Annotated in this window: 111 protein-coding genes, 1 tRNA gene and 1 pseudogene (2 of these 113 running past the window's edge); 50 read left to right on the top strand and 63 right to left on the bottom strand. The window is 64.0% G+C overall.

The genetic code is table 11. From position 1 onward, the window contains the following. A protein-coding gene (locus BDOA9_RS12565; RefSeq protein ID WP_025034286.1) for an ATP-binding protein crosses the window boundary here: on the top strand, window positions 1–427 show its 3' end. 1,088 nt of this gene lie to the left of the window's left edge; the window shows 427 of its 1,515 coding nt (coding positions 1,089–1,515); its start codon lies off the left edge, out of view; the stop codon is at window positions 425–427. A 306-nt stretch (window positions 428–733) separates the two neighbouring features. Here BDOA9_RS12565 and BDOA9_RS12560 read toward each other — a convergent pair whose 3' ends face one another. The 8 genes from BDOA9_RS12560 to BDOA9_RS12525 form a co-directional block, all read right to left on the bottom strand. Continuing rightward, window positions 734–1,471 carry an ABC transporter ATP-binding protein gene (locus tag BDOA9_RS12560; protein ID WP_025034285.1) on the bottom strand — a complete coding sequence of 246 codons (738 nt, stop codon included), beginning with the start codon at window positions 1,469–1,471 and terminating at the stop codon, window positions 734–736. Further along, window positions 1,468–2,316: an ABC transporter ATP-binding protein gene (locus tag BDOA9_RS12555; protein WP_025034284.1), complete on the bottom strand. Its 849-nt coding sequence runs from the start codon at window positions 2,314–2,316 to the stop codon at window positions 1,468–1,470. The genes BDOA9_RS12560 and BDOA9_RS12555 overlap by 4 nt, the downstream gene beginning before the upstream one ends. After that, window positions 2,316–4,139 (bottom strand): ABC transporter permease, encoded by a 1,824-nt coding sequence (locus tag BDOA9_RS12550; protein ID WP_025034283.1) that lies wholly within the window; start codon window positions 4,137–4,139, stop codon window positions 2,316–2,318. The genes BDOA9_RS12555 and BDOA9_RS12550 overlap by 1 nt, the downstream gene beginning before the upstream one ends. Before the next feature lie 55 nt (window positions 4,140–4,194). After that, entirely contained in the window at window positions 4,195–5,352 is a 1,158-nt protein-coding gene (locus tag BDOA9_RS12545) for an ABC transporter substrate-binding protein (RefSeq protein WP_042336012.1), read from the bottom strand. 58 nt (window positions 5,353–5,410) lie between these two features. Beyond that, complete coding sequence (locus tag BDOA9_RS12540; protein ID WP_042336008.1) at window positions 5,411–5,986, bottom strand: alkylhydroperoxidase domain protein; 576 nt, start codon at window positions 5,984–5,986, stop codon at window positions 5,411–5,413. Between the two features lie 12 nt (window positions 5,987–5,998). Beyond that, window positions 5,999–6,598: a CMD domain protein gene (locus BDOA9_RS12535; protein ID WP_042336502.1), complete on the bottom strand. Its 600-nt coding sequence runs from the start codon at window positions 6,596–6,598 to the stop codon at window positions 5,999–6,001. Between the two features lie 37 nt (window positions 6,599–6,635). After that, entirely contained in the window at window positions 6,636–7,673 is a 1,038-nt protein-coding gene (locus BDOA9_RS12530; protein ID WP_025034279.1) for a putative FMN-dependent luciferase-like monooxygenase, read from the bottom strand. A gap of 149 nt (window positions 7,674–7,822) precedes the next feature. Then, window positions 7,823–8,617: a MetQ/NlpA family ABC transporter substrate-binding protein gene (locus tag BDOA9_RS12525; RefSeq protein WP_025034278.1), complete on the bottom strand. Its 795-nt coding sequence runs from the start codon at window positions 8,615–8,617 to the stop codon at window positions 7,823–7,825. Between the two features lie 309 nt (window positions 8,618–8,926). Here BDOA9_RS12525 and BDOA9_RS12520 point away from each other — a divergent pair, with 309 nt between their 5' ends. Next, the gene (locus BDOA9_RS12520; protein ID WP_025034277.1) at window positions 8,927–10,714 is read left to right on the top strand and encodes a peptide ABC transporter substrate-binding protein; all 1,788 of its coding nucleotides are present in this window, start codon (window positions 8,927–8,929) and stop codon (window positions 10,712–10,714) included. Between the two features lie 327 nt (window positions 10,715–11,041). On the opposite strand, the gene BDOA9_RS12515 is transcribed toward BDOA9_RS12520, so the two are convergent. From BDOA9_RS12515 to BDOA9_RS38810, 4 genes are all read right to left on the bottom strand, one after another. After that, window positions 11,042–11,320, bottom strand: a complete 279-nt coding sequence (locus tag BDOA9_RS12515; RefSeq protein ID WP_025034276.1) for a DUF2934 domain-containing protein — start codon at window positions 11,318–11,320, stop codon at window positions 11,042–11,044. A gap of 221 nt (window positions 11,321–11,541) precedes the next feature. Continuing rightward, window positions 11,542–11,727, bottom strand: a complete 186-nt coding sequence (locus tag BDOA9_RS12510) for a hypothetical protein (protein WP_025034275.1) — start codon at window positions 11,725–11,727, stop codon at window positions 11,542–11,544. Beyond that, a complete protein-coding gene (locus BDOA9_RS36740) occupies window positions 11,724–11,885 on the bottom strand; it encodes a DUF2934 domain-containing protein (protein WP_082847814.1) in 162 nt (53 codons plus the stop codon). Before BDOA9_RS36740 ends, BDOA9_RS12510 begins: the two co-directional genes overlap by 4 nt. 468 nt (window positions 11,886–12,353) lie before the next feature. Further along, window positions 12,354–12,512: a hypothetical protein gene (locus BDOA9_RS38810; protein WP_192859670.1), complete on the bottom strand. Its 159-nt coding sequence runs from the start codon at window positions 12,510–12,512 to the stop codon at window positions 12,354–12,356. Window positions 12,513–12,612: 100 nt separating this feature from the next. Here BDOA9_RS38810 and BDOA9_RS12505 point away from each other — a divergent pair, with 100 nt between their 5' ends. Then, window positions 12,613–12,828: a hypothetical protein gene (locus BDOA9_RS12505; RefSeq protein WP_025034274.1), complete on the top strand. Its 216-nt coding sequence runs from the start codon at window positions 12,613–12,615 to the stop codon at window positions 12,826–12,828. Window positions 12,829–13,017: 189 nt separating this feature from the next. Here BDOA9_RS12505 and BDOA9_RS38805 read toward each other — a convergent pair whose 3' ends face one another. The 6 genes and pseudogenes from BDOA9_RS38805 to BDOA9_RS38800 form a co-directional block, all read right to left on the bottom strand. Then, window positions 13,018–13,305, bottom strand: coding sequence for a hypothetical protein (locus BDOA9_RS38805; RefSeq protein WP_192859564.1), 288 nt, complete (start codon window positions 13,303–13,305; stop codon window positions 13,018–13,020). Window positions 13,306–13,401: 96 nt separating this feature from the next. Then, window positions 13,402–14,580 (bottom strand): acyl-CoA dehydrogenase family protein, encoded by a 1,179-nt coding sequence (locus BDOA9_RS12495; protein ID WP_025034272.1) that lies wholly within the window; start codon window positions 14,578–14,580, stop codon window positions 13,402–13,404. Between the two features lie 204 nt (window positions 14,581–14,784). Further along, window positions 14,785–15,960 (bottom strand): Gfo/Idh/MocA family protein, encoded by a 1,176-nt coding sequence (locus BDOA9_RS12490; RefSeq protein ID WP_025034271.1) that lies wholly within the window; start codon window positions 15,958–15,960, stop codon window positions 14,785–14,787. Window positions 15,961–15,974: 14 nt separating this feature from the next. Continuing rightward, the gene (locus tag BDOA9_RS12485) at window positions 15,975–17,030 is read right to left on the bottom strand and encodes a sugar phosphate isomerase/epimerase family protein (RefSeq protein WP_025034270.1); all 1,056 of its coding nucleotides are present in this window, start codon (window positions 17,028–17,030) and stop codon (window positions 15,975–15,977) included. Between the two features lie 209 nt (window positions 17,031–17,239). Further along, window positions 17,240–17,524, bottom strand: a pseudogene (locus BDOA9_RS39410) (transposase); the annotation flags it as partial. A gap of 912 nt (window positions 17,525–18,436) precedes the next feature. After that, entirely contained in the window at window positions 18,437–18,613 is a 177-nt protein-coding gene (locus tag BDOA9_RS38800; RefSeq protein WP_192859562.1) for a hypothetical protein, read from the bottom strand. 248 nt (window positions 18,614–18,861) lie between these two features. On the opposite strand from BDOA9_RS38800, the gene BDOA9_RS12475 reads away from it, so the two are divergent. Next, window positions 18,862–19,434: a hypothetical protein gene (locus BDOA9_RS12475; protein WP_025034268.1), complete on the top strand. Its 573-nt coding sequence runs from the start codon at window positions 18,862–18,864 to the stop codon at window positions 19,432–19,434. 95 nt (window positions 19,435–19,529) lie between these two features. Here the strand turns inward: BDOA9_RS12475 and BDOA9_RS12470 are convergent, their stop codons facing one another. Both BDOA9_RS12470 and BDOA9_RS12465 read right to left on the bottom strand, forming a co-directional pair. Further along, window positions 19,530–19,931, bottom strand: coding sequence for a VOC family protein (locus BDOA9_RS12470; RefSeq protein ID WP_025034267.1), 402 nt, complete (start codon window positions 19,929–19,931; stop codon window positions 19,530–19,532). 840 nt (window positions 19,932–20,771) lie between these two features. Continuing rightward, window positions 20,772–21,077, bottom strand: coding sequence for a hypothetical protein (locus BDOA9_RS12465; RefSeq protein ID WP_025034266.1), 306 nt, complete (start codon window positions 21,075–21,077; stop codon window positions 20,772–20,774). 352 nt (window positions 21,078–21,429) lie between these two features. Between BDOA9_RS12465 and BDOA9_RS12460 the strand changes: the two genes are divergently transcribed. Beyond that, a complete protein-coding gene (locus BDOA9_RS12460; protein ID WP_025034265.1) occupies window positions 21,430–22,245 on the top strand; it encodes an AraC family transcriptional regulator in 816 nt (271 codons plus the stop codon). An 18-nt stretch (window positions 22,246–22,263) separates the two neighbouring features. Here the strand turns inward: BDOA9_RS12460 and BDOA9_RS12455 are convergent, their stop codons facing one another. The 12 genes from BDOA9_RS12455 to BDOA9_RS12400 form a co-directional block, all read right to left on the bottom strand. Beyond that, a complete protein-coding gene (locus BDOA9_RS12455) occupies window positions 22,264–22,983 on the bottom strand; it encodes an ABC transporter ATP-binding protein (protein WP_025034264.1) in 720 nt (239 codons plus the stop codon). Continuing rightward, window positions 22,976–23,701, bottom strand: a complete 726-nt coding sequence (locus BDOA9_RS12450; RefSeq protein WP_025034263.1) for an ABC transporter ATP-binding protein — start codon at window positions 23,699–23,701, stop codon at window positions 22,976–22,978. Before BDOA9_RS12450 ends, BDOA9_RS12455 begins: the two co-directional genes overlap by 8 nt. After that, window positions 23,698–24,729: a branched-chain amino acid ABC transporter permease gene (locus BDOA9_RS12445; protein ID WP_244521472.1), complete on the bottom strand. Its 1,032-nt coding sequence runs from the start codon at window positions 24,727–24,729 to the stop codon at window positions 23,698–23,700. The genes BDOA9_RS12450 and BDOA9_RS12445 overlap by 4 nt, the downstream gene beginning before the upstream one ends. Further along, a complete protein-coding gene (locus BDOA9_RS12440) occupies window positions 24,713–25,582 on the bottom strand; it encodes a branched-chain amino acid ABC transporter permease (protein ID WP_025034261.1) in 870 nt (289 codons plus the stop codon). The genes BDOA9_RS12445 and BDOA9_RS12440 overlap by 17 nt, the downstream gene beginning before the upstream one ends. After that, window positions 25,583–26,815 carry an ABC transporter substrate-binding protein gene (locus BDOA9_RS12435; RefSeq protein ID WP_025034260.1) on the bottom strand — a complete coding sequence of 411 codons (1,233 nt, stop codon included), beginning with the start codon at window positions 26,813–26,815 and terminating at the stop codon, window positions 25,583–25,585. Between the two features lie 39 nt (window positions 26,816–26,854). Then, the gene (locus BDOA9_RS12430; RefSeq protein WP_025034259.1) at window positions 26,855–27,403 is read right to left on the bottom strand and encodes a flavin reductase family protein; all 549 of its coding nucleotides are present in this window, start codon (window positions 27,401–27,403) and stop codon (window positions 26,855–26,857) included. Window positions 27,404–27,459: 56 nt separating this feature from the next. Then, window positions 27,460–27,810, bottom strand: a complete 351-nt coding sequence (locus BDOA9_RS12425; protein ID WP_025034258.1) for a VOC family protein — start codon at window positions 27,808–27,810, stop codon at window positions 27,460–27,462. Next, window positions 27,807–29,663: an AMP-dependent synthetase/ligase gene (locus tag BDOA9_RS12420; protein WP_244521471.1), complete on the bottom strand. Its 1,857-nt coding sequence runs from the start codon at window positions 29,661–29,663 to the stop codon at window positions 27,807–27,809. The genes BDOA9_RS12425 and BDOA9_RS12420 overlap by 4 nt, the downstream gene beginning before the upstream one ends. A 38-nt stretch (window positions 29,664–29,701) precedes the next feature. Further along, window positions 29,702–30,487 carry an enoyl-CoA hydratase/isomerase family protein gene (locus BDOA9_RS12415; RefSeq protein ID WP_025034256.1) on the bottom strand — a complete coding sequence of 262 codons (786 nt, stop codon included), beginning with the start codon at window positions 30,485–30,487 and terminating at the stop codon, window positions 29,702–29,704. 10 nt (window positions 30,488–30,497) lie between these two features. Then, the gene (locus BDOA9_RS12410; RefSeq protein WP_025034255.1) at window positions 30,498–31,652 is read right to left on the bottom strand and encodes an LLM class flavin-dependent oxidoreductase; all 1,155 of its coding nucleotides are present in this window, start codon (window positions 31,650–31,652) and stop codon (window positions 30,498–30,500) included. A gap of 219 nt (window positions 31,653–31,871) precedes the next feature. Next, complete coding sequence (locus BDOA9_RS12405; protein ID WP_025034254.1) at window positions 31,872–32,645, bottom strand: creatininase family protein; 774 nt, start codon at window positions 32,643–32,645, stop codon at window positions 31,872–31,874. A 7-nt stretch (window positions 32,646–32,652) separates the two neighbouring features. Continuing rightward, the gene (locus BDOA9_RS12400) at window positions 32,653–33,408 is read right to left on the bottom strand and encodes an enoyl-CoA hydratase/isomerase family protein (RefSeq protein ID WP_042336001.1); all 756 of its coding nucleotides are present in this window, start codon (window positions 33,406–33,408) and stop codon (window positions 32,653–32,655) included. Window positions 33,409–33,798: 390 nt separating this feature from the next. Between BDOA9_RS12400 and BDOA9_RS36730 the strand changes: the two genes are divergently transcribed. From BDOA9_RS36730 to BDOA9_RS12370, 6 genes are all read left to right on the top strand, one after another. After that, window positions 33,799–34,353 (top strand): Lrp/AsnC family transcriptional regulator, encoded by a 555-nt coding sequence (locus BDOA9_RS36730; RefSeq protein ID WP_025034253.1) that lies wholly within the window; start codon window positions 33,799–33,801, stop codon window positions 34,351–34,353. A 1,377-nt stretch (window positions 34,354–35,730) separates the two neighbouring features. Further along, entirely contained in the window at window positions 35,731–37,167 is a 1,437-nt protein-coding gene (locus tag BDOA9_RS12390; RefSeq protein ID WP_025034252.1) for an ABC transporter substrate-binding protein, read from the top strand. 61 nt (window positions 37,168–37,228) lie between these two features. Continuing rightward, on the top strand, window positions 37,229–38,152 hold the full coding sequence (locus BDOA9_RS12385; protein WP_192859561.1) for a carbohydrate ABC transporter permease: 924 nt from the start codon (window positions 37,229–37,231) through the stop codon (window positions 38,150–38,152). After that, complete coding sequence (locus BDOA9_RS12380; protein WP_025034250.1) at window positions 38,149–38,988, top strand: carbohydrate ABC transporter permease; 840 nt, start codon at window positions 38,149–38,151, stop codon at window positions 38,986–38,988. Before BDOA9_RS12385 ends, BDOA9_RS12380 begins: the two co-directional genes overlap by 4 nt. Before the next feature lie 10 nt (window positions 38,989–38,998). After that, window positions 38,999–40,099: an ABC transporter ATP-binding protein gene (locus BDOA9_RS12375; RefSeq protein ID WP_025034249.1), complete on the top strand. Its 1,101-nt coding sequence runs from the start codon at window positions 38,999–39,001 to the stop codon at window positions 40,097–40,099. A gap of 31 nt (window positions 40,100–40,130) precedes the next feature. Further along, window positions 40,131–41,021 carry an SMP-30/gluconolactonase/LRE family protein gene (locus tag BDOA9_RS12370; protein ID WP_025034248.1) on the top strand — a complete coding sequence of 297 codons (891 nt, stop codon included), beginning with the start codon at window positions 40,131–40,133 and terminating at the stop codon, window positions 41,019–41,021. Between the two features lie 45 nt (window positions 41,022–41,066). On the opposite strand, the gene BDOA9_RS12365 is transcribed toward BDOA9_RS12370, so the two are convergent. From BDOA9_RS12365 to BDOA9_RS12345, 5 genes are all read right to left on the bottom strand, one after another. Continuing rightward, entirely contained in the window at window positions 41,067–42,920 is a 1,854-nt protein-coding gene (locus BDOA9_RS12365; RefSeq protein WP_445291820.1) for a TRAP transporter large permease, read from the bottom strand. 35 nt (window positions 42,921–42,955) lie between these two features. Next, a complete protein-coding gene (locus BDOA9_RS12360; RefSeq protein ID WP_025034246.1) occupies window positions 42,956–43,981 on the bottom strand; it encodes a TRAP transporter substrate-binding protein in 1,026 nt (341 codons plus the stop codon). 179 nt (window positions 43,982–44,160) lie between these two features. Next, window positions 44,161–45,171, bottom strand: a complete 1,011-nt coding sequence (locus BDOA9_RS12355; protein ID WP_025034245.1) for a transketolase family protein — start codon at window positions 45,169–45,171, stop codon at window positions 44,161–44,163. Continuing rightward, complete coding sequence (locus BDOA9_RS12350; RefSeq protein ID WP_025034244.1) at window positions 45,168–46,007, bottom strand: transketolase; 840 nt, start codon at window positions 46,005–46,007, stop codon at window positions 45,168–45,170. Before BDOA9_RS12350 ends, BDOA9_RS12355 begins: the two co-directional genes overlap by 4 nt. 16 nt (window positions 46,008–46,023) lie before the next feature. Beyond that, window positions 46,024–46,773, bottom strand: a complete 750-nt coding sequence (locus BDOA9_RS12345) for an SDR family NAD(P)-dependent oxidoreductase (protein ID WP_025034243.1) — start codon at window positions 46,771–46,773, stop codon at window positions 46,024–46,026. Window positions 46,774–46,889: 116 nt separating this feature from the next. Between BDOA9_RS12345 and BDOA9_RS12340 the strand changes: the two genes are divergently transcribed. After that, window positions 46,890–47,786 carry a LysR substrate-binding domain-containing protein gene (locus tag BDOA9_RS12340; protein WP_025034242.1) on the top strand — a complete coding sequence of 299 codons (897 nt, stop codon included), beginning with the start codon at window positions 46,890–46,892 and terminating at the stop codon, window positions 47,784–47,786. 222 nt (window positions 47,787–48,008) lie between these two features. On the opposite strand, the gene BDOA9_RS12335 is transcribed toward BDOA9_RS12340, so the two are convergent. The 4 genes from BDOA9_RS12335 to mnmA all read right to left on the bottom strand — a co-directional run bounded on the left by BDOA9_RS12335 (window position 48,009) and on the right by mnmA (window position 50,928). Further along, window positions 48,009–48,085 (bottom strand) — tRNA-Met (locus BDOA9_RS12335). Between the two features lie 265 nt (window positions 48,086–48,350). Next, complete coding sequence (locus tag BDOA9_RS12330; protein ID WP_025034241.1) at window positions 48,351–48,704, bottom strand: hypothetical protein; 354 nt, start codon at window positions 48,702–48,704, stop codon at window positions 48,351–48,353. Window positions 48,705–48,914: 210 nt separating this feature from the next. Continuing rightward, window positions 48,915–49,553, bottom strand: coding sequence for a class I SAM-dependent methyltransferase (locus BDOA9_RS12325; protein ID WP_025034240.1), 639 nt, complete (start codon window positions 49,551–49,553; stop codon window positions 48,915–48,917). A gap of 193 nt (window positions 49,554–49,746) precedes the next feature. Continuing rightward, a complete protein-coding gene (gene mnmA / locus BDOA9_RS12320; RefSeq protein WP_025034239.1) occupies window positions 49,747–50,928 on the bottom strand; it encodes a tRNA 2-thiouridine(34) synthase MnmA in 1,182 nt (393 codons plus the stop codon). A gap of 346 nt (window positions 50,929–51,274) precedes the next feature. Here mnmA and BDOA9_RS12315 point away from each other — a divergent pair, with 346 nt between their 5' ends. The 9 genes from BDOA9_RS12315 to BDOA9_RS12275 all read left to right on the top strand — a co-directional run bounded on the left by BDOA9_RS12315 (window position 51,275) and on the right by BDOA9_RS12275 (window position 60,990). Beyond that, window positions 51,275–52,897, top strand: a complete 1,623-nt coding sequence (locus tag BDOA9_RS12315) for a flagellar hook-length control protein FliK (protein ID WP_025034238.1) — start codon at window positions 51,275–51,277, stop codon at window positions 52,895–52,897. A gap of 13 nt (window positions 52,898–52,910) precedes the next feature. After that, on the top strand, window positions 52,911–53,615 hold the full coding sequence (locus BDOA9_RS12310) for a flagellar hook assembly protein FlgD (protein ID WP_025034237.1): 705 nt from the start codon (window positions 52,911–52,913) through the stop codon (window positions 53,613–53,615). Window positions 53,616–53,987: 372 nt separating this feature from the next. After that, on the top strand, window positions 53,988–54,263 hold the full coding sequence (sciP, locus tag BDOA9_RS12305; RefSeq protein ID WP_002714638.1) for a CtrA inhibitor SciP: 276 nt from the start codon (window positions 53,988–53,990) through the stop codon (window positions 54,261–54,263). A 181-nt stretch (window positions 54,264–54,444) separates the two neighbouring features. Then, window positions 54,445–56,055: a flagellar basal-body MS-ring/collar protein FliF gene (fliF, locus tag BDOA9_RS12300; RefSeq protein ID WP_025034236.1), complete on the top strand. Its 1,611-nt coding sequence runs from the start codon at window positions 54,445–54,447 to the stop codon at window positions 56,053–56,055. Between the two features lie 29 nt (window positions 56,056–56,084). Then, a complete protein-coding gene (fliG, locus tag BDOA9_RS12295; protein ID WP_025034235.1) occupies window positions 56,085–57,182 on the top strand; it encodes a flagellar motor switch protein FliG in 1,098 nt (365 codons plus the stop codon). Next, window positions 57,182–57,805, top strand: a complete 624-nt coding sequence (locus BDOA9_RS12290; protein ID WP_025034234.1) for a FliH/SctL family protein — start codon at window positions 57,182–57,184, stop codon at window positions 57,803–57,805. The genes fliG and BDOA9_RS12290 overlap by 1 nt, the downstream gene beginning before the upstream one ends. A 3-nt stretch (window positions 57,806–57,808) precedes the next feature. Further along, entirely contained in the window at window positions 57,809–58,159 is a 351-nt protein-coding gene (gene fliN / locus BDOA9_RS12285) for a flagellar motor switch protein FliN (RefSeq protein ID WP_025034233.1), read from the top strand. A gap of 33 nt (window positions 58,160–58,192) precedes the next feature. Next, the gene (gene flbD / locus BDOA9_RS12280) at window positions 58,193–59,578 is read left to right on the top strand and encodes a sigma-54-dependent transcriptional regulator FlbD (protein WP_025034232.1); all 1,386 of its coding nucleotides are present in this window, start codon (window positions 58,193–58,195) and stop codon (window positions 59,576–59,578) included. Between the two features lie 263 nt (window positions 59,579–59,841). Then, a complete protein-coding gene (locus tag BDOA9_RS12275) occupies window positions 59,842–60,990 on the top strand; it encodes a M20 family metallopeptidase (protein WP_025034231.1) in 1,149 nt (382 codons plus the stop codon). 120 nt (window positions 60,991–61,110) lie between these two features. Here the strand turns inward: BDOA9_RS12275 and BDOA9_RS38795 are convergent, their stop codons facing one another. The 8 genes from BDOA9_RS38795 to BDOA9_RS12245 all read right to left on the bottom strand — a co-directional run bounded on the left by BDOA9_RS38795 (window position 61,111) and on the right by BDOA9_RS12245 (window position 67,420). Beyond that, complete coding sequence (locus BDOA9_RS38795) at window positions 61,111–61,266, bottom strand: hypothetical protein (protein WP_025034230.1); 156 nt, start codon at window positions 61,264–61,266, stop codon at window positions 61,111–61,113. Window positions 61,267–61,361: 95 nt separating this feature from the next. Further along, on the bottom strand, window positions 61,362–61,943 hold the full coding sequence (locus BDOA9_RS12270; RefSeq protein ID WP_025034229.1) for a flavin reductase family protein: 582 nt from the start codon (window positions 61,941–61,943) through the stop codon (window positions 61,362–61,364). A 31-nt stretch (window positions 61,944–61,974) separates the two neighbouring features. After that, the gene (locus tag BDOA9_RS12265) at window positions 61,975–62,811 is read right to left on the bottom strand and encodes an ATP-binding cassette domain-containing protein (RefSeq protein WP_025034228.1); all 837 of its coding nucleotides are present in this window, start codon (window positions 62,809–62,811) and stop codon (window positions 61,975–61,977) included. Window positions 62,812–62,831: 20 nt separating this feature from the next. After that, a complete protein-coding gene (gene ssuC, locus BDOA9_RS12260; protein ID WP_025034227.1) occupies window positions 62,832–63,638 on the bottom strand; it encodes an aliphatic sulfonate ABC transporter permease SsuC in 807 nt (268 codons plus the stop codon). Next, window positions 63,635–64,798: an FMNH2-dependent alkanesulfonate monooxygenase gene (gene ssuD, locus BDOA9_RS12255; protein ID WP_025034226.1), complete on the bottom strand. Its 1,164-nt coding sequence runs from the start codon at window positions 64,796–64,798 to the stop codon at window positions 63,635–63,637. Before ssuD ends, ssuC begins: the two co-directional genes overlap by 4 nt. A 9-nt stretch (window positions 64,799–64,807) precedes the next feature. Continuing rightward, window positions 64,808–64,930 carry a hypothetical protein gene (locus tag BDOA9_RS39880; RefSeq protein WP_256375392.1) on the bottom strand — a complete coding sequence of 41 codons (123 nt, stop codon included), beginning with the start codon at window positions 64,928–64,930 and terminating at the stop codon, window positions 64,808–64,810. 2 nt (window positions 64,931–64,932) lie between these two features. Next, window positions 64,933–65,883 carry a sulfonate ABC transporter substrate-binding protein gene (locus BDOA9_RS12250; protein ID WP_025034225.1) on the bottom strand — a complete coding sequence of 317 codons (951 nt, stop codon included), beginning with the start codon at window positions 65,881–65,883 and terminating at the stop codon, window positions 64,933–64,935. Between the two features lie 370 nt (window positions 65,884–66,253). Beyond that, complete coding sequence (locus BDOA9_RS12245; protein ID WP_025034224.1) at window positions 66,254–67,420, bottom strand: cytochrome P450; 1,167 nt, start codon at window positions 67,418–67,420, stop codon at window positions 66,254–66,256. Window positions 67,421–68,095: 675 nt separating this feature from the next. On the opposite strand from BDOA9_RS12245, the gene BDOA9_RS12240 reads away from it, so the two are divergent. The 6 genes from BDOA9_RS12240 to BDOA9_RS37830 all read left to right on the top strand — a co-directional run bounded on the left by BDOA9_RS12240 (window position 68,096) and on the right by BDOA9_RS37830 (window position 77,014). Continuing rightward, complete coding sequence (locus BDOA9_RS12240) at window positions 68,096–68,386, top strand: hypothetical protein (protein ID WP_152033245.1); 291 nt, start codon at window positions 68,096–68,098, stop codon at window positions 68,384–68,386. A gap of 41 nt (window positions 68,387–68,427) precedes the next feature. Further along, on the top strand, window positions 68,428–71,952 hold the full coding sequence (locus BDOA9_RS12235) for a DUF5801 repeats-in-toxin domain-containing protein (protein ID WP_152033244.1): 3,525 nt from the start codon (window positions 68,428–68,430) through the stop codon (window positions 71,950–71,952). Between the two features lie 77 nt (window positions 71,953–72,029). Continuing rightward, window positions 72,030–73,946, top strand: a complete 1,917-nt coding sequence (locus tag BDOA9_RS12230) for a type I secretion system permease/ATPase (RefSeq protein WP_025034221.1) — start codon at window positions 72,030–72,032, stop codon at window positions 73,944–73,946. Next, window positions 73,943–75,253 (top strand): HlyD family type I secretion periplasmic adaptor subunit, encoded by a 1,311-nt coding sequence (locus BDOA9_RS12225; protein ID WP_025034220.1) that lies wholly within the window; start codon window positions 73,943–73,945, stop codon window positions 75,251–75,253. The genes BDOA9_RS12230 and BDOA9_RS12225 overlap by 4 nt, the downstream gene beginning before the upstream one ends. 313 nt (window positions 75,254–75,566) lie before the next feature. Next, entirely contained in the window at window positions 75,567–76,679 is a 1,113-nt protein-coding gene (locus tag BDOA9_RS12220; RefSeq protein WP_042335994.1) for a helix-turn-helix transcriptional regulator, read from the top strand. A gap of 131 nt (window positions 76,680–76,810) precedes the next feature. Further along, window positions 76,811–77,014: a hypothetical protein gene (locus BDOA9_RS37830; protein WP_052363081.1), complete on the top strand. Its 204-nt coding sequence runs from the start codon at window positions 76,811–76,813 to the stop codon at window positions 77,012–77,014. A gap of 25 nt (window positions 77,015–77,039) precedes the next feature. Here BDOA9_RS37830 and BDOA9_RS12215 read toward each other — a convergent pair whose 3' ends face one another. The 3 genes from BDOA9_RS12215 to BDOA9_RS12205 form a co-directional block, all read right to left on the bottom strand. Further along, window positions 77,040–77,810 (bottom strand): helix-turn-helix transcriptional regulator, encoded by a 771-nt coding sequence (locus tag BDOA9_RS12215; RefSeq protein ID WP_025034218.1) that lies wholly within the window; start codon window positions 77,808–77,810, stop codon window positions 77,040–77,042. Window positions 77,811–78,051: 241 nt separating this feature from the next. Further along, the gene (locus BDOA9_RS12210) at window positions 78,052–79,461 is read right to left on the bottom strand and encodes an alpha/beta fold hydrolase (RefSeq protein WP_052363114.1); all 1,410 of its coding nucleotides are present in this window, start codon (window positions 79,459–79,461) and stop codon (window positions 78,052–78,054) included. 123 nt (window positions 79,462–79,584) lie between these two features. Next, complete coding sequence (locus BDOA9_RS12205; protein WP_025034216.1) at window positions 79,585–80,076, bottom strand: septal ring lytic transglycosylase RlpA family protein; 492 nt, start codon at window positions 80,074–80,076, stop codon at window positions 79,585–79,587. A 438-nt stretch (window positions 80,077–80,514) separates the two neighbouring features. Here BDOA9_RS12205 and BDOA9_RS12195 point away from each other — a divergent pair, with 438 nt between their 5' ends. Beyond that, entirely contained in the window at window positions 80,515–81,729 is a 1,215-nt protein-coding gene (locus tag BDOA9_RS12195; RefSeq protein ID WP_340162392.1) for an SDR family oxidoreductase, read from the top strand. Window positions 81,730–81,787: 58 nt separating this feature from the next. Then, a complete protein-coding gene (locus tag BDOA9_RS12190) occupies window positions 81,788–82,267 on the top strand; it encodes a DUF2269 family protein (RefSeq protein ID WP_025034214.1) in 480 nt (159 codons plus the stop codon). Window positions 82,268–82,270: 3 nt separating this feature from the next. On the opposite strand, the gene BDOA9_RS12185 is transcribed toward BDOA9_RS12190, so the two are convergent. The 3 genes from BDOA9_RS12185 to BDOA9_RS12175 form a co-directional block, all read right to left on the bottom strand. Then, a complete protein-coding gene (locus BDOA9_RS12185; RefSeq protein ID WP_025034213.1) occupies window positions 82,271–83,464 on the bottom strand; it encodes an LLM class flavin-dependent oxidoreductase in 1,194 nt (397 codons plus the stop codon). 58 nt (window positions 83,465–83,522) lie between these two features. Further along, complete coding sequence (locus tag BDOA9_RS12180; protein ID WP_025034212.1) at window positions 83,523–84,749, bottom strand: acyltransferase family protein; 1,227 nt, start codon at window positions 84,747–84,749, stop codon at window positions 83,523–83,525. 85 nt (window positions 84,750–84,834) lie between these two features. Next, window positions 84,835–85,971 (bottom strand): AraC family transcriptional regulator, encoded by a 1,137-nt coding sequence (locus tag BDOA9_RS12175; RefSeq protein WP_025034211.1) that lies wholly within the window; start codon window positions 85,969–85,971, stop codon window positions 84,835–84,837. 214 nt (window positions 85,972–86,185) lie between these two features. Here BDOA9_RS12175 and napE point away from each other — a divergent pair, with 214 nt between their 5' ends. Genes napE through BDOA9_RS12150 form a run of 5 tightly spaced genes read left to right on the top strand, consistent with a single transcriptional unit; the run spans window position 86,186 to window position 90,359 of the window. Next, window positions 86,186–86,371: a periplasmic nitrate reductase, NapE protein gene (napE, locus tag BDOA9_RS12170; protein WP_025034210.1), complete on the top strand. Its 186-nt coding sequence runs from the start codon at window positions 86,186–86,188 to the stop codon at window positions 86,369–86,371. Window positions 86,372–86,397: 26 nt separating this feature from the next. Further along, window positions 86,398–86,712 (top strand): chaperone NapD, encoded by a 315-nt coding sequence (locus tag BDOA9_RS12165; protein WP_025034209.1) that lies wholly within the window; start codon window positions 86,398–86,400, stop codon window positions 86,710–86,712. A 16-nt stretch (window positions 86,713–86,728) separates the two neighbouring features. Then, entirely contained in the window at window positions 86,729–89,242 is a 2,514-nt protein-coding gene (gene napA / locus BDOA9_RS12160) for a nitrate reductase catalytic subunit NapA (RefSeq protein ID WP_025034208.1), read from the top strand. Further along, a complete protein-coding gene (locus tag BDOA9_RS12155; protein WP_025034207.1) occupies window positions 89,239–89,709 on the top strand; it encodes a nitrate reductase cytochrome c-type subunit in 471 nt (156 codons plus the stop codon). The genes napA and BDOA9_RS12155 overlap by 4 nt, the downstream gene beginning before the upstream one ends. Further along, window positions 89,706–90,359, top strand: a complete 654-nt coding sequence (locus tag BDOA9_RS12150; RefSeq protein WP_025034206.1) for a cytochrome c3 family protein — start codon at window positions 89,706–89,708, stop codon at window positions 90,357–90,359. The genes BDOA9_RS12155 and BDOA9_RS12150 overlap by 4 nt, the downstream gene beginning before the upstream one ends. 163 nt (window positions 90,360–90,522) lie before the next feature. Here BDOA9_RS12150 and BDOA9_RS12145 read toward each other — a convergent pair whose 3' ends face one another. Beyond that, entirely contained in the window at window positions 90,523–91,503 is a 981-nt protein-coding gene (locus tag BDOA9_RS12145; protein WP_025034205.1) for an ABC transporter substrate-binding protein, read from the bottom strand. 394 nt (window positions 91,504–91,897) lie between these two features. On the opposite strand from BDOA9_RS12145, the gene BDOA9_RS12140 reads away from it, so the two are divergent. The 5 genes from BDOA9_RS12140 to BDOA9_RS12120 all read left to right on the top strand — a co-directional run bounded on the left by BDOA9_RS12140 (window position 91,898) and on the right by BDOA9_RS12120 (window position 95,259). Beyond that, the gene (locus BDOA9_RS12140; protein WP_025034204.1) at window positions 91,898–93,013 is read left to right on the top strand and encodes an ATP-dependent DNA helicase; all 1,116 of its coding nucleotides are present in this window, start codon (window positions 91,898–91,900) and stop codon (window positions 93,011–93,013) included. Between the two features lie 314 nt (window positions 93,014–93,327). After that, window positions 93,328–94,032 (top strand): peptide-methionine (S)-S-oxide reductase MsrA, encoded by a 705-nt coding sequence (gene msrA / locus BDOA9_RS12135; protein ID WP_025034203.1) that lies wholly within the window; start codon window positions 93,328–93,330, stop codon window positions 94,030–94,032. A 30-nt stretch (window positions 94,033–94,062) separates the two neighbouring features. Continuing rightward, a complete protein-coding gene (gene msrB, locus BDOA9_RS12130; RefSeq protein WP_025034202.1) occupies window positions 94,063–94,482 on the top strand; it encodes a peptide-methionine (R)-S-oxide reductase MsrB in 420 nt (139 codons plus the stop codon). Window positions 94,483–94,585: 103 nt separating this feature from the next. Then, window positions 94,586–94,750, top strand: a complete 165-nt coding sequence (locus BDOA9_RS12125) for a DUF3309 family protein (RefSeq protein WP_042335992.1) — start codon at window positions 94,586–94,588, stop codon at window positions 94,748–94,750. Window positions 94,751–94,962: 212 nt separating this feature from the next. Further along, window positions 94,963–95,259: a hypothetical protein gene (locus BDOA9_RS12120; protein ID WP_025034201.1), complete on the top strand. Its 297-nt coding sequence runs from the start codon at window positions 94,963–94,965 to the stop codon at window positions 95,257–95,259. Window positions 95,260–95,479: 220 nt separating this feature from the next. On the opposite strand, the gene BDOA9_RS12115 is transcribed toward BDOA9_RS12120, so the two are convergent. Beyond that, a complete protein-coding gene (locus BDOA9_RS12115; RefSeq protein ID WP_025034200.1) occupies window positions 95,480–96,022 on the bottom strand; it encodes a DUF4112 domain-containing protein in 543 nt (180 codons plus the stop codon). 58 nt (window positions 96,023–96,080) lie between these two features. Then, window positions 96,081–96,506, bottom strand: a complete 426-nt coding sequence (locus BDOA9_RS12110; protein ID WP_025034199.1) for a DUF5413 family protein — start codon at window positions 96,504–96,506, stop codon at window positions 96,081–96,083. Between the two features lie 144 nt (window positions 96,507–96,650). Between BDOA9_RS12110 and BDOA9_RS12105 the strand changes: the two genes are divergently transcribed. The 3 genes from BDOA9_RS12105 (at window position 96,651) to BDOA9_RS12095 (ending at window position 97,679) form a co-directional block, all read left to right on the top strand. Further along, a complete protein-coding gene (locus BDOA9_RS12105; protein ID WP_025034198.1) occupies window positions 96,651–96,893 on the top strand; it encodes a cysteine rich repeat-containing protein in 243 nt (80 codons plus the stop codon). A gap of 35 nt (window positions 96,894–96,928) precedes the next feature. Then, window positions 96,929–97,159, top strand: a complete 231-nt coding sequence (locus BDOA9_RS12100; protein ID WP_025034197.1) for a hypothetical protein — start codon at window positions 96,929–96,931, stop codon at window positions 97,157–97,159. A gap of 247 nt (window positions 97,160–97,406) precedes the next feature. Continuing rightward, window positions 97,407–97,679 (top strand): hypothetical protein, encoded by a 273-nt coding sequence (locus BDOA9_RS12095; protein WP_042335990.1) that lies wholly within the window; start codon window positions 97,407–97,409, stop codon window positions 97,677–97,679. A gap of 153 nt (window positions 97,680–97,832) precedes the next feature. Here BDOA9_RS12095 and BDOA9_RS12090 read toward each other — a convergent pair whose 3' ends face one another. Next, window positions 97,833–99,422 carry a hypothetical protein gene (locus tag BDOA9_RS12090; RefSeq protein WP_025034196.1) on the bottom strand — a complete coding sequence of 530 codons (1,590 nt, stop codon included), beginning with the start codon at window positions 99,420–99,422 and terminating at the stop codon, window positions 97,833–97,835. Between the two features lie 37 nt (window positions 99,423–99,459). Further along, window positions 99,460–100,752 (bottom strand): adenylosuccinate synthase, encoded by a 1,293-nt coding sequence (locus BDOA9_RS12085; protein WP_025034195.1) that lies wholly within the window; start codon window positions 100,750–100,752, stop codon window positions 99,460–99,462. Window positions 100,753–101,121: 369 nt separating this feature from the next. On the opposite strand from BDOA9_RS12085, the gene BDOA9_RS12080 reads away from it, so the two are divergent. Next, window positions 101,122–102,054 (top strand): DMT family transporter, encoded by a 933-nt coding sequence (locus tag BDOA9_RS12080; RefSeq protein WP_025034194.1) that lies wholly within the window; start codon window positions 101,122–101,124, stop codon window positions 102,052–102,054. Between the two features lie 29 nt (window positions 102,055–102,083). On the opposite strand, the gene BDOA9_RS12075 is transcribed toward BDOA9_RS12080, so the two are convergent. Beyond that, the gene (locus tag BDOA9_RS12075; protein ID WP_082847915.1) at window positions 102,084–102,473 is read right to left on the bottom strand and encodes a DUF1330 domain-containing protein; all 390 of its coding nucleotides are present in this window, start codon (window positions 102,471–102,473) and stop codon (window positions 102,084–102,086) included. Window positions 102,474–102,578: 105 nt separating this feature from the next. Here BDOA9_RS12075 and BDOA9_RS12070 point away from each other — a divergent pair, with 105 nt between their 5' ends. Further along, on the top strand, window positions 102,579–103,514 hold the full coding sequence (locus BDOA9_RS12070; protein ID WP_025034192.1) for a DMT family transporter: 936 nt from the start codon (window positions 102,579–102,581) through the stop codon (window positions 103,512–103,514). A 98-nt stretch (window positions 103,515–103,612) separates the two neighbouring features. Beyond that, window positions 103,613–104,590 (top strand): Bug family tripartite tricarboxylate transporter substrate binding protein, encoded by a 978-nt coding sequence (locus tag BDOA9_RS12065; protein ID WP_025034191.1) that lies wholly within the window; start codon window positions 103,613–103,615, stop codon window positions 104,588–104,590. Window positions 104,591–104,730: 140 nt separating this feature from the next. On the opposite strand, the gene BDOA9_RS12060 is transcribed toward BDOA9_RS12065, so the two are convergent. After that, a complete protein-coding gene (locus tag BDOA9_RS12060; protein ID WP_025034190.1) occupies window positions 104,731–106,416 on the bottom strand; it encodes a methyl-accepting chemotaxis protein in 1,686 nt (561 codons plus the stop codon). A 252-nt stretch (window positions 106,417–106,668) separates the two neighbouring features. On the opposite strand from BDOA9_RS12060, the gene BDOA9_RS12055 reads away from it, so the two are divergent. The 4 genes from BDOA9_RS12055 to BDOA9_RS12040 all read left to right on the top strand — a co-directional run bounded on the left by BDOA9_RS12055 (window position 106,669) and on the right by BDOA9_RS12040 (window position 111,115). Further along, window positions 106,669–107,712: a C-terminal binding protein gene (locus BDOA9_RS12055; RefSeq protein ID WP_025034189.1), complete on the top strand. Its 1,044-nt coding sequence runs from the start codon at window positions 106,669–106,671 to the stop codon at window positions 107,710–107,712. A gap of 86 nt (window positions 107,713–107,798) precedes the next feature. Continuing rightward, a complete protein-coding gene (locus BDOA9_RS12050) occupies window positions 107,799–109,139 on the top strand; it encodes an ABC transporter substrate-binding protein (protein ID WP_025034188.1) in 1,341 nt (446 codons plus the stop codon). A 124-nt stretch (window positions 109,140–109,263) separates the two neighbouring features. Next, window positions 109,264–110,220, top strand: a complete 957-nt coding sequence (locus BDOA9_RS12045) for a carbohydrate ABC transporter permease (protein WP_025034187.1) — start codon at window positions 109,264–109,266, stop codon at window positions 110,218–110,220. Further along, window positions 110,213–111,115: a carbohydrate ABC transporter permease gene (locus tag BDOA9_RS12040; protein ID WP_025034186.1), complete on the top strand. Its 903-nt coding sequence runs from the start codon at window positions 110,213–110,215 to the stop codon at window positions 111,113–111,115. The genes BDOA9_RS12045 and BDOA9_RS12040 overlap by 8 nt, the downstream gene beginning before the upstream one ends. Before the next feature lie 5 nt (window positions 111,116–111,120). On the opposite strand, the gene BDOA9_RS12035 is transcribed toward BDOA9_RS12040, so the two are convergent. Beyond that, window positions 111,121–112,014: a LysR family transcriptional regulator gene (locus BDOA9_RS12035; protein WP_025034185.1), complete on the bottom strand. Its 894-nt coding sequence runs from the start codon at window positions 112,012–112,014 to the stop codon at window positions 111,121–111,123. Window positions 112,015–112,147: 133 nt separating this feature from the next. Between BDOA9_RS12035 and BDOA9_RS12030 the strand changes: the two genes are divergently transcribed. Next, window positions 112,148–112,237: the beginning of an alpha/beta fold hydrolase gene (locus BDOA9_RS12030; RefSeq protein ID WP_042336487.1), read on the top strand. The gene runs 918 nt beyond the window's last position; 90 of the gene's 1,008 nt are visible here — the first part of the coding sequence; its start codon is at window positions 112,148–112,150; its stop codon lies off the right edge, out of view.

Below are 112,237 nucleotides of genomic sequence, written 5' to 3'. Positions count from 1 at the left end.
CTGCCGCATCGAGGGTCTGGGGGCGGCGGTGCCCGATCTCAACGAATTCCGGCGCATGCTGACGCATGCGCGCGCCGGGCTCGGGACGGATCTCACCGAAGACGACGCCTGGCAGGACGTGGCGCTGCGGGCTTCGATCCTGCCCGACGACATGCAGGGCGTGTTCATGATGATCGCGCGTGCGGCGAAGGAAGGCTGGCCCTGCCCCGGCGATGCCGCGATCGCCCGCGCCTACGGCTCGCACTCGCTGCGCCGGGCGCAGCGCCTGCTCGGTTACATGGAGGAGCAGGGCCTGATCGTGGTCCAGCTCGACGGCGGCGGCCGCCGGATCGTGACGCTGGTGGAGCTCGCCTGGGCGACCGCGCCGGGCGATCCCAACGGGGATGATCAGCCGGCGGAGCAGGTCGCGAGCGCGGCGCCGGGTTGATTGTTGCTGCGAGCGAGATGCGCTCCCTCTCCCGCAAGCGGCAGGGCTTTCGCATATGGATTTCACGGGGATTGTCCGCGGGCTTGCTTCGCCTCTCCCGCTTGCGGGAGAGGCCGACGCGCTCGCAGAGCGCGGCGGGTGAGGGCTCTCGCCACGCAGGGAAATCTTCCGCAATCCCGAGCAATCCCGACGCGGAAGCACCCTCTCCCCAGCCCTCCCCCGCAAGCGGGGGAGGGAGCCCAGTGCCGATGCCGCCGCACCGTGCACACCATATACGATAGCCCTGCGCGAGAGAGGTTGAGACGCCTAGGCCGCCTCGGAGCCGCCGAGATAGGCGTCGCGGATGCGGGGGTCGTCCTTCAGCGCGCGCGCCGGGCCGGACAGCACGATCTTGCCGGTCTGGAGCACATAGGCCTCATGCGCGATCTCGAGCGCGAGGCTGGCGTTCTGCTCGACCATGAAAACCGAGACGCCGTCCTGGTTGATGGCGCGGATCAGCTCCAGCACGCGGTCGACGTAAAGCGGCGACAGGCCCATGGTCGGCTCGTCCATCACGATCATGCGGGGGCGGCTCATCAGCGCGCGCGCCATCGCCACCATCTGCTGCTCGCCGCCGGAGAGCGAGCCGGCCCGCTGCGCCAGCCGCTGGCCGAGCTTCGGAAACAGCGTCAGCATCCTGTCGAGATCCTGCGCAACAGCGTCGCGGTCGTTGCGCACGAAGGCGCCCATCAGGATGTTCTCGCGCACGCTCATGTCGGCGAATAGCCGCCGCGCCTCCGGCACCGAGGCGATGCCGCGGCGGACGATCTGCGGCGTGGAGAGCCCGATCAGCGAGGCGCCGTCGAACCTCACCTCGCCCGAGCGCGGCTTCACCAGGCCGAGGATGATCTTCATCGTCGTCGACTTGCCGCTGGCATTGCCGCCGAGCAGGCAGACGATGTGGCCGCGCGCGACATTGATCGACAGGTCGAAATGCACCTGGGCCTGGCCGTAGAAGGTGTTGACATCAGACAAAGCCAGCAGCGCTTCGGGTGCGCTCGTCATGCCGCGCTCTCCTGCTCCGCCCTACCCGACAGGCCATGGCCGAGATAGGCCTCGATCACCTTGGGATCGCTCCGGACCTGCTCGCCCGGGCCTTCCGCGATCTTCTTGCCCTCGTCCATGACGATGACGCGGTCGGACAGGCGCATCACCATTTCCAGCTTGTGCTCGATCAGGAGGATCGTCAGCCCTTCGGTTTTCAGTTCGGCGACGAGCGACTGCATCTCCGCGGTCTCGGTCGGGTTCATGCCTGCGGTGGGTTCATCGAGCAGCAGCAGCCGCGGCTTCAGCGCCAGCGCACGCGCGATCTCGACGCGGCGGCGGTTGGCGTAGGAGAGGCTGTAGGCGGGCTGGTCGATGCGCGGCAGCAGCCGTTCGCCGAAACGCGCGAGGATCGCTTTGACTTCCTCACGCAGCCGCTCCTCCTCGGCCTTGACGCGCGCCGGACGCAGCAGAGCCAGACCCAATTCCAGCAGCGGCCCGATCACCGGCACCGCCGGCTTCACGGCGCGCAGCCGCGTGTGCGCGCCGATCAGCACGTTGTCCATCACGCTGAGATTGCCGAACACGCGGCCGAGCTGGAAGGTACGCGCGATGCCTTCGGCGGCGAGCCGCTCCGGCGACAGCCCGGTGATGTCCTGCCCTTCGAAGCTGACGGTGCCGGCATCGGGCCGGTCCAGCCCGGTGACGAGATTGAACAGCGTCGTCTTGCCGGCGCCGTTCGGTCCGATGATGCTGATCAGCTCGCCCTTGGCGAGATCGAGGTCGATGGCGTCGACCGCGGTGAGGCCGCCGAAACGACGCGTCAGGCCGCGCAGCGACAGCATGGCGTGAAGCTGCTCGGCCATCAGACCGTTCCCAACAGGCCCTGCGGCCTGAACCGCACGAGCAGCAAGAGAACGATGCCGTAGATCAGGATGCGATACTCCGCCGCGATCCGGAACATTTCGGGCAGGCCGACCAGCGCGACCGACCCGACGATCGCGCCGACGACGTTGCCGAGGCCGCCGAGGATGACGACGGTCAGCGCCAGGATGGATTGCTGCGTGTTGAAGGTCTCGTGGTTGATATAGGAATAGAGATGCGCGGCGATGCCGCCGCTGATTCCGGCGGCGAAGCCGCCGAAGATGAAGGCGAGCGACTTGTAGCGGTTCAGGCTGAGACCGTAGGCGCGCGCGGCAATATCGTCGTCACGGATGGCGCGAAAGCTGCGGCCGAGATGCGAGCCGAGCAGGCGGCCCTGGAGCAGCGCGAGCACGACCATGACCGCGAGGCTGAACCAGTAGACCGAGGTCGGGCTGATCAGATCGTAGCCGAACAGCGACAGCGGCGGGATGCCGGAGATGCCGATCGGACCGCGCGTCACGCTCTCCCAGTTCAGGATCACCAGCGCCACGATCTCGCCGATCGCGAGCGTGGCGATCGACACGTAATGCCCGCGCAGGCGGAAGGAGGGCGAGATCAGGAGCGTGCCGAGCGCGGCGCTCATCAGGCCGCCGCCGATGACGGCAAGTCCGGCCGGAACGTCCAGGGTCAGCGACAGCAATGCCGAGGTGTAGGCGCCGATCGCGAGCAGCGCCGCGTGGCCGAGCGAGACCTGGCCCATCGTGCCTGCAACCAGCGTCAGGCTGAGCCCGAGCATGCCGAGCAACCAGGCATTGATCAGGGTCTGGAGCACGTAGAAGGACACCGGGAACAGCGGCAGCACCGCAAAGCCGGCAGTTGCGCCCCATAGCGCCCAGCGCGGAATATTCACCGGGCGGCTCGGCGCGATGAAGGTGCCGGTGAGCGGCTCTGGCGGCGCCTGCCGTGCGCTGGTGAACAGGCCGTTCGGCCGCAGCACGAGCACGACGACGAGCAGCAGGAACGCGAACAAATTGCGGTAGCTGGTGCCGAGCACGGCGACGCCGTAGCTCTCGACGAGGCCCAGCAGCAGGCTGCCGATCACCGCGCCCGGCACGTTGCCGGCGCCGCCGACGACTTCGGCGACGACGCCCTTGAGCGTCGCCTGCAGGCTCATCGCCGTGTCGATCTGGTTGTAGTACATGCCGACCAGCATGCCGGAGACGCCGCCGAGCGCCGCCGCGATACCGAACACCGCCTGATTGACCCGGTTGACGTCGACGCCCATCTGCATGGCGGCGTCGCGATCCTGCGCGGTGGCACGCACGGCCCAGCCGAGCTTGGTGTAACGCAGGAACACGAACAGCAGCAGCGCACTGGTGAGGCCGACGCCGGCGATGAGCAGATCGAGTGGCCCGATCGTGCCGCCGCCGACCTGGAAGCGGACATCGGGCAACTGGCTCGGCAGCGCGCGCGGATTGGGCGAGAAGATCAGCATCACCAGCTGGTCGAGCACGAAGCTGATGCCGATAGTCGCAAGCAGCGGTGCGATCCGCACCGAATTCTGCAGCGGCCGCAGACCGAACCGCTCGATGATCAGGCCGACGATCGCCGAGGCCACGGCGACCACGACGATGGTGAGCGGCAGCGGCGTGTGCAGGTGTACCACCGCGATCCAGCCGATATAGGCGCCGACCAGATAGATCGAGCCTTGCGCGAAGTTGATCAGCCGGCTGACGCCGAAGATCAGCGCGAGCCCGACTGCAACGAGCGCGTAGACATTGCCGACGATCAGCCCGTTGATGGTGTGGTCGAGCCAGGAGGACACGCAGCATTCCTAATCAGGGAGAAAGCGGCCGGAGCGGTGCGCTCCGGCCATCAGGTCAGGTCGGCTTGCCGTCCCACAGCGCGAACTGGCCCTTGCGCACGACGAGCTCGGCGTTCATCGCGCCCTTGACGCGGCGGCTCTCGAGGTCGAACGTCGCCTTGCCGTAGATGACGCTGGAGACGTCCTTCACCTTGGCGAAGGCGTCACGGATGGCGCGGCGGTCGGTGCCGCCGATCTTCACCACGGCAGCGGCCATGTTCATCGCGTCGTAGGAATAGGCGTTGAAGGCGTCCGGCTCCTGCCCGTTGTACTTGGCCTTGAAGCCCTCGATGAACTTCCTCACCTCGGGCCGCGGATCTTGCGGGAAATAGCGCGTGCCGAGATGGACGTCCTCGACCGCCTCGCCGCCGAGCTCCAGGAATTTCGGCGAGTACACCGAGCTGGCCGCGCAGATCGTCTGCTTCAGCCCGACCTGGCGGGCCTGGCGCGCGATCAGCGCGCCGTCGGAATAATAGGAGATCAGGATCAGCCCGTCCGGGCTGGCGTCGCGCACGCGCACCAGGGTGGAGCGGAAGTCGCGCTCTTCGGCGATGTAGCCCTCGGTGACCGCGACCTCGGCGCCGTATTCCTTGGCGGCCTTGACGAAATGGTCGCGGCTGGTGCGGCCCCAATCGGTGTTGAGGTGCAGCACCGCGAGCTTCTTCAGGCCGAGCCGCCTGACCGCGTAGGACGCCAGCAGCGGCTGCTCGTCGGCCTGGCTCACGGACGTGCTCCACATGAAGTCGCCGCCTTTGGTGAAGTCGGGGTGCGAATTGGTGAAGCCGAACTGCACGAGGCCGCCGCGCTGATAGATCGGGGAGGCCGCCATCGAGGCGGGGCTGGAGAAATCGCCGAGCTCCATGACGATGCGGGGATCGGAGACGAATTTCTGGGCGATCGCCACCGACTGGCGCGGATCGCTCTGGCTGTCCTCGAACTGGTAGGCGAGCTTGCGGCCGTTGATGCCGCCGGCGGCGTGAATCTCGTCGAGCGCGAGATCAAAGCCCTGCTTCCACTGTGCGCCATATTGCGCGTTCGGGCCCGTGAGGGGACCGCTGACGCCGAGCAGGATCGGCTCGGCGGTTTGCGCAAAGGCGCTGCGCGAGACGGCCGTGCCGGCCATCATGGCGGCGAGCGAGCCTTTGACCAGGGTACGGCGATCGATGTTGCTCATGCACGGCTCCATCCATTCAATGTTGATACAGCAGCAATTCTCGTGCCGGTGAGATTGCCTATTTCGAGGGCTCGCCGAGCGACAGCATCAGCCGGTTCGCCCAGTTGAAGAACGAGGCGCCGTTGACGACGTCGACGATCTCGGCGTCGTCGAGACCGGCGCGGCGCAGCTCGGCGATATTGTCGGGCCCGAATGCGATCGGCGTTTCAGCCAGCGCCACCGAGGCGTTGACCACCGCGTTCCAGCGCCCGCCGAGATCGGCCTTGATGCCCTCGTCGAGCAGGCGCTGCACGTCGTCGCGGCGCTTGGAATAGGTGCTGGCGAAGCGCGCGTGCACGGAGGCGCAATAGATGCAGCCGTTATAGCGCGAGGTGGCGGCGGCTGCGAGCTCGCGCTCGGCGCGCGGCAGGCCGTCGGCGACGTTGTAGAAGATGTCCTTGTCGGTCTTGGTGCGGGCCTCCAGCACTTCGGGATCGCGCACCAAGAGGCGAAAATATTCCGACTTGGCACGGGCGCGGTCGACGAGGCCGGCGTAATGCCGCTCGGTCAGCTCGGCCTCGGGCAGCGGGTCGATCCAGGAGACCCAGTCGAGCTCGTCCTGGGTGAAGACGACGGGCGGATTGACGGTGCTCATGATGGAGCCTCCTTACGCGCTTGCTGCGGCGAGCGTGCGCAAGCCGCTGACGACGCGCAGCTGGAACGACAGGAACGCAACGAGCTGGGACAGCGTGACGATGCCGGTGGACGACCAGCCGGCCGCCAGCAGCGCCTTCATGTCGGCGGATGCGGCATCGCGCGGGCGGAACACGAGGAGATGCGCGTGCTCCAATGCTGCGACCAGCCGGACGCCGAGGACAGGCTTGCGCTCCGCGCCGACGCGATAGATCAAGCCGGCCTTGTTCTCGACCGACAACGGACCGGCCGGATAGGCGCCGTACGGTCCGGATGTCTTGCCGCGCTCGATCTCGGCGTTGATCGGATCGAGCAGAGGCGCGCCCTCCGCAGTCGCGGCGAGCTTGTCGCGATAGAAGGCGGCGACGGGGGATTCGCCATGCAGCCCCGTCACGAAGGCCGCGACCGCGGCGCGCTCGGCATCCGAAAAATCGCTCGTGTCGATCGGCTCGAACAAAGCGAGATAGCTCTTCTGCGCGTTCTCGCGCGCCTGCAGGCGGCGCGCGCGGATGGCGTCGAGGGTGGAGCCGGGCTCGATCCCGGCCAGCGTGTCGATGATATCGTTCGGTGCCATCATTCAGCCTTGTGCAATGCGTTCTCGTTCATTCCGGCTAACCTGCGAGGGCAACGTCCTTGGCCGCCGTCCGGGTCCAGCCCAGCACTGGGGCGACCTTGTCGGCGACGAGCTCGATCGAGCGCAGGACATAAGGATGCGGCGCATCGACCGAATGCACCTGGAAGACGAGATCGGTCACCCGCTCCAGCGTGGCGTCGGTGCGAAGCGAGGCGATAACGTGGTCGGCATCGCCGACATGAGTGTCGAATGCGGTGATCATCTCCTCCAGCGTCTCGCCCGGGGGAAGGTGTCCGCCCTTCATGAATTGCGGCAGCGCGCGGCGCAGCCCGATGTCGGCGAGGCGCAGCGCCTCGCGATGGTCGTCGGCGACGAAGACGCTGCGCGAGGCCATGATGCGCGGCTCGCAGCCCGGCGGCAGCGCGGCGAGATAGGCGTCGATGATCGGGTTCTGGATCTCGGCGAGTGTCGCGTTCGGCGCATCCTTGGCCCGTGGCTGCGTGCGCGAGAGCAGGAGGCCGTCGCCGGCCTTGCCGGCGCGAGCGCCGCCGGCGACGGAGAACGTCGCCTGCCAGATGCGCTTGTCCAACTGCGGCCGCTGCGGATAGAGCGTGTCGCCGCCATCGAGCGGCTTGCCCGTCAGCGCCTTGCGGACGATCTCCAGATTGCGGGCAAAGATCTCGTTGCGCTGGGCGCCGTCGAGGCCGAAGGCGGCGAATGCGGACGGGTTGCCGCCGGTGCCGACGCCGAGCTCGAAGCGGCCGTTGCAGAGCAGATCGAGCACCGCGGCGTCCTCCGCCACCCGCACCGCGCTCTCCAGCGGCAGCGTGACGATGCCGGTGCCGAGGCGGATGCGCGAGGTCTGCGCGGCGACGTAACCCAGGAACGTGAATGGCGACGGCAGGCCGCCTTCGCGCTCATGGAAATGATGCTGCGCGATCCACGCGGAATCGAGCCCGGCCTTCTCGGCGCGGACGATCTGCTCGGCGGCGAAGCGGTAGCGGTCCGCCGCCGGCGTCTCGTCGAGCAGCCGCGTGAAGAAGCCCAGGCGTTTCAGGTTGGCAAAGCGTTTCATGCGATCCCTGTCGGGCGAGAATGGGCCCCGATGATGTCGGTTGCCGCAGCTCCCGGCAAGCGGGCATTGCGCAGGGCTCATGCGCAAAGGCTTATGCGCAAGGCTGCCCGCCGGATCGTCTTTAACTGGACTCCGGGCGGGCAGACTGCCTACCAGCTCGGCAGCACCGCGCCCTTGAACTTGGTCAGGACGAACTCCTTGACCTCGGGCGTGTGGTAGCTGTCGACGAGGATCCTGACCCAAGGCTTGTCCTTGTCGGCGCTGCGCACCGCGATCAGGTTGACATAGGGCCCCTTCGGGTCCTCGCGCAGGATCGGATCCTTGACCGGATCGAGGCCCGCCTGGGTTGCATAATTGGTGTTGATCGCGGCGGCGTCGACGTCGTCGAGCGCGCGCGGGGCCTGCGCCGCGTCGACCTCGATGAACTTCAGCTTCCTGGGATTGTCGGTGATGTCGAGCACGGTCGGCTTGAAGCCGGTGCCGTCCTTCAGCTTGATCACGCCCTTGTCGCGCAGCAGCAGCAGCACGCGTCCGCCATTGGTCGGATCGTTCGGGATCGAGACCTTGCCGCCCTCGGGGATATCGGCGAAGGCCTTGTGCTTCTTCGAATAGACGCCGATCGGGAAGTTCACGGTGAGGCCGACGGCTTCGATCTTGTAGCCGCGGTCGGCCTTCTGGTTGTCGAGGTAAGGCTGGTTCTGGAACGAATTGGCCTGGATCTCGCCGGCATCGAGCGCGGCGTTCGGCACCACGTAATCGGAGAATTCGAGCAGCTGGATATCGAGGCCCCGCTTGGCGGCGATCGGCTTCACGGCTTCGAGGATCTGCGCATGCGGCCCCGGCGTCACGCCGATCTTGATGGTCTCGGCCGCGGCTACGGCGGACCATGCGGCCAGCACGGCGGAGAGAATCAGGGGAAGGCGAAACGACATCTTGGTCTCCATGGAAACTACGACAACGGAACCGTATTCCCTTTTCTGCGATGCGAAATCAATGAAATGGAAATCCATATTGGCCGCGGCTCGGGGCCAGCCTTTCTCCATTCGGGCGCAAACGGGAAACGAATGCAGAGTGCGACAAAGTGCGCGTACGTGGTCCGGATGGCGCACAGCGCGGTGCCGGCTGTGACCGATTCCCGGATTACACTTTCGTTCCATCCGCAGCTGGACCTGCGCCCTTCTCTTTGACTTCAGCACGCCCGACGTGCTGAGTTAGCGCGCACTGAGCCGGTGGCGACGAGATGGGGTGATCCGATGAACGAGAACGAAATCCGCAATCTGGTCGCAGAGGTGAAGCAAGGCACGCTGTCGCGGCGCTCGTTCATCCGGACAATGGCCGCAGTCGGAATCGCGGCCCCGATCGCCAGCCAGATCCTGGTCTGGCATGACGTCGCGATGGCTGACGCCACGCTGCCGTACAAGCCGGCCAAGGCCGGCGGCGGCGGCACCCTCAAGATGCTGCTCTGGCAGGCGCCCACCCTGCTCAATCCGCATTTCGCGCTCGGCACCAAGGACCAGATCGCCTCGCGTATCTTCTTCGAGCCGCTCGCCGGCTGGGACAAGGAGGGCAACCTCATCCCCTGCCTCGCCGCCGAGGCTCCGACCAAGGCGAACGGCGGCCTCTCAGCCGACGGCATGAGCGTGATCTGGAAGCTGAAGCGGGGCGTGACCTGGCATGACGGCAAGCCCTTCACCGCCGACGACGTCGTCTTCACCTGGCAATACGCTGCGGATCTCGCCACCGCGGCCTACACCACGGGCTCGTACAAGGACATCAAGGTCGAGAAGATCGACGACCACGCCGTCAAGGTGATCTTCCGGGCGCCGACGCCGTTCTGGGCCGATCCGTTCGTCGGCTCGGTCGGGATGATCCTGCCGAAGCATCATTTCGGCGATTATGTCGGGGCCAAGTCGCGCGAAGCGCCGGGCAATCTCAAGCCGGTCGGCACCGGCCCGTACAAATTCGTCGAGTTCAAGCCGGGCGACATGATCCGCGCCGAGCGCAATCCCGACTATCACATCAAGAACCAGCCGCATTTCGACACGGTCGAGATCAAGGGCGGCGGCGACGCGGTGTCCGCGGCGCGCGCCGTGCTGCAGACCGGGGAATACGACTTTGCCTGGAACATGCAGGTGGAGGAGGAGGTCCTCAAGCGCATGGAGGCCGGCGGCAAGGGCAAGCTCGACATCACGCCTTCAGGCAATGTCGAGTTCATCATCCTCAACACCACGGACCCCTGGACCGAGGTCGACGGCGAGCGCTCGAGCGTCAAGACCAAGCATCCGACGCTGTCGGATCCGGCCGTTCGCCGCGCCATCAATCTTCTGATCGACCGCGATTCGATCCAGAAGTTCATCTACGGACGCGCCGCCATCGCCACAGCGAGCTTCGTCAACGCGCCCAAGCAGTTCAAGTCGCCGAAGCTCAAATACGAGTTCGACATCGACAAGGCCAACAAGATCCTCGACGAGGCCGGCTGGACCAGGGGCGCGGACGGCATCCGCGAGAAGGACGGCAAGAAGCTCAAATACGTCTTCCAGACCTCGACCAATGCCCCGCGCCAGAAGACGCAGGCCATCATCAAGCAGGCCTGCCAGAAGGCCGGCATCGACATCGAGATCAAGGCGGTCACCGCCTCCGTGTTCTTCTCCTCCGACGTCGGCAATCCCGACACCTACTCGAAATTCTATGCCGACATGGAGATGTACAACACGACGCAGCCGCAGCCCGATCCGGAGCGCCTCTTGAACCAGTGCGTGTCCTGGGAGATCGCCACCAAGGACAATAAATGGCTCGGCCGCAACAATTCGCGCTATTCCGATCCCGAGGCCGACAAGGCCTACAAGGCCGCGCAGAACGAGCTCGATCCGGTCAAGCGCGCCGCGCTGCTGATGAAGGTCGACGAGATCTTCTGCGGGGCCCACGTGTTCCTGCCCCTGCTCTCGCGCCACGTCGTCAACGCCGGCGCCAACAATTTGATGATCGACATCTCCGGCTGGGACACCATCACGTGGAACCTGGCGGCGTGGTATCGGACCTGAGGAGCTCGTGAGGCACGCTGATGGTTGCAGCGCAGCGCGGGCCTCATGAGGTGACACCGAATCCCTTCCACTGTGTGCTCCAGATCACAGCGGAATCGCGCGCCATCGCCTACAAGGATCTGGCATGGCCGCAAACAAGGTAACGGCGGTACGCACGAGGCTGGGAAGACGATCAACAGCTACGGACTTTCAAAGCCGTCAGGGTGAAGAGCCCGGCGGCTTTTCGTTCTGCTGGTTCGGTCGGATGAGTAGAGTGAAGCGAAACCCATCAATATGTTTCGAACGCGGACATGATGGGTTTCGCAAGGGCTCTCCCCATCCCACGCGCTATGAAGCGCCCGAGCCCTTTCGCTCCTCGCGCTCATCTTCGATCTGCCGTTCGGCTTGGAGCCAGAACTCCAGCTCGCGATTGCTGGGACGGCCGGCCTGCTCCCAGAGCTCGTAGGCACGCGCGCGCACCTGGCCACGGCGCATCATGCGAAGGAGCTTTCGTTTCAGCTCGTCGGCAAAGCTCCTGAAGCGTTGTCCGGTGGTTTCGTCCTTGACGAGCGAGGCCGCTCGCGTTGCGAGTTCGATCTGGTGCTCTAGCTTCTTCTGCTCGTCCACCGCTGATGCTGCCGTGGGTGGGGGTTGTTGTCAGAGCCCGTGCTGTTCAGACACTGAATTCCTTGCGGGGATGGTCTGTTCCCTCGGCAACGGCGGCGGATGAGGAGCGCGTGGGATGGGGAGAGCGAAGCGAAATCCATCACGAGGTGGAGGCGTGATGGGTTTCGCTTCGCTCTACCCATCCTACCGGCCACGACTGCGAGCCGAGGGGGCCGCTGCTTTCAATGCCACGTCGTATCGGCTTCGACGATCACCACCCTGATTTCAGGATCTTCGGCCGTGTTGCAGGTGCAGGGCATGCCCTCGCCGCAGCGGCAGCCGCCGAGCTTCTCGCTCCAGACCCGGAGCGGATGGTTTTCGCAGACCCATCCGACGCCCTGGCAGAACGGGCAGACCTTGTCGGTCACAGCGTATCCGGGGTGCGCAACGTGTTCGACTTGTCCTCGTTGCGCAGCTCCTGCTCCGCCGCGCGCCAGAATTCCTCTTCGCGGCCTTCGGGCTTGCCCGCCTGCTCCCACAATTGGTGCGCGCGTTCCCTGATCTCTTGCTCGGTCGGCTCGGACAATTGCACCTCCTGCTTGGAAGCACGGCCCCACCCTGGGGGGTATGGGGGCTTGGAGGCGGGGCCGTGCAGGCCAGCGATCGGCGGCGAGGCTGGCCCGCGGAGTCAAGCGCCGTCCATGTGCAAGAGTTCCTTCGCGCCTGACCGCGCCTTGTGAAATCCATCTCCTGACCGGCGAAGGCGGCTGCTCTCGGGTTTGGCGACGCGTAGGTCGCGCAATGCCGAAGGCCGCGGCCATAGGCCGACCAAGTCCGAGAAGGTCTACAATTGGCCGCAAAGGCGGAAAGGAAGGCGCGCGGTGCAGGACGGCGCGGCCGAGCGAACAGGCCCGCACGCAATATCAGCAACACTGACAAGGTTTCATGCCGTAATGATTGTGGCTGGGCGCTCAGGCCCGATGGTCGTTTGAAGGTTGCGAGTGCCCGGCCTGATTGGCCGGCCGCATTGGCGGCATGGCGAGGGGCCGCCTCGTCAATACAGCAGGCGCCGCCGGAGCGTCCCAATCAGCTTCCGCAGATCAGCGGCGTACTCCTCGATATTCCGTCGCGCCTCGTCCACCGGCTGCACCTCGCGCCTTGGTTTGGACGCGGGCTGCGGCTTCTGCGGCGGTGGTTCGTCGTTCGGGGTCATGGCATGATCGTTGCGGAGGCCTGACAGGGACCATTGACGTGGATCAAGGAAAGCTGATCCAGATCAACCGCCCCAGCCCCGCCGCGCCGTAGAAGCGCGGATGGACCGCAACATGCTCCCGAGGCACCTTGCCATCGCCGAGCGACACGTCGCCTTGGGCGAGACCCATCTTGCGCGGCAAGAGGCTTTGATCGCGCGGCTGGACCGCCACGGCCATGACACGACGGACGCCCTGGCGCTGCTCGCCACCATGCGACACAGCCAGAGCCTGCACCTGAAGGATCGGGACCGGCTGTTGCGGGAGCTGGCGCACTGATCTGACAAGGTCACCATTATTGACTCGCATGGTCCTTGCCATCCGGATACCGTAGAGCGGCGCAGATCCCCCTAGGGCAACGGCAGGGGCACCATACACAGATACATTGCTCGCGCGAATATCGATCATTATCTCAGTCTGCTTACCGCCGGCGACCTCGCCTCGGAAAAACGAGCCTCCATATCGAAACTATTGGTCGAGGAAGAGGACAAGCTCGCGCACGACTTGGAGGCGCTCGAGTTCGCCGAACGCCGGGCGACGAACGGTCGACGCCACCTGAGTGACGTCGTCAAGATACGCGACGGGCTCGTACCCGGCTCGGCCGATCATCTGCAGGCCGAGAAATTGATTGCGACTTTCACTGCTACTCAGGAGTTGCTGGATTCGTTCTGTCACCGGATACGGAAGAGGACGAACTCGCATCTCTAGAGCATGATCCGGAAAAGTGTGAAGCGGTTTTCCGAAAGTCGTGCTCAAACAATAAACCTAAAGCGCGATGACGATTTATCCTCATCGCATCGCGCTTTAGCAGACGATGTCCACCCGCCCGAGTCACAGTCAAAGAGGGCCGGCTTAGCGCGACTTGAGCAGCTCGCGCGCGACGATCAGCTTCTGCACCTCGGTCGCACCCTCATAGATTCGCAGGGCGCGGACCTCGCGATAGAGGCTCTCCACGATTTCGCCCTTGCGCACGCCGCGTCCGCCGAACATCTGCACGGCGCGATCGACAACCCGCTGGGCGGTCTCGGTGGCCGCCAGCTTCGCCATCGCAGCTTCGCGCGTGGTGGGACGCTTCTGGACGTCGCGGCGCCAGGCGGCGCGATAGGTCAGCAGCGCCGCGGCGTCGGTTTCGGTCGCCATGTCACCGAGCGCGGCCTGGGTGAGCTGCAGATCCGACAGCGTCGCCCCGAACATGCGCCGGGTTTGTGCGTGCAGCCGCGCCTCCTCCAGCGCACGTCTGGCAAAGCCCAGCGCGGCTGCGGCAACCGAAGCCCGGAAGATGTCGAGGGTCTGCATCGCGATCTTGAAGCCGCTGCCGGGCGCTCCGAGGCGCCGGCTGCTCGGAATGCGGCAATTGTCCAGACGCAGCGTCGCGAGCGGATGCGGCGCGACGATGTCGATGCGCTCGGCCACGCTGAAGCCCGGGTCATCCGGAAACACGACGAACGCCGAAATGCCGCGCGCGCCGGGCGCCTCGCCGGTTCGGGCAAACAGCGTGTAGACGTCGGCGATGCCGCCGTTGGAGATCCAGGTCTTCTCGCCGTCCAGAACATAGCTGTCGCCGTCCTCGCGCGCCGCGCAGGTCATGGCCGCCACGTCGGAGCCGGCCCCCTGCTCCGACAGCGCGAACGCAGCCAGCCATTCGCCCGAACGGACTTTCGGCAGCACGGCGTGTCGCAGCTCCGTCGAGCCGGCAAGCGCAATGGCACCGGATCCCAGGCCCTGCATGGCAAAGGCGAAGTCGGCAAGACCATCGGCATAGGCCAGCGTCTCACGCGACAGGCAGATCGAGCGGGAATCGATGCTGGTCACGTCGCCGTCCGGGGCCGCGACCGCGCAATCGAGCAGCCCCGCGGCACCGAGCGCACGCACGAGCTTGCGGCAGGCGCCGTCGACGTCGCGGTGATCGACAGAATGAACACCGCCCTGTGCGACGAAGCGATCGAGCGCGTCGCAGATCACGCGATGATGCGGATCGAAGAACGGCCAGTCCAGCCAGTCGCGGGAGATTGTCTGTGCCGGTGAGTTCATCGGTCGCTCCGCAAGGTCGGGGGCCCGCCAGCGACCGCATTCGCCCGAGCAGTCCGCACATCAATTATTTTAAGCATAAAGTATTTCCCCGGCGCAAGTCATTGTCAAGATGCCAAGGCGCGGACGATATCCGGCGCGTTTCGCGGCGACGCTGGCTCGCGGCGTGACGCGTTTCACGACCGGAAGAGAATAGCATGTGGGCAGTCACGGCATCCGAACCCAGGCGCCGTTGCCCGCGGATGACTTCACCGCAGCATCGATGAACCGCACCCCTGCCAGGCCGTCCTCGACGGTCGGGAAGATCACCTCGGAATCCGGTTTTTCGCCGGCCGCTGCCGCACGAATGGCGCGCGCCGCCTCGGCATAGATCGTCGCAAAACCTTCGAGGTAGCCTTCGGGGTGCCCCGATGGAATGCGGCTGACGCGGGCGGCCTCGCCCATGGCGCCCGCCCCGCCGCGCGTCAGGAGCTGCTTCGGCCGGCCGTACGGCGTGAACCAGAGATGGTTCGGAGTCTCCTGCGCCCATTCGAGGCCGCCTTTGCTGCCGTAGACGCGCAGCGTGAGCCCGTTCTCATTGCCGACGGCGACCTGGCTCGCCCACAGCAGGCCCTTGGCGCCGCCTTTCCACTTCAGCAGAATCTGCACATCGTCATCGAGCCGCCGCCCCTCGACGAAGGTCGACAATTGCGCGAGCAGTTCGTCGAGCGCGAGCCCGGTGACGAAGCAGGCCAGATTGTAGGCGTGGGTGCCGATGTCGCCGATACAGCCGCCGGCGCCGGACCGGGCCGGGTCGGTGCGCCATGCCGCCTGCTTCTGGCCGGTGGTTTCCAATGGCTCGGTCAGCCAATCCTGCAGATACTCGACCTTGACGAGACGGATCTCGCCGAGATCGCCGTTCGCGATCATGGCGCGCGCTTGCCGGACCATGGGATAGCCGGTGTAATTCTGCGTGACGACGAAGATCCTGCCGGTCTTCCTGACGAGCGCCACCAGCTCCTCGGCTTCCGCAACGGTCGTCGTCAGCGGCTTGTCGCAGATGACGTGGATGCCGGCTTCGAGGAATGCTTTCGCGACCGGGCTATGCATGTGATTGGGCGTCACGATCGAGACCGCCTCGATGCCGTCCGCTCTCGCCGCTTCAGCCCGCGCCATCTCCTCGAACGAGCCATAGGCCCGGTCGTCCGCGATACCGAGCTCCCTTGCGGAAGCCTTGGCGCGAGCCGGATCCGAGGCGAGCGCGCCGGCCACCAGCTCGAACTGGTCGTCGATGCGCGCGGCAATGCGGTGGACCGCACCGATGAACGCACCCTGGCCACCGCCGACCATGCCGAGACGGATCCGACGATGGCCGCCGGTTTCATTGCCTGCTTCGATCGCCATGTTGCAACCTCTGTTCAGGAGATGCCGAGCATCTTGCGGTTGGCGGCAGCGTCAGTGCCGCGGCCTGCGAAATCGTCGAAGGCCTTCTCCGTCACCCGGATGATGTGGTTCCGGATGAACTCGGCGCCTTCGGCCGCGCCCTGCTCGGGATGTTTCAGGGCACATTCCCACTCCAGCACCGCCCAGCTGTCGTAGTCGTATTGCGTGAGCTTGGAGAAGATGGCGCCGAAATCGACCTGACCATCGCCGAGCGAGCGGAAGCGGCCGGCGCGGTCAACCCAGCTCTGGAACCCGCCATAGACGCCCTGGCGGCCGGTCGGGTTGAACTCGGCGTCCTTGACGTGAAACGCCTTGATGCGCTGGTGGTAGATGTCGATGTAGTCGAGATAGTCGAGCTGTTGCAGCACGAAGTGCGAGGGATCGTAGAGCAGGTTCGCGCGCGGATGGTTGTTCACCCGCTCGAGGAACATTTCGTAGGAGACACCGTCGTGGAGGTCTTCGCCAGGATGGATCTCATAGGCGAGATCGACACCGTGCTCCTCGGCAACGTCGAGGATGGGGCGCCAACGCCTGGCGAGCTCGTCGAAGGCGGTCTCGATCAGGCCGGCGGGGCGCTGCGGCCAGGGATAGACATAGGGCCAGGCCAGTGCGCCGGAGAACGTCGCCTGCGCACCAAGCCCGAGCCGCCGGGACGCCAGGATGGCGCGCTTGACCTGATCGACGGCCCATTCCGTGCGGGCCTCGGGGTTGCCACGCACCTCCGGCGCGGCGAAGCCGTCGAATGCCGCGTCATAGGCCGGGTGAACGGCGACGAGCTGGCCTTGCAGATGGGTCGACAGCTCGGTGATGGAAAGGCCGTGGCGTGCTGCGATGCCCTTCACCTCGTCGGCATAGGTCTGGGACTCCGACGCCTTGTTGAGGTCGAACAGCCGCCCATCCCAACTCGGGATCTGAATCCCCTTGTAGCCGAGCGAGGCCGCCCATCCGCAGATCGCATCGAGCGAGTTGAACGGCGCCGCGTCGGCCGCGAACTGAGCGAGGAATATCGCGGGACCTTTGATCATCTTCATCGCGTGCCTCCTTCCTTGGGCTTTTTTGGGCGCATGCCGCTATGGTGCGAGCGCACAATTTGGTGCGAGGATGCCGGCCATCAAGGCAGAGAGCAATAGGACTGCGCAGCAGGGCTATCGCATTTGGGATTTTTCCCTGCGGCCATCCTTCGAGACGCCCGCTTCGGGCGGGCTCCTCAGAGCCTGACTCAAAATAAGTAATTGATATCTCAGATTCTGACCAGTCTGCGGGAGAGCATGCGGATGCTTGCGATGAGAAGCCACGCCTCGGCGCTGGCGATGGTTGCCTCGAAGTCTTTGGCCAGTCGTCGATTGCGACCGAACCAGGCAAACGTACGCTCGACGACCCAACGTCGAGGTTCGGCCTTGAACGTTCCGACGCTCTGCGAACGAGTGACGATTTCAATCGTCCATTGGCCCAGATCAGCAATGGCCTCGAGCAACTTTGGACCACGATAGACGCGATCGGCGAAGATGTGGCGCAGGTTGGGGAACAGGCGACTCGCTCTTTCCACGTCATTGCGAGGAGCCCTTGCGACGAAGCAATCCAGAGTCTTTCCGCGGAGGGATTCTGGATTGCTTCGCTGCGCTCGCAATGACGGGGTATGAGGCAACTGCATTGCTCTTTCAGCTCGCATCTTGCTTGCAGACATGCCTTCGCGATCTCGCGGCTGATTTCGCCCGAGCTTTGCTTGTTCACTCCGCCCTCTTGAGCCAAGAGGGCGCAGGGAAGGCCGGGTGCTGACATCGCACCCGCGGTCCGCTGCGCGAAATGCACCGCAGGAAGAACCGCACAGCAGCATACAGGTGGTGCCGATCACTCGGCCTTCCCTGCGCGATGGTCGGACGGCTTATGCCGCGCTCTCCCGGGAGCCGAGTTCCTTCCGGCCTCCCTCGCGCCTCGCGGAATTCACCGGCACCCGCGCCGGTTGACGCGACTGCCGCCTCCGCAAGCGCTTGACCGTAGCAACGACGGCCAGGACCACACGGTTTTGCCGTACGCACGGCCCGCCATTTCGCCCGCAGTATTTCCAACTCCGTCGACGAAGCCGGAAACTTACTGACGAGACGAGACCTAGCAGCGCCGTTCGTCCGCGCGCGGCCGCGAGCTCACCGGGGACTACCCTCCCTGCCCGCACCCATCGCGCCCGACGCTGCCGCGTCCACCGCAAGCCCGGCTCGCGATCAAGACGACGACGCGATCGCCCCTCAAGATGAGCCGGGATGGGGTGAGGTGTACGAGATTTCCGAAATTCGGTAACGGGGAATATTTTCGCGGGGAGGGGTTGACGAGAGTGCGAAACAGGGCGGGCATGCACTTGATCCGGGTGCACGCCGAACCGCTCGCATCAATGCGCCCTCTCCCTCTACATTTATTCTTTTCGTAAACCGTTGTTCGCCCTGCGTCAGATACTGCCGAGCGCAGTACTAGCCATCGATGGCAAGCGCAAAATAGCCAGCTTCCATATCTCAAGGCGCAGTGTGCGTTCAAGCTGGCCGGACTGGTGGAGACGCACGGCATCGCCGCGAAACCAGCGGGTGATCAGGACGAAATCATCGAGGATTTGTCGCAGATCAAACACCTAGGTTTCGACAAGGACGGAAAACTTAAGGATCGTCGGCAAAGACGAACAGCGAGAAGCTCTTGCACGATCACCGCACGAAGGAGGCACGTTATCATGCGCGTGTTCTTCGAAGTGATGAAGGATTTGAGCACGGGGACGCACGACCAGGCGACCGCTGGGATGCAACGTGATACCGCCATGAGACACGGTGGAACCCCCTGGAGTTTAAGTGTAGCCTATGGAATGTTGCGGGATGGGGTGGGGCAATGTCGTTGGAGTTGAAAGACTGGTTTACAATTTTTGCTCTTTGTATTTCCGCCGCAGGCGTTTGGCTGGCGTATAGAAAATTTCGGATAGACACCAGACCCAAACAACCCGTCCTCAGGGTTGAGTTGATCTTACTGCCTGAAGCAGCGTTACATCATGCAGCCACGGGGGACCGAGAGACTGTTCCCTTTTACATGGGGCGTGCGTTTGTTGAGTTTGGCAAGGCGTCGCTCACTCAAGCCGTATTCATGTTCCATCACGAAGAAAATGGGGACACGGATTTTATCCCTGGCTACTTTGTCGACCCTAAAGTTGACTACCATCAAGCCATTGCGTCGAACGTCCTGCCGAGCCAGAACCAGCCATCACTTGGTGAAAGTGAGGGTGTTGAGATCCGCGTGCATCCAAAGGCGGTGAAGAGATTTAACGAATTGGTAGACACCGCAACGACCTTGGTTTTGCAAATCGACATTATGGGCAGGCCGCGAATGGAAAGTCAGGAAGTCCAACTGAAAAAGACGTTCCAAGAATTTCAAGTTCACCCCGATATAGACAAGTCGGAATCTGCGTGAGGTCCGTAGGATGAGTAGACCGAAGCGAAACCCATCGATACAACCCGACGTGAAGCGTGATGGTTTTTTTGCAAGAGCTCTACCCGTCCTGCGACCTACCTACGCCCGATCAACTGGGCGATCTCCCAGACATGGCCAGAAGGATCGGCGAAGGATGCGGTTCGCCGTCCCCATGGACGATCGATCGGGCCATTGAGCAGATCGACACCGATCTCCCGAAGGGCGGAGCACACCGCATCGACGTCACCGACCCTGATCGTCAGCAGCGCACGGGCCCCCGCGGGCGACGGCGCGACCGGTAACGGCTCTATGAGCTCAGGCGCCTGGGATGCGTCGAGAAGATTGATCAGGAGGCCGCCGAATTTCAAGACGGACGAGACGTCATCCTCCCAGACGGTCTCGGCTGTAAAGACCTTGGCGTAGAACGCCTTTGAAGCCGCGATGTCATCCACGAACAGCGTGATGACTTCAACTTCGCTTGGCAGACCTTTGACCATGTCGCCACACTCTCCCACCGTTCCAGCGCGTGCTTGCAGACAGCACAAGCGGCGTGCCGTTCAAATAGACCGGCGCCATGCATCAGGCTGAGGTCTACCGGACTATGAAATGGGAGCTTGGCAGATGTTTGGTAGCGGGGGTCCGCTACATCGCTAGACCCACTAATTCGGAAGCTCTGTTTTCTTACCGGAGAGCAGCCTAACTCGGAACGTCGGATCTCGATAGTTCGCCCAAAACCGCCGTCCGTGCGCGATCCTTCGCCGCCAAAGATGGTTGGGGAGTAGGTTCAAATCGGGGAGGCGCAACCACCGATACCGACATTCGGTTCAAGTTGCGATCTGATGGCTTAAGACCACTGCGTCCCGAACGCAGTGAGCATCTCCTAAGTCATTGACTTTCTTGATACGGCAGCCCCGTCGGTCGCGTTCTGTTCACGTTCGTTTCACCCAATTCGTTGCGATTTCATTGCGGCATTCCCCGACGAGAACGTCAGTTCGCCTGCGACCGTCTTGACGTAAGCACCCTAAAATCCTGACTGAGTGGCTGATTGAGAGATAACGACGAGTAGAGAACAAGGAATGACTTACGGGTCGCACCACTGGGCTTATCCGACCGAAAGTGGGCATTCGTCGCACGATCATAGTCATAGCACCGCCTGACATCTGAACACGCGCTACTCTGCCACGATCGACAGGTTCAAAGTCGGCAACCATCTTTGCTTGCTCTTCCGCGCACGAATTAGCCAATCGATCCGCGCAGTCCCCTCCTCACTTACCTACCGGCGCGCCTTGCAAATGACGCAGCCTGGCCAGGCGGCAAGATGTCAGATTCGTTATTCGTCAGCGCTCGGGAAATGCTTCGAACGCGTTCAGAACTTTCTCACTGAAGAGAGCGAGATTGGAGAGAAGTCCGGGAACTCGTTCCAGCGGGATCGCCCTTTGCTCGATCGCTCTGTTGAAAACACGCAGCAATCTTGCAAGACCATAATTAAGAAACGCGCGCTGTGTTTTCCCAGATTTCGGAACGGCCAGCGCATCGCCTTCAATGATGATCTGATTCCCGGCGCGAGGATCCATCTCGAGCACGAATGTTTTGCACGCGAACGCGAATTCAATCTCCTGAGCGGTCAGGATCACACGCCTCAAGGTTCGCTACCTCCATCAATTTCGACCAGCAACACCACATTCGCTGAACAGACCCTGCGGGCAAATGCTTTGATACCATCCCTGGCGTACGTAGTTTCTGCTGAAAGCAGCCCTCCACTATCTGCTATCGCAGTCTCTGCCGTAGATCGCGTTGGCGGCGGCAGATCATGCCGTGATTTCACGAAGAGGGCGATTTGTTCTTGGCGGACCCAAGCGAGAGCCGCTATATTTGGCGACCGTCGCACTGGTAAATCGCCCTTCAACGAGCAGACCCAATCATCGGAGCAAGATCGTGTATCGCCCACCTGAAATGCAGGTACGGTTTCCGCGGGACGATGCAGGCCTGCGGATGATGCAGCTGCCAGATCTGAGTATCAACTACGCGCCGATCGATCCCGACTTTCTCGACCGCCCGGTTATCTCGGTCTGCATTGAGACCCGGCAGAACGATGACGAATTGCCGATGCACGTGCATAAAAAGGGGCAGTTGGTCGTGGCCTCTCGAGGCTCGGTCATGTGCCGGGCGCCGGACGGTCTCTGGATTGTTCCACCGCAGGGGGCGGTCTGGATCCCGGGAGGCGTCCAGCATAGCAATTGCGTCTCATCATTCGGCAAGATCTACTGCGTCTTCATCGACCCCCGTGCAATGAAGCTGCCGTCCGAATGCTGCACGTTCACGATCTCGCCCCTTGTGCGTGAGCTGATCGACAGGCTTGCCGCGTTCCCTCCGCTATATCCTGTGGGCGGACCGACGAGCCGGCTCGCCCAGGTCTTGCTCGACGAACTGGTGCAGATGGACTCCGAGCAGATGTATCTGCCGATTTCACGCGACATCCGCCTGCAGCAACTCGCTGCGGCTCTCCTGCGCGATCCCGGTGACCGCAGCACGCTCGACGAATGGGCGGAGCGATACGCGATGAGCGAAAGGACTCTGGCGCGTCTCATTCAGAAGCAGACAGGATTGACATTTGGCCGCTGGCGCCAGCGTCTGCATATTCTGGTGGCACTCCAACGGCTTTCGGCCGGAATATCGGTTCAGACTGTTTCACAAGATCTCGGCTATGAAACGCCAAGCGCCTTCATCACGATGTTCAAGAAGGCCCTGGGCAAGAGCCCCCGCCGGTATCTGGCCGATCGAAAGAACAGCGGTATCTCGACGACAAACTGACGACAGCGAAAGTCGCTCTCACAAACCCAGATAGGCGCGCCGGACCTCCTGGTTGGTGAGCAGAGCGACACCCGTGCCTTCGAGTACAACATGTCCGTTCTCCAGCACGTAGCCACGATCGCCGATCGACAGCGAGTCCGCGACGTTCTGCTCGACCAGCAGGATGGTAGTCTTCTTGGCATGCAGCATTTTGACAATATCGAACATTGCCCGAGTCAGTGATGGCGAAAGCCCGATAGACGGTTCGTCGAGCATGATGAGTTCGGGTTCGGCCATGATGGCGCGTCCGATCGCCAGCATCTGCTGCTCGCCGCCCGACAATGTGCCCGCAGCCTGCAGCCGCCTTTCCAGGAGCCGCGGGAAGAGCCCATAAACCTGCTGCATGTTGCCCGATCTGCGGGCTCTTGCCCGCTTGAGCGAGCCACCGATCAGCAGATTCTCCTCGACCGATAAATTACGAAACAGCTCGCGACCTTCCGGTACCTGCGCGATACCGAGTTCGCAGATCTCCCATGGTGGAAAACCCGCAATATTGATGCCGCGCCAACGTATCTCGCCATCCAGGGGCCGGACGACGCCCGCGATCGACCGAATAAGAGAAGTCTTGCCGGCGCCGTTTGCGCCGACGACGCTCAGCAGCTCCTCCGGATAGATGCTGAGCGATACTCCGTTAAGGGCCGTGGATCCACCATAACCCACCGTAAGAGACTGGACCGTGAGAAGCGGCTCGTTAGGCACGGAACCCCTCCCCGAGATATCCGGCGACGACTTCCGGATGGCTGACTATGTATCGTGGTGTGCCTTCGGCGATCTTCGCGCCATGATGCAGAACGATAACATGCTCGGCGGCTTCCATCACGATGCGCATGACGTGCTCGACGAGCAGGATCGACAATCCCCTCTCGGCCAGACGCCTGAGCACCGCGACCACGGCGGCAGCCTCAGGAGGCCGCAGCCCTGCCATCACTTCGTCCAGCAGAAGCAGGCGTGGCCGGGTCGATAGCGCCTTGGCAGTCTCGAGCATCTTGCGGTCGGGGAGCGTCAGCTTGCTGATGGCGGCATCGGCCTTCGGTCCGAGCCCCACCATGTCAAGCGCTTCGCGCGCTGCGTCCCTCGCCTCACTCACCTTTCGGGTCCAGCTGAACGCACCGATCATGACATTCTCGAGAACGGTCATGTCGCGCATGGGTCGGACGACCTGGAAGGTACGGCCGATGCCGATTCGGCATATGTCCTCTGCCGGAAAGCCGGTGACGATCTCGCCGCGGAACCTTATCGATCCTTGCGTCGGCGGGAGGGCGCCGGCAATGAGATTGAAGCATGTCGTCTTTCCGGCGCCGTTCGGTCCGACCAGCGCGGTGATGCCTTCGCCTTTCAGGCGGAAGCTCACATTGTCGACGGCAAGCAATCCGCCAAACCGGCGCGAGACGCCATCGAGCTCGAGAAGATCAGTCACTTCTTGACCTGCTCCATCTGAAGGTTGCCGAACCAGGAAAACCTGGTGATGGATTTGGCCGAATTGACAATCGCTGGCCAGATCCCATCCGGCAGCAGCCAGACGGCGGCAATCAGGACGAGGCCGTAGCCGACGTTATTGAGACCCGGAATCCCGAACTTGTTGCCGATCGCGCTCGCGAGATGATCCAGCGGCAGCGTGATGAGAGTCCCGATCAGCGGCCCGAACGCCGTTCCAAGACCGCCGACGATGGGACCGACCAGGATGTCGACCGAGATGCCCATGCCCATGATCGAATCCGGAAACACCGAGCCTTGAACCAGCGCGAGCAGTCCCCCGCCGATCGCGGCCCAGGCGCCGGAGAACGAGACGACAAGGATCTTGTGCAGGAACGTCCGCACACCGAGCGCGCGTGAGGCATCCTCGTCGTCACGCATCGCGCGCCATACATAGCCGAGGAAGGATTGCCGAATGAGCGCCGTGGCACTGACGCCGAGCAAAACTGCGGCAAGCGAAACGAAATAGTAGAAGCGCGCATCACCACGCAACATCCAGAACGAGTTCGGCCCGGAATGCGCCGGGAAGAACAAGCCTTCCATGGCTCCGACGAATTCCCAGCCGCTGAACACGACGCGAGCAAACTCGGCCGCAGCGATCGTCAGCAGCGCGAAATAAATGCCTCGGACCTCAAAGCGAAAGCTCAACCAGGCCAGCGTCGCGCCGACAATGGCTGCCAGCGCCATGCCGACGACCAATCCGAACCACGGGCTCAGACCGTATCGGATGTTGAGGACCGCGACCGAGTAGGCGCCGATACCGACGAACAGCGCGTGACCAATCGAGAGCTGACCGCCGAGCCCCAGCATGATGCTCCACGACTGACCGATGAAGGTGAACAGAAACACGATCGTCAGCAGCGAGATCAGATGAGGGTTCAATACGCCGCCGAGCATGGCCAAGACGGCGAAGGCGGCCAGACAGCCGATAACTGCACCACGATCCGGTAAGGCATCACGTTTCTTTTGCACCGAAGAACCCTCTTGGACGCACGATAAGGACAATCATCAGCAGGCCGTAAGACAACGCCGACTTCAGCGAGGGGGCAAACAACAGCGCCGCAACTGCTTCCGTGAGACCGATCGTCAGCCCGCCGACGAGAGCTCCCACGAAGCTTCCGAGGCCGCCCACGATAACCGTGACGAACGCCAGCAGCGTGAAATCGACGGCGAGGAACGGCTGGGCATCGAACAAGGGCGATATCAGCGCACCAGCAACGCCCGCGCAGGCCGCGCCGATTCCAAACGTCATCGCGTAGATCTTCGGGATCGGCAGCCCGACCATCAGGCCGCCCAGCCGGTTGTCGGCGGCGGCACGGATGAACCGACCGAATGTCGAGTATTTGAGAAACGCCGCGAGCGCCAGGATCATCACTGCCGCAACCGTTGCCGCCTGCAACCTGGCGAGGTCTAGCCGGATCGGCCCAAGGGCGATGGTCTCGAAGGAGAGGCGCGAGACCGAGGGGCGCGGGTCGGGCCCGAACGCGATCAGCTGCGCTCCGCTGAGGACCAGCGAAATACCGATGAACAAAATGAACTGGATATGGTGCGGCCGCGTGACGAACCGCTTCACCACCAACGTCTCGAGCCCGTAGCCGAACACGAACAGCAGAGCGCCGGCGCTGACGGCCGCGACGATCGTCGGAATCCCCCACCAGGCTCCGGCGCAATAGCCGACATAAAGACCGAACACGACCATCGCACCGTGCGCAAAATTGACGATGCGGATGACGCCGAAGATGATCGTCAGCCCCAGCGCGATAATGCCGTAAACGAGACCCATGAGGATCCCGCTTGCAAGAACATTGCCCCACAACGTCAGCATCTAGCGCTTCTCGAATGGGACGAGAGGATACTGCGCCTTGTACTCGGCTATGCCATCGGGCCCGACTACGCGCGGCTTCGATTCCTTTGCCTGCAGCACGGTCACGGCTGCCCCGGTGTTCTGCCCAGTGGCATCGAACCTGATCGGACCGCTGTACATGAGGATGGGCTTCAGGTCCGTCGCCTTCAGCGCGGCGTGAATCTCGGACGAGACCGCCGATTTGGCGCGCACGACCGCGTCGGCCACGATCTGGACCGCCTCGAACGCGCATCCCGAATTGGCATCCATCCATTCGTTGGCATAGGTGGACTGGAACCGATCCACGATCGTCCTTGCATCTGCGCCCTTCGGATTGTACCAGAGGTTCGAGGACATCGCGCCATCAGCATACTTTCCAAGCGCGTCGTAGAATGCCTTGTCCGGCACGCCATTGCCGTTCGGCGAGAAGATCAGCTTAGGATTCCAGGCCTGTTTGATGCACTCCCGGATGATCATGATAGCGTCGTTGACGCGGGTGACTGAGACCAGGGCATCGGCGCCGGATGCCTTGGCTTTTGCCACCTCGACCGAGAGATCGCGTGCCTTCTCGTCGTAGGGAATATATTCGAGAAGCTTGACCGGCAAGTCGAGTTCCTTCCAGGCTGCATCGAGGCTGGTCGCCGTCGACGTTCCCATCGTGTTGCTCAGATGCAGGACGACAGCGCCCTTTGGAGGATCGTTGACGCTCGTGACCAGCGCTCTCATTTCGGCAAGCGACTGGCGGACGATCGTGGCGGCAGGCGGATAGAAACGAAACACCTGCGTGAAGCCCTGCGAGGTGACCTGGTTGGCGCTCGCGATGTGCACGACCATGGGCACCTTTGCCGCTTCCGCGGCCTGCAAGGCCGAGATGGTCGCGCCGGAGTCCCACGCACCGATCAGGACGTTGCATCCTTGCTGGATCAAAGAGTCGGCTGCGATCCTGCCGTTCTCCGGCTTGCTCTGCGTGTCCGCGTGGACGACGGTCATATCGACGCCATAACGCTCCCTAGCAAATTTGGCGCCGAGATCGATGCCACGCACGCAAGCCTGGCCGGGGAACGCAAGTATGCCGCTGCTCGGCATGATCGCACCAACCTTGACGGGCGGCGGCGCTGCCGCGCGAACCCAGGGCGCCATCGTCGCAACCGCGAGCCCGACAGCGCCTTTCATCGCCGCACGTCGGTTGATCAGTGGTCCCTTGAGGCTGGTCATCGAAGTCTCCGTCTATGAGAGAAGCAATGCTTGCATAATTCAGGTCGCCTTTTCCGTGCCGCCGGGATCGAGACTGGCGGGCACCGCAAATTGCCCGTGCCTGTAGACAAGAGGCTCGAGATCGTCGCGATGCTGTTCTGCCAGCACCGCTCCGACAAAGACCGTGTGCGTGCCGGTCGGATGCACCCCGATGACGCGGCAGTCGAAGCTGCAAAGCGCACCGATCAGAATGGGCGCGCCAGTTCTGAGCGAGCGCCATTCCTCATCAACGAAGCGGATGTCGCCTTTGCTGCCGTCAAGCCCGGCGAACTTCTGCGCGAGCGGCACATCACAGGAGGACAACAGGTTCCAGCCGAACGAGCGCGTCTTGACAATCGTGTCGTGCGCCCCTGCCGATTTGTTGATGCAGACGAGGACCGTCGAAGGCTCGATGGACAGCGAACAGGCGGCGGTGACGGTCAGACCGTGGCGCGACGGATAAGATCCGGACGTCACGATCGACACCGCGCCAGCCACCCTTCTCAGCGCCCGCTTGAACGATGCGCTGTCGACGAGATTGTTCGGGTCGAAATAGGCTTCAGCAGTCATGGCGTCTCTTCCGGCTTTGACACACGGTTCCAGGCGAGCGGCGACAGCGACCTCGCTCATGCTTTGGCCCGCTCGAAGAACTGGATCAGGTTGTTCTGGGGATCGCGGATCTGGGCCGCACGGCCGTGGCTGCCCATGTCGCGGATGCCCGAGATGTTCGTCCCGCCCGCGTCGACGGCTTTGGCCAGCGCGCCTTCAAGCTTCTCGACTTCGAAGACGACAACGGCATTCGAGGACGGCTCCACGGCCGATTCGCCCAGACCCGCGATGCAGAATGCGGCGCCATCCGTTGCGAACTGTATCCATCGCTCGCCATCGGCGAAACGAACCGGCATACCGATCTCACGATAGAATTGCGCCAAGGCCTCGGGGTTCGACGCGGTCAGGTAGGCGTGCTTGATTTTCATGGACTGACCCCGTGCGACTTCGACGCCGGCGACAATTGATCCTTGATGAGCTGCTCTTCGGAATCGTCATAGAGGGTGTCGATCAGGGACTTGTACCGCTCCATCAACGGCTTGCGGCGTTTCTTGCGCGTCGGCGTCATGACGCCGGTGTCGGGCGAGAGTTCTTCCGGCAGGATGCGGAACGACTTGATCTGCTCGACGCGCGCGAGCCGCATGTTGGCTTTTGCGACTTCGCCCTCGATCAGACGGATCACAATCTCGGATTTGGCGAGGTCTTTGTACTCCTTCACCTGCTCATCGCGCGACCGCGCCCAATCCAGGCCGGCTGTGGCATCGACTTCGATCAGGGCCGTGAGGTACTTCTTGCCCTCGCCGATCACAGCGGCTTCAGAGATATAAGGGCTCTGACGCAGTTCGTTCTCGATCTGGGTCGGGCTGACCGATTTGCCACCCGAGGTGTTGATGATCTCCTTCTTGCGATCGACGAGCTTGAAAGCCCCATCGGGCTGAACCTGGACCACGTCCCCCGTATAGAGCCATCCATTCCTCAGCGCGGATTGCGTTTCCGCAGGCTTGTTCCAGTAGCCACTGAAGAGGCCCGGACCGCGCACGATCATTTCGCCGTCTTCGAGAACCCGGGTTTCCCAGGCTGGGTCCTGAACCGGAATGCCGACAGTGCCGGCCTTGGACCAATCCGCCATCTGGCCGAGATTCCCGCCTACCATTTCGGTCTGGCCGTAGCACTCCTTGAGGTTCAGTCCCCAGAGCTGCCACAGGGTCATGACTTCCGACGGCATCGGCGCCGAGGCGGTGTAAGGATAGGTGAGCTGATCGAAGCCCACTTCGGCGAGCAGAGGACGAAACATCTTCTCGCAGCACACCTCGAACAGACCGTCGAGAAAGGGATTCGCTTCGTGGCCCGCCTGGCGGTGCGCGAGCACCGTCTTCGCAATCCGCATCGCGTGCTTGTAGTCTTGGCGGAACCGAGCCGATCCGGACTGGACCTTGCTAAGGATCAGCGCCGCATTGCGCTGATAGAACCGCGGCGGCGCCATGTAGAAGGTCGGCTTCACTTCGCGAATCGTTGCGGCGAATTCGGCCGTGGTCTCGCCGAAATAGGGTACGACGCGCGTGATGAGCGGCATTGTCGTGGCTTGCGCGCGGGCGACGGTGTGGGACATCGGCAGGTGCACGGCGACCCGCTGCGGCTCCGTTGCGAGCGGTGGACAGAACGTGATGTTCGTATGTGCCCCCGCAAGCAGTGCCGTATGGCTCAGAATGGCTCCCTTGGGATAACCGGTCGTTCCCGAGGTGTAGCCGATCGTTGCGATATCGGAGGCTTTCGCAGTAGCGGCTTCTTCGGCCAGTGCCGCGCCGGCATCGACCGTGACCCCGCGGACAAAGTCCGCCAGCGTCGTGACGTTATTTGCCGGCGAAGCCCCGCTCCAGCCGGGATCCATAATGATGATCTTCTCGAGTGCGGTCGCCTGGCTGCCAGAGAGAAAGGCGCGCAGCTGCAGCTCGCAGCCGACAAAGGCAACTCGCGCCCCCGAATCCCGCAGGTAGTAGTCCACTTCCTCCGGCGAAGAGGTGAAGTATATGCCGACCGTCACGGCGCCGGAGCAGATCGTGGCCATGTCGGCCAAGAGCCACTCCTGCGACACGTCCCCCATGATCGCGACGCGGTCGCCGCGATTGAGCCCTACCGCCTTCATTGCGGCGGAGATACGGCAGACGAGCGAAGCGTAGTCCTGCCAGCTGGTGCGAAGCCATTTGCCGTTTCGCTTCTGACAAAAGGCGACCTCCCCGGCTCGCTCGGCGCTTCTGGCCCTCAGCAGGCTCGGGATCGTCACGTCCGCATATTGGGCGCCAGACGTCCGCGTTGGCTCTGTCATCGTCCCTTCTCCGCGAAACGCTTGCGCTTCTCGGCGAAGGCAGCGACGGCCTCGCGGCGCTCGGGGCTCGCAAAGGTCAGCGTTTCCAGCGCAATCGACGTGTCGAGCAGAAGGTGGGTGTACTCCTTGATGATCTTGTTGACCGAGTATTTGGTCCAGGCAATCGCTTCGCGCGGACCGCTCGCCAGCATTTCGGCATATTCGATCGCGTGGTCGCGGACGTCGTGTTCGGTCACCACCTCATTGATCATCCCCATCGCCGCCGCTTTTTCGGCGGAGATGAACTCGCCCGTCATCAGATAGTGCTTGGCGCGCGCCGGCCCGATCAGGAGCGGCCAGATGACGGCGCCGCCGTCACCGGCGACGACGCCCGCCGTGACGTGGGTATCGGCGAAGCGTGCGCTAGATTGGGCGAAGATCACGTCGCACATCAGGGCGAGCGTCGCTCCCAGCCCGACCGCGGCACCGTTGACGGCGGCGATGACGGGCGCCTCGACCTCCAGGATGTTACGGATCAGGTGACGTCCGGCCCGCGTCGGCGACGGGATCGCGACTTTGTCGAGCGACTTCTGGTCGCCGCCCGAGCAGAAACCGCGGCCCGCGCCGGTCAGCACGATGGCGCGGACGTCCTTGTCGGAATCGAGATCGACGAAGACGCGCTCGAGCTCGTGGTGCATCTCCCAGTTCACGGCATTGAGGAGCTCGGGGCGGTTCATCGTCACGACGACGACGCCGCTGGGACGCCTGTCAACGAGCAGATACGTGTAGTTATAGGACATCATGGCCGTCTCCTCAGGCCGACTTGGCCGCCGACGAATCGTTATGCGGACGCATCGCCCTGATCCTGTCGAGTATCTCGTCGGTCGGGCGAACGACGTTGCTGCGATCGTTGAAGTGCGGAATGACGTAGCGGCCGACCATTTCGATGCCTTCCATGATCTTCTCGTGAGTCACGGAGTCGAGATGCAGCAGCACCTCCTGGATGCCCATCGCCTGGAATTTCTCGATCTGGCGGATGACGGTATCGGGGCTTCCGCACACCGTGGTGCCCGAATGATTGAGCAGATAGTCCCAATCGCGGCCTGCACGCTCCATTGCGGGCACGCTCTCGCTCATATAGGAGTAGTCGTCGGCGAGCTTGGCGAGACGCGGATAGGCGTCGGTCGAGATGCGCGCGTAGTGCATCAGCGCTTCGGCGTAGTCGTCCTTGGCGGCCTGATCGGTCTTCCCGATGCCGAAGAATAGCGGCACGCCGACGCGCGGGCGATCGAGAGGACCGGTCTCGTCGCGCTTCCAGGCCTTCTGATAGGCATCGATCAGCTTCTGCTGATTCTCGAAACCCTGATAAATCGTGGCGCTCATGAGAGCCAGGCCTTCCGCGCCCGCCCAGGCGTGGCTGCGTTCGCTCGTCGCCGCAATGCCGATAACGGGATATGGCTTTTGCACTGGCTTCGGCACCAGCATGCGTGGCGGCACCTGATAGTACTGACCATCGAACGTGAAGATGTCCTCGCGCATCGCCTTACGCAGCAGGGCCATGCCTTCTTCCATCTGCGGCAAGGTTTCCTTGGGGTCGACGTTGAAAGCGCGCATGGCGATCGTCGTGTTCGCGCGGCCGCAATACATTTCCATCCGCCCGTGAGACAGAATATCGCTGACGGCGAGCCGCTCAGCCGAACGCAGGGCATGGTTGATGCGCTGAGGCATCAGGGTCACCGCAGTGCGGAGTCGAATCCGCTGGGTGACAGCCGCAAGATAACCGAAGACGACTTCGGGAGCCGAACTCGATATGCCACCGAGTGCAACATGCTGCTCCGACAGCGCGACGAAGTCGAAGCCCATCTTCTCGGCGAGCCTGGCCTCGTCGACAAGTTCGTGCAGTCTGCGAGCATAGCTGTGTCCGACCTGCGTTTCCTGCTCCGACCACAATCCAAACTTGAGTGACATGCATCGTTTCCCTTTGCGTCGCCTCTGATGCAAAGAGACTGTCATAGGTCGAACGGTATTTTCTCCCGAAGGTGATGCCGAGAGATATGGATTTCCCTATTTTCTGCTGCACGAGGGAAGCGGGGCGTGATGCGCGGTCATTGCGGATTCGGAACGGAAAAACCCCGCAACGTAGTTGCGGGGTCTTGATGCGATGTCGGCAAGAGCGACGCGGAAGTCTCAGTCTATGGTACGGAAGAAATTCGCCAGAAGGCCGCCGACATCATGCAAACATTGTTCTCCGATTGCAGCCGTCGATCCATGCGGATCGCCGACGATGCCATTTCTGGACACGGACACGATGCCGTTCTTCCACATCAGATCCAGTTGATCGGGTGTCAACGCGCCGAGATGGCCGCGCACGAAGCGATCGATGCGGACACTCTCAGGCCGAAGCTTGAGCATCAGAGACGTTTCGGCGATATCCGCGTGACCACCGACATTCTCTGGATCGCCTCCGGCAGCCTGGACGGCATGCCTCCAGCATCCGATCCAGGCTTGGGAGTCCGTATAGGCGGCGATGCGGGCCTGGCCGTCGGTTGCCCGGAGCAAGCGCGGCAGCATGTCCGCCAGAACAGGAAAATTGCCGATATGGCCCGAGAACAGCAGAATGCGCCTGAAGCCGTGCAGGGCGAGGCTGGTACAATAATCCTGGCAGATCGCCTCGAACGTCTCGTTGCGCAGGGAGATTGTCCCTGACAGCGCTAGGTGATGCGACGAGCAGCCAACCTTGATGGTCGGCGCAATGAGCGTCTTGCCAAGTTCTTGAGCGATCAACACTGCCAGATGCTCGGCATGATCGGCATCCATGCACAGGGGCAGATGGGGTCCATGCTGCTCGATCGCGCCGCACGGCACGAGCACGGTGTCGAAGCCGTCCTTCAACGCAGCCGCCACCTCCTCGAACGTCATGAGCTCGAGCTTCAGGGCGTCCGCGGATGCATCGACCGTCATCTTGCTTTCATTTCCTGGCGAGAAACCGCGCGCGGGCATCCGCGGAATCGTCGTTGTCGAGATAACGGCCGAGGTCGTCGACCGTCATCTGTTCAAGCTGATCATCGCTTAGCTGGCCCGTCAAATTCAACGATCGCTTGATGGCCGCAAAGAGTTTTGGGTCCTTGCTTCGGAAGTCTCGACAGACATCGATCGCGCGATCCAGTACGGCGTCGGTGTTAACCACTTCGTCGAAGGCACCGATCTGCATCGCTTTCCCCGCATCGACGAGGACTCCCGAATAGAGCAAGACCTGCGCCGCCCGCTTTCCCAGCCGCAGCGCGGCCTGGCGCATGCCTTTGGCCACCGGCAGAAGACCGTGATTGATCTCGGGGAAGCCAATCTGGGCCTTGTGGTCGGCAATCACGTGATCGGAATGCAGGAGAAACTCGAGAGCGCCGCCAACCGCGTAACCGCGCACAGCACAGACCACGGGACCCGGATAGCGCTCGAACGCGCACAATACTGCATGGAAAAAGCGAATCCGCGGGGCGGCGACTTGCAGCCCGGTGACTTCGCGAATATCGCCGCCAGCACTGAAGAAACGATCTCCCTCGCCGGTCAGAACGATGCCGGGCGGTTCCGGCTCGGATTCCAGGCGCCTGATCTCTTCGAGCAATCGCGCAATCAGCGTATAATTGAGGGCGTTTGCGGGAGGCCGGTTCATCGTGAGGACGACGAGGTTCGGCTCACGCCTGATCTTGAGAATGTCTGCATCCATCATGCCCGATAAGCTAACGGGATCCGCGTTGAATGAGCTCCCGTATTGTGAGAGGCTTGACCGGATCGACGGCAGAAACGATTGCGCGGAGCGCTCCTTGCCGACTTTTCTGCTGCACCGCGTTCCTGGTCCTTCGACGCAGCCCGGCGAGAACGCAGCACGCCGATTGAGCAATTTGATCCATACCTGATCAGCCGATTGGATCGATATTGGTCAAATCGAAGGGCGGCTTATGACATAAATTTCAAGGTTGTCTGTTTTTCGATATAAGATGACAATTTAGCGAAATACAGACCCCCAGAGCCGCCCTAGCCTCCTCGAATACCCGAAGCTGCGGCTCTTACCCAGAAAAACTCGCCCGGCGGGTATTTTGGGGAAAGCAAGGAGGTCTCGATGAGCTTTGACACGCTGGATAAAATCGATCTGCGGATCCTGCAAGAACTTCAGAATGACGCCAGTCTCACCAATGTCGAGCTGGCCTCGCGCGTCAATCTCTCCCCGTCCCCTTGTCTTGCACGAGTCAAGAATCTGGAGCGGCTCGGCGTGATCAATCGGCGCGTCGCCGTGGTCGATCCGCAGATTGTCGGCCTGCGCGTCATGGCATTCATCCAGGTCACGTTGGAGAAACACGTGCAGAGTGTCCGCGACGGCTTTGCTACTGAAGTCGGCCGCATCGCCGAAATCATGGACTGCTATCTCATGGTCGGAGATCAGGACTATCTGTTGCGTGCAATTGTGTCCGACGTCTCCGACCTTGAAAATCTGATTGCACGCATATCCCGGATCGCCGGCGTCGCGAGCATCCGCTCTGGTCTCGCGGTGCGCAACGTCTCCAGCCGGCGAGCACTGCCGCTCGATGTATCCAGACCGATCCAGATAAGGTCGGCGTCGGCCGACTCGGAACGACATCGCCCATCCCTACATCGCCACCTGCAAGCCCTCGCCTGACAAGCGACAACAGTGGCAAGCGATCGCCACGCATATTGTGGGCTTATGGTGCCCTCGGAGGGCGGCTTCATTTGCTCACCGCGGCTGCCCGCCTCTACGACCTCCCCGCCATGCTGCGGGCGGGGCGAAACGACAGACTTTTGATAGCCAGGTCGACACTGGAGCAAATCAACAGCCTGCAGCGACGGGCATAACAGATTGCCCGTTTTGCTCGCTCTTGTATCCTAATCTGGGACGAGCACGTGATCGGCCTGTACGAGCGGATTTCCGCGCTGTATCGAATGGGTGAAAGTACAGAAACAAAGGAAAGGTCGACGCCCGGTCCGACCGTGTAACGTCCGATTACAAAAATTTCACACGAGATCCGTTTGTTCTCGAAAGCGGCTCGCCGAAGCGATTGATCGAGAAGGCCTTTTATGGTGGGCGCACCAGGGCTCGAACCTGGGACCCGCTGATTAAGAGACATGCTACGGCCCTTGATTTTTCGAGAGAATTTTTCCAACTAAGCCAAAATCCGATCGTCAGAAATCAATGGCGAGTCCCTGGAGCGCTATCGCCTTTCCCCACACCAACCAAACCTACGCTATCTCATCCAGTCCTTCGCATGAGGCAGTTCTTGAGCCTGAGGGTAAGCGAAGTCCTACGCTCGTACGAAGCAATCTTGAAGGAGCTCTTGGCAAGGAGCTCTTGGCAAGGAGCTCTTGGCGCCGGTGGCGTCGAAGCGAGCTTTTTCGCGAAAGATCGAAGGCGCGCTATTTCGGTCTCGCTATCGCCTGCGACCAGGACGCTGCACCGCACACGGTCACCAAATAGCTTGACGATGGGCGGTCTGGGCAGCGGGATCCGCTTTGCGAACTTGCGGAGGTTTTGCGCTGTTGCGGCGAGGAGGAACTCGTCGCGAGCGCCGAAGGGGTCTTTTAGCGGATCAAGTTACCGGAAAAGAAGCGAGGGCCTGAGAGGCCCTCGCAGTCAGGGAGGAACCGGTATCCAGGGACTTGGTCGCAAATCTGCTACGACATTGTCGGCATGACGAATAGGTGACTGCGGTTCACCAATGCTTGCAAAGTTCTCATTTGTCGACCAGTTCCGCCTCGACGCAGACTAGCCCCAAAGTCAACGCTCTCGAGCGTTTTGGGGAGGATACGTGCTTCTACAACGCCAGCTGGCGTCCATTCAGGTTGCGGGCGACAAGCCCGGACCCGCGATGCGCCTGCGCTGCAAATCCTCGACATAGATGAATTTGTTTCTCTCGGCCAGGATCGCCGCCGACAGCGTCCGTTCACGCCGGCGGCTGGCTAACCGGGCAGAGATCACGTGAGAAGCGCTCCGAAGCCGGCTCTGCTGGACTCCGGACGCTCAGGAGAGGAGGAGGAAGGGATGAAGTTCAAGACATTTCTCGGCGCGGCTGCAGTGCTAACGCTGGCTGCTGGTTCGGCGCTGGCTGCCGACAAGGATGCCGCCGACACAGCTGTGGAAGCCGCGAAGAAGTACGCGGGTACAACGATCAGCATCGTTTGGGAGGCCGGTCTCCAGTCGCTCGACCCACTGAACTATTCGGGTCCGCAATGGGAGAAGCTCACCGGCATCAAGGTGAAGGTGGTCGAAGTGCCGACCGACCAGATGTTCACCAAGATCATGCAGGATTTCAAATCGGGCGCCGGAGCTTATGACGCACTGAACGTCATTCCGTCCTGGATGCCCGATCTTGCGCGTGCAGGCGCGCTCGAGCCTCTCGACAAGTATGTCGACAAGTTTGGCTACCGCGACGAGCTGCAGGATATCGCGGCCGCCTATCGCGACAACCAGATGCAGTATGACGGGAAGATCTACGGCTTCCCAGACGACGGCGACGTGATGTTGCTCTATTACCGGAAGGACATCTTCGAGGATCCGAAGATGAAGGACGAGTTCAAGGCCAAGTTCGGCTATGAGCTTGCCCCGCCAAAGGACTGGAAGCAGTTCGACGAGATCGGCCAGTTCATCACCGACAAGATGGCGCCGAAGGTCTACGGCGCTGGATTCTTCCGTACCGCGCCCTATCCGCAATACATGTTCCAGGAGCGCTTCCGCATGGAGGGCGGCAAGTTCTTCAATGCCGACACCATGAAGGCCGCGGTGAATGGCGAGGTCGGTCTCAAGGTGTTCAAGCAGATGGTGGCGGAGAACAAGTTCATGCCGCCGGGCGTGGAGCAGTGGAATTTCGTCGACAACCTCGCCGCGTTCCTTCAGGGCACGACCGCGATGACGATCTCCTGGCCGCCCTACGGCCGCTGGGCCGCGGGCTATGGCTCGGGCGAGCAAGCTTTGAAGTGGGTGCCGAAGTCGCAGGTCGCCGGCAAGGTCGGCTACGCGCTCACGCCTCTCGGCCGTCCCGAGCTCGGCGTCGGCTTCGACCTGTCGGTCTCGGCCACCAGCAAGAACAAGGAGGCCGCGTATCTCTTCATCCAGTGGCTGAACAGCAAGAAGACCAGCCTCGAGCGCGTCCAGCTGCCCTATACGCTGCGCGATCCGTTCCGGCTCTCGCACTACGCGAGCGAGAAGTATCGTGCGCTCTGGCCTGACGCTGCCGCCTATCTCGACACCATCAAGACGTCCGGCGAGAAGGGGCTGCTCGACCTGTCGCTGCTGCAACAGGACAAGTACGACGAGGCAATGACCAAGGCGATCTCGAGCCTCTGGGCCGGTGAAGATCCCAAGGCCATTCTCGATCGCATGGCGCAACAATTCGACGCGATCACGGAGAAGGTCGGCGTCGAGAACCAGAAAGCCGTCTACAAGGTCTGGGCCGCAAAGCCCGGCGCCTACCCGCAATAACCGACTGGATACCGCACGGGAGGCATGGCCCTCCCGTGCGGTACCGTTTTCCGGACTGATGATGACAGTTTCTGTGAGCCTCAATGGCGCCGAGCAGCGCCGCCCCAGCCGCTTCGGGCGCATGCTCGAGGACCGCCTGCCCTATCTCATCGCTGCGCCGGCCATTCTGATTCTTCTCCTGGTCGGCCTGTTCCCTCTGATCTACTCGCTGATCGTGAGCTTCCAGCGCATCACGATGACCGAGAACGACACCTCCTTCGTTGGCTTCTTGAACTATGCGGAGCTGTTCAGGGATGCCCGCCTCTGGGCTTCGCTCGGCCACACCGCCATCATCACCGCGATCGCCCTCCCCCTGGAGCTGCTGGTCGGCTTCCTGATGGCGCAGCTCTTCATCGATCGCATGCCGGGCCGACAGATCTTCGTCGCGCTGCTGGTGCTTCCGACGGTGATCTCTCCGATCGTCGCGGGCGCGACCTGGCGTCTGATGTTCGACGTCCGCTTCGGACCGATTGGCCAGATTCTGAGTTTCTTCGCCGGCGAGCCGGTGCGGATCCTTTGGACGGTCAATCCCGCATTCGTCTATCCGGCGATCATCATCTGCGAGGTCTGGCAGTGGTCGCCGTTCATGTTCCTGCTGCTGCTCGCCGCGCTGTCGAATGTTGACCAGTCGCAGCTTGAGGCCGCGGAGATCGATGGGGCATCGTACCTGCGCGTGCTTCGCGCAATCGTTCTACCGGCGATCGCGCCCGTGATCGCCGTCGCCTGCCTGATCCGCGGCCTCGATCTGGTTCGCATCTTCGATATCATCTGGGCCCTCACCGAAGGCGGGCCGGGCTCGATGACCGAGACCATTTCGCTCTACACCTATGTGCAGGGCTTCTCGCAATTCGAGATCAGCTACACGGCCGCGATTTCCTTCCTGGTGATTGCGTTGCTGACGCTGATCACGACCCTGGTCCTCAAGCGCATGGAGCTTGCGCGATGAGGATCGGCAGGCTTCCGGCCAGAAAAACCCGTATTCTCGCCGTCCGCTATCTCGGCGCCTGCGTCGTGACCCTGCTGTTCCTGTTTCCAGTCTACTGGCTGTTCATGATTTCGTTCAAGACGCCGGACGAGATCTACCACGTGCCGCCTCTGTGGATCCCCGGACAGATCCAATTCTCGAACTACTACGTCCTGTTCAAAGACGGCGATGTCTTTGCAATCCTGAACAGTCTCATAGTCGCCGGCGTCAGTTCTGGAATTGCAATCGTTCTCGGGACGCTCTGCGCCTACAGCCTTGCCAGGTTCGGCACCGGCGGCGAGAACCTCGCGATGTGGATCATCTCCCAGCGCATGATCCCACCGATTGCGGTCGTCTTCCCGATCTTCCTGATCTACGTGTATTTCGGCCTCGTCGACAGCTACTTCGGGCTGATCCTGCTCTACACGGCCTTCAATCTTCCCTACGTGATCTGGATGATGCGCGGCTACATCGTCGACGTGCCGCTGGAGCTCGAGGAAAGCGCTCTCGTCGACGGCCTCAATCGATGGGAGGTGATCTGGAAGGTCGTCTTTCCGATGGTTCGCCCCGGCCTCATGGCGACGTCGGTCTTCACCTTCGTGTTCGCCTGGAACGACTTTCTGTTCGCACTCGTGCTCACGCGCACCGAGGTCATCACCTTTCCGGTCATGCTGACGCACTATTTCGGCGGCCAATCGAATTTCTGGGCGAAGATCGCGGCGATGTCGGTCCTGGGGACGTTGCCGATCTTCGTCGCGGTCTCGGTGATGCAGCGCTATCTCGTGCGCGGCATCTCGCTGGGCGCAGTCAAGGGTTAGGGAGAGCGGAGTGGCTGACGTTAAGCTGTCCGGAGTACACAAATATTACGGCAACGTGCATGCAGTCAGGGGAGTTGATCTCACCATCGCCGATGGTGAATTCGCTGTGCTGGTGGGGCCGTCCGGCTGTGGCAAGAGTACTCTGTTGCGAACCATCGCCGGTCTCGAGGATCCGGATGGTGGAACGATCACCATCGGCGGCGCGGTGGTCAACGATCTGCGCCCGCGCGAGCGCAATATTGCGATGGTGTTTCAGAACTATGCGCTCTACCCTTATCTGACCGTCAGCGAGAACATCGCCTTCGGTCTGCGCGCGCGCAAGACTCCCGAGATCGAGATTAGGAAGCGGGTCGGTGAAGCCGCCGAGATGCTCGGCATCAGCAATCTCCTCCAGCGCTATCCGCGGCAGCTCTCCGGAGGACAGCGTCAGCGCGTCGCCATCGGCCGCGCCATCGTTCGCAAGGCCGACCTGTTCCTGTTCGACGAGCCGCTCTCGAATCTCGACGCTCAGTTGCGTGACGAAATGCGCACCGAGATCAAGCGCCTACATCACGAGATCACGACGACAATGATCTACGTTACCCATGACCAGGTCGAGGCGATGACGCTGGCCGACCGCATCGTGCTGCTGCGCGAGGGACAGATCGAGCAGCAAGGCGCTCCGCTCGAGCTGTTCGAGCAGCCGCGCACGGGGTTCGTTGCCGGCTTTCTCGGCTCTCCCTCGATCAACCTCATCCCCGCGACCCTCAAGACAAACGGCCGCGACGCCGCAGTGGTGTTTCAGTCCGGCGGTGAACTGACGCTTCCGAGCGCGAAGGCGAGGCCGCTGGCCAGTATGGATAGGCGAGAGATTCTCGTCGGCATTCGGCCCCAGCACTTCAGTCGGGCCGGCGGGCCATTGCGCGAAGGCACGGTCTCCTATTCGGCCACCGCCGATCTCATTCAGCCGACGGGGACACGCACCTTCACCACCATCAAGATCGGCGGCATCGATGCCGTCGCCGAGCTGCAGGCGCACGACGTCAGCAGCCATGGCGAGCGGATCGATCTCGCCATCGACCTCAATCGCGTGGTGCTGATCGATCCGGCCAGCGGCCTGGTCATCGCATAACGAGAGCAACATTCGAAAACGGGAGGGATGAATGGCGTCGAGACTGTTTGCAACCGGAATTGGCGCGCCGGAGGGTCCGGTGTGCCTGCCCGACGGCTCGATGTATGTCACGGAGATGTCGGCGTCGACCCTTTGCGTCACGCGGCTCGATCCTCGCGGCAATCGCCGCGTGATCCGAACGACGGGTGGCCGTCCGAATGGACTGACGACCGATGGCCACGGCCGCATCTGGATCGCGGAGGCTGGCCTGCGGGCCTTGATCTGCATCGACGAGAGCGGCAACGAGATCCGGCGCATGCAGGGCGAAGGCGCGGAGCGCTTTCTATTTCCGAACGACCTCTGCTTCGGCCCGAACGGACTACTGTACATGACCGACTCCGGAATGGCCGCCGAGGATTTCATCAACGGCCAGGCCTTCGTCGACGGTTATATGGACCTCGACTGGGACGGCCGTGTGTATGAGATCGATCCGGCAGCCATGAAGGTGCTCCGCGTGCTCGATCGCAAGATCCGCTTCACCAACGGCATTGTCTTCGGCCCCGACAACCACCTCTACGCCAACGCGTCCTTCACCGGCGAGGTCTATCGATATAACGTGCTTGGCGAGGCAGCGCCGAAACGCGTCGTCTTCGGAAACGTCCTGCAGCCGGATTCCAATCCGGACTTCAAAGGGCCGGACGGGATGGCCTTCGGAACGGACGGCCGGCTCTATTGCACGGTCTACAACCAGAAGAACGTTACGGTGCTCGACCGGCGGGGTGGGGTCGACGATCGTCTGGTCCTGGATGGAGCCCAGCCGACGAATTGCGCCTTTACGCCCGAGGGCAGAAAGCTACGGGTGACGGAGGTCGGCAAGGGCCAGGTCGAGGAGATCGATATGCCCTGTGACGGCCTGCCGTTGCATTTGCCGAAATTCGCCTGACAAGGCGCCTCGCGCGCTTTGCCCGCGAGGCGTCCGGTCATGTCGTCAAAGGAAACCGATTGACAGCCAAGGCACAGCCGCAACGATCAGCGTGCCGATCAGGAGTGCGATCATATAGCCCACGATCGGCTTCATGCCCTCGTCCGGATTGATGCGGCTGATGGCGCAGGCCGCGTAGTAGCCGACGCCGAACGGCGGCGCGAACAGCCCGATGCCCATGGCAAGGACGACTACCATCGCGTAGTGGACATCGTGCACCCCGACCTGCCGCGCGATCGGGAACAGCAGCGGACCGAACAGGACGATCGCGGGAATCCCTTCCAGGACGCTGCCGAGGATCACGAAAGTCACGATCGTCACCGCTAGGAAGACCGGTACCCCGCCCGGCAGGCCGGTCATGAACTTGGCGAGAGAGGCAGAAAATCCCGACTGGGTCAGCGCCCAGGCCATGCCCGTAGCCGCGCCGATGATAAGCAGAATCGCCCCTGATAGGGAGGCTGTCTCGACCAGCATCGGATAGATGCGACGCCAGTCGAACTGGCGGTAGATGAACAGACCCGCGCAGACCGAGTACAGGATGCCGATCGTCGAGACTTCCGTTGCCGTCGCAACGCCCTCGACGACCGCCGTGCGGATCACGAACGGCAGTGCGATAGCAGGTATCGCGATCACAAAGGCCCGCCCGATTTGCCGGCCGGTAGCCCGTTTGACGTGAGACAGGTCTTCGCGGCGGTATCGCCACCAGACCACGGCCGCGAGCATGACCGCAAGCACCACGCCCGGGAGCAACCCGCCAGTGAAGAGCGCCGAGATCGACACGCCGGTCACCGAGCCGATCGTGATCAGGACCAGCGAGGGCGGGATCGTTTCGGTCTGCGCGCCGGTTGCCGCCAGAAGCGCAACGAGGTCTCCCGGTTTGGCCCCACGCTGCCGCATCTCGGGAAACAGGACCGGAGCCACCGCAGCCATGTCGGCCGCTTTGGACCCAGAAATGCCCGAGACCAGATACATCGCTCCCACCAGCACGTAGTGCAGTCCACCACGCACGTGGCCCAGAAGGCTCGCCAGGAAGCCGACCATCGCCCGCGCCATGCCCGTCATCTCGATCAGGAGGCCGAGAAAGACAAAGAGCGGCACGGCGAGCAGGATCAGGTGGCTCATGCCCTCGTCCATCCGTCCGATCACCACCACGTCAGGCGTACTGGTCGTCAGGGCGAGATAGCCGACCGTGGCGAGGCCGAATGCGAACGCGATTGGTACGGCTGCGAAGACCATCGCGCCGACCACGAACACGAAGAAGATCAAGAGATTCAGATTGCCTAGCGGCCTCAAAACGGGAGCGAGCAGAACGAACGCCCCGATGATGCCTGTGACCATTGCGACCGAAGCTAGCAAGCTGCGCAGGCTCGCGATGCGGATGAGTCGGAGGACCGCTGCGATCAGCATCAGTCCGATCCCAACCGGCAATGCTGCCGCACGCCAACTGTTGACGATCTCAAGCGCCGGCGTCGTCACGAAGGCTTCGTCGGCCGCGAATTCGTAGGCCGGCCAGACCACTAGCACGAGAAAGGCCAGCGATGCTGCGGCCGCCACGACATCCAGGAATGCGCGAACTTCCGCACTGAGGACGCCGACGATGGCGGTCATCCGCATATGCTCGCCGCGTTGAAACGCGATCACCGATCCGAGCATGGCGAGCCAGAGGAAGAGAATGCCGGCAAGCTCGTCAGACCAGACGATCGGCGAGCGGAACAAATATCTGCTCACAATCCCCGCGGACAGCACCGCGATTTCCGCGAGCACGAGCAGTGCTGCAGGTACAGCGACGATATGACCGAGCATACTGTTCGCCGCGACCACCCAGCGGCGCGAACCCGCTTGAGACGCACCGGCCGCCATACCGGCATCGACGTGGGGCGTATGGCTCACGCTGGTCATGATAACTGGCCCGCGGCTTTTTCGAGCTGCGACCATGCCTCCTCGCCAAACTTGGCTTTCCAGTCGGCGTAGAAGCTGGTCTTCGCCAGGGCCTGGCGGAAGGCGGCGCGATCGACGTCGATGAAGTTGAGGCCCTTGGCAGAAAGATCGGCGCGCAGTGACTGGCTGAGCTTTGCGATGTCGGCGCGCTGATCGACGGCCGAGCGGTCGAGCTCGCGCGTCACGATCTCCTGCACGTCCTTCGGCAGGCGCTCGAAGGCGCGTTTGTTGCCGAGGATCCAGTAGCCGTCCCAGACGTGCCCCGTCAGGCTGCACGTGCTCTGCACCTCAAAGAGTCGCGCGGTCGCAATGATGGGCAACGGATTCTCCTGGCCGTCGACGACCTTGGTCTGCAGCGCGGAATAGACCTCGTTGAAGTTGATCGGCGTCGGCCCGGCGCCGAGCGCCTTGAAGAGCGAGGTCAGCAGCGGCGCGGGCGGAACGCGGATCTGGAAATTCTTCAGATCATCCGGCGTTCGCACCTCGCGGCCGGACGAGGTCACCTGGCGAAAGCCGTTGTCCCAGGCTTTTGACACCGCCATGATCGGTGTCTTGGCGATCTGCGCACGGATGTAGGTGCCGAGGTCGCCGTCCATCGCCTTCCACACGCTGTCGTAATTGGTGAATGCGAAGCCGGTGTTCACGATGCCGGCGCTTGGCACCAGGGTGGCAAGGATCGAGGAGGATTGGTTAAAGAACTCGACGCCGCCGCTGCGAACCTGGGTCAGCAGCTCGGTGTCGGAGCCGAGCTGATTGGCCGGGAACAGCCTGATCTCCAGCCGTCCGCTGGTCGCTTCGCGGATGCGGTCGATCGCCTCTTGCGCGCGGATGTTCACCGGATGGGTCGGGTCCTGTCCGGTTGCGAACTTGTAGACGAACTCGGCGGCAGACGCCGGACGGGTCAGAATCCCGCAGAGAGGTACGGCGCTCGCCGCTGCCAACAGCGAACGGCGGCTGATGCGTCCGGGCTTCGAGACAGACATGTTTTCCTCCTGATCCTGTATTGACGTTGGGCAGGCTGCATGAGCCTGCGCTGGTTTTCAGCTGTCCGGGCTCTTCGACCACCCGCATTCGGGCAACAGCCATCGCTCGCCCGCCGCAGCACGCAGCGGGCGGAACTCTTCACTCGGATTTGGCCTGACTGGCGCTTAGTGCCGGTGCGCTAAAGCCACTGCTTGATCTGCCTTGCAACCTCGGCGGTGGAAATGCCGTAACGGTCGTGCAGTGTCGGTAGTGCGCCGGCGTCAAGAAATTCGTCCGGCAATGCAATCTGGCGGAACGGCGGATGGACGCCTGAACGCATCAGGAGTGCGGCGACCGCCTCGCCGAGACCGCCAATCGTCGTGTGGTTTTCGGCAACGACGACCAGGCGGCCTGACCTGCCGGCTTCACGCCGGATCGTGTCGGCGTCGAGCGGCTTGATAGTCGGAACGTGGAGCACCGCAGCATCGACGCGGTCGTTCTTCAGAGCTTGCAACGCCTCGAGCGCCCGCATGGTCATGATGCCCGATGAGATGATCAGAACATCCTTCCCGTCACGGATCAGCTTGGCTTTGCCGAGCTCGAACTTGTAGTCGTATTCGTCGAGCACGACCGGCACTTGGCCTCGCAGCAGGCGCATATAGACCGGCCCCTGATGCGCCGCGATCGCAGGCACCAGTTGTTCGATTTCATGGGCATCGCAGGGGTCGATGACCGTCATGTTCGGCATGGCGCGAAACAGCGCGAGATCCTCCGCCGCTTGATGGCTCGGGCCATAGCCCGAGGTCAGTCCGGGCAATGCGCAGACGATCTTCACGTTGCGGTCTTCCTCCGCGATGGTCTGATGGATGAAGTCGTAAGCACGGCGCGAAGCGAACACCGCGTATGTCGTTGCGAATGGCATGAAGCCTTCAGCGGCAAGACCGGAAGCGGCGCCGAACAGAAGCTGCTCGGCCATGCCCATCTGATAGTAGCGGTCCGGAAATTCCTTCGCGAAGATGTGCAGGTCGGTGTATTTGCCGAGATCGGCTGTCATGCCGACCACATCGGGACGGCTGCGCGCGAGCTCGACGAGCGCGTGTCCAAACGGCGCCGGCCTCGTCTTCTGTCCCTCCGCCGCAATCGAGGCGATCATGGCCGAGGTGGTCAGGCGCGGCTTGCCCGGCTGGGGTGCTGATCTGACAGTCTTCATGCCTGCCTCCCGGCCTCTAGCGCGGCCAGCGCCAGCTGCCATTCGTGCTGCTCGACGCGGATGAAATGGTTCTTCTCGCGCTGCTCCAGGAAGGGAACGCCCTTGCCCATCAGCGTGTCGGCGACGATCATCCGCGGCTTGGGCGCGGGATGAGACTTGGCGACATCGAACGCGGCAACAACGGCATTGAGATCATTGCCGTCGATCCTCTGCACGAACCAGCCGAAGGCCTGAAGCTTCTCGACCAGCGGCTCGAACGCCATGACCTGTGTCGAAGGACCATCCGCCTGCTGATTGTTGACGTCGACAATGCCGATCAGATTGTCGAGCTTGTAATGGCCTGCCGACTGGATGGCTTCCCAGACCGAGCCTTCATCGAGCTCGCCGTCGGAGAACAAGGTGTACACCCGCGCGTCGGATTTCTTTCGCTTGAGTCCGAGGCCCATGCCGACGGCTATGCTGAGCCCAAGCCCGAGCGAGCCACCCGACATTTCCATTCCGGGCGTGTAGGAGGCCATGCCCGACATCGGCAGGCGACTCTCGTCGCTGCCATACGTTTCGAGTTCGGCCTCCGGGACGATCCCCGCCTCGATCAAAGCTGCGTAGAGCGCGATGGCATAGTGCCCGTTCGAGAGCAGGAAGCGGTCGCGGTCTTCCCAGGAGGGATCTTCCGGCCGGTAGCGCATCGCGTGAAAATAGGCCACGGCGAGGACGTCCGAGATGTCCAGCGCCTGTGCAATATAGCCTTGGCCCTGAACCTCGCCCATGCGCAGCGCATTGCGACGAATGTTGTAGGCGCGGTCCGCCAGCTTGGGCGTGTTCGTCAGCGTTTCCATCGATCTGGACCTTGGCTCAGTGGATCAGCATGCCGCCGTTGACGTCGATCACGGCACCAGTCACGTAGGCGGAGAGATCCGAGGCCAGGAAAGTGTAAATGCCGGCGACGTCGTCTGCCGTGCCGAGGCGATTGAGCGGAATACCTTCCAGGATCTTCACCCTCATCTCGTCCGTCAGCTTGCCCGCGGTGATATCGGTGCCGATCAGGCCCGGCGTCACGCAATTGACGCGGATGCCGTCCGGGCCAAACTCACGGGCCATCGCCTTTGCGAGACCGAGCACGCCAGCCTTGGCCGCCGAATAATGCGGGCCGCCAAAGATTCCGCCGCCGCGCTGGGCCGAAACCGAGGACATACAGGCGATCGATCCTGACCTGCGCGCGCGCATGTGCGGGATCACGGCCTGGGAGAGGAACAGAACGCCTTTCAGATTGACATCCTGAATGCGATCCCAGTCGGCCGCCGTAATTTCCATGAGCTTCACCGGTTGGGTGATGCCAGCATTGTTGATCAGAATATCGATGGTGCCGAAGGATTCGATCACCCGGGTGACGGCCTGCTCGCAGGACGATTTGTCGGCGACGTCGCACCGAAGGCCGATGTGGGACTCTCCAAGCGGTGCTGCAGCATCCGCCGCAGCGTCAGCATCGATGTCCAGAATGGCGACCCGAGCTCCCTCGGCAGCGAACCGGCGTGCCGTGGCAAGCCCGATGCCGCGCGGCGATGCCGCGCCCGAAATGATGGCCGTCTTACCGCGGAGCAGCATCAGTTCCTCCCGCAAATTGTTTTTCATTGGCAAGGGCAAGGCTAGGAATGCCCCGTGGACGCGCAACAGACAAACGCACAGTTGTCACGGATCGATGAATCTGGTTCACTTATAGAATGCTATCGAATGTTCCGATATCGGCAATTCGCGCCTTTGAAGCCGCCGCTCGCACGGGATCATTCCGCGATGCGGCGAATGAACTTCACCTGACGCCGAGTGCCGTCAGTCATGCCATCCGCAAGCTGGAGGACACGCTTCGCACCGTTCTGTTCGAACGCAGCGCGCGATCGGTGCGGCTCACGCCGGCCGGCGAAAATCTGATGCGCCACACGGGAGCGGCCTTCGATCAGCTTCGCCGTGGCCTCGAAGAAGTCGCCGCGCGCGGACCACAATTGGTGCGCGTCCATTCGGCACCCAGTTTTGCTGCGCAGTGGCTTGCACCCCGGCTTGCACAGTTTCTCGCCGCTTACCCGAAGCTCGAAGTCCGCCTGGCTGCGAGCACGGACTACGCTCGCTTCAGCAACGATGATTTTGATATCGATATCGTTTACGGTCCGCCGCGCGCGGAGGGTGTTGAAGTTGTCCCTCTCGCGGAGGAGACGGTCACCCCGCTCTGCTCGCCTGCCCTGGCAAAATCGATCAGGAAGCCTGCCGATCTTCTCGATCAGACGCTGATCCGCTCGGATGTGAAACAGATTCAGTGGCACCAATGGTTCACGGCGAACGGATTGGAGGCCCCTGCACTCCATGGCATGAGATTCGATCGCAGCTTTCTCGCGATCGCGACAGCCGCGGAGGGTTTGGGAGTAGCGTTGGAATCAACGCTTCTGGCCGAACGCGAACTGGCAAGCGGGCGATTGGTTGCGCCCCTGGCAGGACACGCCAACGATATCCGCTACGTCGGCCATCGCCTGATCTACCCGCGCGCCAGCCGACAGAGATCCGCGGTACGAGCCTTTGCAGATTGGCTCGTAGCGCAACTCGGGGGCGGGACCGCAGGTTCCTCGCACTAAGATCCAAGTCTGGCCGAGCATCACCGCAACCAAGCAAGCAAGCGGCTGTTTTGGGTCTGAGCTCCGACGGTCGCGTCTTCACCGCGCATCGAGGTCAGCCTCAAGGGCAAACAGGCTTGCATCATCCTCGCGGCTGTCCCGTTCGCGCCCAGTATCCGATGCGCTACCATCGATCGGGCGAGATCGCAGGAAATCGTAGTTTGGCGTGCAAAATCGTAAGATTGGTAGCGGGGGAGGGACTCGAACCCCCGACCCCAGGATTATGATTCCCGTGCTCTAACCAGCTGAGCTACCCCGCCACAGGGATCGCGGCGGCGAACAAGGCCGATCTCGCGAACGCGCGGCATATAAGGAAGGGGGCGGGGGTAAGTCAACGCCAAAAGCTTCCGCCTTCGCCGAGCTTCCGCCTTTGCTAAAGCTTCGGCGGACAGGTCGGCGGGACAAGTCGGCGCGGATTTGCCTCTTCTTGGGACCAGACTCGCGGAGAGTCCCCCTCACCCGAAATCCGCGCGTTGCGCGGATTCCGGCCTCTCCCCGGTGGGGAGAGGCGAAGGAAGGCGGCACCTATTTCGGCCGCACGTTCGGGTCGCCGCCGGGGCTGCCGGGGGGCGGAATCACGGGGGTATTGCCGCCGGTGTCGGGCGCGGGGGCGTGCATGTCGGGGTCGACGCCCGAGGGTGGGCAGAGCACGCCGTCCGTCTTGGCGAGCTTGTCGCCGAGCGGTTCCCGGGACTGGCCGGTGGTGGTGCCGTCGGGGGTGGTGGCCAGCCGGTCGGATGGGGCACAGCCGGCGGCGCGTTGCGGGGACGGCGGCGCGGTCGCTTGCGGCGGCGTCGCCGGGGCGGGAGGGGCCTGCGCGATCGCCGGTGCAGAGGCGGCGATCAGGAGGCCGGCAAGGATGAGGTTTGTCGTGCGCATGGCGAGGAAACGCGCGGGAAGCGCGGGGTGTTCCCGGGGGAAATGCGATGTGATCGGGCTTCGATCCCCTATTTCTCGGCCGTCATTGCGAGCGCAGCGAAGCAATCCAGAGTCCCTCCGCGGAAAGATTCTGGATTGCTTCGCTGCGCTCGCAATGACGGGGAGAGAGATGCGTCCTCTCGCAAGGCCAGCGCGAGCCCGGCCGCGCGATCAGGCCTTGTGGTAGCGGATCAGCGAGAAATGGCCCATCGGCGGCATGGGCCTGCGCTCGGTGAGCGCGACGCCGCCGTGCCTTTTGGCCCAGCCCTCCAGGCGCGCCCACGGGAATTCCGGGCGCCAGCCGAGGCGCCGGGCGATCGGCGCGAAGGCGAGCTCGAACAGCTTGCGCGGGCCGCTCTCCGCGCCGATGTGGTTGACCAGGATCAGCTCGCCGCCCGGCTTGAGCACGCGCACGAACTCGTCGAGCGTGCCTTCGGGATCGGGCACGGCGGTGATGACGTATTGCGCCACCACGGCGTCGAAGAAATCGTCGGGGAAGGCGAGGTTCTTCGCGTCCATCACCGAGAGCACTTCGACATTGGAGAGGCGAAGCGCGCGGACACGCGCCTGCGCCTTGCGCAGCATCGGCTCGGAAATGTCGACGCCGCAGACCTTGGTGGTGCGCGCGTAATCGGAGAGCGAAAGGCCGGTGCCGACGCCGACGTCGAGCACGCGCCCGCCGATGCGGTCGGCCTCGGCGATGGTCGACTGCCGGCCGGCGTCGAACACCTTGCCGAACACGAGATCATAGACCGGCGCCCAGCGGCCATAGGCCTTCTCGACCCCGGCCCGCGAGATGTCTGCTGCCATGCCCCCTGCCCTTACTTACTTCACCTCTCCCCGACGGGGAGAGGTCGGATTGCGCAGCAATCCGGGTGAGGGGCCGCGCAGGATACGGTGGGATCGTAACCCCTCACCCGGATCGCATCTATCGATGCGATCCGACCTCTCCCTGCGGGAGAGGTGAAGCCAACCCGACCAGCTGCGCAAGATGTCTTCATGATCAGCCGCGCACGGCTTCCGCGAGCGGGCGCGATGTGCCCGCGCCGACCTTCGCGGCGGCGCTCTGGATGAAGCCGCCGCCGAGCACGCGGGCCTGCCCTGAAGGCGCGTCGTAGAACACGCAGGCCTGTCCCGGCGACACACCCTCCTCGCCGGCGACCAGCTCGACCTCGTAACGGCCGTTGCTGCCGCGCAGCCAGGCGGCTTGCGGACTGCGAGTCGAGCGCACGCGCACGAACATTTCGAGGCCACTTCCGATGGCGCGGTCGATGTCGCCATCGCCGATCCAGTTGACGTCGCGCAGTGCGATGCGGTGCATCTTCAACGCATCGCGCGGGCCGACCACGACGCGGCGGGTCGCAGCGTCGAGCCGCACCACGAACAGCGGCGCATGGGCTGCGATGCCGAGGCCGCGGCGCTGGCCGACGGTGAAATTGGCGATGCCGTTGTGGCGGCCGAGCACGCGCCCGGAGAGATCGACGATGTCGCCGGGGTCCATCGCGTTGGGGCGCAGGCGCGTGATGATGTCGGTGTAGCGCCCCGTCGGCACGAAGCAGATGTCCTGGCTGTCGTGCTTGTCGGCGACCGCGAGGTCGAAGCGGCGCGCGAGCTCGCGCGTCTCGGGCTTGGTCATGTCGCCGAGCGGAAAGCGCAGGAAGTCGAGCTGCTCCTGCGTCGTCGCGAACAGGAAATAGCTCTGGTCGCGGTCGGCGTCGGCGGCGCAGACCAGCGCGCGCGAGCCGTCGGCGCGGCGGCGCGAGGCGACGTAATGACCGGTGGCGAGCGCCTGGGCGCCCAGCTCGCGGGCGGTCTTCAGGAGGTCGCGGAACTTGACGCTGCGGTTGCACTCGATGCAGGGCACCGGCGTCTCGCCGAGGGCATAGGAATCGGCGAAATTGTCGATGACGGATTCGCGGAAGCGGTCCTCGTAGTCGAGCACGTAATGGGGAATGCCGAGCTTGGCGGCGACGTCGCGGGCGTCGTGGATGTCCTGGCCGGCGCAGCAGGCGCCCTTGCGGTGGGTGGCCGCGCCATGATCGTAGAGCTGCAGCGTGATGCCGACGACGTCGTAGCCCTCAGCCTTCAAGAGCGCAGCCGTCGTCGAGGAATCGACGCCGCCCGACATGGCAACGACGACCCTGGTGTCCTCGGGACGGCCTTCGAGATCCAGACTGTTGAGCATCGGCCCTGAAGCGTTGTGACGGCGGCGAAGCGCGATCGGCGATTTGCTTTCTCGGGGGACGGCGGCGATCCCCCGGAACCTTGGTTCCCGAAGAGCACGACTGCCCAAGTCGAAAGCGGCTGAGAGTAGCCTCTTTAATATAGGCGGCATTCCGGTGAAGCAATCAGGCGAGTCCCCCGCTTAGGGCAATTCTTGCCGGGGCGGCAGAAAAGGCGGGGTCGCGGCCGGCGGCCCGGCACCGGCCCCACATCATTAAGACATTGATTATATTCAAGAAATGTCAGATCCTGGACGCTGGCCCGCTCCTTGCTCCGTCTGGTCCGAAGTTGCTTGCAAGGGGTTGCCTGTGGTCGGTCGGATGTCGGATGTCGTGGCAAGCGTGCAAATCCAGAGCGCGCAGCAGAAGCCTGCCCGGTCGCAAGCCCCGAAGGACACGGCGGCGAGAGATGATTTCGGCTCGCTGGTCGACAGCAACACGCAGGCGATCGACAACAGCGCGCCGGCGCAGGACAGCGCGCCGCGCCGGAGCGAGCAGACCTCGTCCTCCGCGCCGGCCGAGCGGCCGTCGCGCGACACCTCGTCCACGGAGCAGTCTTCGCAGAGCAAGGCGAGCGACGACACCGACCCGTCCGCGCCGGCGGAGAACGACAGGGGCGAAGCGTCCAGCGATCCGGCCAGGGACGCCGGCAAGGTCAAAGACAAGTCCGAGACGGCGGACGCCAAGTCGGCGGATGCATCCGACGAGACCGAGGGCGAGGCGACCGACGGCACCGAGGTCGTCACGGCCGCCGTCGATGCGGCTGCCGCCGCGCCGCCCGATACGGCGCAGACCGCCCTGCCCGACCCTGGAATCATCGTGGCCGCGCCGGTCGTTCCGGTCGATCCGAACGCAGCTGCGAACCAGGCTGGCGATGCCGCCGCCGCGCCGCTGGCGATCGCCGCAGCGGGTCTGGCCGCCAGTGCGACCACGGCGGCGCAGATCGCCGGCACCAAGACCGATACCGCCACGACGAGCGAGAAGAGCGCCAAGGCCAGTGCAAAGGCCGCAGGCGCCGAGGTCGATGCCGACACCACGACGACGCTCGGCGAGGCCGCGGCCGGCACGAGCGAGACCACCTCGACCGATGCAAAGGCCAATGGCGGACTGATCGCCGCCGTCAGCCAGGGCACGCCCAAGACCGCGTTCAAGGACGCCGCCACGGCGCAGGCACAGACCGACATCTCCAATATCGGCCAGGACACCGGCAGGGCGCCCCTCGCCACGGCGCAGGGTCCGGCCGCCAACGCCGCACATGCGCAAGGCTTGAAGCCGCAGGCGGACAGCGTCCCGACCGACGCCAAGGCGGGGCCCGCCGACCGCGCCGCCGATCCGGCCCAGGGCACGCCGGCGACGACCGCGCATGCGGGCCCGCAGGCGACCGTCGCTCCGACCGATACCAGCGCGCAGGCTGCCTCCGCCGTCCAGGCGCCGCTGACCAACACGACCTCGGCCGCGACCGCCTCGACCGCGACGCTGACGGCGACCGCGGCGACCCACACGGCCGTTCCAATCAGCGGCATCCCGATCGAGATCGCGGCCGCGATCCGCTCGGGCAAGTCGCGGTTCGACATCAGCCTCGATCCCGCCGAGCTCGGCAAGATCGACGTCCGCATCAATATCGACCGCGCCGGCAACGTCACCTCGCATCTCACCGTGGAGAAGCCGGAGACGCTGCAGATGCTGCGCCAGGACGCGCCGCAATTGCAGCGCGCGCTCGACGATGCCGGCTTCAAGACCGGCGGCAACGGGCTGTCCTTCAGCCTGCGCGACCAGAATTCATCGGGCCAGCACTCCGGCCAGAACAACGACAATGGCGGCAATGGCCGCCGCCTGATCGTCAGCGAGGACGACAGCCTTTCCGCAGCGCCCGTCGGGCGCGGCTATGGCCGCATGTTTGGGCCGAGCAGCGGCGTCGATATCAGAGTGTGAGGAGTATCAGGCAATGACCACCACGAATGCCGCCACGGCGCCCTCGGTCGTCTCCGGCACGACCGACATTCCGAAATCCTCGTCGAATTCGTCAATGAGCTCGACCACGGGGTCGACGCTCGCCGGCAATTTCCAGACCTTCCTGACCCTGCTGACGACCCAGCTGCAGAACCAGAATCCGCTCGATCCGCTCGACACCAACCAGTTCACCCAGCAACTGGTGCAGTTCGCCGGCGTCGAGCAGCAGCTCAAGACCAACGATGCGCTGGCCCAGCTCGTGACCCTGCAGCAGACCACGCAGGCGACCCAGGCGCTGGGCTTCGTCGGCAAGACCGCGCTGGTCGACGGCTCGACCGCGACCATGACCAACTCGGCGGCTGTCTGGCATCTCAACGTGCCGACCGACTCCACCGTCGAGATCTCGATCGCCAATTCGAGCGGCCAGACCGTGTTCAACGGAAAATATACCGCGGCCGCCGGCACGGACATTCCCTTCACCTGGAACGGCATGGGCAATGACGGCACGCAATGGCCCGACGGCAAGTACACGATCTCGGCCACGGGCAAGGACGTCGCGAACAACAATGTCGGCATCGCCGCGCAGGTGCAGGGCGTGGTGTCGTCGGTCGACCTGACCCAGTCGCCGCCGCTGCTCACCATCGACGGCGCCAGCTACACGCTGAGCCAGGTGAAGAGCATCATTGCGACGAGCAATTGATAGCCGAACACCTCTCCCCGACGGGGAGAGGTCGGATTGCGCAGCAATCCGGGTGAGGGGCCGCAGCTATTATTGAGACCGCAACCCCTCACCCGGATCGCATCTTGAGATGCGATCCGACCTCTCCCTTCGGGCGAGGTGGATCGGAGTTCCGGGCTGGCGCCGAGCCCGCAAAAGTCGTTCGGCGTTAGCAAAGTATTTACTTTCTGCCCCGCTCAGCCGGCCGAGATTGCCTCTCCAGCCCGCCGCGCCGGCCGCGTTCCCGCAAGATTCAACGAGAATTGTATTGAACCCTTAGGCTTAGCGGATTTTTAAGCCGCGAGGGTTACGGTTACGGCGTGAGTTCAGTGGTTGAGAGTTTGTGAGTACGCCATGACAGAACCCCATCGCCCGAGGGTAAAATACGTCATCGGGCCGGACGGCAGTCCGTTGACGATCGCGGACCTGCCTGCACCCGGCACCAAACGCTGGGTCATCCGCCGCAAGGCCGAAGTCGTCGCCGCCGTCCGCGGTGGACTTCTCTCCCTCGAGGAGGCCTGCAGCCGTTATACCCTGACGGTCGACGAATTCCTCTCCTGGCAGTTTTCCATCGACCAGCACGGTCTGGCGGGTCTTCGCACCACCCGCATCCAGCAATATCGCCAGTAAGCGATCCGGAAATCTGCGGTCTTTGACGAAAATCGGCCTCGCCCTGCGAGGCCGATTTTTTTCATGATGCACTTTTGTCCGACCTCTTAACCTTCGTTAACCATATCGAAACCATCCCCTAGGCAATAATTGCCCAGTCGGCCTTTCCAGTGAATGCGGCCGAATCTGTTGGGGCGGTTGCTTGCAAGGTCTTGCGGACTTCTTAAAAAGTATCGGTGCCGCCCGGTTCGGGGCGATGATCGCGGTCACCGCCGCGCTCATCGGCTTCTTCGCCTTCGTCATCATGCGCGTCACCACGCCGCAGATGACGACGCTGTTCACGGACCTGTCCGTCGAAGATTCCTCCAGCATCATCAAGGACCTGGAACGCCAGGGCATCCAGTTCGAGATCCGCAACGAGGGCTCCATCATCATGGTGCCCAAGGACAAGGTCACGCGGCTGCGGATGAAGCTCGCCGAGGGCGGACTGCCCAAGGGAGGCGGCGTCGGCTACGAGGTGTTCGACAAATCGGACGCGCTCGGCACCACCTCTTTCGTCCAGAACATCAATCATCTGCGCGCGCTGGAGGGCGAGCTCGCCCGCACCATCCGCGCCATCGACCGCATCCAGGCCGCGCGCGTCCATCTGGTGCTGCCGGAGCGGCCGCTGTTCGCGCGCGAGGCGCCGGAGCCATCGGCCTCGATCGTGGTGCGCGTCCGCGGCGCGCTGGAAGCCCAGCAGATCCGGGCAGTCCGCCACCTCGTCGCCTCCGCCGTCAACGGGCTGAAGCCGCAGCGGGTCTCGATCGTCGACGAGGCCGGCCAGCTGCTCGCCGACGGCGCGGCGACCGATCCGGAGCAGGCGGTCGGCGACGAACGCCGCATCTCCTTCGAGAAGCGGATGCGCAAGCAGGTCGAGGACATCGTCTCCTCCGTGGTCGGCTCGGGTCGCGCCCGCGTGCAGCTCTCCGCCGATTTCGACTTCAACAAGGTCACCCAGACCTCGGACAAGTTCGATCCCGAAGGCCGCGTGTTGCGCTCGAGCCAGACCCGCGAAGAGCAGAGCATGACCGCCGACAACAACGGCCAGGTCACCGTCAACAACGAGCTGCCCGGCAACCAGCAGAACAGCGGCGCCACGGCCAAGGACCAGAGCAAGAAGATCGAAGAGACCAACAATTACGAGATCTCCCGCACCACCAAGACCGAGGTGACCGAAGCCGGCCGGGTCAACCGCATCTCGGTGGCAGTGCTGGTCGACGGCATCTACACCAAGAACGACAAGGGCGAGCTCGCCTACCAGGACCGTACCAAGGAGCAGCTCGACCGCATCGCCGCCTTGGTGCGCTCGGCGATCGGCTTCGACCAGAAGCGCGGCGACCAGGTCGAGGTGGTCAATTTGCGCTTCGCCGACGCGCCCTCCACCGCTCCGATCGGCGAGCCCGGCGGCTTGCTCGGCATGCTGCAGTTCACCAAGGACGACGTGATGTACTTCGTCGAGCTCGGCGTGATGATGCTGCTCGGCCTCGTCGTGCTGTTCCTGGTGATCCGCCCGCTGGTCAAGCGCATCCTCGCCTCCGACGAGGTCGCCGCCGCCATCTCCGGCGTGCTGAGTGGCCCCGCCGCCTCGGAAGAACCGGCGCCGGCCGGCCAGCCGCTGCTGCCGAGCGGCGCCGCCAGCGCCATCGACGTCGCCACCATTCAGGGCCAGGTCCACGCCCAGTCCGTCCACCGCGTCGGCGAGCTCGCCGAGCGCAACCCCAACGAAACCGTCGCGATCATCCGCCAGTGGCTCACCGAGCCGACCAAGTGACCGCCAAGTAAATCAAGAAGTGATCTGACATGGCCGCCAGTCTGCAAAACGCCAATTCGAACGACATCACCAGCGTGATCTCCACGCTCGGTCAGCGCGCCGGCAGCCGCGCCGCCGACGGCAAGAGCCTTGCACAGCTGCCCGGACCGAAGCGCGCCGCGATCCTGATGCTGGCACTGGGCGAGCAATATGGCGGCAAGATCTGGGGCCTGCTCGACGACGACGAGGTGCGCCAGCTCTCGCTGGAGATGTCGACGCTCGGCACCGTCGAGGTCGACACGGTCGAGGACATGCTGCTCGAATTCGTCTCGCGCATGTCGGCTTCCGGCGCGCTGATGGGCAATTTCGACGCCACCGAGCGGCTGCTCCAGCAATACCTGCCGCCGGAACGCGTCAACGGCATCATGGACGAGATCCGCGGCCCTGCGGGGCGCAACATGTGGGAGAAGCTCTCCAACGTGCAGGAAGAGGTTCTCGCAAACTACCTCAAGAACGAATATCCGCAGACCATCGCCGTGGTGCTGTCGAAGCTGAAGCCGGAGCATGCCGCGCGCGTTCTCGGCATCTTCCCCGAGGATCTCGCGCTCGACGTCGTCAACCGCATGCTGAAGATGGAGGCGGTGCAGAAGGAGGTGATCGAGAGCGTCGAGAAGACGCTGCGCACCGAGTTCATGTCGAACCTGTCGCAGACCCGCCGCCGCGACGCCCACGAGGTGATGGCGGAAATCTTCAACAATTTCGACCGCCAGACCGAAACCCGCTTCATCACCTCGCTGGAGGAGGACAACCGCGAATCCGCCGAGCGCATCAAGGCGCTGATGTTCACCTTCGACGACCTGGTGAAGCTCGATTCCGGCTCGGCCCAGACCTTGATGCGCAACGTCGACAAGGACAAGCTCGGCGTCGCGCTCAAGAGCGCCAACGAGGACGTCCGCAACTTCTTCTTCGGCAACATGTCCTCGCGCGCGGCCAAGATGCTCCAGGACGACATGGCGGCGATGGGCCCCGTGCGCCTGCGCGACGTCGACGAAGCCCAGGCGCTGCTGGTCAATCTCGCCAAGGACCTCGCCGCCAAGGGCGAGATCATGCTGACCAAGAACCGCGCCGACGACGAGCTGGTGTATTGATGGCCGCTCCGGCAAAATTCCTGTTCGATACCGACTTCGCGGCGCCCGAGCGCTCGACGCGCGAGAAGGCCGCGACCGCGGCCGAGATTGCGCAGAAGGTCGCGGAGGCCGAGGCGCGCGCCTATCAGGACGGCTTTGCCGCCGGCCAGCGCGAGGCCAAGGCCGAGAGCGACCGCCGCGTCGCGCTCGCGATGGAAGAGATCAACATCGCCATCCGCGGCGTCGCCGCCGGCATCGGCAACATCGAGACCAAGATGGAGACCGAGGCGGTCGAGGTCGCGGTCGCGGTGGCGCGCAAGCTGTGCGCCGACCTCGTCGCCGCCGAGCCGCTCGGCGAGGTCATCGCGCTGGTCAAGGACTGCTTCTCGCATCTGGTCGCGACGCCGCATCTCGTCGTCCGCATCAACGATGCGCTCTACGACAGCGCGCGCGAGAAGATCGAGCGGCTTGCCAAGCAGAGCGGCTTCGAGGGCCGGCTGGTGATCCTGGCCGAACCGGAAATTGCCACCGGCGACTGCCGGATCGAATGGGCCGATGGCGGCGTCGTGCTGGAGCGCGGCGCCATCGCGGCCAAGATCGACGACATGGTCGGACGCTATATCGCGTCCCGCAGGGGGAGCTAAGCCATGAGCGACAATGACGGACAGGTCCCGCTGCCCGATCTCAACGGCCCGATGCCGCCTGCCGGCACCGACATCGGCTACAACGAGGACGAATATGCGGCGCGTGCCGCCGCCGACCTCGAAGCGGTGTTCGACGTGCCGGTGCAGGTCTCGGCCGTGCTCGGCCGCTCCAAGATGGACGTCGGCGAGCTCCTGAAGCTCGGACCCGGCACCGTGCTCGAGCTCGACCGCCGCGTCGGCGAGGCCATCGACATCTACGTCAACAACAAGCTGGTCGCCCGCGGCGAAGTCGTCCTGGTGGAGGACAAGCTCGGCGTGACCATGACCGAAATCATCAAGACCGAACGCAGCTGATAGCGCGCGCGAGCAGACGGACAGGAGACTGACATGCGGCTTCTCATCGTTGGCACATTGAAGGGCCAGCTCACCACCGCCACCAAGATCGCGATGGAGAACGGCGCCACCGTGACCCATGCCGAGGATCACGAGCAGGCGATGCGCGTGCTGCGCGGGGGCAAGGGCGCCGACCTCCTGCTGGTCGACGTCGCGCTCGACATACGCGACCTCGTGCTGCGGCTGGAAGCCGAGCACATCCACGCCCCGATCGTCGCCTGCGGCATCACCAACGACGCCCGCGCCGCCGTCGCCGCGATCCATGCGGGGGCCAAGGAATACATCCCGCTGCCGCCGGATCCGGAGCTGATCGCCGCGGTGCTGGCCGCCGTCGCCAACGATTCCCGCGAGCTGGTCTATCGCGACGATGCGATGGCGAAGGTGATCAAGCTCGCCCAGCAGATCGCCGGCTCGGACGCCTCGGTGATGATCACCGGCGAATCCGGCACGGGCAAGGAAGTGCTGGCCCGCTACGTTCACTCCCGCTCGGCCCGGGCCAAGCGTCCGTTCATCTCGATCAACTGCGCCGCGATCCCCGAGCACCTGCTGGAATCCGAGCTGTTCGGGCACGAGAAGGGCGCCTTCACCGGCGCGGTCGCCCGCCGCATCGGCAAGTTCGAGGAGGCGACCGGCGGCACGCTGCTGCTCGACGAAATCTCCGAGATGGACGTCCGCCTGCAATCGAAACTGCTGCGCGCCATCCAGGAGCGCGTGATCGACCGCGTCGGCGGCACAAAGCCGGTGCCGGTCGACATCCGCATCATCGCGACTTCGAACCGCAACCTCGCGGAAGCCGTGCGCGAAGGCACGTTCCGCGAGGACCTGCTGTTCCGCCTCAACGTCGTGAACCTGAAGATTCCGCCGCTGCGCGAGCGTCCCGCCGACATCCTCGAACTGGCCCAGCATTTCGTGAAGAAATACGCCGAGGCCAACGGCGTGCCGCTGCGCCCGCTCTCGGCCGAGGCGCGTCGCGTGCTCTCCGCCAACCGCTGGCAGGGCAACGTCCGCGAGCTCGAAAACACCATGCACCGCGCGGTGCTGATGGCGCAGGGCGACGAGATCGGACCCGACGCCATCATCACGCCGGACGGCGACCGCCTCGACCTCGCCAAGACCGCCCCGGCCGTGGCGCATGCCACCATGGCCGCCGAGCAGGTGACGCGCGCGCTGGTGGGGCGCACCGTGGCCGACGTCGAGCGCGACCTGATCCTGGAGACGCTGAAGCACTGCCTCGGCAACCGCACCCACGCCGCCAACATCCTCGGCATCTCGATCCGCACGCTGCGCAACAAGCTCAACGAATATGCCGACGGCGGCATCCCGATCCCTCCGGCGGGCACGCCCGGGGAATATCCGCGGATGCCGATGATGGGGGCGTGAGCCGCGTCAGCGCGCCGGTTGCAACTGCAAGTGCCCGGGCTGGTCCCGGGCATTTTGTTTGAGACGAGCGCAAGTCCCACCACCTCGTCATTGCGAGCGCAGCGAAGCAATCCAGAATCCCTCCGAGGTGACAGACTGGATTGCTTCGCTGCGCTCGCAATGACGCGGTGAGAGCGCGCTCCGCATAACGGGACCGCGCTACGCGACTAGGCCATGCCCCCACAACGCCCTATAACCCGCGTGAGAACCACGCGAGGAACCACATGTCTGAAGCTCAAATCACGGATTGGCTGGCGTCGCAGAAGCAGGCGATGATCGACCTGCTGCGCGACGTCGTGAACATCGATTCCGGCTCCTATGACAAGGAAGGCGTCGATGCGGTCGGTGCGCGGTTCGAGCGGCATTTTGCCGAGCACGGCATTCCGTTCCGGCGCGAGGCCAACGCCAGCTTCGGCGACGCGATCCACGCCGAGGTGGCAAAGCCCGGCAGCAACGAGAAGCCGGTGCTGTTGATGGGACATCGCGACACCGTGTTCGGCAAGGGCGAGGCCGGCCGGCGGCCGTTCACGATCCGGGACGGCCGCGCCTATGGACCCGGTGTCGCCGACATGAAGTCCGGCCTCGTCATGAACGTGTTCGTGGCCACCGCCTTCCACAAGTTCGGCGGCTCACCGCATCCGATCAAGGTGCTGATCACCTCCGACGAGGAGATCGGTTCGCCCTCCTCGCGCCCGGTGATCGAGCGCGAGGGCCGCGCCGCGCGCGCGGTGTTCAATTCCGAGCCGGGCCGGCCCACGGGCAACGTCGTCACCGGGCGCAAGGGCGGCATCTTCATGCACATGGCCATCACCGGCAAGGCTGCGCATTCCGGCGCCAATTTCGCCGCCGGCGTCAGCGCCATCGGCGAGCTCGCGCACAAGATCGTCCATATCCACGCGCTCACCGATCTCGACAAGGGCATCACGCTCAATGTCGGCCTGGTCTCGGGCGGGCAGTCCGTCAATACGACGGCACCTTACGCGGAAGGGCAGATCGACCTGCGCTATGTCGATCCGGCCGATCGCGCGCGGATCATGGCTGCGATCGAAAAGATCGTCGCGACGCCTTACGTGCCCGGCACCAGCGCGACGCTGTCGATCAAGGGCGAGTTCGTGCCGGTGGTGCAGAGCGCGGACTCGAAGGCGCTGTTCGAAGGCTATCAGGCGGCCGCAAGGCAGGTTGGCCTCACCACGCTGCAGGGCGAGTTCTCGGGCGGCTGCGCCGATTCCGGCTTCACCGCCGCCGTTGGCACGCCGACCATCTGCGGCCTCGGCCCGGTCGGCGGGCTCGCGCACACGCCGGAGGAATATCTGGAGATCGACAGCATCGTGCCGCGCGCACAGGCGCTGGCGCTGGCGATTCTGCGGGGTTGAGTTCGGAGAAATCGTAGGGTGGGCAAAGCGAAGCGTGCCCACCAATCCTGTTGCTGTCTTGGAGAGATGGTGGGCACGGCGCAAGTGCGCCTTTGCCCACCCTACGAGACCTCCCGCGCCTCACGAATAGCTCGGCGCATCCGGCTTGCGGAAGATGTGGATGGGATCGCCCGGCACGATCGGAGATCCCGAGAACATCGCGTAGGCGTAGAGCGCGAGATAGGCGATCGCGAGCGCACCGATGGCGTAGAAGGCCCAGGTCGCAACGCGCTTCATCGTTCCGCTCCGCTGCCGTCCCGGCGGGACAGCTCTGGCCGCTTCTAGAGCGATGCGGCGGAAAAGGCCAGCCTCTGCACCGACAGGACGGGCGTTCAGATGCCGCGGCGGCTTCGTCCGGGAACGCTGACCTCCGCGAGCCGTGCCGCGTCTTCGTCCTCGTCGACCGCCAGATATTGGCCGTGCCAATAGGCCAGCGCGGCGGTGCGGGCCGAACTCCTGATGTTCCTGACGCGACCGATGACGATACCGTGCGAATGCCGCTCCACGATCTCCTCGACCTCGCAGTCGAACGCCGAGAGCGCGCCGACCAGGAGCGGAACGCCCGAGGTGGCCGTCACCCATTGGCTGCCTGCGAAGCGATCCGCGCCCTTCAGCCCGCCCTTGCCGGCAAAGCGCTCGGCGACCTCGAGCTGGTCGGCATTGAGGATGTTCACGCCGAAGGCGCCGTGGCGCCGGATCAGCGGAAACGAGGAGGCATCGCGGTTGATGCTGACCAGCAGCGTCGGCGGCTCGACCGACAGCGAGGTCACCGAGGTCACGGTCATGCCGGTGATGTCCTTGCCCCTCCCGACGGTGATGACGCTGACGCCGCCGGTGAGGTGGCGCATGGCGCCGCGGAAATCGGCGGACGAGACGGGGATTTCGGTCATGAGATCGCGGGGCACTACATTCATGGCATGGTCCCCGAAATGGGGTTCCCTCTATTTAGGTACGATCGTCCGCCGACAAAAGATGGCTCAGAATCGAGCCTTCCAGCCCGGCAAGCTCGGCCGAGCCGCGCTGGCGCGGCCGGGCGGCGTTAACCGTAACGTCATGGGCGATGCGGCCTTCCTCGATGACAAGCACACGGTCGGCCAGCGCGACCGCCTCGGCAACGTCGTGGGTCACCAGGATCGCGGTGAAGCCCTGGTCGCGCCAGACCCGCTCCAGCAGGCGCTGCATCGAGATGCGGGTCAGCGCATCCAGCGCGCCGAGCGGCTCGTCGAAGGCGAGCACGCGCGGGCGGGAGACCAGCGCACGGCCGAGCGCGACGCGCTGCTTCTGGCCCCCTGACAGAACCGAAGGCCATTGGTCGCGCTTGTCGGCGAGGCCGACCTCGATCAACGCCTTCTCGGCGCGGGCATGCGCATCGGTCGAGGCACGATCGCGGCCGAGCCCGACCTCGACATTGGCGAGCACGCGGGCCCAGGGCAACAGCCGCGGCTCCTGGAACATCACGCGGATGTCCTCGGGCTGAATATCCTGCCCGAAGCTGATGCTGCCGGCGTCGATCTTGTCCAGGCCGGCGATCAGCCTCAGCAGCGTGCTCTTGCCGCAACCGCTTTTGCCGACGATCGCAACGAACTGGCCGGCAGGGATATGCAGGTCGATGCTGCGCAGCACCTCGTTGTCGCCGAAGGATTTGCGCAAGCCCCGGATGCTGAGCGGCAGTCCGTTGGTCTGCACCGGACCATCCTCGCGCACCACGCGGGCATGTGGGGCGAAATTGGCGCGGCTGGCGAGCTCGGTCTCGGGAAGGGAGGTACGAAGCGCTGTCTGCATGTGAGGCCCAGTATCCTTGCTCAACGTTTCTGGAAGGCGGGGTGCCATGAGAGCGTCAGACGCTCCAGCAGGCGGGAGGCGCTGTCGGCGAGCTTGCCGAGCAGGGCGTAGATCAGGATCGAGAGCACGACGACGTCGATCAGCATGAACTCGCGCGCCTGCATCGCCATGTAGCCGAGGCCGGAAGAGGCCGCGATGGTCTCGGCGACGATCAGCGTCAGCCACATGATGCCGAGCGCGAAGCGGATGCCGACGAAGATCGAGGGCAGCGCGCCCGGGAAGATCACGCGGCGGAACAGCTCGCCATCGGTCATGCCGTAGATGCGGCCCATCTCGATCAGCTGCGGATCGACGGTGCGGATGCCGTGCAGCGTGTTGAGGTAGATCGGGAAGAACACCCCGAGCGCCACCAGAAACAGCTTGGCGCTCTCGTCGATGCCGAACCAGAGGATGACGAGCGGGATCAGCGCCAGATGCGGCACGTTGCGCACCATCTGCAGCGTGGTGTCGGTGAGCCTCGCCGAAAGCTGCGACAGGCCGTTGGCAAGCCCGAACGCGAAGCCGATGCTGCCGCCGATCAGAAAGCCGATCGAGGCGCGCCAGAACGACACCCAGATATTGCGGACGAGCTCGCCGGAGAGCAGCAGCTTCCAGCCCGCGAGCACGACGTCGCTCGGCGCCGGCAGCACGCGGGTCGGCACGAAGCCGGTGACGCTCGCGAGCTGCCAGATCGCGATGATGGCGAGCGGCACGATCCACTGGATCAGGCCGTCGACGCGCGGCAGGCGGAAGCTGCGCGGAAGCGAGATGCTGTCGATCAGGCTCATGACTGCGACACCCGATGCTGCGGACGGACATCGCTGCCGACGGTCTCGCCGAACGGACCGCCGTTGAAATGCAGCTTGGTCACGTTGCTCGGCTGCTCCAGCGCGAGCAGCGGGAACACCAGCTCGGCGAAGCGATAGGCTTCCTCCAGGTGCGGGTAGCCGGACATGATGAAGGTATCGATGCCGAGATCCTGATACTCCTTGATGCGGGCCGCGACGGTCTGGGCGTCGCCGACCAGAGCGGTGCCGGCGCCGCCGCGCACGAGGCCGACGCCGGCCCACAGGTTCGGCGCGATCTCGAGCTTGTCACGCTTGCCGCCATGGAGCTGCGCCATGCGCTGCTGGCCGACCGAGTCCATGCGGGCGAAGTTCTTCTGGGCCAGCGCGATGGTGTCGTCGCTGACATGCCTGATCAGCTCGTTCGCATCGCGCCAGGCTTCTTCATTGGTCTTGCGGACAATCACGTGCAGGCGGATGCCGAAGGAGAGCTTTCGACCGCGCGCCGCAGCGATCTCCCTCACCTTCGCGATCTTTTCGGCGACCTGCGCCGGCGGCTCGCCCCAAGTGAGATATTTGTCGACGGTGTCGACCGCGACGTCGATGCCGGCATCCGAGGAGCCGCCGAAATAGAGCGGCGGGCGCGGCGACTGCACGGGGGGAAACAGCAGCTTGCCGCCCTCGACATGGATGTGCTTGCCCTCGACATTCACCGTCTTGCCGGCGAGCAGGTCGCTGTAGACGTTCAGGAACTCACGGGTGACCTCGTAGCGCTCGTCGTGGCCGAGAAAGACGCCGTCGCCCTTGTTCTCCACGGGATCGCCGCCGGTGACGACGTTGACGAGCAGCCGGCCATTGCTGATGCGATCGAGCGTTGCCGTCATGCGCGCGGCGACGCTGGGCGATTGCAGGCCCGGGCGGACCGCCACGAGATAGCGCAGCCGCTCGGTGAACGGCGCGACTGAGGACGCGACGATCCAGGAATCCTCGCAGGACCGCCCGGTCGGCAGCAGCACGCCGAAATAGCCGAGCTGATCGGCGGCCTGCGCGATCTGGCGCAGATAGTTGAAGTTGACCTCGCGCCCGCCGATGCCGGTGCCGAGATAGCGGCCGTCACCGTGGGTCGGCAGGAACCAGAGGATGTTGGCGTTGGATTGGCTCATGGATTGCCCCTAGCCGTAAGTCGTGCCGACGGCGGCCGCGACGATGCCGATCGACAGCACGATGGCTGCGATCACGCGTTGAGCGATGCGCTTCATGTTCAGACCTTTGTGGATGGGAAGATCGGTCGGCACGGTCAGGCTGCCGGGTTGCGCCAGACGATGTCGCGGATTTGAATCGGCTTCGGGATCAGGCCGAGCTTGTAGAAGCGGTCGGCAACGCCCTGCTGGGTCGCGACGATCTCGTCGGTGACCGGGCCGACCACGAAGTTCGCGCGGTTGGCGGCGACGGTCTGGATATCGAGCGGGACGCCGGTGATCGCGGCGAGCGATCTGGCGACCTCGTCGCGGTGCTGCTCGGCCCATTTGCCGGCCGCGGTCGTCACCTCGACGATCTGCTGCAGGATGGTGCCATGGTTCTTCGCGAACTCGCGGTTGGCGATGTAGAAGGAATTGGTCTTGGTGACCTCGCGCGCATTGATCAGGATGCGGCCGTTCTGCTTGGTCTCGCCGATCGCAAAGTAAGGATCCCAGATCGCCCAGGCCTCGATGCTGCCATTGGCGAAGGCGGGGCCGGCGTCCGGCGGCGTCAAATAGACCGGCGTGATGTCGGCATAAGTGAGGCCGGCCTTCTCCAGCGTCTGCACCACGACGTTGTGGGCGCTGGAGCCCTTGGTGAAGCCGATGCGCTTGCCCTTGAGGTCGGCGATGTCGCGGATCGGCGAATCCTTCGGGACGAGGATGCCCTGGCCGTTGGTGATGGGCTGGCCGGCGGCGTAGACGATCGCCGCACCCGCAGCCTGGGCAAACACCGGCGGGGAATCGCCGACCGCGCCGAAATCGACGCTGCCGACATTCATCGCCTCCATCATCGGCGGCCCCGAGGAGAACTCGATCCACTTCACCTCGATACCTGAGGCTGCGAAATGTTTTTCCAGCGCAGCCTGCTGCCGCGTGATGACCAGCACGCCGGTCTTCTGATAGCCGACACGAATTTCCTTCACCGCGCCTTGCGCGATCGCAGGCGATGCGAACGCAGCGGCGGCCGCAGTTCCAACCGACAGTTTGAGAAAATCTCGACGCTGCATTTGACACTCCGGGCCGCGCGCGGCCGTCATCGTTCGCATTTGCGGAATGATGGGGCGCGATGTCGGACGTGTCGAGACGTCAGGGAAAATAGCGATGCCAGCACTGCGATGCATGCTGCGCGCGTGATTAATCTTTCGAGCGGCGCAGCGAATGAGGATGGAATTTTTCTGCACGCGAATGTGAGCGATCCGCAGATTGGGGCGAGCCCGGACCACCGGAAAATGGAAAGTCGAAAAACAACCCCATGCACAGTAGCCGGGGCTCGCGAAAACAGTGACTTACGTATTATCCGAAGTGAATTTGACTCGTCGGGCAAAACAGGGGCAGAATGGCACCATCGCAGCGCTCGGGTCAGAGGCCCTTACCGGCCTATCGTCGCCATCTCACCGGCAGATTCTGCAGCCCGCGGAAGGCCCAGCCGCCGATCCGCACCTCCTCGTCCTCGGCGAGCTCGATGCGCGAAGCGCGCGCGAACAAGGTCGGCAGCGCGACGTCGGCGATCATGGCGCGCGAGGCGAAGGCGCCGGCGCAGAAATGCGGGCCGGCGCCGAAGGCGACACTCTTGGAGGTGTCGCGACGCACATCGAACTGAGCGGCGCGCTCGAAATGCGCCTCGTCGCGGTTGGCGGAGCCGAACATCAGGAACACGCGTTCGTCCGTCTCGAACGACACGTCGCGGATGGTCCACGGCTTGGCGATGCGGCGCGGCGACATGCCGATCGGCGAGATCCAGCGGGCATATTCCTCGAAGGCCTGCAGCCATGACACCTCGCCGCGCAGGACCAGATCGAGCTGCTCGGGATGGGTCAGCAGCGCCCAGACCGTGCCGGCGATCGCCTTGCGCGGCTCGTTCTGGCCGCCCGATATCGCGAGTTTTACATTCGCGCGTATGCTCTCCATGGCCATGCCCGAAGCGAGGAGCACGCCGAGAATGCTTTGGTCCGGGTTCTTGCGCATCACTGGCAGGATGTCGTCAATCGCGGCGTCGATGCCCGCGGTTGCCGCATGGCAGCGCGCCTCGACCGCGGGGTCGCCGGCATAATTGGCGATGCCCTCGATCATGCCCTGCGACCACGCATCCATGTCCTGGAAGCCGATATTGGTGAGGCCGGTGATCGACTTCAGGCATTCGCCGGAGAACGGCAGTGCGAAATCGCGCATGAGATCGATCCGGCCCGGCTCGAGCGAAGCGATGATGAGGTCCGCATGGGCCTGGAACTGGGCGGTCCAGTGCGCCTTGACTGTCCTCGGCGAGATCGTCGGAAACATCGCGCGGCGTTCGACGAGATGCGCCTCGCCGTCCTTGCGCATCATGTTGTGGCCCATCAGCCGGTTCATCAGGCCGGCAGGCTGGTGCGAGGAGAACACGTCGATCTGCTTCTCCGAGATCGAGATGTCGTCACGGTTCGTCAGCAGGGTCGAACCGAGCTGCGGCACGAACGAGATCGGCGCCTCTTTCCGCATCTTCGCGAGCATCGGATAGGGATCGGCCCAGAAGGCGGCCGGGTCGATGTCGATGCGCGGCGCCGTGCTCAAGGCGACCTCCCCTGGATTTGCGTTTGCTCCAAGCTAGCGAAATCCGGCACCGGCGTCTGTCCCCAGCGATAGGGACAGACGATCCCGGGACACGCATTCACGAGCCCGCTGCGCGCGGGTACGACAGCTCGGGCGCACGCCCGACAGCGAAGCAGATGAACGCTTACTAGCTGACTTTCTATGCGTGTGCCAATCCAACGAAGCGCGTTCGAGTAGTGTCGGCTCGGCGTCGGGGGAGTTGGACCTGACCATCATCAGAAGCGCCGCGACGCCGGCGTCGTGAGCAGGCGACATTGCAATGCTATTTACAAACGTTAACGACGGGTCTACGTTTTTACCTTCTTCAAGATTGCATACTCGACAAGCATTCAAATTGCGAACCTAGAGGCACTTGAACTGAGTTGGCCCTGATTGATTGAGAGGGCTTCAGAGTAAGTTCAGTTGTTGTTTGAGGAGGCGGTCATGTTTGAATCCGCTGCTTGCTTCAGGAAATATCCAATCTGCAAGGTGTGATCGCCGCTCGAGGCGGTGCGCGCTTCCGACTGCGTTGCAAACTCGATCTCTCGTCTGAAGAGAGACGATGAATTTCTGTTTGGTTGCGTGATGCGTGCGCCTCCTCCAGGCGATGGGAAATTCTTTGGAAGAATTTCGATCCATCTATCCTTGGAGGAATCGATGGCTCTCAATATTTCCGGCAACCTCGTCATCGACGAGGAATTCCGCGTACCTTCAACCGGCAGCACCGATAACGAGGTCGTAGCGCTCTCGGCCGATGCAACGCTGCTCGCCTTTCTCAACGGCCTCAACACCAGCCCCGACACGGGCTTTCCGCAATACGCAGAACGCGACGACATGATCGTCGGTTTTGCCAGCGGAGCCACGCTCTCGCTGGTCACCGACATCTCAGGCACGGCTTCCACGGCAAACGCGGTGGATCGCCGACGATCCTGCGCGTGGAATTTCTGAAGTGCATACCTCACGCATAGTCATTTTGGAGGATGGATATCATGGCACTTTCAGTCACTCTTACCGGCACGACCGTTATCCTCGACGAAACCACTGGCCTGCAGAATGACGATACCAACACGACGCTCCCGAGCGAGTTTTCAACTCGGCTGGCCGCACTGGGCGCTCCGGGGACGGAGATCAACCACGCGGTCAGCAGCGGCGACGTCATCACCATCAGCGGCGTCACGGGCGCCATCGGCAACCTCGCCTTCACCGATTCGACAGGCGGCGCGCTCGACGGTGACACCAGCGGTCTCTTCACCAATGACGGCGAGGAGGTCTTTCTTTTCGCGGATCCCACCAACGACAACATCGTGGTCGGCAAGACGGCTGCGAATGTGATCGTCTTCGCGGTCTATCTCGAGCAGACCGCGACCGGCGCCAAGATCTGGAGCGTCCAGTACGAGGCGCTGGAGCATCCGGATGGAACCAACCCCGATGACTCCCTCGACCTGGGCAGCCATCTCAAGGTCGCGGTCAGCGAAGTGATCAATTTCGGCTTCGCCGGAGCACCGTCCGGCAGCAATCTCTTCATGACCTTCGGCGATCCGAACTCCACCCAGATCGTGGTGATAGGCAAGGACCCGCTCAATCAATCCGAGGGCGGAAACATCACGAGCAAGGACGTGCTCAATATCAGCCAGGCCGGCAGCACCACCTCGTTTGGCGTCAACGGCAACCAGATCAACCCGGGCGAAGGGGCTTACATCACCTATGTCACTGGCGCGAATACGAACTTCCTGGTGCCCAATCTGGACCAGAACGAGGCCGATGTCGAAGCCAACATCGACTTCCAGAACGTCTTCAATGCGACCAGCGCGTCCTTCACCGTCAACCAGACCAACCCGGGCATCGGACCCGTCACCGTCAAGATCTCGGCCTTCAACACCGCCGTGGAAACCGGAGTGAACTTCGTCGACGGGCTCACCAACGACACGCACGTCGCCATCACGTCGTTCTCGCTCACCGACTTCTTCGTCAAGTCGGGCAATAAGTCATTTACTCCGGCCGCTACGATCGACGCCAACGGTGACCTGATTATCACCGGGCTGAGCACCGGGGACAAGGTGCAGTGGACCACGAGCGGAACCCATGACCGCGTCCTGATCGAGAACATCAGCGCCACCGACGGCATTACCGGCAACGACAACAACACTTTCGACATCGGCGGCTTCAGCTTGAGCAGCGCCAACGCCTCGAGCACCGTGGTCGGCACGGCCATCCATTTCGAGGATGACGGGCCGACGGCGGCGATCGTGCAGGGCGCGCCGACCGTGGCCCACGACGAGACCGCGGGCAATCAGGGCGATGCCGATGACACCACCGCGGCAGGCGTGGTGGCGCTGTTTGCGGGCGTCGCCAACGTCAGCGGCGACCTCAGCCCGACCGGTTATGCGCAGGACGCGACGGCTGTCGTGAGCGCGACCGGAAGCTCGTATGGCACCGACTCGGTGGGCGGAACGACGGTGTTCTCGCTGGCGGTGTCCGCCGCGGGGGTGGATTCCGGCCTCGACACGACTGGCGGCACCAGCATCTTCCTGTTCAAGGAAGGCAACCTGGTGGTCGGCCGCATCGGCGGTGACACCGGCGCCGCGGCCTTCGCGGTGGCGATCAACAGCTCGACCGGCGTCGTCAGCGTGGCGCAGTACGCCTCGCTGAAGCACCCGACAGGCGGCGCCAGCCACGATGAGGCGATTAGCATCACCGACGGCGCGCTGCTGGCGGTGGTGACCGTCACCGACGGCGACGGCGATAAGGCGACGAGTTCGACCGGCATCGGCGATGCCGTGCAGTTCCAGGACGACGGGCCGACGGCGGGAATCGTCCAGACCGCCGCGACGGTGGCGCATGACGAGACCGCAGGTGTCGACACGGATGCCGACGACACAACCGCGGCAGGTGTTGTCGCCCTGTTCGCCGGCGTCGCCAATAAGAGCACCGATCTCAGCCCGACCGGTTATGCGCAGGACGCGTCCCCCGTCGTGAGCTCGACCGGAAGCTCGCTCGGCGCGGACCAGGAGGGCGGGACGATCGCGTTCTCGCTGGCGGTGTCTTCCGCAGGCGTGGATTCCGGCCTCGACACGACCGGCGGCACCAGCATCTTCCTGTTCAAGGAAGGCAGCCTGGTGGTCGGCCGCATCGGCGGAGCCGCCGGAGCCGCGGCCTTCGCGGTGGCGATCGACAGCACGACCGGCGTCGTCAGCGTGGCGCAATACGCCTCGCTGAAGCATCCGAACCCGGCCAATACGGATGAGGCGATCTCGATCACCGACAGCGCGCTGCTGGCGGTGGTGACGGTCACCGACGGCGACGGCGACACGGCGGCGAGCTCGACCGGCATCGGCGATGCCGTGCAGTTCCAGGACGATGCGCCGACCATCGGGCCCATTGCCGATGGACAGGTGGATTTCGCCGCCCTCGCCACCGTAACCAAGACGCTGAACGCAGTGGTCGGAGCGGATGACCCTGCCACCTACAGTATCACGAGCTCGCCGGCGAGCCTGACGATACTGGATGGCACGGTCTCGCAGACGACGCTGCTCCGGGACCTCTCGAACAGCAATACTGTCGCCACCTACTACAAGGACGTCGACGGCAGCGGCACACACACCGCAGGCGACATTGACTTCTTCAAGCTGACCGTGTCCGGCGGCAACTACACCTTCGACGTCCTGCAGAATCCTCCGCCCGCGGAGATCAGCTTCAGCTTTGCGGGGGCGCCCTCCGGCAGCAATCTCTTCATGACCTTCGGCGATCCAACCTCGACCCAGATCGTTGTGATTGGACATGATCCGCTGAACCAATCTCAGGGCGGCAACATCACGACCAAGGACGTGCTCAATATCAGCCAGGCCGGCAGCACCACCTCGTTCGGTGTCAACGGCAACCAGATCAATCCGGGTGAAGGTGCGTACATCACCTACGTCACGGGCACGAACACGAACTTCCTCGTGCCCAACCTGGACCAGAACGAGGCCGACGTCGAAGCCAACATCGACTTCCAGAACGTCTTCAATGCGACCAGCGCGTCCTTCACCGTCAACCAGACCAACCCGGGTGTCGGCCCCGTCACCGTCAAGATCTCGGCCTTCAACACCGCCGCGGAGCCGGGGGTGAATTTCGTCGATGGGCTCACCAACGACACCCACATCGCCATCACGTCATACTCGCTCACCGACTTCGTCGTCAAAACAGGCAACACGCAGTTTACGCCGACCGCCTCGATCGACGCCGACGGCAACTTGATCATCACCGGGCTGAGCACCGGCGACAAGGTGCAGTGGACGACGAGCGGAACCACCCATGACCGCGTCCTGATCGAGAACATCAGCGCCACCGACGGCATTACCGGCAACGACAACAACACCTTCGATATCGGCGGGTTCAGCCTGATCCAGTCGCAGCCGGCGCCCGACGAGAAGCTCGACTTCACCGTCCAGATCGCCGATGCCGACGGGGATACGGCTTCCAGCACGTTCTCCGTCAAGATCGACGGAAACCACGACGGCGTCATCAACGTCTGAACCGCAAGCCGCCGGCTGCACGTCGCTTTGGCGTGCAGCCGGCACCTGTTGGGTCGCATGGGCCTGGAGTAGATCCGATGCCGGATAGTGTCACCGCCTGGTGCGGCCATTTTTCCCGGTCTGCTGCCGCCTGGTGCGGCGAGGTTCTCGGCTCTCCGGACGAGCTGACGAGCCTCACCATACGCGTCGGCCTGTTCGCCGTGGCGGCCTTCATCTTGATCAGGCTGCTCTGGAAGCGGCGGCGCACGGCGGCAGCTGCGCAACACAACGAGCCACCTCGGGCGCAGCACGTGTCCTCACCGCTGCAGGCCTGTCGCAGCGTGCTGGTCGGGCTCGGCCTGATCACCGCCATGTTGAACGTGCTGTATCTGACGGGCTCGTTCTTCATGCTCGAGGTCTACGACCGCGTGGTACCGAGTCGCAGCGTGCCGACGCTGATCGGCCTCGCCGCGCTGGTCGGCGCCCTCTATGTGTTCCAGGCCTTCCTCGACATTCTGCGCGGGCGCGTCCTTGTCCGCATCGGCGAGTGGCTCGACCGCGCATTTTCGGCGCGCGCCTACGACATCGTCGCGCGCTGGCCGCTGCGGGCGCGCACAAGCGGCGACGGGCTGCAGCCGGTGCGCGACCTCGACCAGGTGCGCAGCTATCTCTCCGGGCTCGGCCCGACCGCGCTGTTCGACCTGCCGTGGATTCCGTTCTACCTCACGATCTGCTTCCTGTTTCATCCGCTGCTCGGGCTCACGGCATCGATCGGCTCGGTGATGCTGGTTTGCCTGACGCTTCTCACCGATCGCTTGACGCGCGCGCACACCAAGGAAATCACCGGCCAGATCGCGCAACGCAACGCACTCGCCGAGGCGAGCCGCCGGAATGCCGAGGTATTGCAGGCGATGGGCATGCGCGGGCGTCTTGCCGCGCGCTGGGTGAGCGTCAATGACAGCTGCATGTTCGCCCAACGGCGCGCTGCCGACATCGCCGGTGGCTTCGGCTCCGCATCCAAGGTGCTGCGCATGGTGCTGCAATCGGCGGTGCTCGGCGTCGGCGGCTATCTCGTCATCATCCAGGAGGCGACCGCCGGCATCATCATTGCCGGCGCCATCCTCTCCTCGCGCGCGCTCGCGCCGATCGAGCTTGCCATCGCGCACTGGAAGAGCCTGATCGCGGCCCGTCAGAGCTGGAAACGTCTGCAGCAGCAATGGGCGCAACTCCCGGGCGAGGAGGAGAAGACGCCGTTGCCGCCGCCGTGCAAGGCCCTCACGGTCGAGGCCGTCTCCGTGGTGCCGCCGGGCGAACAGACCGTCGTGGTCCAGGAAGCATCCTTCGCGTTGAACCCGGGCCAGGGGGTCGGCATCGTCGGCCCGAGCGCATCGGGCAAGTCGTCGCTGGTGCGTGCCGTCGTCGGCGTATGGGGAGCGGCACGCGGCAAGGTGCGGCTGGACTGCGCCGCGCTCGAACAGTGGAGTTCCGAGGCGCTCGGCCGCCATATCGGCTATCTGCCGCAGGACGTCGAGCTGTTCGCCGGCACGGTGGCGCAGAATATCAACCGCTTCGAGCCCGCCCCCGATGCCGAGGCGACGATCGCCGCCGCGCGGGCGGCCGGCGTGCACGAGATGGTGCTGCGATTGCCGAACGGCTACGACACCCCGATCGGCGAAGGCGGCGCGGCGCTCTCTGCCGGACAGCGGCAGCGCATCGCGCTCGCCCGTGCGCTCTACCGCGATCCCTTCCTGGTGGTGCTCGACGAGCCCAACTCCAATCTCGACGCCGAGGGCGACCAGGCCCTGACGCAAGCCATTCTCGGCGTGCGTGCGCGAGGCGGCATCGTCATCGTCGTCGCGCATCGCACCAGCGCACTCGCCGGCGTGGATCAATTGATCGTGATGGCCGAGGGGCGCGTGCAGGCGTTCGGACCCAAGGACGCGCTGCTGGCCAAGATGATGCAGCCGCGGCCGGCGGTGCCGCTCAAGGTCGTGGCCGAAGGAGCGAACTCTTGAACCGCGAGCCCGTGAATCAGGTCCCGCACGCGATCCGCCAGCACCTGCGCGCCGGTCTCGCGGGAGTCGTCATTCTTGCCGGCGGCGTCGGCGGCTGGGCGGCGACCACGGAATTGGCCGGCGCCGTCATTGGCTCCGGCACGCTGGTGGTCGACAGCTACACCAAGAAGGTGCAGCACCCGAGCGGCGGCGTGGTCGGTGAACTCAACGTCCGCGAGGGCGCCCGGGTGAAAGCCGGCGATGTGATCGTGCGCCTCGACGAGACGGTGACGCGGGCCAATCTCCTGATCGTCGTGAAGAGTCTTGACGAACAGGCGGCGCGCCGGGCGCGGCTCGAGGCGGAGCGCGACGGTCAGGATTGGCTCGACTTTCCCGCGGACCTCACTGCGCGCGCCGGCGATCCGGACGTCGATCGACTGATCGTCGGCGAGCGCAAGCTGTTCGAGTTGCGCCGCGCCGCGCGCGCCGGCAAGAAGGCGCAGCTCAACGAGCGCATCGGCCAGCTCCGCGAGCAGATCCGCGGGCTCGACGAGCAGATCCAGGCGAAAGACCGCGAAACCACCTTCATCGACCAGGAGCTTCTGGGCGTGCGCGAACTTTGGCGAAAGAACCTGGTTCAGATCACGCGCCTGACAACGCTGGAGCGCGACGCGGTGCGCCTGCATGGCGAACGCGGCGCTCTGCTCGCGGCAATCGCCGAAGCCAGAGGGCGGATCACCGAGACCACGCTGCAAATCATGCAGATCGACCAGGACCTGCGCACCGAAGTCGGAAAGGATCTCGCCGAGATCCGGGCCAAGACCTCGGAACTGGTGGAGAAACGAGTGGCGGCCGAGGACCAGCTCAAACGCATCGATATTCGCGCGCCGCAGGACGGCACCGTGCATCAATTGGCGCTGCACACCGTCGGCGGCGTCATCAGCGCTGGCGAGCAGATCATGCTCATCGTCCCCACGCACGACGCGCTCGTCGTCGAGGTGCGGATTCCCCCGCATGAGATCGATCGTCTGTCGGTCGGCCAGCCGGTGCTGTTGCGCTTTACGGCCTTCAACCAGCGCACCACACCCCAACTCAACGGCGAAGTGAGCCAGGTGTCCGCTGACGTGGCGGTCGACCAAAAGAGCACGACGAGCTTCTATGTGGCCCGCATCGTCGTTCCGGAGACGGAGATCGCTCGCATGGGCGACCTGAAGCTGATCGCCGGCATGCCGGTCGAAGCCTTCATACAGACCGGCCAGCGTACGGTGATGTCGTACCTCGTCAAGCCGCTGTCCGATCAGTTGATGCGCGCCTGGCGCGAACGCTAGCGCGAGCCCGGCGGTTTCAAATGCAGAGATCACATATGGGATGCCAGTCGACGAGACATCGATGTCCCCATCAAGCCAATGCGCGATCGGTCGGACCGGGAACCGCCGCTGTTGACTGACCCAAGAACCTCCCAAACAGTTGAAATGGAACATGATTTCTGCGAGACCCCATGGGGTCAAGCTGGGAAAAAGTAGCAATTGAGTTCCATTGAGCGGGGTTGGTATCAAGGCCTTGGACGCGCGGAGCACGAACGCTCAATGAGGATGCGCGCCTCGCGTCTGAAGATCGGTCGAGTCTGATGGGTCTATCGCAATGACGGGCATCGATTTCGAGCATGTCGTGGACCGCATCCACGAGGCAGCGACCGTTCCGGAGCTCTGGCCGGACATCCTGGAGCAAATCGCTCATGCCGTGGGCGCGCATGGCATGGTCATGATCACCTCGGAGTCCGATCAATGGTCCGGCGTCTGGAACGGCGCCGTGACGTCGCCGTCGATCCGCGAGGCCTTCTCGGCGTTCCTGAGTGGCGACCTCGCCAGCCGGACGGAGACGACCCCGCGACTCCTGGCGCTTGATCACCCCGGCTTCGTCAGCGAGCAGGAGGCGTTTTCGCCGGAGGAATGGGAGCGCGATCCATATCGGGTGGAATGGAACAAGAAGTGGGGCTTCGAGCACGCCTGCGCGACGGCGGTCCGCAGCCCGTCCGGTGAGATCATCGTCTTCCATATGGAGCGGCTGGCCGGCCGCCCCGCCTTTTCGCGGCAGGATCTCGATTTCCTCGACCGCTTTCGTCCCCATCTTGCGCGGGCGGCTCTGCTGTCGACGCGCTGGCGCCTCACCCGGATGCGGGCGGCGACCGAGGCGCTGTCGCTGGTCGGCCTGCCCGCGCTCGCGATCACGCGCTCGGGGCGTGTTCTGGCCGCGAACGCCTTGATCGAGGACATGACCGATGTTCTGCAATGGCTGCCGAAAGACCGGATCGCCATCAAGGACCGCGCGGCCGACACCCTGCTGCGCGCCGGCCTCGCTCAACTCGATGCGCCGGACAAGGCCGTGTGCTCCTTCGCCGCGCGCCGCAGCAGCGATCTCGATCGGGTGGTGCTTCATCTCGTTTCGATGCCGGGCGAAGCCCGCGATCTCTTCGATGGGGCGGTCGGCCTCCTCATCGCGACGCCGGTCACCGCCTCGCAGGCACCGAGCCTCGCCCTCATTCGCGGCCTGTTCGATCTCACCCCCAGCGAGGCGCGCGTTGCGCGCGGAATCGCGCAAGGACAGACGATCGGCGACATCGCGGCGCATCACGGGCTCAGCCGCGAAACGATCCGCACCCAGGTCAAGGCCGTCCTCGCCAAGACGGGAACGCGAAACCAGAAGAGCGCGGCTGCACTCTTCGGCGCGATCCCCAAATTACCGCTGAGAGATTAATGCCAGGCTTGCCCAACCGGAGCCCTGTCCCCAGCCGGGGCATTACCGCTTCACCCAAACGGGTGAAGACACAGGCCGTCCCGCCGGGTTCAACTCCACCGAAATTGGATGTCTGGCGAGAAGCGGTGGCGATGGCGGGACCGGAATTTCCGATCTTCGAGGTGACCCTGGCGCAGCGCAGGCGCAGGACATGGAACTGGAGCGTCTGCACCGTTCAAGGCGCAGTGGTGATGCAGGGCCGCGAATCCAGTCGAGCGGCGGCAAAGTACCGGGCCGAACGAGCGCTGTTCATGCTGCTGCTCACCGCGCCCTATCGTTCCCGACTTTCCGCATAGCGAGGCGCTCAGGGTTGGCGGCGCCTTAGTTCAGACTGTGCGTCAGCAGGCGCAGCACGATCGCAAACAGCTCGCTCTGCGACGAGATGCCGAGCCGTGCATAGGCGCGCTTGCGGTAGGTCAGCGTCGAATGCAGGCTGATGCCGAGCTCTTGCGAGATCGCCTCCGAGCTGAAACCTGCGAGGATGCGGCGGCAAACCTCCTGCTCGCGCGCCGTGAGCCCGGCGAGCGGCTTGCGGGTCGCGAACAGGGTCGCAAGATCGGACGTCGGCTGCTGCTGGAAATGGCGCGCGACGCTGGCTGCGATCGCCGGCGCGATCGTCCCGAGCCGCTCACGCTGGGCGGCGCTGAAGCGGCCCTGCGCGGCGATGCGGTAGAAGTTGACATAGAAGCAGGTATCGCCAGCCCAGACCGCGGTCGCGCATTTGTCGACGATGCCGGAATCCTGGAAGAATATCTTGCGGTAGCGCGCGCCGTACATGCGCGGCGCGAAGTGCGGCAGCATGATCGGCGCGCCACCCTCGCCTTCGAACAGCGCATCGCGGTTGGGATCGGTTTCGTGAAACTGGCCGGCATAGGCGGCGCCGAGATCGGCGCCGATCGGGATGTTGCCGGCATCGAGCAGGCAGCTTGCCGCGCCCGCTCGGCTCAGCGCGAACACCATGCAATGGCCGACATCGGCCTGTCGGCGCAACGTGTCGATGAGGACTTTTGGAAAATCGGAGCGGCCGATGGCGAGCACCGCAGAGGTGACATCACCCACTGAGCGATGTGTGGGCACCGCCTGAGATCGCATCCTTTCCTCCGCAAGATGTTGTTTGCGGGAGGATAGCAGCAAGGGAATGTCCGCGGAAGGCAGAGAGCCGGCGCCTGCCGATTTTCACGCCCGGGGGGGAACGCCAGAACGTTCAGGTCGACGCAAGCTTCGGCGCAGCAAACGGCCCTCGGCTCAGCGCGTCGGACAGGTCGGCCGTGGTCAAATGGAGACATCTCGGGCCGCCAGTCAGCATTCGCAACCGCATGCAGCCACACGAAAACTAAAGTAGAAAATTGCGCACTTCTTCCAGGAAAACTGGCGTGCCAGGATCCTGCGCTAGCAGCATATGATTTTGACCAGGCAGCGAGACGAATCTGGCGCCCGGAATTTCCGCGGCCATATCTCGGCCCGAAGAGATTGGAACCCTGCGGTCGTCTCGAACATGCATCACGAGCGTAGGGGCCTTAATCTGTCCGAGCAGGGGGCGAACGTCGAAATTAGCTACCGTTTCGAGGTAGCGGACCGCAGACTCCGCCGAGGCACTGAGACGTTGAAGTTCATTGAAGGCGTCGATCTGTTCTCTTGTAGCGTTCGGTAACATCGAGGATGTAAACAGTTGTCGGAAGGTCGGCTCATCGGCGCCCCAACCTAACCTCATCAGCGTTTTCATTGCCGCAAACCGTTCCCGATCGACGGCCGAGAGATTTGGATTCTTGTTGGCACCGACAGCAAACCCACCATACAGGATCAGGTGCGACACGCGCTCCGGATGCCGGACCGCAAACGCTATCGAAATGGCGCAGCCCTGCGAGAACCCGAGAAGCGGAAACCGGTCGAGGCCGGCCGCGTCGGCCACGCTTTCCATGTCCTTGACCCAAGCGTCAAGCGAGAGCTCGCCAACGTCCCAGTCCGAGAGGCCGTTGCCGCGGGCATCGTACCGGACGAGCGTGAATGACGAGGCAAGCCCGAGCAGAAAATCACGGTAGAGTGGAAGATCCCAGTCATACTCGAGGTGACCAAGCCAATGCGCTGATCTCAACAGCCCTGGTCCACTTCCCACCTTCGCATAGGCCAACCGCACGCCATCCGTGGCCCTGCAATAGCGGATGACCTGTTTGAGATTGGCTGCCGAGAGGACACGCGCTGCGGGCGATCCGTCGTTGTCCAGATCGATTGCATAGACTTCGATCGGTCGAGCGATGTTCTTGAGGTTCTGCCGGCCCAGTTCGCGAAAAGGGAGCTTCAGCTTGCCATCGATCTGATCAAGGACCTGACGGGAGATGCAGATGCCGCCGCGCATCGCCATGCCTTCGAGCCGCGCGGCAACGTTGACACCGTCTCCAAAGATATCGCCCTCATCTTCGATGATGTCCCCAACATTTATCCCTACGCGAAATTCGATACGTCGGTCGGGAGGAATATTTGCGTTCCTGCCGACCATCTCACGCTGGACTTCGACTGCACACTGCACCGCTTCGACGGCGCTCGAGAACTCCACGAGCATTCCGTCCCCGGTCGTTTTGATAAGGCGCCCACGATGCGACTTGAGCTTGTGATCGACCAGCTCTCGGCGATGCGCCTTCAATCCGGCAAGAGTGCCCTCCTCGTCATCGCCCATGAGGCGTGAATAGCCGGCTACGTCAGCCGCCAAGATTGCTGCCAGCCGGCGCTCGACGCGCTCGTGAACCACGGAAGTGTCCTCCGTCACCTCGCTAAGCAAATCATATGCAGCGGAACGACGCCAGCAAAAACCCCCGTCAGCCGCCAGCAGCGGACATTACCAAGGCCGCACTGATCCAACCACGCCGAACATTCAGCCCACCGGCCCCAAAGTCCAGTTGTCGCCCGTGAGCGGGATCACCCTTACGTCCTCGATGACGCCACGCTCCAGGCTCGGATCGAAATGACGCATCGTGCGCTCGTTGAAGTCGATGATGCGGCCGGGCCTGAGTGGTCCGACGTCGTTGATCTTGACGATGACCTTCTTGCCGACGGCCTCAATGAGCGCATATTTCGGCCGCTCGCCGAATTGCACGCCACCGAATTTGCGGCGCAAGCTCGTCTTGATGGCAGCCGTCCAGCCGGCGGGATCGTAACGCTCGCCCGAGGCTGTCTTCGGACCGCCCTCCTCCTTGCCGGGCTTGAACGGATTGTACATCGATGCAGCGCCGACGACCGCATCGCCTGAGGCGGCATCGGCGAGGGCACCTGCGTGAACTTCACGCGATTCACTTCGAGCAACAGTAACGGAAACGGCAAGCGCAACCAGGGCGCCGCAAATTGCGGCGCTCGAGCGGAACGGCATCATGACTCCTGTGATTTTTTAGATCGCCGGTCCCCGACACCCGCAAACAGCGCAAGCGAACGCGGACGCGTTCATGAAGCTTGCACCGGATTTTTGCGGGTTCGCGCCAACCCCTTGGCTGGAACCGATGTGCGAACCAGAGTGGTTCCCACGCAGTGTTTTACGTTGTCCCGACTAAGACAGAGATTGCGTCAGCAGCATGACTTGAGGAGCAGCTTACTGCGCCGCTGCCTCATTGATTGCGAGCTTGCCGTAGCGATCCGTGACAGCCTCGGCGTCGATCTCTCCAGCTCGATCTCGCCGCTCATCACGCGCAGAAGAGAGCCCGTCAGCTGCGTCGGACTAACCGGTTCCGCCCAGAGGAACAAGTGCGGCGGCCCCGCCTTGTCCATCCGATGAGATCAGCCGTTTGTTCGGTTGCCGATCGAAGGAGCAGTCATGCGAATTCTCCTCGTTGGCGGTACAGGGTTTCTCGGCTCGGCGATCCACGCCAGGCTGTCGGCCGAAGGCCACGAATGTCTGTCGGTGTCGCGCCATCCGGCTACAGAGCGCGATCGGCGCCATACCAGTCTCGACGTCGCCCGCACCACCGATCCCTCGCAATGGAAGGGCGTCCTTACGGGGGTCGATGCGGTGATCAACCTGGCCGGAGCGCTGCAGGGACGGGATCTGCACGGCGTTCATGTCGCCGGAAGCGCGGCACTCTACAGCGCATGCGAGAGCGCAGGCGTCCGCCGCGTGATCCTGTTCTCGGCGATCGGCAGCAATGTCGATGCCCCCAGCGATTTCTCTCGTACCAAGCGGGAGGGCGAAGCCGCCCTGATGGCGCGCGACCTCGATTGGGTCATCCTGCGCCCCTCCGTCGTGATCGGCCGCGCCGCCTATGGCGGCAGCGCACTGTTGCGAGGGCTGGCGGCGCTGCCGGTTCTGCCGGTCATGCCGGATACGGCGGCGATTCAACCGGTGCATCTCGACGACGTCGTTGAGACCGTGCTGTTCTTCCTGCAGCCGGGCGCGCCGTCCCGCATCGCCCTCGATCTGGCCGGCCCACGGCAGATCGCCTTCAGCGACGCGGTCGCGCTGTTTCGGGCCTGGCTGCGCTGGAGGCCGGCGTACCGCCTGCAGCTGCCATCCTGGGCGGCTTCGGTTGCTTACCGCGCGGGAGACGTTGCGCAGATGCTGGGATGGCCAACGCCCATCAGCACGACGGCCCAGGCGGAAATGCGCCGCGGTGCGACCGGCGATCCCGAGCCCTGGCACCGGTTGACCGGCAGGACACCGCGCGATCTCGACGTCGCGCTCGCATGCGAGCCCGCCTCGGTGCAGGAACGATGGTTTGCACGGCTGTATGCGCTCAAGCCGCTGATCTTCGGCGTCTTCGGCGCGTTCTGGATCGCCACAGGCATCATCTCGCTGAGCGCGGGCTGGAATATCGGCATGTCGTTGCTGCTTGAAGGCGGGCTGCAAGGGAACGTCGCGGCGCTCGTCGTCACCGCAGGCGCGCTCGCCGACATCCTCATCGGCCTTGCCATTCTCTGGCGGCCTCTGAGCCGCTACGGACTCTGGGCAGCACTGATCATCTCGCTCACCTATGCCGTGATCGGCACCGTCCTGGTGCCGCGGCTGTGGGCCGACCGCTGGGACCAATGCTGAAGATCTGGCCGGTGATCATGCTCAACCTTGTCGCCATGGCGATCCGGGAGGATCGCTGATGCTCTACTTCCTGGTGAAGATGGCGCACATCATCGGTGCCGCCGTGCTGCTCGGCACCGGGGCCGGCATCGCCTTCTTCATGCTGGTGGCACATCTGCGCGGCGACGTGCGCGAAATCGCGGGCGTCGCGCGGACGGTGGTGCTGGCCGACTTCCTGTTCACGGCGAGTGCCGTGATCCTGCAGCCGATCACCGGCACATGGCTTGCCTGGTCGAGCGGGTATTCCCTCGGCGACGGCTGGGTGGCGGCGTCGATTGCACTGTATCTCGTGACCGGCGCCTTCTGGCTGCCTGTGGTGTGGATGCAGATGCAGATGCGCGATCTCGCCGTCGCAGCGGTCGCGAGCAACAGCAAGCTGCCCGCCCGGTATCACCGTCTCTTCTGGTGGTGGTTCGCCTTCGGCTTTCCGGCTTTCGCAGCCGTGCTGATGATCTTCTGGCTGATGATCGCGCGTCCGGCCATTCCATTCTGGGATTAGACTTCACCCGGCGCGCGCAACATTGATCGCGAGCTTGCCGTAGCGGTCCGTGAACGCTTCCGTGTCGATCTCTTCCAGCTCGATCTCGCCGCTCATCACGCCCTGTTTCCACGCGGCTTGCGCCGGATCGTTCTGGAACTCCGGCATCACCTCGCGGCCGAACAGCTCCAGCGACTCGCAGATGTGCTCGTGGCTGTTCTTGCCGGCCTGGTTGAGCAGGATGACCTGGTCGATATGCGAGGACTGGAAGCGCTTCAGCTTCTTGCGGATCGTCTCCGGCGAGCCGATCAGGCCGCCGCGCAGCGCCGCCTCCTGGGCTTCTGGATTGTCGCGCTTCCACTTGTTGTACTCGTCCCACATGTTGACGGTGTAGGGCGCGGGGCGCTGGCGGTTCTGAGCGGCACCGTAGAAGCGGAGCGCGAACTGGAAGAAGGTGGCGCCGTCGGCGCGGGCGCGCGCCTCTTCATCCGTCTCGGCGCACATGAAGAACGAGACCAGCGCCATGTTGGGATTGATCTCGTAATCGGCGAGCTTGTGCAGGCGTTTTGTCATCGCGTTGTAATAAGCGTGCACCCAGGCGTGCGCGGCGTCGGCGCTGACGAACTGGAAGCCCAGTGCACCGAAACCGTGGCGACCGGCGCGCTCGATGGTCGGCAACTGCGAGCAGGCCATCCACAGCGGCGGGTGCGGCTTCTGCACCGGTTTTGGTACGACATTGCGCAAGGGGATGTCGAAATATCTGCCGTGATGCTCGGAGCCGGCGTCCCTGAACATCGGGAAGATGGCCGCGACCGCCTCCTCGAACACCTCCTTCTTGGTCTCCATGTCACGGCCGAACGGCTCCAGCTCGGTGATCGAGGCGCTCTCGCCCATGCCGAACTCGCAGCGGCCATTCGAGAGCAGATCCAGCACCGCGACGCGCTCGGCGACGCGCGCCGGATGGTTGGTGGTGAGCTGGAGGATGCCGTGGCCGAGCCGGATGTTCCTGGTGCGCTGGCTTGCGGCGGCGAGGAAGGATTCCGGCGAGGGCGAGTGCGAATATTCCTCGAGGAAGTGATGCTCGACCACCCAGGCATGGTCGTAGCCGAGCCTGTCGGCGAGCTCCATCTGCGAGAGCGCGTTCTGATAGAGAGCGAGCTCGTCGCCCGCCTTCCAGGGCCGCGGCAGCTGCAGCTCGTAGAAGATGCCGAACTTCATGGCGTCGCTCTCCCGCTTATTGTTGTTGCGGGCATCTTAATGCGCGAAGCGGCGCTGTCTACGCGGCCGCAATTCCGCCATGCGGGAGAATGCGTTTCTCGGCGCGACGACCATTCAGCACCGCGCCGACGAGTGTGAAGCGCACCAGCAGATGATAGCTCGCCAGCATCGGCAAGATCGCGACGACGAGAATGATTGCGAACTTGATCAGTCCGGGCCAGTCGAGTTGCGACAGCATGACCTGGAGCGCCATCACGATCGGCATGTGGATCAGATAGAGCCAGTAGGACGCGTCGGCGAGATAGCGCCATGTCAGGCTGAAGCCCGACATGAAGCGGAGCGCGAGACCCATGACCGCGAAAACCGAGATCCAGATCGCCGCTGCGTAGAGGACCGCGGAGACAAGCCTGAGGGTCGCGAAACTGACGGGCAAAGTCGGTGCGCCCGACGCAGACAACATCACCCCCGAAAGCACGAAGCTGATCAGGATCAGGCCGAAGGCGAGCAGCAGGTGCGGCAGCCAGCGCCGCTCGATCGTCCGCAGCAAATCGATCTGCCGGTGCAGCAGCCAGCCGACGCCGAACGCGGTGCCGAAGCCGATCCAGGCCTGCGCGTTGGTGATGAGCGACTGATCCGGCGTCCTCACCCCCATCACATTGATCCAGCGTTGGTCGAGACAGAAAGCGATGCCGATCGGGATCGCCGGAACAAGGGCGGCCAGCGGACCTCTCATGATCCCTGCGAACAGCCGATCGATCGCCGCTCGCCAGGTGCCCGATGCATCGAGCCAGGCAAACGCGCTGCGCAGCAACAGCATGGCGGCATAGAGCTCCAGCAGCACATAGATGAACCAGAGATGGGTCAGGGGGAAATTCGGCAGCACCGGCGGCCAGCTGCGGGACCAGCCGCCATTCGGGAAATGAGACGCCCAGATCGCGATGAGGCTCATGAGCGTGAACAGGATCGGCCAACCGATCACGAGCGGCAGCCCGATCCTCTGGAGCCTGTCCCGGACGAAACCCTGGGTGCCCCGTCGATGAAAGCTCATGCGGGCGAAGAAACCCGCCATCAGGAAGAAGGCCGTCATCCGGAAGACGTGGATGGTGAAGGTGAGCAGGCCCAGCAGCAGGCTGGGATGGGTGTCCTGGATGAACCAGAACCGGGGCGTTGCAGGCACGAACGACATTGCCGCGTGCAGGACGATGCCAAGCAGCAGGGCACCTCCCCTCAGCGCATCGAGGGCGTGCAGTCGTTCTGATGCAGGGGCGGCGGTCGAAGCAGACATGGATGGGCTCATTCCGGCTGGCGAGGTTGCTGCCGGCTAGTCTGGCCGATCGCGATGGAGCCCTCTCGCCCGATCCAAAAATCGGCTAACCGATTTCTCGACGCGGTTCGCTGATCTCAGCCCTGCTCAAGGCATCGCGCCGAAACTCGGTCGGGGTCACGCCTGTCTCGGCCTTGAAGGCCCGGTTGAAAGGTCCGATCGACTGGAAGCCCGCGTCCATGGCGATGGTCAGCACCGGGACTTCCCGCTGCGTCGCGTCGGAGAGCGCCAGCCTGGCATCTTCGATGCGGTAGTGGTTGAGGAAGGCATTGAAGTTGCGATAGCCGAGCCCCTCGTTGATGGCCTGGCGGAGCCGGTGCTCGGGAACGTCGAGCCGCGCCGCGAGTGCCCCGATCGCAAGACCTTCCTGCCGGTAGGTTCGCTCCACGCTCATCAGATGGTCGAGACGCCGCAATAGGATGGGATCGACGACGACCCTGGGATCGACGACGACCCTGGGATCGACGACGACCCGGCCAGTCGGAGTACGGTCAGCCCCGCGCCGGCGGCCGGATGCGATGGCCGCCGTGGCCTCGTTGACCGCTGCGGCCGGCTGCGCGGCGAAAGTGCCCACTCCAGCAATCATGGCTACCATGAACAGGGCGAGCGCAGTCGGCAGACTGCCGGGCGCGCCGGGGACCGCGACGGGAATGGCAGCGAAGCCGGCACTGGCAACGACCGCAATCAGCCCGACATTCATTGCGAGCATCGCCAGCCGCAGCCGGCGGCGGCGCGCAACCAGATCGGCCCCCCAGGTCTTGACGGTCTGGGCGGCGGCCGCGAGAGCGAACGCCAGATTGACCAGCGCCAGGCCTCGACCGCCGGCCCCGGCCAGAGCGGGCCAATAGGCCCAGCCCAGGGTGAGCGCAAAGGCGAAGGCGACGATGCCCAGCCACAACGCGCCGTGCCAGCGCCGGAGCACGAAATCGTCGTCGAACGCGGCGCGTGCCCACAGCCAGAACAATGCGGGTTGCGCGGACAGGATCGGCAACACCCACCACCATGACGATTTGGGAAAGAAAGGCGCGGTCGTAATGGCGTAGAACACGCCACCGGCGGAAATGGCCATGCCCAGCAGAGCCTGCTGGCCGGCCGCATGACGCGGCAGCGCCACGAGAATGATCAGCAGGAACACGCCGCTCGTTGCGCCGCGCAGCCCGAGATCAATGGCCGTGAGCCCCATCACACCCGTCATCTCCATCAGGGAGCTCAACTGTCGCATCGCTTTCGCGCATGCACAATCTAAACTTGTGCTTGCGCGCCCGGCGGTGCGACATCCGCGCAAGCGGGCAGGTTGATCCAGATCAACGTCCCGGCGGACCGAATGCATCAAAAGGGCAGTAAGGCAACGGCCCGGATGCCGTCCCGATTCCCATCACATCCCGAAGAGACCGGATATGTCGGCCCCTGACGACACGGCATCGCGCGTGCGCCGTAGGCGCATGGAGATTTTTGCGTTCCTGTTCCTGACCGCGATCGTGATGCCCGTCCTCGCGGTCGGAACGGTCGGCTCCTATGGGCTCGGCGTCTGGATCTACCAGATGTTCGCCGGCCCTCCGGGCCCGCCGCCCTCCCCGCATTGATCCGCTCGAAGCGAAAGACCGGCATCATGGCCCAATCCACATTCAACCGCCGCGCCCTGATCACCGGCCGCGTGCTCACCGCCGAGCGCATCGTGCCGCCGCCGGGCGCCGAGATCGCCAGCATCATCGTGCAGGCACGGCCCGAGCGCCTTGCCGAGCTGGAAGCGGAGATCGCAGGCCTTCCCGGCTGCGAGATCCATGCCCGCGACGCGCGCGGAAAGCTCGTCGTCGTCGCCGAAGCGCCGGATGCCGGCAGCCTCGGCACCATGCTCAACACCATCCAGTCGCTGCAGCACGTCTATTCCGCGGCGCTGGTGTTCCACGCCATCGAAACGACCTAAGGGCCGGAGAGCCATCATGACATCGCCGAAGCTCGATCGCCGCCAGATGCTCAAGCTCGAAGCCGCCGCGATCGCCGCGGCCGCCGCCGGCCTTCCCGCACCGGCCTTCGCCGCAAACCTCGCCGCCGAGCGAGGGGCGAGCGAATTGAAATGGGACAAGGCCGCCTGCCGCTTCTGCGGCACCGGCTGCTCGGTGATGGTGGCGACCAAGGACAACCGCGTCGTCGCCACCCACGGCGACATCAAGGCCGAGGTCAATCGCGGCCTCAACTGCGTCAAGGGCTACTTCCTCTCCAAGATCATGTACGGCCACGACCGCCTGACGCAGCCGATGCTGCGCAAGAGTGGCGGCAAGTACGACAAGAACGGCGAGTTCACGCCGGTGTCCTGGACCGAAGCCTTCGACATCATGGAGCTGAAGTGGAAGGAGGCGATCAGGAAGCGCGGCCCCAACGGCGTCGCCATGTTCGGCTCCGGCCAGTGGACGATCTGGGAAGGCTATGCAGCGTCGAAGCTGTTCAAGGCCGGCTTCCGCACCAACAACATCGACCCCAACGCGCGGCACTGCATGGCTTCGGCCGTCGCCGGCATGATGCGCACCTTCGGCATCGACGAGCCGGCCGGCTGCTACGACGACATCGAGGCCGCCGACGCCTTCGTGCTGTGGGGCTCCAACATGGCCGAGATGCACCCCATCCTGTGGACGCGCATCGCCGACCGCCGGCTGTCCGCGCCGCATGTTCGCGTCGCCGTGCTCTCGACCTTCGAGCACCGCTCGTTCGACCTCGCCGACATCGGCATGGTGTTCAAGCCGCACACCGACCTCTACATCCTCAACGCGATCGCCAACCACATCATCAAGACCGGCCGCGTCGACAAGGACTTCGTCGCCGCGCATACCGTGTTCAAGCGCGGCCAGACCGACATCGGGTACGGATTGCGGCCCGAGCATCCGCTGCAGAAGAAGGCGACGGGCGCCACCAAGGCCAACGATGCCACCGACATGAGCTATGACGAGTTCGTCAAGTTCGTGTCCGAGTACACGCTGGAGAAGGCCGCCGAAATGTCCGGCGTGCCGCTCAACCGCCTCGAGGCGCTCGCCGAGCTCTACGCCGATCCCAAGACCAAAGTGGTCTCGTTCTGGACCATGGGCTTCAACCAGCACACCCGCGGCGTCTGGTGCAACAACCTCGTCTACAACATCCATTTGTTGACCGGAAAGATCTCCGCGCCCGGCAACAGCCCGTTCTCGCTGACCGGCCAGCCCTCGGCCTGCGGCACCGCGCGCGAGGTCGGCACCTTCTCGCACCGCCTGCCCGCCGACATGGTGGTCACCAACAAGGCCCATCGCGACCACACCGAGCAGATCTGGCAGCTGCCCGAAGGCACCATTCCGGACAAGCCCGGCGCCCACGCCGTGCTGCAAAGCCGGATGCTGAAGGACAGCCTGATCAACGCCTATTGGGTGCAGGTCAACAACAACCTCCAGGCCGGTCCCAACGTCAACGAGGAGATCTATCCGGGCTTCCGCAACCCCGACAATTTCATCGTGGTCTCGGACGCCTATCCGTCGGTGACTGCGCTCGCAGCCGACCTGATCCTGCCGACCGCGATGTGGGTGGAGAAGGAAGGCGCCTACGGCAATGCCGAGCGGCGCACCCAGTTCTGGCACCAGCTCGTCCCTGCGCCCGGCGAGTCGAAGTCGGATCTCTGGCAGCTCATGGAGTTCTCCAAGCGCTTCAAGATCGAGGAGGTCTGGCCCGCGGAGTTGATCGCCAAGAAGCCGGAAGTTCGCGGCAAGACGCTGTTCGACGTGCTCTTCAAGAACGGCCAGGTCGACAAATTCCCGGTGAGCGACATCGAGCCCGGCTACGCCAACGACGAATCCAAGGCGTTCGGCTTCTACGTCCACAAGGGGCTGTTCGAGGAATATGCCCAGTTCGGCCGCGGCCACGGCCACGACCTCGCGCCGTTCGACACCTATCACCGCGAGCGCGGCCTGCGCTGGCCCGTCGTCAACGGCCAGGAAACGAAGTGGCGTTTCCGCGAAGGCAGCGACCCCTACGTCAAGCAGGGCACTAACGTCCAATTCTACGGCCATGCCGACGGCAAGGCCCGCATCTTCGCGCTGCCTTACGAGCCGCCGGCGGAATCGCCCGACAACGAATATCCCTACTGGCTCTCCACCGGCCGCGTGCTGGAGCACTGGCATTCCGGCACCATGACGCGCCGCGTGCCCGAGCTGTTCAAGGCTTTTCCCGAAGCGGTCTGCTTCATGCATCCGGACGATGCGCAGGACATGAAGCTGCGACGCGGCGACGAGGTGAAGGTAGTCTCCCGCCGCGGCTTCATCCGCGCCCGCGTCGAGACGCGCGGCCGCGACCGGCCGCCGCGCGGCCTCGTCTTCGTGCCGTGGTTCGACGAATCGAAGCTGATCAACAAGGTGACGCTCGACGCCACCGATCCGATCTCGCTGCAGACCGATTTCAAGAAATGCGCCGTGCGCATCGAGCGGGTGAACATGTCATGATGAAACGATCCGCACTCGTCCTGCTCGCCTTCGCGATCGCAGCCGGCACGAGCTCGCTGACGGCGCAGACGGTGACTTCCGGCCTGCGCGGCCCGACCCCGCTCAACGACGAGGGCCCGGCGCCGCCGATGCTGCCGAACCGCAACACCTCCGAGAGGGAGGTGCGCAATTATCCGGAGCAGCCGCCCGTCATCCCGCACAATATCGACGGCTATCAGGTCGACCTCAACGGCAACAAATGCCTGTCCTGCCACGCGCGGGCGCGCACCGCCGAGTCGCAGGCGCCGATGGTCTCGATCACGCACTTCATGGATCGCGACGGCCAGTTCCTGGCCTCGGTCTCGCCGCGCCGCTTCTTCTGCACCGAATGCCACGTGCCGCAGAACACCGCCAATCCGCCGGTCAGCAACGATTTCACCGATATCGACACGCTGCTGTCGCGCACCAGTCCGGGTGGCCGCAGATGACGACGACCGCCGATGATCCCAACGCGGAGCTCAACGCCAAGCGCGGCGTCATCGCGCGCAGCTGGGCGTTTCTGCGCGAGCTGTGGCAGGTGCTGACCCGGCCGAGCTCGGTGTTCGCGCTCGGCACCCTGGTGCTGGCCGGTTTCGTCGCCGGCGTGATCTTCTGGGGCGGCTTCAACACCGCGCTGGAAATCACCAACACCGAAAAATTCTGCACCGGCTGCCACGAGATGAAGGACAATGTCTACGCCGAGCTGAAGTCGACCATCCACTTCTCCAACCGCTCCGGCGTGCGCGCAACCTGCCCGGACTGTCACGTGCCGCACAACTGGACCGACAAGATCGCGCGCAAGATGCAGGCCTCCAAGGAGGTCTGGGGCAAGATCTTCGGCACGATCGATACCAGGGAGAAGTTCCTCGATCACCGGCTCGAGCTCGCTGCGCATGAATGGGCGCGCTTCAAGGCCAACGACTCCCTGGAATGCCGCAACTGCCACAGCGCCGATTCCATGGACATCACCAAGCAGTCGCCGCGGGCCTCGGTGGCGCACCAGCGCTTCCTGTTCACCAAGGAAAAGACCTGCATCGACTGCCACAAGGGCATCGCCCACCAGCTGCCCGACATGCGCGGCGTGCCGGGGTGGCAATAGGGCGGCGCCTGGCGCGGCCTGAGCCAAGGCGTGTACTCGTAAGATCGAGCGCTGCGAGGGCGGGGCTTGATCTCTGTCATGCCTCAAGCAGCGGCGCGCAAGCGGACATAGCCGGAGGTCCGAGCGGGCCATTGCCGAACTCATTCGTCGCAACAACAGGGCCCTATTCGATTACGTTGTCGGCACGGGCAAGCAGCGTCGAAGGGATAGTTAGACGGAGAATCTTAGCAGTCTTTGCGTTCACCACTAGTTCAAATTTCGCTGGTTGCTCGACGGGTAGATCGGCAGGCGCCACACCCTTAAGGATCTTGTCAACGAAGAGAGCGGATCGACGAAACAGGTCGTAAAAGTCAACCCCATAGGCAAGGAGCAGCCCCGCCTCGGCGTATTCCCTGCCAACGGAGATTGCCGGCAGACGGTTCGCGATGGCCATCGCGCCAATTTGATTGCGGGCGTTAAACAGCACGGAATCCCCGAGCACTATGAGCCCTTCCGCCTGCTGCTCAACCAACATTGAAAAAGCTTCTTCCAGCGTGGTAGCCGCTGGTACTTTAGCCGAAATGTGCGTCAGTCCCAGCGTGCGGGCGGCCTCACCCACAGACGGAAGTCTGACCGAGTTTGGAGCAAACTCCGGATTGAAGAGCACGCCCACTCGCTTGATGCTCGGAAATATTTCCTTCAGCAGTTCAAGCCGCTTGCCATTTAGCTCGGCACCCGTGTCCTGGGTAAGACCGGTGACGTTTCCGCCCGGCCGAGCCAGACTAGCAACGAGGCCGTTGCTGACGGGATCGACACTATTGGGCACTACGATTGGAATATTCGACGCACCTTTTATGACTGCCGCCGCCGAATGGTTGCCTGTGATGATGACGTCTACACCGCGCTGGCTAAGGTCTGCGATGAGCGCCGGGAGCCGCGCAGCCTCGCCATCAGCGAAGCGGTACTCGATGATGACGTTTTCGCCAATGCGGTATCCAAGATTCCGCAGGCTCTCCTCAAAAGCTTTGATAAGGTGAAGTTGCTGACTCGACGAACCGCTCGTCAGCCAACCGATGCGATAAATCTTCCGGAGTTGTTGTGCGCGCACCAGAGGAGGCCATGCCACGATGGCCCCGAGTAAATTGAGGAATGCGCGTCGCCGCATCGGCTGCTCCGGAGGCAACAGACTTTGGAATATGTCGAGCTTACCAGCCTAAAGGGAGGCCACAACGAAATATCGACGCTGTCCCTCAATGAGCCGCAGCGGCTTCATCGTAAGATAAAGGTACGCAATCGGTCAGGTCAGCTTCGGGCAAAGAGAACCTCATGCTTGGTACGACCAGCACGGATGGTCGACAGTGCGTTCTCGAGTTCATCGAATTCGTGACATAGCACGATCAGGCTACGCCCTCATCCTGACGGCCCGCAACGGTGAGCGTCTCGAAATGGCCGCAGTGATCGGCCTTGAAATGCGATGGCCATGCGCTTGAACCCTTGGGGCGAATGGTTAATTTGGGGATGAGCGAATCGCCTCTTTTCGCCGCTCCCTCAAGACAGTCATGGCCACTTTCACCCCGCATCAGGATGCTGCGCTCAAAGCCGTCGGCGACTGGCTCAAGGCCAGGCCGGGACGGGCCGGCACGCCGCCGGTGTTCCGCCTGTTCGGCTTTGCCGGCACGGGCAAGACCACGCTGGCGCGGCACATCGCCGAGGGCGTCGACGGCGAGGTGAAGTTCGCCGCCTTCACCGGCAAGGCGGCCCTCGTCATGCGCAACAAGGGCTGCGACGGCGCTTCCACCATCCATTCGCTGATCTATCGCGCCCGCGAATCCGGCGAAGAGCAACCGAGCTTCGAATTGTGGGACGATGCGCCGGCGTCGAAGGCAAAACTGATCGTGATCGACGAATGCTCGATGGTCGACGCCGAGCTCGGCCGCGACCTGATGTCGTTCGACTGTCCTCTCCTCGTGCTGGGCGATCCCGCGCAGCTGCCGCCGATCCAGGGCGGCGGCTTCTTCACCAATTCGGAGCCCGACGCGATGCTGACCGAGGTGCATCGCCAGGCCCAGGACGATCCGATCGTGCGGATGTCGATGGACGTGCGCGAGGGACGCGAGCTCGACATCGGCCGCTATGGCGAGAGCGAGGTCGTCTCGCGGAAAGAGCTCGATCCCGATCGCGTCATGGGTGCCGACCAGATCCTGGTCGGCCGCAACAACACCCGCCGCGCCTACAACATGCGGGTACGCCAGCGCCAGAACATCGAGGATCAGTTTCCCGTCGCCGGCGACAAGCTGGTGTGCCTGCGCAACAACCGCAAGAAGGGCCTGTTCAACGGCGGCCTGTGGCGCGTCAAGTCGCGCACTACCTCGCGTTCGAAGTCGCGCATCCTCTCGATGCGGCTGTCGCCGGACGAGGATTTCGGGCACAAGGTGACCAAGGTCTCGGTGCGAGCCGATTGCTTCGAGGGCGGCGTCGAGCAGATCGCCTGGGAGCAGCGCAAGCCCTATGACGAGTTCGACTACGGCTACGTCCTGACCGTGCACAAGTCGCAGGGCTCGCAATGGGACGATGTCGTGCTGTTCGACGAGAGCTTCGCGTTCCAGGATTCGCGGGCGCGGTGGCTGTACACGGGGATCACGCGGGCGGCGAAAAGGCTGAGCATCGTCGTCTAGAGCACCGGCGCCGCCGCAACCATTAAAGCGGCACGGCTACGTCAACGGCTGCTGATCGTGCTTTTCGCGGCCCCAGACGTCGTCGATCGTCGATCGCGCCGGTTCATCTAGCGCGGAGTTCCACCTCCCGCCAAGCCGGCCTGTCGTCGCGCCGGCTGCGTGCTCACGGTCTCGTGTCCGGCCCGGCGTAACAATCTGCGGCTCGGCCCGTATCTCGGATGATGCGAAAACACAGGCGGCAGGCTGTTCGCCCGGTCCCGTCCGCCCTAGACTGTCAGCCCTCGCGAAAGAGGGATTGCCGAAAGAGGATTGCCATGCGCCGAACCGCCCTCGCCGCCCTGCTCGCCGCAACCACCGCCCTGACGCTGGCTTTCTCGATGCCGTCCCGGGCCGCGGAGGAGGCGGTCGTGATCCCGCCGCCCGCATTGGACGCGGCACCCGCAAGCGGCATCCAGACCGCCGTGCTCGCCGGCGGCTGCTTCTGGGGCGTGCAAGGCGTCTTCCAGCACACGGGCGGCGTCGTCAACGCGGTCTCCGGCTATTCCGGCGGCACCAAGGCGACCGCCGATTACCAGGCCGTGTCGAGCGGCCGCACCGGCCATGCCGAGGCGGTCGAGATCAAGTACGACCCGAAGAAGATCTCCTACGGCAAGATCCTCCAGATCTACTTCTCGGTGGTGCACGACCCGACCCAGCTCAATCGCCAGGGCCCCGACGTCGGCCCGCAATATCGCTCGGCGATCTTCACCACCTCGGACGAGCAGAAGAAGGTGGCGGAGGCCTATATCGCCCAGCTCAACGGCGCGAAGGTGTTCAACAAGCCGATCGTGACCAAGGTCGGCGCGCTGGAGGCGTTCTATCCGGCGGAGGCCTATCACCAGGACTATCTGACGCTGCACCCGAACCAGCCCTACATCGCCTATAACGACATCCCCAAGGTCGAGAACCTGAAAAAGCTGTTCGCGGATAACTACATCGAGAAGCCGACGCTGGTGAATGCCGGCAAGGCCACCAACTGATCGAAAGATCACCAAAGCAACGGGAGACCCATGCCCGACACCAAGACGAAAGCGACCGACGACAAGGTCATCAAGAGCGAGGAGCAGTGGCGGCGCGAGCTGACGCCGATGCAATACGCCGTGCTGCGCGAGAAGGCGACCGAGCGTCCCTTCTCCGGCGAATATGAGCACGACCACCGTGCCGGCACCTATGTCTGCGCCGGCTGCGGCAATGTGCTGTTCGAGTCCGATGCCAAGTTCGATTCCGGCTGCGGCTGGCCGAGCTTCACCCAGCCCGCGGTCGAGAGCCACATCGACGAGGAGCGGGACACGACCCACGGCATGATCCGCACCGAGGTGCTCTGCGCCAAATGCAGCGGCCATCTCGGCCACGTCTTCCCCGACGGCCCCGGACCGACCGGCCTGCGCTACTGCATCAATTCCGCGGCGCTGAAGCTCGAGCCCAAATAACGCGGCACGCCGCCGGGTTCCCAGGTGGAACCCGGCGGCGCGATGTGCTTTTCTCTGGCGTTACGGCCGATCATGCATTTCGGCGGCCGCCAGCGAGGGTGTCATGTCGCTTGGGGTCATCCTGCTCATCCTGGTGATCATCTATCTCATCGGCGGCCTGTCGGGCCGGTTTGGCGGCTACGGCTATGGCTTGGGGCATTCCGGCATGGGGATCGGCGGGGTCGTGCTGGTCGTCCTGATCGTGCTGCTGCTTCTTGGCAAGGTTTAAACCATTTAAATAATTGAAATATAAAGATTTTCCGCGCCTGCGGAGCTGCCATGCACGGATTCATCATCTCGCATCGCGGGGGTCGCATTTTTGTCAAATCGGCCTATATTAGAGGGCGACAATGACATGTGGCGGGCCCGCTCGATTGCGGCCCCTGCCCTCCCCAACCCCACGCGCTTAAAGCCCCAGAGAAGATCACGAGGTCTTTGACCATGCGTCCACTGCGTCCGTTCAACTTCAACACCTCCGCCGAGCTCTTCCCCGCCGCCATCCGCAAGAAGAAGCGCGCGGGCTTCACCTACCGGCGGTTCGGCACTGCGGCCGAGGCCGTGCAGTTCGCGATGGAGCAGTTGCCGACGGATTCGCTGAACGGCGCCTATCTCCAGGTCGAGGAAGCGCGCTTCGACCAGAACGGCATCCGCTCGCTTTACGAGAGCGATGCCTTCCCGCTGCCCCGCCGGCCCAAGCCGGCCCCCGCCGCCGCGGAGACCGACGCCGACGCGGCGTAAGCTTTCACGAGCAAGTTCGATGTGCGCAGAAGGCGCGATGGCCGAAAGGTCGTCGCGCCTTTTGTGTTTTTGGGGGGCTTTGTCCGAGCGTCATTGCGAGCGCAGCGAAGCAATCCAGAGTCCCGCCGCGGAAAGATTCTGGATTGCTTCGCTGCGCTCGCAATGACGACGTTGAGAAATCCGGCGTATTGCCGATCAGATGGACCTGCGGCATCGCACCCTACATCCGCGGCTGCTTTTCCAGCCAGCGCTGGAGCAGGCGGACGTTGCGCATGTTGGCGCGGAACATGACGTCGAAGGCGTCGCCCGCGAACGGGACCAGGCCGACCACGCCGTCGACCGCGACATTGCCGAGCATGCGCGCCGTGACGTGCCAGGGCGCGCCCAGCGCGCGGGCTTCGCGCACCAGCCACAGCGAGATCGCGGTGGTGATGATGTCGCCGACGACGGGGATCAGGCCGATCAACCCGTCGATGCCGTAGCGGATGTTGGTGCCGGGCAGGATGAAGGCAACATCGAGCAGCTTGGCGATCGCCTCGAGCCGCGCGATCCGCTGCTCGCGCGTCAGATTGCCGAACGGGCTGCCTTGGCCGAACTCGAAGCGAAACTCGCGAAATCCCTGCTCCAGGCTTTCCGGCCTGATCTCGTGGCCTTCCTGATCGATGATCGGCCCGCGCGCCTCGTCGCGCGAAAAGCGCGCACGCGAGCTGCTCCCGGAACCGGATTTGCGCGGAGCGAGGATGTCGTCGTCGGGCATGGCCATGGCCTTCGGTGAACGCGCCAGCGCGGCGGAGGTTGCTGCCGCGCCCGAACGCCGCGCCTCAGGTCGGCGCCGGCGCGGCTTGCGGCTCCTCGACATAGCGATGCACGAGCCAGGATGACATCACCGCCGGCACGAAACCGACGAGGCCGTACAGGATGAACTGCACCGCGCCCGAATCCGGGCCGCGCGAGCTGTAGGTGAGCGAGGCCAGGGCGAAGGCGAACACGCCGACCAGAAGCATTCGCAAGCCGGGACCGATCCGGCGGATGTGGAGCAGGATGTCGTCGACCGCGCCGATCATCAGCGCGGGCAGGAAGCCGAACAGGTAGCTGTATTGCAGGGTCTTGAAGAACACCGCGAACAGCTTGCCGACCTCGCCGAGATTGGTCTGGGTCCAATAGCCGGACTGGTAGGTCGTCGTCAGCAGCAGCAGGAACCCGCCGACGAACGGACCGACCAGCGCAAACACCAGATAGCGTTTCATCAAGCACCTCACTCTTTGCCGGGGTTATAGCAGCGCAGTGGGAACCTTGAACAGCGGGGCACCGGGCTCCTTGAGGGGAACAAGTGGCAAGACGATGAGTTCATGCTGGACCTGAATTCAACCCCTGACAGACTGGAGCCGCCGATGGCCCGCAAATTTCTTCTGGCGACGATCGCGCTGGCGGCCCTGAGCGGCCTGTCGACGGCACCCGCGCTCGCCCAAGGCCATATGGGCACGCCGCAGGAGCAGCAGGCCTGCTCGCGCGATGCGCAGCGCTTCTGCCGCAAGGACCTCGGCAATGACGGCGCGGTGCAGAGCTGCCTGCAAGCCAACCGGGCCAAGCTGTCGAAATCGTGCAGCAAGGTATTTCAGAGCCACGGCATGTGAGGACGGACCCATCCCCGCAATCGGAGAGTGAAGCCATGTTGCACGACGAAGAGCTCTCGATCCTGCGGGACATCAGCCAGTCCGTCGCCTTTGCCGACGACCGGCAGGGCAAGATGGGGCAATTGATCGCCGACGGCTATGTGATGAAGGCCGGCGATCTGTTCGAGCTGACGCCGAAGGGCGTCACCGCCGTCGAGGAGCACGCCGCCTCGCTGGGCGCGAGCGATGCGGAACAAGCGCGGGCGTCGTCTGACCGGCTGATCTGATCGCACGACGTGACTGGCGTGCAACAATTGCGAATTCCTTTGTGCCGGCCATTGCGGGCGCGTGACAATGGCGCATACTTCGCTCGGGCGGCGCAGCACTTTCGATTCGGGCATCAGGAAATCGAGCGACCACACGCGGGATCGAAGCTCCCGGCGTGAAGGTTGCGACATGCGGCAGATCAAGCCGGGTGCGGCGCCCCAACACCAGGCGGCTCACGCCTTAAGGGAACTCAGGGACCCATCCTTCATGACACGCCATCAAACCATCGCTTCGCTCTTCGCCGTCGCCGCCACCTTCGCTCTCCAGACATCACCCGCTCTCGCCTTCACGCAAGAAGCCCAGCAGATGTGCTCGGGTGACGCGATGCGGCTGTGCTCCAGCGAGATCCCCGACATCCCGCGGATCACCGCCTGCATGGTCCGGAACAAGGCGCAGGTCAGCCCCGGCTGCCGCGCCGTGATGGACCGCGAGCATGCCGCCGCGGCGGCATCGCGCAAGCGCGAAGCGGCGGCGCAGTAGCAAGGAGTGGCGACGCCTGCCGCTCCGCCGTCATTGCGGAGCAATCCAGAACTGTCACCGTGGCAACAGTCTGGATTGCTTCGCTGCGCTCGCAATGACGGAGTGTGTAGCGACGCCTCCGGTCATGGAGGCCGAGATTTCTCGGAGTAAGCCTCAATCGCCCCACTGCGCGAAGGCGTCGTTGAAGGCGCGCTCGCCGGGAGCGCCCTTCTCGATGGCGATGATGGCGCGGCGCTGGTTGGCGTAGACCAGCGGCACGTCGAACCAGGAGCGCTCCTTCAGGAGCTGGACGTTGCGGGCGCGGTCGGCGTCGACGTTGGACAGCCCGACCAGGAAGAACCCGTCGGTGACCTTGACCGCGAGGCCGGCGAGCGGCGTGCCGCGGGCCTGCTCGTTCGACTTCATCAGGATGCCCGGCACGTTGGAGACGCTGCCGCCGGGGAAATCCTGCGGCAGGATGAAGGTCAATTCCGCGGTGTGGCTCGCCGGCAGCGAGGAATCGGTGTTGCGGCGGAACGACATCGTCATCTTGAACTTGCGGTCGGGGATCTCGATGTCGGCGCGCACGGCGACGTCGGCCTTCTGGTTGCCCGAGGCCTTGATCGGCTCGAGCCGCCACACCACCGAGCCGACATATTGCTTGCCCTTCGGATCGGATGGATCCTCGTCATAGAGCACGACCTTCTGCGCCACCGGGGCGACCGGCTGGTCCGCCGAAGGCTGGCCGACGCGATCGGGAATCTTCGGCTTGCTCTGCGGCTGCGCCGGGGTCGTCGGCGTGTCAGCCACTTGCGTCGCGGACGGCTTGAGAAAGCCGTTGACGATCTGGACCAGCTGCTTGCCCCAGAGGATGCCGGCGCCGACCAGGATGAGCACGATGCCGACCGCAATCGCGCTCTTGAACGGAAAGGCGGAGCCGGTGCGGGCGCGCTTCTTGACGTCGCGATCGGCGGCGATGCGCGGACGCGGCGACGGCGGCTGCGGCGTGTAGCGCTCGGCCTCCTCGATCGACTCGTCATAGGAATAGGGCGCCTCGGACTCGCCGGTGCGGTTTTCCAGGCTCGGCTCCATCCGGTCGAATTCCGGCGAGGGCGAGGGCACGTTGGCATAGGTGCGGCGCGCGGCGCGGCTGGCCTGCGCGGCGGCACCGCCGAGATCGTTGGCATCGGCCGTGATGTCGCGGAAGCCGCGCACGCCGGGCGAGGACGGCAGCGGCGGCGGCGGTCCCACATCGGTCGGACGGCGCGCAGCCTGGCGGTCGCGCCCGGCCGGCGGCTCCGGTGGCGCGGCGGGCGGGCCAGACGGGCGCGGGGCGTCGAAACGGGGCGCGCGCGGCGGCCGCGGGGCCTCGTTTTGGTCGTCGACGTTGAAGGACGGGCGGTCGGCGCGCGGCGGCGCCGGAGCCGGACGCGTGCGCGGCGGCGCGGCAGCCGGGTTGCCCTCGGCGGCCCTCGTGCTGGCGCGGCGGAAGGCATCGCCACTCGAGCCCGAGCGGGTCGCGCCACCGGGACGCGAGGCCTCGCGGGCGCGCTGGGCGGCCTCCGATTCGACCTTGCGGACGGCCTCTTCCAGCGACAGCCGTTCGCGGGTGATCTCGGATTCGGACAGCGGCGGCTGCACGCTGCGCAGCTGCGCGATCAGCGCCGTACGCGCCCGCTCATAGAGCGCGCGACGGCTTTCGCCGGGAGCGTTGGGGTCCAGGGCGGCAATAGCGCGGGCGATCAGCGGATAGTAATCAGCCATTTCTACTCAACTATACGCGCGTCCCGGTAAGATATCGTTAAGCCTCAAACGGATTTTGCACCAGGATAGTATCTTCGCGTTCCGGGCTGGTGGAAAGCAGCGCAACCGGACATCCCACCAATTCCTCGATCCGCCGGACATATTTGATGGCCTGCGCCGGCAGGTCGGCCCAGGACCGCGCATTGGCGGTCGGCTCCTTCCAGCCCTCGATGGTCTCGTAGATCGGCTCGACCCGGGCCTGGGCACCTTCGCCGGCCGGGAAATGGTCGATCTCCTTGCCATCGAGCCTGTAGCCGGTGCAGACCTCGATCGAGTCGAAGCCGTCGAGGATGTCGAGCTTGGTCAGCGCGAGGCCATTGATGCCGCAGGTCCGGACCGCCTGGCGGACCAACACGGCGTCGAACCAGCCGCAGCGGCGCGGGCGGCCGGTATTGGTGCCGAACTCGCGACCGCGCTCGCCGATCTTGCGGCCGATCTCGTTGTCCTGCTCGGTCGGGAACGGGCCCTGGCCGACGCGGGTGGTGTAGGCCTTGCACAGGCCGAGCACATAGCCGACCGCGCCCGGTCCGAGGCCGGCGCCGGTCGCGGCCTGGGCCGCCACCGTGTTGGACGAGGTGACGTAAGGATAGGTGCCGTGGTCGACGTCGAGCAGCGCGCCTTGCGCGCCCTCGAACAGCATGCGCTTGCCGGCGCGCCGCTCGATGTCGAGCAGCCGCCACACCGTCTCGGCATAGGGCAGGAGCTGCGGCGCCATCGCCATCAGCTCCTTCAGGATCACCGCGCCGTCGAATTCCGGCAGGTTGAGGCCGCGGCGCAGCGCATTGTGGTGCGCCAGCAGGCGGTCGATCTTGTGCGGCAGCGTCTGGTGATCGGCAAGATCCATCAGGCGGATGGCGCGGCGGCCGACCTTGTCTTCATAGGCCGGGCCGATGCCGCGGCGCGTCGTGCCGATCGCGGCCGCGGCGCTGGCGGATTCGCGGTGTGCATCGAGCTCGCGGTGCAGCGGCAGGATCAACGTGACGTTTTCCGCGACGCGCAGGTTGTCGGGGCTGACGTCGACCCCCTGCGACCTGAGCCTTGAGACCTCGTCGAGGAAGGCAGCGGGGTCGAACACCACGCCGTTGCCGATCACCGACAGCTTGCCCCCGCGCAGCACGCCGGAGGGCAGCAGCGCGAGCTTGTAGGTCTTGCCGTTGATCACCAGCGTGTGGCCGGCATTATGGCCGCCCTGGAAGCGGACGACGATATCCGCCTGCTCCGACAACCAGTCGACGATCTTGCCCTTCCCTTCGTCGCCCCATTGGGCGCCGACGACGACAACATTGGCCATTCGCGGGTAATCCTTCGAAGATTTTAGATGCGCCAGCCGAACTGACGGCCGGGAGCCGTTCGCACGCAAGGCAGCCAACCGGATAAAGGAAGCAGCCCCTCTAGGCAAGCAAGAACGGGGCTTTTTCAGGGTCCAGCGCCCCACCCAAGCCCTTGATATAAGCGGAAAATCCCGAACCCTTGCGGGCCGGCGCAGCAGCTTCGACCAAAGCGCGCGGGGCCGCCATCGCCGGCGGCATGGTCGCGATGCGAGCGCCCCCGTTGATGCAACCTCGTTTTCCGTGTCTTTGGACCTGCCGGGTGATCAGCCGGCCCGGACCTCGCCGGGCCGGAGGGCTCGGCGTATTCGACGCAGGGCCCACCCATCACAATGTCCGCCACCGACCACACCACGCGCGCGGAAACATCCGGCCACAGCTGGATCGCCAACCAGCCTTACCTGCTGCTCAGTATCACCGCGCTGTGCTGGGCCGGCAACGCCATCGTCGGGCGGCTCGCGGCCGGCCACATTCCGCCGGTGACGCTGTCGTTCCTGCGCTGGTTCTTTGCGTTCCTGCTGGTGCTGCCATTCGCCTGGAAGCACCTCGTGCAGGACTGGCCGGCGATCCGCAGCAAGCTCGGCCTGATGATCACGCTCTCGGTCATCGGCATCAGCGCCTTCAACACGCTGCAATATTGGGCCCTGGAGCACACCCAGGCGCTCAATACGCTGCTGCTGCAATCGGCCGCGCCGCTCTTGGTGGCGCTGTGGTCGCTGGTCATCCTCGGCATCCGTCTCACCGCGGCGCAGGCCTTCGGCGTCGTGCTGTCGATGGGCGGCGTGCTGACCATCCTGCTGCACGGCGATTTCACCACGCTGTCGAGCATCGACTTCAACAAGGGCGACCTGATCTTCCTCCTCGCGCTCCTGATCTTCGCGCTCTATTCGGTGCTGTCGCTGAAGCGGCCGCCGATGCACGGCCTCTCGTTCCTCGCCTTCACCTTCGGCTGCGGCGCGGCCTGTCTCATTCCGCTGGAGATCTGGGAATTGTCGGCGCGCCCGGTGATGAAGCTCGACGGGACGAACCTCCTGACCCTGTTCTACGTCGCCGTCTTCCCCTCGGCGCTCGCCTATCTCTGCTTCAATCGCGGCGTGCGCCTGATCGGCGCCAACCGCGCCGCGCCGTTCTTCCACGTCACGCCGATGTTCGGCTCGATCATGGCGATGGTGTTTCTGGGCGAGCACCCGCAGGCGTTCCACTTCATCGGCTTTGCCTTGGTGCTGGCGGGCGTGTTCGCGGCGTCAAGGAAGCAGGCGGCTTAGGGCCGCTACCAGCGCGGCTCCGCTCTTGCTTACTTCATCTTGAACTTGCTGTAGGCCTCGCTCGTCGCGATGATCACGTGCTCGGCGCAGGCGCTCGCGCGATGCGGATCGGCTTCGCGCTCGTAGGTTTCCGAGGTCATCATGTCGAGAAAGGCCGAGACCGCCGGGTAATGGACCAGCGCGACGAAGTCCCAATCGTTGCCCGCGTGCGGACCGAGTGCGACCGCCTTGGCTTCGCCGGTCCAGAGCAGCGTGCCGCCGCGCGCCTTGATCATCGGCACCGTGATCGCGCTGTAGCGCAAATACGCGTCCCAACCCGACCCGTTGCCGTCGCGCGAGCGCGCGTGGAAGCGCATCAGGTTCAGCATCACCACCGGCGCATTCGGATCGAGCCGCTCCAGGCCCTCGATGTTCAACATATTGACCGTCAATGGCACCTCCTCAAGGCTCGGCTGCATTGTAGCATTGCGGTGCCGTGACTTGTGCCATGACGGCGATCCGGCGCAAGCTCGCATGCAACGCCCATGACGACCGCTTCGCCCGCGCCTCCGGCCGCCAATCCGGCCAGCTGGCTCAACAACCAGCCTTATCTGCTGCTCAGCCTGAGCTCGCTGTTCTGGGCCGGCAACATCGTGCTCGCGCGCCATGTCGGCGCGCATGTGCCGCCGCTGACGATCACCACGATCCGCTGGTTCGGCGTGTTCCTGATCCTGCTGCCGTTCGCCTGGCCGCATCTGAAGCGCGACTGGCCTGCGTTGCGCCAGAGCATGCCCCTGATGCTGTTCCTGTCGCTGGTCGGCTTCGCCTTCAACAACGCGATCTCGTACTGGGCACTGCAATACACCGAGGCGCTGAATGCGCTGCTGATCCAGTCGGCGGGTCCGTTGTTCGTGGCGCTGTGGTCGCTGGTGCTGTTCGGCGTGCGGCTGACCGCCGCGCAGCTCGGCGGCATCGCGATCTCGCTGCTCGGCGTGCTGATCATCATCCTGCGCGGCGACCTCGCGGCGCTGGCAAGCATCAGCTTCAACAGGGGCGACATCATGTTCGCCTCCTCGCTGGTGGCGTTCGGGCTCTATTCGGCCTTCATCCCGCGCCGGCCGAAGATCCACCAGCTCTCCTTCCTGTCCTTCACCACCTGCTGCGGCGCGACGATGCTGCTGCCGACGGCGATCTGGGAGGCGGCGAGCGGGGCCGTGCTGCAATTCGACGCGATCACGCTGGCGACGCTGGGCTACATCCTGATCTTTCCCTCCACCCTCGCCTATCTCTTCTTCAACCGCGGCGTGGCGCTGATCGGGCCGAACCGGGCGGCGCCGTTCTTCCATCTGGTGCCGGTGTTCGGCTCGGCGCTGGCGATCCTGCTGCTGGGTGAAAAGCTCCAGCCGTTCCACCTGATCGGTTACGCGCTGGTGCTCGCCGGCGTCGTGCTTGCATCGCGCCGGGGCTCGGCGAAGAAGTAATTCCGCGGCACGGACGCATCCACGACCTATAGCCATCTTCCGATTCCGCTTTGGACAAGGTAGGTTCCCCGCCAACCAAAAAGAGGGAACGACCACACATGATTTCAGGGCTGATTCGGAACCTGCGGACCGTCGCCGCGGCCGCGCTTTGCCTCACGGCAGCATCCACCGCTCACGCCGACACCTACCCCAGCCGCAACATCACGCTTGTGCTGCCGTTCGCGGCGGGCAGCGGCACCGACACCACGACCCGGCTGATCTCGCAGCATCTGTCGCAGGCGCTCGGCGTTCCCATCGTGATCGAGAACAAGGCGGGGGCCAACGGCATGCTTGCCGCGACTTTTGTCGCGAAGGCCGCTCCCGACGGCTACACGCTGCTGGTGACGACCAACACCACGCATTCGGCCAATCCCTATCTGCTCAAGAGTCTCACTTACGATCCGGTCAAGGATTTCACCCCGATCGCCCGCACCGGCGATCTGCCCTTCATGCTGGTCATCAATCCCGAAGTGCCGGCCAAGACGGTCGGAGAGCTGGTGGCCTATGGCAAGGCCAATCCGGGCAAGCTGAGCTACGCCTCGGGCTCGTCCTCGGCGATCGTGTCGGGCGCGACCTTCGCGCACAATGCCGGGCTCGACCTCTTGCACGTGCCCTACAAGAGCTCGCCGCCGGCGCTCAACGACGTCATGGGCGGACGCGTCTCGATGATGTTCGTCGACATCCTGACCGGCCTGCCCCACGTCAACGGCAACGCCCTGCGCGCGCTCGCGGTCACCACCAAGAACCGCTCGCCGCTGGTGCCGCACCTGCCCTCGATGCAGGAGGCCGGCGTGCCGGACTTCGACATCTCGTCCTGGCAGGGCTATTTCGGCCCGGCCGGCATGCCGAAGGAGATCGTGACCCGGCTCAACACCGAGATCCGCAAGATCATCGAGAACCCGGAGATCAAGGCCAAGCTCGCCACGCTCGGCATGGACGCCTTCTCCGGCACGCCGGAGCAACTCGGCACCTTCGTGAACGAGCAGCTGGTGCTGTGGGAGAAGCTGATCACCAACGCGAAGATCGAGAAGCAGTAGGGCGGTGTCGTGTCGCTGACGCGGCTCTCCTAGGGTGGGCAAAGCGAAGCGTGCCCACGGAGACGTCGCGACGAACCGAATAAGAAAGGTGGGCACGACGCTTCGCGTCTTTGCCCACCCTACGAATTCAGTGCAAGAATTTACGCCGCGCGGACCTTGGCGAGGAAGCCGTCCACTGCGTTGCGCAGGGCGCCGGACTGGGTGTCCAGCTCGCGGGCGTTGGTGAGCACGTCGCCGGCCGCGCTGCCGGTCGCTTCCGCGGCCGAGGTGACGCTGCCGATATGGGCGTTGATCTCGCTCGAGCCAGCCGCGACCGACTGGATGTTACGGGCGATCTCGCGCGTCGCCTCGCCCTGCTGCTCGATCGATGCGGAAATGCCGGCGGTGATCTCGCTCATCTCGGCGATCGTCTGGGTGATGCCGGAGATGGCCGCCACCGCGTCGCTGGTCGAGGTCTGCATCGCCACGACCTGGGCGGAGATCTCCTCGGTCGCCTTCGCCGTCTGGTTGGCGAGCGCCTTGACCTCGGAGGCGACCACGGCGAAGCCGCGGCCGGACTCGCCGGCGCGCGCCGCCTCGATGGTGGCGTTGAGCGCGAGCAGGTTGGTCTGCGCCGCGATCGAGTGAATGAGCTTGACCACCTCGCCGATCTTCTCGGCTCCGGTGGAGAGCTCCTGCACCGTGGCGTTGGTGCGCTCGGCATCGCTGACGGCACGGCTTGCAACTTCGGTCGAGCGCGTCACCTGGCGGGAGATTTCCGCAACCGAGCTCGACAGCTCTTCGGCGGCGGCTGCAACGGTGCCGACATTGCCGGACGCCTTCTGCGAGGCGGCGCCGACGGTCGCCGCGCGCGAGGAGGCATCGCTGGCGGTCGCTGTCATCGATTGCGCCGTGGTCTGCATGCCGGCTGCGGCCGAAGAGACCGAGCGGACGATGCCGTTGACGCTGCGCTCGAAGTCGTTGGCGATCTCCTCCATGGCGCTGCGGCGTTCCGCCGCGACGCGTTCCTTGGCGTCCGCCTCGGTCCTCTCGAGGTCGCGGATGCGCACCGAATTGTCCTTGAAAATCTGCACGGTCGCCGCCATCGCGCCGACCTCGTCGCCGCGGCCGACGCCGGGGATGTCGCCTTCGAGCCTGCCGTCGGCCAGCTCCCGCATCCGGGTGCCGAGCAGCCCGAGCGGAGCACTGATGCTGCGGCCGATCATCCAGGCGACACTGCCGGCAACGATGACGATGCCGAGCACCGCGAGGCCGAGCAGCCAGTAGACCGGGCCCATCTTGGCGTCGATGTCATCCAGATAGGCGCCGGTGCCGAGATACATGTCGAAGCCGGGGACCGCGACGGCGTAACCGATCTTGCGGATCGGAATCTCCTGGCCGGGTTTCATATATTCATAGTGAAGCAGAATCTCGCCGTTGGCCTTGACGCCGTTCATCAATTCCAGCGACAGCTTGCGGCCGTTGGTCACGACGTCCATTCGGTTGGTGCCGATCACCTTCGGATCGGGCGCAAGCTGGGTGAGACCGTCATAGGACGTGCCGAACAGGTAGCCCGCACCCTTGTCGTAGGTCATCGCGTTGCCATAGCGGCGAAGCTCGGCCATCGCGGCGTCCTTCGTCATCTCGCCGGCATCGACGCGCTTCTTCAACGCGGCGGCATAGTTACGCGCCAGCTCGACGATCGCCTTGGCCTGGTCGATGCGCGCATTCACCATCTCGCGCTTCATCAGATAGCCGGCGAGAACTCCGGAGATGCAGAGCCCGAACAGCATGACGCCGACGAGAATGCCAAGCTTCGGGGCGATCTTCAGATTGCTCAACTTCACAGGTTAGCTCCGGCAATAATGAGGTACGGGCGCACGACGAGATCGATCAAATTCGAATCAAGTCTTAGTGGCGCAGGCCTTAGCAAGTTCCTTACGTGCCTCCGTAGAAGCCCCGACCTTGCACGGAAAAGCGGAAATATACCTCGTTCAAGACAACCGTGAATTGTACGCACCCGTCCCGATTTCGCGTAAAAGACGCAAAGGCCCGCTCGTCGAGGCGGGCCACGACAAGAAACCAATCGGGAGCAGAGAATGCCGAAATACAGGGTGGTGACGCCGAAGGGTGCGAGCTTCACGGTCGCGGGCAGCGATTATTCCTACGAGCGCGAGGCGCTCGATCCGATCGATGCCGAGATCGTCGAGGCGCCCGCCGACGAGGCCGGGTTCATCGCCGCCGCGAAGAACGCCGACGCGATCTACGCCAAGGGCATCCCGATCACCAAGTCGATCATCGACGCGCTCGAGAGCTGCAAGGTCATCACGCTTGGCTCGGTCGGCGTCGACAGCGTCGACGTCAAGGCCGCCACCGCGCGCGGCATTCCGGTCACCAACATCCCCGACACCTTCATCGAGGAGGTCGCCGACCACGCCATGATGCTGCTGCTCGCGGGCTTCCGCCGCCTGGTCGAGCAGGACCGCATGGTACGCGACGGCCGCTGGGCCGAGGGCCGGCCGGCGCTGCTGAAGATCCCGAGGCTGATGGGCCAGACGCTCGGCTTCATCTCGTTCGGCCGCGTCGCGCGCGCGGTCGCCAAGCGGGCAGCGCCCTTCGGCCTGCGCATGATGGCCTATGATCCCTTCATCCAGGAAACGCTGATGTACGACCACGGCGTGATCCCGGCGACGCTGAACGAGGTGCTGTCGCAATCCGACTTCGTCTCGATGCACGCCCCTGCACGGCCGGAGGTGCATCACATGCTGACCGAGAAGCACTTCCGGCAGATGAAGAAAGGCTCGATCTTCATCAACACCGGCCGCGGCGCCACGGTGGACGAGGAGAGCCTGATCAAGGCGCTGCAGGAGGGCTGGATCGCGCACGCCGCCCTCGACGTGCTGGAAAAGGAACCGCCCTCGCACAACAATCCCCTGCTCGGCATGGAGCACGTGACCCTGACCGCCCATGTCGCCTCGGCCTCGGCACGGTTCGACGAGGCGCGCAAGCGCCGGGTGGGCTACGAATTGTCACTGGTGCTCCAGGGCATGTGGCCGGTAAGCTGCGTCAATCCGTCGGTGCTGCAGAACACCGCGCTCCGCCGCTGGCAGCCCGTCAGCATGGATCGCGGGCCGAACAGCTAGGCGGCCGGCGCAACAAGCGCCTTCGACCGAAACGGCCCTTCACCGGCGATCAACGCCGGGAAGGGAGACATCATAGGGAGGTACTGATGAGGAACGACATCACACGTCGTGATGCCTTGGCGCTGGGCCTGTCCGCTGCAACGCTCGCAGCCACCGGTGCTGCAGCGCAAACATCCAACATCAAGGCTGCCGACGTCCCGGCACCCAAGCTCGACATCGAAAAGGGCGCGTCCTTGCGCATGCTGCGCCCGGTGCGCTTCGTCCAGGCGGACGAGGACGTGTTCCGCGCCAATGCCGCGAAATTCACCAAGGATACCGGGGTCGAGGTCAAGGTCGACTTCGTCGGCTGGGAAGACATCAACCAGCAGACCGCGGTGACCTCGAATTCCGGCGCCGGCCCCGACATCATCATCGGCTTCTCCGACGCGCCTCACATTTACATCGACAAGCTGATCGAGCTCACCGACATCGCCGATTATCTCGGCAAGAAGTATGGCGGCTGGCTGACTCTTGCGAAGACCTATGGTCGGAAGGCCAAGAGCGACACCTGGATCGGGCTGCCGTTCGGCGCCACCGCTGGCCCCCTGATCTATCGCAAGTCTATTCTTAAATCCGTCGGATTCGACAAGGCTCCGGAAGATTCAGCCGGCTTCCTCGATCTCTGCAAGAAGCTTCAGCAGGCGGGCAAGCCAGCCGGCTTCGCACTGGGCAACGCGGTGGGCGACGGAAACGGCTTTGCGGACTGGATGATGTGGGCGCACAACGCGGCGTTGCTCGACGAGGAGGGCAATGTCACAATCAACAGCAAGGAGACGATCGCGGCACTGAACTTCGTGAAGCAGCTTTACCCGACATTCATCGCCGGCACGCCCTCCTGGAACGACGTCAGCAACAATCGCGCCTATTCTTCCCAGGAAATCGCGCTGACGGCAAACGGGGTGTCCTTGTACTTCTCGTTGAAGAACGATCCGGCGACCGCCGCCATCGCCGAAGATTCGGAGCATCAGTTGTTGCCGAAGTTCTTTGCGCCGGCCCCGCCGATGTCCGGCCTGACGCTAAACGCAATGGTATTCAAGCACAGCCCGTATCCGAACGCAGCGAAGGCATTCCTGCAATTCATGCTGGAGAAGGAGCAGTACGAGCCTTGGCTCAACGCCAATAGCGGCTACTGGTCGCAGCCGCTCGCAGCCTATGCCGACGCGAAAGTGTGGTCAGGTGATCCGAAGGTCGCAATCTTCAAGAACACCATGAACAACGGCTACTACGCCGGCTATAAAGGTCCGATATCGACGGCGACCGGTGCGGTGCGGGCGGACTATGTCACGGTTCAGATGTTCGCCTCCGTCGCCACCGGTGCAGCGACGCCGGAGGCCGCGGCCGCCGAAGCCGAGCAGCGCTGCAAACGCTACTTCCGGCGGCAGCGGTAGAGACCGTCATTGCGAGCGAAGCGAAGCAATCCAGTCCGTCCCCGCAGCTACAGCCTGGATTGCTTCGTCGCTTCGCTCCTCGCAATGACGACGTGGTGAAAGCCTAGAACAGGACAACACACTAATGTCCGTGACCACCCTCTCCTCCCACGCGCTGGCGCAACGGCAGCCGAACTGGATCGTGCGGCTGTTCGACTGCAAGCCGTTCCTGATCGCGATGTGCCTTGCGCCCGCGCTGGGGCTGCTCTCCGTGTTCCTGACCTATCCGCTCGGCCTCGGCATCTGGCTCGCCTTCACCGACACCACGATCGGCCGGCGCGGCATCTTCGTCGGGCTCGAGAACTTCCAGTACCTGCTCACCGATCCCCTGTGGTGGAACGCGGTGTTCTACAGTGTGTTCTACACGGCGATCGCGACGTTCGGAAAGTTCGCGCTCGGCTTCTGGCTCGCGCTGCTGCTCAACAACCATTTCCCGTTCAAGAGCCTGCTGCGCGCCATCGTGCTGCTGCCCTGGATCGTGCCGACGGTGCTCTCGGCACTGGCGTTCTGGTGGATCTACGATCCGCAGTTCTCGATCATCTCGTACCTCCTGGTCGACGTTCTGCACTGGAAGTCGAGCAATATCGACTTCCTCGGCTCGCCCTGGCCGGCGCGGTTCTCGCTGATCGCCGCCAACATCTGGCGCGGCATTCCCTTCGTCGCGATATCGCTGCTGGCCGGCCTGCAGACCATCTCGCCCTCGCTTTATGAAGCCGCGATGCTGGACGGGGCCAGCGCCTGGCAGCGCTTTCGCTACATCACCTTTCCGATGATGATGCCGATCCTCGCCATCGTCATGACGTTCTCGATCATCTTCACCTTCACCGACTTCCAGCTGGTCTACGCCATTACCCGCGGCGGCCCGGTGAACTCGACCCATTTGCTGGCGACGCTGGCGTTCCAGCGCGGCATTGCCGGCGGCGAGCTCGGCGAAGGCGCGGCGATCGCGGTGTCGATGATCCCGTTCCTGGTGTTCGCGACACTGTTCTCCTATTTCGGCCTGGCGCGCCGCAAATGGCAGCAGGGAGAGGCCAATGACTGACACCGTCGCGCAAAGCTCCACCGTCGCCGACGCGAAGGCGCCGCCCGATACCATGGCCTGGGATTCCGGGCTGCGGCGGCTGATGATGATCTATCTGCCGCTCGGCTGCTTCGTGCTGATCCTGCTGTTTCCGTTCTACTGGATGGCGATCACCTCGTTCAAGCCGAACGCGGAGCTGATGAATTACAAGGACAACAACCCGTTCTGGATCTCCTCGCCGACGCTGGCGCACATCAAGCATCTGTTGTTCAACACCTCCTATCCGCAATGGCTGAAGACGACGATGATGGTCGCGATCGGCTCGACCACGCTGTCGCTGATCGCGTCTACGCTGGCGGCCTACGCGATCGAGCGCCTGCGCTTCCGCGGCAGTCCCTATGTCGGCCTCGGCATCTATCTCGCCTATCTGGTGCCGCCGTCGATCCTGTTCATTCCGCTCGCGACCGTCGTCGTGCAGTTCGGCCTGTTCGACTCGCCGCTGGCCCTGATCCTGGTCTATCCGACCTTCCTGGTGCCGTTCTGCACCTGGCTCCTGATCGGCTATTTCAAGTCGATCCCCTACGAGCTCGAGGAGTGCGCGCTGGTCGACGGCGCCACGCGCCTGCAGATCCTGCGCCGGATCACGCTGCCGCTCGCCGTGCCCGGGCTGATCTCGGCCGGCATCTTCTCCTTCACGCTGTCCTGGAACGAGTTCATCTACGCGCTGGCCTTCATCCAGAGCGGCGCCAACAAGACCGTGCCGGTCGCGATCCTGACCGAGCTGGTCACCGGCGACGTCTACCAATGGGGCGCGCTGATGGCGGGCTCGCTGCTCGGCTCGCTGCCGGTCGCGATCTTCTACTCGCTGTTCGTGGATTACTACGTCTCTTCGCTGACGGGTGCGGTGAAGGAGTAGCCGAACTAGGCCAGCCGGGCCTTGAGGCGCGGAGTGGCCCAATCCAGAAAGGCGCGGAGCTTGAGCGGCGCCGGCTTTCGCTCCGCATAGACGATATGCACGGGCCAGGGCTCCTGCTCGAATTGCTCCAGCATGAGGACGAGCTTGCCGGCCCGCCGCGCGGCCTCCATCTTGTAGGACATCACGCGCGTGATGCCGGCACCCGCGATTGCAGCCTCGACCGCGGCCTCGGAATCGCTCAGCGTCAATCTCGACCGTATCGGCACCGCGACTTCGCTGCCGCCCTTGACGAACTTCCAGCTCTTCGGCGCCGCATCGCTGTCGACGCCGATACAATCGTGCGAGGCGAGATCGGCGGGCTCGTTCGGATGCCCGCGCTTCGCGAGATATCCGGGACTGGCACAGAGCACGAACCGCACCGAGCCGACCCGTGTCGCGATCAGGTTGCTGTCCGGCAGACTGCCGATTCGAATCGACACATCGATATTCTCTTCGACGCTGTTGACGATGCGATCGGTGAGGACGAGCCGCAACGCAATCTCGGGATAGGCCTCCATGAACTCGAGCGCGATCGGCAGAAGGTGCATGTGGCCCAGGCCCCACGGCGAGGTGACCGCGAGATCGCCCTTCGGACTTCTGTACTCGCCGGAGACCTCCCTCTCGGCCTCGTCCACCTGCTCGATGATCCGCTTGCAGGCCTCGATATAGGATCGTCCCGCATCGGTCAGCGTCATCTGGCGCGACGACCTCTGAAACAGCTGGGCGTTCAGCCGCGCCTCCAGCTCGGCAACCGTTCGGCTGATCGTCGCGACCGGCATGCGAAGGCGCCGCGAGGCCGCCGAGAAGCTTCCTGTATCATTGACGGCGATGATCACCGACATCGCCTCCAGCCGGTCCATCAGACGCGTCTTTCCGTAACCTGAGAAGTAGCTTCTCGATCATATGGACTGATCCGGCCAGTCGCAATCAGTTACCCGAAGCCTGCCGCGGACTTTGAAATGCGGCGGCTAGAAGCTTGCCTGGAAAATGATCATGACCACCGAGAGCATCACACATCCATCAACCGGCCTCGATCGCCGACACCTCGTCCTTGGCTTGTCCGGGGTTGCCGTTGCCGCTGCT

Origin of the sequence: Bradyrhizobium sp. DOA9 (genome assembly GCF_000617845.2) — a bacterium.
GTDB lineage: Bacteria > Pseudomonadota > Alphaproteobacteria > Rhizobiales > Xanthobacteraceae > Bradyrhizobium.
Note: the sequence above shows the minus strand (reverse complement) of the source record. Positions and strands in the feature narration are given on the sequence as shown.

What these genes read in the sequence shown, in the direction of transcription:
- BDOA9_RS12560 (WP_025034285.1), bottom strand. Translation starts at nt 1,471, where the DNA reads ATGACGAGCGCACCCGAAGCGCTGCTGGCTTTGTCTGATGTCAACACC.
- BDOA9_RS12555 (WP_025034284.1), bottom strand. Translation starts at nt 2,316, where the DNA reads ATGGCCGAGCAGCTTCACGCCATGCTGTCGCTGCGCGGCCTGACGCGT.
- BDOA9_RS12545 (WP_042336012.1), bottom strand. Translation starts at nt 5,352, where the DNA reads ATGAGCAACATCGATCGCCGTACCCTGGTCAAAGGCTCGCTCGCCGCC.
- BDOA9_RS12540 (WP_042336008.1), bottom strand. Translation starts at nt 5,986, where the DNA reads ATGAGCACCGTCAATCCGCCCGTCGTCTTCACCCAGGACGAGCTCGAC.
- BDOA9_RS12535 (WP_042336502.1), bottom strand. Translation starts at nt 6,598, where the DNA reads ATGGCACCGAACGATATCATCGACACGCTGGCCGGGATCGAGCCCGGC.
- BDOA9_RS12530 (WP_025034279.1), bottom strand. Translation starts at nt 7,673, where the DNA reads ATGAAACGCTTTGCCAACCTGAAACGCCTGGGCTTCTTCACGCGGCTG.
- BDOA9_RS12525 (WP_025034278.1), bottom strand. Translation starts at nt 8,617, where the DNA reads ATGGAGACCAAGATGTCGTTTCGCCTTCCCCTGATTCTCTCCGCCGTG.
- BDOA9_RS12520 (WP_025034277.1), top strand. Translation starts at nt 8,927, where the DNA reads ATGAACGAGAACGAAATCCGCAATCTGGTCGCAGAGGTGAAGCAAGGC.
- BDOA9_RS38810 (WP_192859670.1), bottom strand. Translation starts at nt 12,512, where the DNA reads ATGACCCCGAACGACGAACCACCGCCGCAGAAGCCGCAGCCCGCGTCC.
- BDOA9_RS12505 (WP_025034274.1), top strand. Translation starts at nt 12,613, where the DNA reads ATGGACCGCAACATGCTCCCGAGGCACCTTGCCATCGCCGAGCGACAC.
- BDOA9_RS12495 (WP_025034272.1), bottom strand. Translation starts at nt 14,580, where the DNA reads ATGAACTCACCGGCACAGACAATCTCCCGCGACTGGCTGGACTGGCCG.
- BDOA9_RS12490 (WP_025034271.1), bottom strand. Translation starts at nt 15,960, where the DNA reads ATGGCGATCGAAGCAGGCAATGAAACCGGCGGCCATCGTCGGATCCGT.
- BDOA9_RS12485 (WP_025034270.1), bottom strand. Translation starts at nt 17,030, where the DNA reads ATGAAGATGATCAAAGGTCCCGCGATATTCCTCGCTCAGTTCGCGGCC.
- BDOA9_RS12475 (WP_025034268.1), top strand. Translation starts at nt 18,862, where the DNA reads ATGTCGTTGGAGTTGAAAGACTGGTTTACAATTTTTGCTCTTTGTATT.
- BDOA9_RS12470 (WP_025034267.1), bottom strand. Translation starts at nt 19,931, where the DNA reads ATGGTCAAAGGTCTGCCAAGCGAAGTTGAAGTCATCACGCTGTTCGTG.
- BDOA9_RS12460 (WP_025034265.1), top strand. Translation starts at nt 21,430, where the DNA reads ATGCAGCTGCCAGATCTGAGTATCAACTACGCGCCGATCGATCCCGAC.
- BDOA9_RS12440 (WP_025034261.1), bottom strand. Translation starts at nt 25,582, where the DNA reads ATGCTGACGTTGTGGGGCAATGTTCTTGCAAGCGGGATCCTCATGGGT.
- BDOA9_RS12435 (WP_025034260.1), bottom strand. Translation starts at nt 26,815, where the DNA reads ATGACCAGCCTCAAGGGACCACTGATCAACCGACGTGCGGCGATGAAA.
- BDOA9_RS12430 (WP_025034259.1), bottom strand. Translation starts at nt 27,403, where the DNA reads ATGACTGCTGAAGCCTATTTCGACCCGAACAATCTCGTCGACAGCGCA.
- BDOA9_RS12425 (WP_025034258.1), bottom strand. Translation starts at nt 27,810, where the DNA reads ATGAAAATCAAGCACGCCTACCTGACCGCGTCGAACCCCGAGGCCTTG.
- BDOA9_RS12415 (WP_025034256.1), bottom strand. Translation starts at nt 30,487, where the DNA reads ATGATGTCCTATAACTACACGTATCTGCTCGTTGACAGGCGTCCCAGC.
- BDOA9_RS12410 (WP_025034255.1), bottom strand. Translation starts at nt 31,652, where the DNA reads ATGTCACTCAAGTTTGGATTGTGGTCGGAGCAGGAAACGCAGGTCGGA.
- BDOA9_RS12405 (WP_025034254.1), bottom strand. Translation starts at nt 32,645, where the DNA reads ATGACGGTCGATGCATCCGCGGACGCCCTGAAGCTCGAGCTCATGACG.
- BDOA9_RS12400 (WP_042336001.1), bottom strand. Translation starts at nt 33,408, where the DNA reads ATGATGGATGCAGACATTCTCAAGATCAGGCGTGAGCCGAACCTCGTC.
- BDOA9_RS36730 (WP_025034253.1), top strand. Translation starts at nt 33,799, where the DNA reads ATGAGCTTTGACACGCTGGATAAAATCGATCTGCGGATCCTGCAAGAA.
- BDOA9_RS12390 (WP_025034252.1), top strand. Translation starts at nt 35,731, where the DNA reads ATGAAGTTCAAGACATTTCTCGGCGCGGCTGCAGTGCTAACGCTGGCT.
- BDOA9_RS12385 (WP_192859561.1), top strand. Translation starts at nt 37,229, where the DNA reads ATGACAGTTTCTGTGAGCCTCAATGGCGCCGAGCAGCGCCGCCCCAGC.
- BDOA9_RS12380 (WP_025034250.1), top strand. Translation starts at nt 38,149, where the DNA reads ATGAGGATCGGCAGGCTTCCGGCCAGAAAAACCCGTATTCTCGCCGTC.
- BDOA9_RS12370 (WP_025034248.1), top strand. Translation starts at nt 40,131, where the DNA reads ATGGCGTCGAGACTGTTTGCAACCGGAATTGGCGCGCCGGAGGGTCCG.
- BDOA9_RS12365 (WP_445291820.1), bottom strand. Translation starts at nt 42,920, where the DNA reads ATGGCGGCCGGTGCGTCTCAAGCGGGTTCGCGCCGCTGGGTGGTCGCG.
- BDOA9_RS12360 (WP_025034246.1), bottom strand. Translation starts at nt 43,981, where the DNA reads ATGTCTGTCTCGAAGCCCGGACGCATCAGCCGCCGTTCGCTGTTGGCA.
- BDOA9_RS12355 (WP_025034245.1), bottom strand. Translation starts at nt 45,171, where the DNA reads ATGAAGACTGTCAGATCAGCACCCCAGCCGGGCAAGCCGCGCCTGACC.
- BDOA9_RS12350 (WP_025034244.1), bottom strand. Translation starts at nt 46,007, where the DNA reads ATGGAAACGCTGACGAACACGCCCAAGCTGGCGGACCGCGCCTACAAC.
- BDOA9_RS12345 (WP_025034243.1), bottom strand. Translation starts at nt 46,773, where the DNA reads ATGCTGCTCCGCGGTAAGACGGCCATCATTTCGGGCGCGGCATCGCCG.
- BDOA9_RS12340 (WP_025034242.1), top strand. Translation starts at nt 46,890, where the DNA reads ATGCTATCGAATGTTCCGATATCGGCAATTCGCGCCTTTGAAGCCGCC.
- BDOA9_RS12330 (WP_025034241.1), bottom strand. Translation starts at nt 48,704, where the DNA reads ATGCGCACGACAAACCTCATCCTTGCCGGCCTCCTGATCGCCGCCTCT.
- BDOA9_RS12325 (WP_025034240.1), bottom strand. Translation starts at nt 49,553, where the DNA reads ATGGCAGCAGACATCTCGCGGGCCGGGGTCGAGAAGGCCTATGGCCGC.
- mnmA (WP_025034239.1), bottom strand. Translation starts at nt 50,928, where the DNA reads ATGCTCAACAGTCTGGATCTCGAAGGCCGTCCCGAGGACACCAGGGTC.
- BDOA9_RS12310 (WP_025034237.1), top strand. Translation starts at nt 52,911, where the DNA reads ATGACCACCACGAATGCCGCCACGGCGCCCTCGGTCGTCTCCGGCACG.
- sciP (WP_002714638.1), top strand. Translation starts at nt 53,988, where the DNA reads ATGACAGAACCCCATCGCCCGAGGGTAAAATACGTCATCGGGCCGGAC.
- fliG (WP_025034235.1), top strand. Translation starts at nt 56,085, where the DNA reads ATGGCCGCCAGTCTGCAAAACGCCAATTCGAACGACATCACCAGCGTG.
- BDOA9_RS12290 (WP_025034234.1), top strand. Translation starts at nt 57,182, where the DNA reads ATGGCCGCTCCGGCAAAATTCCTGTTCGATACCGACTTCGCGGCGCCC.
- fliN (WP_025034233.1), top strand. Translation starts at nt 57,809, where the DNA reads ATGAGCGACAATGACGGACAGGTCCCGCTGCCCGATCTCAACGGCCCG.
- flbD (WP_025034232.1), top strand. Translation starts at nt 58,193, where the DNA reads ATGCGGCTTCTCATCGTTGGCACATTGAAGGGCCAGCTCACCACCGCC.
- BDOA9_RS12275 (WP_025034231.1), top strand. Translation starts at nt 59,842, where the DNA reads ATGTCTGAAGCTCAAATCACGGATTGGCTGGCGTCGCAGAAGCAGGCG.
- BDOA9_RS38795 (WP_025034230.1), bottom strand. Translation starts at nt 61,266, where the DNA reads ATGAAGCGCGTTGCGACCTGGGCCTTCTACGCCATCGGTGCGCTCGCG.
- BDOA9_RS12270 (WP_025034229.1), bottom strand. Translation starts at nt 61,943, where the DNA reads ATGAATGTAGTGCCCCGCGATCTCATGACCGAAATCCCCGTCTCGTCC.
- BDOA9_RS12265 (WP_025034228.1), bottom strand. Translation starts at nt 62,811, where the DNA reads ATGCAGACAGCGCTTCGTACCTCCCTTCCCGAGACCGAGCTCGCCAGC.
- ssuC (WP_025034227.1), bottom strand. Translation starts at nt 63,638, where the DNA reads ATGAGCCTGATCGACAGCATCTCGCTTCCGCGCAGCTTCCGCCTGCCG.
- ssuD (WP_025034226.1), bottom strand. Translation starts at nt 64,798, where the DNA reads ATGAGCCAATCCAACGCCAACATCCTCTGGTTCCTGCCGACCCACGGT.
- BDOA9_RS12250 (WP_025034225.1), bottom strand. Translation starts at nt 65,883, where the DNA reads ATGCAGCGTCGAGATTTTCTCAAACTGTCGGTTGGAACTGCGGCCGCC.
- BDOA9_RS12240 (WP_152033245.1), top strand. Translation starts at nt 68,096, where the DNA reads ATGGCTCTCAATATTTCCGGCAACCTCGTCATCGACGAGGAATTCCGC.
- BDOA9_RS12235 (WP_152033244.1), top strand. Translation starts at nt 68,428, where the DNA reads ATGGCACTTTCAGTCACTCTTACCGGCACGACCGTTATCCTCGACGAA.
- BDOA9_RS12230 (WP_025034221.1), top strand. Translation starts at nt 72,030, where the DNA reads ATGCCGGATAGTGTCACCGCCTGGTGCGGCCATTTTTCCCGGTCTGCT.
- BDOA9_RS12220 (WP_042335994.1), top strand. Translation starts at nt 75,567, where the DNA reads ATGACGGGCATCGATTTCGAGCATGTCGTGGACCGCATCCACGAGGCA.
- BDOA9_RS37830 (WP_052363081.1), top strand. Translation starts at nt 76,811, where the DNA reads ATGGCGGGACCGGAATTTCCGATCTTCGAGGTGACCCTGGCGCAGCGC.
- BDOA9_RS12215 (WP_025034218.1), bottom strand. Translation starts at nt 77,810, where the DNA reads ATGCGATCTCAGGCGGTGCCCACACATCGCTCAGTGGGTGATGTCACC.
- BDOA9_RS12205 (WP_025034216.1), bottom strand. Translation starts at nt 80,076, where the DNA reads ATGCCGTTCCGCTCGAGCGCCGCAATTTGCGGCGCCCTGGTTGCGCTT.
- BDOA9_RS12195 (WP_340162392.1), top strand. Translation starts at nt 80,515, where the DNA reads ATGCGAATTCTCCTCGTTGGCGGTACAGGGTTTCTCGGCTCGGCGATC.
- BDOA9_RS12190 (WP_025034214.1), top strand. Translation starts at nt 81,788, where the DNA reads ATGCTCTACTTCCTGGTGAAGATGGCGCACATCATCGGTGCCGCCGTG.
- BDOA9_RS12185 (WP_025034213.1), bottom strand. Translation starts at nt 83,464, where the DNA reads ATGAAGTTCGGCATCTTCTACGAGCTGCAGCTGCCGCGGCCCTGGAAG.
- BDOA9_RS12180 (WP_025034212.1), bottom strand. Translation starts at nt 84,749, where the DNA reads ATGTCTGCTTCGACCGCCGCCCCTGCATCAGAACGACTGCACGCCCTC.
- BDOA9_RS12175 (WP_025034211.1), bottom strand. Translation starts at nt 85,971, where the DNA reads ATGGGGCTCACGGCCATTGATCTCGGGCTGCGCGGCGCAACGAGCGGC.
- napE (WP_025034210.1), top strand. Translation starts at nt 86,186, where the DNA reads ATGTCGGCCCCTGACGACACGGCATCGCGCGTGCGCCGTAGGCGCATG.
- BDOA9_RS12165 (WP_025034209.1), top strand. Translation starts at nt 86,398, where the DNA reads ATGGCCCAATCCACATTCAACCGCCGCGCCCTGATCACCGGCCGCGTG.
- napA (WP_025034208.1), top strand. Translation starts at nt 86,729, where the DNA reads ATGACATCGCCGAAGCTCGATCGCCGCCAGATGCTCAAGCTCGAAGCC.
- BDOA9_RS12155 (WP_025034207.1), top strand. Translation starts at nt 89,239, where the DNA reads ATGATGAAACGATCCGCACTCGTCCTGCTCGCCTTCGCGATCGCAGCC.
- BDOA9_RS12150 (WP_025034206.1), top strand. Translation starts at nt 89,706, where the DNA reads ATGACGACGACCGCCGATGATCCCAACGCGGAGCTCAACGCCAAGCGC.
- BDOA9_RS12145 (WP_025034205.1), bottom strand. Translation starts at nt 91,503, where the DNA reads ATGCGGCGACGCGCATTCCTCAATTTACTCGGGGCCATCGTGGCATGG.
- BDOA9_RS12140 (WP_025034204.1), top strand. Translation starts at nt 91,898, where the DNA reads ATGGCCACTTTCACCCCGCATCAGGATGCTGCGCTCAAAGCCGTCGGC.
- msrA (WP_025034203.1), top strand. Translation starts at nt 93,328, where the DNA reads ATGCGCCGAACCGCCCTCGCCGCCCTGCTCGCCGCAACCACCGCCCTG.
- msrB (WP_025034202.1), top strand. Translation starts at nt 94,063, where the DNA reads ATGCCCGACACCAAGACGAAAGCGACCGACGACAAGGTCATCAAGAGC.
- BDOA9_RS12125 (WP_042335992.1), top strand. Translation starts at nt 94,586, where the DNA reads ATGTCGCTTGGGGTCATCCTGCTCATCCTGGTGATCATCTATCTCATC.
- BDOA9_RS12120 (WP_025034201.1), top strand. Translation starts at nt 94,963, where the DNA reads ATGCGTCCACTGCGTCCGTTCAACTTCAACACCTCCGCCGAGCTCTTC.
- BDOA9_RS12115 (WP_025034200.1), bottom strand. Translation starts at nt 96,022, where the DNA reads ATGGCCATGCCCGACGACGACATCCTCGCTCCGCGCAAATCCGGTTCC.
- BDOA9_RS12110 (WP_025034199.1), bottom strand. Translation starts at nt 96,506, where the DNA reads ATGAAACGCTATCTGGTGTTTGCGCTGGTCGGTCCGTTCGTCGGCGGG.
- BDOA9_RS12105 (WP_025034198.1), top strand. Translation starts at nt 96,651, where the DNA reads ATGGCCCGCAAATTTCTTCTGGCGACGATCGCGCTGGCGGCCCTGAGC.
- BDOA9_RS12100 (WP_025034197.1), top strand. Translation starts at nt 96,929, where the DNA reads ATGTTGCACGACGAAGAGCTCTCGATCCTGCGGGACATCAGCCAGTCC.
- BDOA9_RS12095 (WP_042335990.1), top strand. Translation starts at nt 97,407, where the DNA reads ATGACACGCCATCAAACCATCGCTTCGCTCTTCGCCGTCGCCGCCACC.
- BDOA9_RS12090 (WP_025034196.1), bottom strand. Translation starts at nt 99,422, where the DNA reads ATGGCTGATTACTATCCGCTGATCGCCCGCGCTATTGCCGCCCTGGAC.
- BDOA9_RS12085 (WP_025034195.1), bottom strand. Translation starts at nt 100,752, where the DNA reads ATGGCCAATGTTGTCGTCGTCGGCGCCCAATGGGGCGACGAAGGGAAG.
- BDOA9_RS12080 (WP_025034194.1), top strand. Translation starts at nt 101,122, where the DNA reads ATGTCCGCCACCGACCACACCACGCGCGCGGAAACATCCGGCCACAGC.
- BDOA9_RS12075 (WP_082847915.1), bottom strand. Translation starts at nt 102,473, where the DNA reads ATGTTGAACATCGAGGGCCTGGAGCGGCTCGATCCGAATGCGCCGGTG.
- BDOA9_RS12070 (WP_025034192.1), top strand. Translation starts at nt 102,579, where the DNA reads ATGACGACCGCTTCGCCCGCGCCTCCGGCCGCCAATCCGGCCAGCTGG.
- BDOA9_RS12065 (WP_025034191.1), top strand. Translation starts at nt 103,613, where the DNA reads ATGATTTCAGGGCTGATTCGGAACCTGCGGACCGTCGCCGCGGCCGCG.
- BDOA9_RS12055 (WP_025034189.1), top strand. Translation starts at nt 106,669, where the DNA reads ATGCCGAAATACAGGGTGGTGACGCCGAAGGGTGCGAGCTTCACGGTC.
- BDOA9_RS12050 (WP_025034188.1), top strand. Translation starts at nt 107,799, where the DNA reads ATGAGGAACGACATCACACGTCGTGATGCCTTGGCGCTGGGCCTGTCC.
- BDOA9_RS12045 (WP_025034187.1), top strand. Translation starts at nt 109,264, where the DNA reads ATGTCCGTGACCACCCTCTCCTCCCACGCGCTGGCGCAACGGCAGCCG.
- BDOA9_RS12040 (WP_025034186.1), top strand. Translation starts at nt 110,213, where the DNA reads ATGACTGACACCGTCGCGCAAAGCTCCACCGTCGCCGACGCGAAGGCG.
- BDOA9_RS12035 (WP_025034185.1), bottom strand. Translation starts at nt 112,014, where the DNA reads ATGGACCGGCTGGAGGCGATGTCGGTGATCATCGCCGTCAATGATACA.